General features: G+C 73.5%; 114 protein-coding genes, 2 pseudogenes and 1 riboswitch (1 of these 117 only partly in view). Of the genes and pseudogenes, 58 read left to right on the plus strand and 58 right to left on the minus strand.

Annotated elements, in window-relative coordinates:
• Window positions 1-91 precede the first annotated feature (91 nt).
• The 4 genes from ACIRPK_RS21035 to metE form a co-directional block, all read right to left on the minus strand.
• Complete coding sequence (locus ACIRPK_RS21035) at window positions 92-838, minus strand: MerR family transcriptional regulator (protein ID WP_403040782.1); 747 nt, start codon at window positions 836-838, stop codon at window positions 92-94.
• Between the two features lie 85 nt (window positions 839-923).
• Window positions 924-1,934 carry an isopenicillin N synthase family dioxygenase gene (locus ACIRPK_RS21040; protein ID WP_403040783.1) on the minus strand — a complete coding sequence of 337 codons (1,011 nt, stop codon included), beginning with the start codon at window positions 1,932-1,934 and terminating at the stop codon, window positions 924-926.
• Between the two features lie 126 nt (window positions 1,935-2,060).
• On the minus strand, window positions 2,061-2,486 hold the full coding sequence (locus ACIRPK_RS21045; RefSeq protein WP_403040784.1) for a VOC family protein: 426 nt from the start codon (window positions 2,484-2,486) through the stop codon (window positions 2,061-2,063).
• A gap of 271 nt (window positions 2,487-2,757) precedes the next feature.
• A complete protein-coding gene (metE, locus tag ACIRPK_RS21050) occupies window positions 2,758-5,067 on the minus strand; it encodes a 5-methyltetrahydropteroyltriglutamate--homocysteine S-methyltransferase (protein WP_403040785.1) in 2,310 nt (769 codons plus the stop codon).
• 158 nt (window positions 5,068-5,225) lie between these two features.
• Window positions 5,226-5,377: riboswitch (cobalamin riboswitch) on the minus strand.
• A gap of 267 nt (window positions 5,378-5,644) precedes the next feature.
• Here metE and ACIRPK_RS21055 point away from each other — a divergent pair.
• Window positions 5,645-6,319 carry a phosphatase PAP2 family protein gene (locus ACIRPK_RS21055; protein WP_403040786.1) on the plus strand — a complete coding sequence of 225 codons (675 nt, stop codon included), beginning with the start codon at window positions 5,645-5,647 and terminating at the stop codon, window positions 6,317-6,319.
• A gap of 32 nt (window positions 6,320-6,351) precedes the next feature.
• Complete coding sequence (locus ACIRPK_RS21060) at window positions 6,352-6,750, plus strand: BlaI/MecI/CopY family transcriptional regulator (protein WP_403040787.1); 399 nt, start codon at window positions 6,352-6,354, stop codon at window positions 6,748-6,750.
• Window positions 6,751-6,759: 9 nt separating this feature from the next.
• On the opposite strand, the gene ACIRPK_RS21065 is transcribed toward ACIRPK_RS21060, so the two are convergent.
• Window positions 6,760-7,233: a MarR family winged helix-turn-helix transcriptional regulator gene (locus tag ACIRPK_RS21065; RefSeq protein WP_403040788.1), complete on the minus strand. Its 474-nt coding sequence runs from the start codon at window positions 7,231-7,233 to the stop codon at window positions 6,760-6,762.
• 351 nt (window positions 7,234-7,584) lie between these two features.
• Between ACIRPK_RS21065 and aspT the strand changes: the two genes are divergently transcribed.
• Both aspT and ACIRPK_RS21075 read left to right on the plus strand, forming a co-directional pair.
• A complete protein-coding gene (aspT, locus tag ACIRPK_RS21070; protein ID WP_403040789.1) occupies window positions 7,585-9,264 on the plus strand; it encodes an aspartate-alanine antiporter in 1,680 nt (559 codons plus the stop codon).
• 136 nt (window positions 9,265-9,400) lie between these two features.
• Window positions 9,401-10,738, plus strand: a complete 1,338-nt coding sequence (locus tag ACIRPK_RS21075) for an NAD(P)/FAD-dependent oxidoreductase (protein WP_403040790.1) — start codon at window positions 9,401-9,403, stop codon at window positions 10,736-10,738.
• 22 nt (window positions 10,739-10,760) lie between these two features.
• Here ACIRPK_RS21075 and ACIRPK_RS21080 read toward each other — a convergent pair whose 3' ends face one another.
• The 3 genes from ACIRPK_RS21080 to ACIRPK_RS21090 form a co-directional block, all read right to left on the minus strand.
• Complete coding sequence (locus ACIRPK_RS21080; RefSeq protein WP_403040903.1) at window positions 10,761-12,020, minus strand: MFS transporter; 1,260 nt, start codon at window positions 12,018-12,020, stop codon at window positions 10,761-10,763.
• 125 nt (window positions 12,021-12,145) lie between these two features.
• A complete protein-coding gene (locus ACIRPK_RS21085; protein ID WP_403040791.1) occupies window positions 12,146-12,682 on the minus strand; it encodes a hypothetical protein in 537 nt (178 codons plus the stop codon).
• A gap of 31 nt (window positions 12,683-12,713) precedes the next feature.
• The gene (locus tag ACIRPK_RS21090) at window positions 12,714-13,637 is read right to left on the minus strand and encodes an AraC family transcriptional regulator (protein ID WP_403040792.1); all 924 of its coding nucleotides are present in this window, start codon (window positions 13,635-13,637) and stop codon (window positions 12,714-12,716) included.
• A gap of 129 nt (window positions 13,638-13,766) precedes the next feature.
• Here ACIRPK_RS21090 and ACIRPK_RS21095 point away from each other — a divergent pair, with 129 nt between their 5' ends.
• Complete coding sequence (locus tag ACIRPK_RS21095) at window positions 13,767-14,267, plus strand: DUF1772 domain-containing protein (protein WP_403040793.1); 501 nt, start codon at window positions 13,767-13,769, stop codon at window positions 14,265-14,267.
• A 26-nt stretch (window positions 14,268-14,293) separates the two neighbouring features.
• Here ACIRPK_RS21095 and ACIRPK_RS21100 read toward each other — a convergent pair whose 3' ends face one another.
• The 4 genes from ACIRPK_RS21100 to ACIRPK_RS21115 all read right to left on the minus strand — a co-directional run bounded on the left by ACIRPK_RS21100 (window position 14,294) and on the right by ACIRPK_RS21115 (window position 17,664).
• The gene (locus ACIRPK_RS21100) at window positions 14,294-14,719 is read right to left on the minus strand and encodes an SSI family serine proteinase inhibitor (RefSeq protein WP_403040794.1); all 426 of its coding nucleotides are present in this window, start codon (window positions 14,717-14,719) and stop codon (window positions 14,294-14,296) included.
• 87 nt (window positions 14,720-14,806) lie between these two features.
• A complete protein-coding gene (locus ACIRPK_RS21105) occupies window positions 14,807-15,223 on the minus strand; it encodes a hypothetical protein (protein ID WP_403040795.1) in 417 nt (138 codons plus the stop codon).
• An 87-nt stretch (window positions 15,224-15,310) separates the two neighbouring features.
• Window positions 15,311-16,087 (minus strand): TIGR03084 family metal-binding protein, encoded by a 777-nt coding sequence (locus ACIRPK_RS21110; protein WP_403040796.1) that lies wholly within the window; start codon window positions 16,085-16,087, stop codon window positions 15,311-15,313.
• A gap of 32 nt (window positions 16,088-16,119) precedes the next feature.
• Window positions 16,120-17,664 carry an AMP-binding protein gene (locus ACIRPK_RS21115; RefSeq protein WP_403040797.1) on the minus strand — a complete coding sequence of 515 codons (1,545 nt, stop codon included), beginning with the start codon at window positions 17,662-17,664 and terminating at the stop codon, window positions 16,120-16,122.
• A gap of 174 nt (window positions 17,665-17,838) precedes the next feature.
• Here ACIRPK_RS21115 and ACIRPK_RS21120 point away from each other — a divergent pair, with 174 nt between their 5' ends.
• Window positions 17,839-18,189 carry a hypothetical protein gene (locus tag ACIRPK_RS21120; protein ID WP_403040798.1) on the plus strand — a complete coding sequence of 117 codons (351 nt, stop codon included), beginning with the start codon at window positions 17,839-17,841 and terminating at the stop codon, window positions 18,187-18,189.
• An 87-nt stretch (window positions 18,190-18,276) separates the two neighbouring features.
• Here the strand turns inward: ACIRPK_RS21120 and ACIRPK_RS21125 are convergent, their stop codons facing one another.
• Window positions 18,277-18,774: a VOC family protein gene (locus tag ACIRPK_RS21125; protein ID WP_403040799.1), complete on the minus strand. Its 498-nt coding sequence runs from the start codon at window positions 18,772-18,774 to the stop codon at window positions 18,277-18,279.
• Between the two features lie 95 nt (window positions 18,775-18,869).
• Here ACIRPK_RS21125 and ACIRPK_RS21130 point away from each other — a divergent pair, with 95 nt between their 5' ends.
• Entirely contained in the window at window positions 18,870-19,334 is a 465-nt protein-coding gene (locus ACIRPK_RS21130) for a MarR family winged helix-turn-helix transcriptional regulator (protein ID WP_403040800.1), read from the plus strand.
• 6 nt (window positions 19,335-19,340) lie between these two features.
• Here the strand turns inward: ACIRPK_RS21130 and ACIRPK_RS21135 are convergent, their stop codons facing one another.
• On the minus strand, window positions 19,341-19,595 hold the full coding sequence (locus ACIRPK_RS21135; protein WP_403040904.1) for a helix-turn-helix domain-containing protein: 255 nt from the start codon (window positions 19,593-19,595) through the stop codon (window positions 19,341-19,343).
• 2 nt (window positions 19,596-19,597) lie between these two features.
• On the opposite strand from ACIRPK_RS21135, the gene ACIRPK_RS21140 reads away from it, so the two are divergent.
• Window positions 19,598-20,311, plus strand: coding sequence for a hypothetical protein (locus ACIRPK_RS21140; protein WP_403040908.1), 714 nt, complete (start codon window positions 19,598-19,600; stop codon window positions 20,309-20,311).
• Between the two features lie 17 nt (window positions 20,312-20,328).
• Here ACIRPK_RS21140 and ACIRPK_RS21145 read toward each other — a convergent pair whose 3' ends face one another.
• Complete coding sequence (locus ACIRPK_RS21145) at window positions 20,329-21,417, minus strand: WD40/YVTN/BNR-like repeat-containing protein (RefSeq protein WP_403040801.1); 1,089 nt, start codon at window positions 21,415-21,417, stop codon at window positions 20,329-20,331.
• Window positions 21,418-21,559: 142 nt separating this feature from the next.
• On the opposite strand from ACIRPK_RS21145, the gene ACIRPK_RS21150 reads away from it, so the two are divergent.
• On the plus strand, window positions 21,560-22,321 hold the full coding sequence (locus ACIRPK_RS21150) for a pirin family protein (protein ID WP_403040802.1): 762 nt from the start codon (window positions 21,560-21,562) through the stop codon (window positions 22,319-22,321).
• A 52-nt stretch (window positions 22,322-22,373) separates the two neighbouring features.
• On the opposite strand, the gene ACIRPK_RS21155 is transcribed toward ACIRPK_RS21150, so the two are convergent.
• Together ACIRPK_RS21155 and ACIRPK_RS21160 are read right to left on the minus strand one after the other, a co-directional pair.
• The gene (locus ACIRPK_RS21155; RefSeq protein WP_403040803.1) at window positions 22,374-22,640 is read right to left on the minus strand and encodes a twin-arginine translocation signal domain-containing protein; all 267 of its coding nucleotides are present in this window, start codon (window positions 22,638-22,640) and stop codon (window positions 22,374-22,376) included.
• A 117-nt stretch (window positions 22,641-22,757) separates the two neighbouring features.
• Window positions 22,758-24,176, minus strand: coding sequence for a dihydrolipoyl dehydrogenase family protein (locus ACIRPK_RS21160; protein ID WP_403040804.1), 1,419 nt, complete (start codon window positions 24,174-24,176; stop codon window positions 22,758-22,760).
• 205 nt (window positions 24,177-24,381) lie between these two features.
• Between ACIRPK_RS21160 and ACIRPK_RS21165 the strand changes: the two genes are divergently transcribed.
• Both ACIRPK_RS21165 and ACIRPK_RS21170 read left to right on the plus strand, forming a co-directional pair.
• Window positions 24,382-26,166: an ABC transporter transmembrane domain-containing protein gene (locus ACIRPK_RS21165; RefSeq protein WP_403040805.1), complete on the plus strand. Its 1,785-nt coding sequence runs from the start codon at window positions 24,382-24,384 to the stop codon at window positions 26,164-26,166.
• Window positions 26,163-27,911 carry an ABC transporter ATP-binding protein gene (locus ACIRPK_RS21170; RefSeq protein WP_403040806.1) on the plus strand — a complete coding sequence of 583 codons (1,749 nt, stop codon included), beginning with the start codon at window positions 26,163-26,165 and terminating at the stop codon, window positions 27,909-27,911. The genes ACIRPK_RS21165 and ACIRPK_RS21170 overlap by 4 nt, the downstream gene beginning before the upstream one ends.
• Before the next feature lie 3 nt (window positions 27,912-27,914).
• On the opposite strand, the gene ACIRPK_RS21175 is transcribed toward ACIRPK_RS21170, so the two are convergent.
• From ACIRPK_RS21175 to ACIRPK_RS21195, 5 genes are all read right to left on the minus strand, one after another.
• Window positions 27,915-29,390: an APC family permease gene (locus ACIRPK_RS21175; RefSeq protein ID WP_403040807.1), complete on the minus strand. Its 1,476-nt coding sequence runs from the start codon at window positions 29,388-29,390 to the stop codon at window positions 27,915-27,917.
• Window positions 29,391-29,697: 307 nt separating this feature from the next.
• The gene (locus ACIRPK_RS21180) at window positions 29,698-30,639 is read right to left on the minus strand and encodes a M56 family metallopeptidase (RefSeq protein WP_403040808.1); all 942 of its coding nucleotides are present in this window, start codon (window positions 30,637-30,639) and stop codon (window positions 29,698-29,700) included.
• Window positions 30,636-31,025, minus strand: coding sequence for a BlaI/MecI/CopY family transcriptional regulator (locus ACIRPK_RS21185; protein WP_403040809.1), 390 nt, complete (start codon window positions 31,023-31,025; stop codon window positions 30,636-30,638). Before ACIRPK_RS21185 ends, ACIRPK_RS21180 begins: the two co-directional genes overlap by 4 nt.
• Before the next feature lie 72 nt (window positions 31,026-31,097).
• Window positions 31,098-32,588, minus strand: coding sequence for a sensor histidine kinase (locus ACIRPK_RS21190; RefSeq protein WP_403040810.1), 1,491 nt, complete (start codon window positions 32,586-32,588; stop codon window positions 31,098-31,100).
• Window positions 32,581-33,255, minus strand: coding sequence for a response regulator transcription factor (locus tag ACIRPK_RS21195; protein WP_403040811.1), 675 nt, complete (start codon window positions 33,253-33,255; stop codon window positions 32,581-32,583). The genes ACIRPK_RS21190 and ACIRPK_RS21195 overlap by 8 nt, the downstream gene beginning before the upstream one ends.
• A 170-nt stretch (window positions 33,256-33,425) precedes the next feature.
• Here ACIRPK_RS21195 and ACIRPK_RS21200 point away from each other — a divergent pair, with 170 nt between their 5' ends.
• Both ACIRPK_RS21200 and ACIRPK_RS21205 read left to right on the plus strand, forming a co-directional pair.
• Window positions 33,426-34,073 (plus strand): DedA family protein, encoded by a 648-nt coding sequence (locus tag ACIRPK_RS21200; RefSeq protein WP_403040812.1) that lies wholly within the window; start codon window positions 33,426-33,428, stop codon window positions 34,071-34,073.
• Window positions 34,070-34,687 (plus strand): phosphatase PAP2 family protein, encoded by a 618-nt coding sequence (locus tag ACIRPK_RS21205; RefSeq protein ID WP_403040813.1) that lies wholly within the window; start codon window positions 34,070-34,072, stop codon window positions 34,685-34,687. The genes ACIRPK_RS21200 and ACIRPK_RS21205 overlap by 4 nt, the downstream gene beginning before the upstream one ends.
• Before the next feature lie 236 nt (window positions 34,688-34,923).
• On the opposite strand, the gene ACIRPK_RS21210 is transcribed toward ACIRPK_RS21205, so the two are convergent.
• The 3 genes from ACIRPK_RS21210 to ACIRPK_RS21220 form a co-directional block, all read right to left on the minus strand.
• Window positions 34,924-35,352, minus strand: coding sequence for a hypothetical protein (locus tag ACIRPK_RS21210; RefSeq protein ID WP_403040814.1), 429 nt, complete (start codon window positions 35,350-35,352; stop codon window positions 34,924-34,926).
• A 98-nt stretch (window positions 35,353-35,450) separates the two neighbouring features.
• Window positions 35,451-35,816, minus strand: coding sequence for a PRC-barrel domain containing protein (locus ACIRPK_RS21215; RefSeq protein WP_403040815.1), 366 nt, complete (start codon window positions 35,814-35,816; stop codon window positions 35,451-35,453).
• 117 nt (window positions 35,817-35,933) lie between these two features.
• On the minus strand, window positions 35,934-37,157 hold the full coding sequence (locus ACIRPK_RS21220) for a GNAT family N-acetyltransferase (protein ID WP_403040816.1): 1,224 nt from the start codon (window positions 37,155-37,157) through the stop codon (window positions 35,934-35,936).
• Between the two features lie 234 nt (window positions 37,158-37,391).
• Between ACIRPK_RS21220 and ACIRPK_RS21225 the strand changes: the two genes are divergently transcribed.
• Window positions 37,392-38,009 carry a TetR/AcrR family transcriptional regulator C-terminal domain-containing protein gene (locus tag ACIRPK_RS21225; protein WP_403040817.1) on the plus strand — a complete coding sequence of 206 codons (618 nt, stop codon included), beginning with the start codon at window positions 37,392-37,394 and terminating at the stop codon, window positions 38,007-38,009.
• 67 nt (window positions 38,010-38,076) lie between these two features.
• Here ACIRPK_RS21225 and ACIRPK_RS21230 read toward each other — a convergent pair whose 3' ends face one another.
• The 3 genes from ACIRPK_RS21230 to ACIRPK_RS21240 form a co-directional block, all read right to left on the minus strand.
• Window positions 38,077-38,475: a thioredoxin family protein gene (locus tag ACIRPK_RS21230; RefSeq protein ID WP_403040818.1), complete on the minus strand. Its 399-nt coding sequence runs from the start codon at window positions 38,473-38,475 to the stop codon at window positions 38,077-38,079.
• Between the two features lie 76 nt (window positions 38,476-38,551).
• Window positions 38,552-39,199, minus strand: coding sequence for a hypothetical protein (locus tag ACIRPK_RS21235; RefSeq protein ID WP_403040819.1), 648 nt, complete (start codon window positions 39,197-39,199; stop codon window positions 38,552-38,554).
• A gap of 27 nt (window positions 39,200-39,226) precedes the next feature.
• Window positions 39,227-39,676 (minus strand): hypothetical protein, encoded by a 450-nt coding sequence (locus ACIRPK_RS21240; protein WP_403040820.1) that lies wholly within the window; start codon window positions 39,674-39,676, stop codon window positions 39,227-39,229.
• Window positions 39,677-40,199: 523 nt separating this feature from the next.
• On the opposite strand from ACIRPK_RS21240, the gene ACIRPK_RS21245 reads away from it, so the two are divergent.
• Together ACIRPK_RS21245 and ACIRPK_RS21250 are read left to right on the plus strand one after the other, a co-directional pair.
• Window positions 40,200-41,651 (plus strand): DUF4331 domain-containing protein, encoded by a 1,452-nt coding sequence (locus tag ACIRPK_RS21245; protein ID WP_403040821.1) that lies wholly within the window; start codon window positions 40,200-40,202, stop codon window positions 41,649-41,651.
• Complete coding sequence (locus ACIRPK_RS21250) at window positions 41,648-42,919, plus strand: tetratricopeptide repeat protein (RefSeq protein ID WP_403040822.1); 1,272 nt, start codon at window positions 41,648-41,650, stop codon at window positions 42,917-42,919. The genes ACIRPK_RS21245 and ACIRPK_RS21250 overlap by 4 nt, the downstream gene beginning before the upstream one ends.
• A gap of 7 nt (window positions 42,920-42,926) precedes the next feature.
• On the opposite strand, the gene ACIRPK_RS21255 is transcribed toward ACIRPK_RS21250, so the two are convergent.
• A complete protein-coding gene (locus tag ACIRPK_RS21255; protein ID WP_403040823.1) occupies window positions 42,927-43,457 on the minus strand; it encodes a DUF1990 family protein in 531 nt (176 codons plus the stop codon).
• Window positions 43,454-44,278: a YndJ family protein gene (locus ACIRPK_RS21260; protein ID WP_403040824.1), complete on the minus strand. Its 825-nt coding sequence runs from the start codon at window positions 44,276-44,278 to the stop codon at window positions 43,454-43,456. Before ACIRPK_RS21260 ends, ACIRPK_RS21255 begins: the two co-directional genes overlap by 4 nt.
• Before the next feature lie 123 nt (window positions 44,279-44,401).
• Between ACIRPK_RS21260 and ACIRPK_RS21265 the strand changes: the two genes are divergently transcribed.
• Window positions 44,402-44,533, plus strand: a complete 132-nt coding sequence (locus ACIRPK_RS21265) for a hypothetical protein (protein WP_403040825.1) — start codon at window positions 44,402-44,404, stop codon at window positions 44,531-44,533.
• 70 nt (window positions 44,534-44,603) lie between these two features.
• Window positions 44,604-44,852: pseudogene (locus tag ACIRPK_RS21270) on the plus strand (dsRBD fold-containing protein); the annotation flags it as partial.
• Between the two features lie 33 nt (window positions 44,853-44,885).
• Here the strand turns inward: ACIRPK_RS21270 and ACIRPK_RS21275 are convergent.
• The gene (locus ACIRPK_RS21275; protein ID WP_403040826.1) at window positions 44,886-46,100 is read right to left on the minus strand and encodes an NAD(P)/FAD-dependent oxidoreductase; all 1,215 of its coding nucleotides are present in this window, start codon (window positions 46,098-46,100) and stop codon (window positions 44,886-44,888) included.
• Window positions 46,101-46,220: 120 nt separating this feature from the next.
• On the opposite strand from ACIRPK_RS21275, the gene ACIRPK_RS21280 reads away from it, so the two are divergent.
• Window positions 46,221-46,988, plus strand: a complete 768-nt coding sequence (locus ACIRPK_RS21280) for a VOC family protein (protein WP_403040827.1) — start codon at window positions 46,221-46,223, stop codon at window positions 46,986-46,988.
• A 7-nt stretch (window positions 46,989-46,995) separates the two neighbouring features.
• Here the strand turns inward: ACIRPK_RS21280 and ACIRPK_RS21285 are convergent, their stop codons facing one another.
• Window positions 46,996-47,787: a DUF2470 domain-containing protein gene (locus ACIRPK_RS21285; RefSeq protein ID WP_403040828.1), complete on the minus strand. Its 792-nt coding sequence runs from the start codon at window positions 47,785-47,787 to the stop codon at window positions 46,996-46,998.
• A 68-nt stretch (window positions 47,788-47,855) separates the two neighbouring features.
• The gene (locus ACIRPK_RS21290) at window positions 47,856-48,479 is read right to left on the minus strand and encodes a TetR/AcrR family transcriptional regulator (RefSeq protein ID WP_403040829.1); all 624 of its coding nucleotides are present in this window, start codon (window positions 48,477-48,479) and stop codon (window positions 47,856-47,858) included.
• A 127-nt stretch (window positions 48,480-48,606) separates the two neighbouring features.
• On the opposite strand from ACIRPK_RS21290, the gene ACIRPK_RS21295 reads away from it, so the two are divergent.
• The 4 genes from ACIRPK_RS21295 (at window position 48,607) to ACIRPK_RS21310 (ending at window position 52,459) form a co-directional block, all read left to right on the plus strand.
• Window positions 48,607-49,362, plus strand: coding sequence for an SDR family oxidoreductase (locus ACIRPK_RS21295; RefSeq protein WP_403040830.1), 756 nt, complete (start codon window positions 48,607-48,609; stop codon window positions 49,360-49,362).
• Entirely contained in the window at window positions 49,359-50,120 is a 762-nt protein-coding gene (locus ACIRPK_RS21300) for an SDR family oxidoreductase (RefSeq protein ID WP_403040831.1), read from the plus strand. Before ACIRPK_RS21295 ends, ACIRPK_RS21300 begins: the two co-directional genes overlap by 4 nt.
• A 5-nt stretch (window positions 50,121-50,125) precedes the next feature.
• The gene (locus ACIRPK_RS21305; RefSeq protein ID WP_403040832.1) at window positions 50,126-51,091 is read left to right on the plus strand and encodes an NADPH:quinone oxidoreductase family protein; all 966 of its coding nucleotides are present in this window, start codon (window positions 50,126-50,128) and stop codon (window positions 51,089-51,091) included.
• Between the two features lie 243 nt (window positions 51,092-51,334).
• Complete coding sequence (locus ACIRPK_RS21310) at window positions 51,335-52,459, plus strand: LLM class flavin-dependent oxidoreductase (RefSeq protein ID WP_403040833.1); 1,125 nt, start codon at window positions 51,335-51,337, stop codon at window positions 52,457-52,459.
• Window positions 52,460-52,601: 142 nt separating this feature from the next.
• Here ACIRPK_RS21310 and ACIRPK_RS21315 read toward each other — a convergent pair whose 3' ends face one another.
• Entirely contained in the window at window positions 52,602-52,907 is a 306-nt protein-coding gene (locus tag ACIRPK_RS21315; RefSeq protein WP_403040834.1) for a helix-turn-helix domain-containing protein, read from the minus strand.
• A 64-nt stretch (window positions 52,908-52,971) separates the two neighbouring features.
• Here ACIRPK_RS21315 and map point away from each other — a divergent pair, with 64 nt between their 5' ends.
• Together map and ACIRPK_RS21325 are read left to right on the plus strand one after the other, a co-directional pair.
• The gene (gene map, locus ACIRPK_RS21320; RefSeq protein WP_403040835.1) at window positions 52,972-53,739 is read left to right on the plus strand and encodes a type I methionyl aminopeptidase; all 768 of its coding nucleotides are present in this window, start codon (window positions 52,972-52,974) and stop codon (window positions 53,737-53,739) included.
• A 609-nt stretch (window positions 53,740-54,348) separates the two neighbouring features.
• Window positions 54,349-54,561 (plus strand): AraC family transcriptional regulator, encoded by a 213-nt coding sequence (locus tag ACIRPK_RS21325; protein WP_403040905.1) that lies wholly within the window; start codon window positions 54,349-54,351, stop codon window positions 54,559-54,561.
• Here the strand turns inward: ACIRPK_RS21325 and ACIRPK_RS21330 are convergent.
• From ACIRPK_RS21330 to ACIRPK_RS21365, 8 genes are all read right to left on the minus strand, one after another.
• Window positions 54,507-55,583 carry an acyl-CoA dehydrogenase family protein gene (locus tag ACIRPK_RS21330; RefSeq protein ID WP_403040836.1) on the minus strand — a complete coding sequence of 359 codons (1,077 nt, stop codon included), beginning with the start codon at window positions 55,581-55,583 and terminating at the stop codon, window positions 54,507-54,509. The genes ACIRPK_RS21325 and ACIRPK_RS21330 overlap by 55 nt on opposite strands.
• The gene (locus tag ACIRPK_RS21335) at window positions 55,580-56,749 is read right to left on the minus strand and encodes an acyl-CoA dehydrogenase family protein (protein ID WP_403040837.1); all 1,170 of its coding nucleotides are present in this window, start codon (window positions 56,747-56,749) and stop codon (window positions 55,580-55,582) included. The genes ACIRPK_RS21330 and ACIRPK_RS21335 overlap by 4 nt, the downstream gene beginning before the upstream one ends.
• A 1-nt stretch (window position 56,750) precedes the next feature.
• Window positions 56,751-57,968 (minus strand): acyl-CoA dehydrogenase family protein, encoded by a 1,218-nt coding sequence (locus ACIRPK_RS21340; protein ID WP_403040838.1) that lies wholly within the window; start codon window positions 57,966-57,968, stop codon window positions 56,751-56,753.
• 2 nt (window positions 57,969-57,970) lie between these two features.
• Window positions 57,971-58,999, minus strand: a complete 1,029-nt coding sequence (locus ACIRPK_RS21345) for a phosphotransferase family protein (protein ID WP_403040839.1) — start codon at window positions 58,997-58,999, stop codon at window positions 57,971-57,973.
• Window positions 59,000-59,135: 136 nt separating this feature from the next.
• The gene (locus ACIRPK_RS21350; protein ID WP_403040840.1) at window positions 59,136-60,593 is read right to left on the minus strand and encodes a catalase; all 1,458 of its coding nucleotides are present in this window, start codon (window positions 60,591-60,593) and stop codon (window positions 59,136-59,138) included.
• Window positions 60,594-60,688: 95 nt separating this feature from the next.
• Window positions 60,689-60,910 (minus strand): hypothetical protein, encoded by a 222-nt coding sequence (locus ACIRPK_RS21355; protein ID WP_403040841.1) that lies wholly within the window; start codon window positions 60,908-60,910, stop codon window positions 60,689-60,691.
• A 46-nt stretch (window positions 60,911-60,956) separates the two neighbouring features.
• Complete coding sequence (ligD, locus tag ACIRPK_RS21360; RefSeq protein ID WP_403040842.1) at window positions 60,957-61,880, minus strand: non-homologous end-joining DNA ligase; 924 nt, start codon at window positions 61,878-61,880, stop codon at window positions 60,957-60,959.
• Between the two features lie 61 nt (window positions 61,881-61,941).
• Complete coding sequence (locus tag ACIRPK_RS21365) at window positions 61,942-62,664, minus strand: SDR family oxidoreductase (RefSeq protein WP_403040843.1); 723 nt, start codon at window positions 62,662-62,664, stop codon at window positions 61,942-61,944.
• Window positions 62,665-62,766: 102 nt separating this feature from the next.
• Between ACIRPK_RS21365 and ACIRPK_RS21370 the strand changes: the two genes are divergently transcribed.
• The gene (locus ACIRPK_RS21370) at window positions 62,767-63,696 is read left to right on the plus strand and encodes a LysR substrate-binding domain-containing protein (protein WP_403040844.1); all 930 of its coding nucleotides are present in this window, start codon (window positions 62,767-62,769) and stop codon (window positions 63,694-63,696) included.
• A 9-nt stretch (window positions 63,697-63,705) separates the two neighbouring features.
• On the plus strand, window positions 63,706-64,680 hold the full coding sequence (locus ACIRPK_RS21375; RefSeq protein ID WP_403040845.1) for a Ku protein: 975 nt from the start codon (window positions 63,706-63,708) through the stop codon (window positions 64,678-64,680).
• A gap of 15 nt (window positions 64,681-64,695) precedes the next feature.
• On the opposite strand, the gene ACIRPK_RS21380 is transcribed toward ACIRPK_RS21375, so the two are convergent.
• Both ACIRPK_RS21380 and ACIRPK_RS21385 read right to left on the minus strand, forming a co-directional pair.
• Window positions 64,696-66,081: an NADP-dependent succinic semialdehyde dehydrogenase gene (locus ACIRPK_RS21380; RefSeq protein ID WP_403040846.1), complete on the minus strand. Its 1,386-nt coding sequence runs from the start codon at window positions 66,079-66,081 to the stop codon at window positions 64,696-64,698.
• A 22-nt stretch (window positions 66,082-66,103) separates the two neighbouring features.
• Complete coding sequence (locus ACIRPK_RS21385; RefSeq protein ID WP_403040847.1) at window positions 66,104-66,376, minus strand: DUF6158 family protein; 273 nt, start codon at window positions 66,374-66,376, stop codon at window positions 66,104-66,106.
• A 129-nt stretch (window positions 66,377-66,505) separates the two neighbouring features.
• On the opposite strand from ACIRPK_RS21385, the gene ACIRPK_RS21390 reads away from it, so the two are divergent.
• The 9 genes from ACIRPK_RS21390 (at window position 66,506) to ACIRPK_RS21430 (ending at window position 72,242) form a co-directional block, all read left to right on the plus strand.
• Window positions 66,506-67,534 carry a PHP domain-containing protein gene (locus ACIRPK_RS21390; RefSeq protein ID WP_403040848.1) on the plus strand — a complete coding sequence of 343 codons (1,029 nt, stop codon included), beginning with the start codon at window positions 66,506-66,508 and terminating at the stop codon, window positions 67,532-67,534.
• Window positions 67,535-68,416: a non-homologous end-joining DNA ligase gene (gene ligD / locus ACIRPK_RS21395; RefSeq protein ID WP_403040849.1), complete on the plus strand. Its 882-nt coding sequence runs from the start codon at window positions 67,535-67,537 to the stop codon at window positions 68,414-68,416.
• Window positions 68,417-68,485: 69 nt separating this feature from the next.
• Complete coding sequence (sigK, locus tag ACIRPK_RS21400) at window positions 68,486-69,148, plus strand: ECF RNA polymerase sigma factor SigK (RefSeq protein ID WP_403040850.1); 663 nt, start codon at window positions 68,486-68,488, stop codon at window positions 69,146-69,148.
• Window positions 69,149-69,263: 115 nt separating this feature from the next.
• The gene (locus ACIRPK_RS21405) at window positions 69,264-69,773 is read left to right on the plus strand and encodes a DUF4383 domain-containing protein (protein ID WP_403040851.1); all 510 of its coding nucleotides are present in this window, start codon (window positions 69,264-69,266) and stop codon (window positions 69,771-69,773) included.
• A gap of 30 nt (window positions 69,774-69,803) precedes the next feature.
• Window positions 69,804-70,247 (plus strand): hypothetical protein, encoded by a 444-nt coding sequence (locus ACIRPK_RS21410; protein ID WP_403040852.1) that lies wholly within the window; start codon window positions 69,804-69,806, stop codon window positions 70,245-70,247.
• Between the two features lie 5 nt (window positions 70,248-70,252).
• Entirely contained in the window at window positions 70,253-70,546 is a 294-nt protein-coding gene (locus tag ACIRPK_RS21415; protein WP_403040853.1) for a DUF3040 domain-containing protein, read from the plus strand.
• Between the two features lie 24 nt (window positions 70,547-70,570).
• Window positions 70,571-70,699, plus strand: coding sequence for a hypothetical protein (locus ACIRPK_RS21420; RefSeq protein WP_403040854.1), 129 nt, complete (start codon window positions 70,571-70,573; stop codon window positions 70,697-70,699).
• 65 nt (window positions 70,700-70,764) lie between these two features.
• Entirely contained in the window at window positions 70,765-71,730 is a 966-nt protein-coding gene (locus ACIRPK_RS21425) for a MerR family transcriptional regulator (protein WP_403040855.1), read from the plus strand.
• Window positions 71,731-71,810: 80 nt separating this feature from the next.
• The gene (locus ACIRPK_RS21430; RefSeq protein ID WP_403040856.1) at window positions 71,811-72,242 is read left to right on the plus strand and encodes an SRPBCC family protein; all 432 of its coding nucleotides are present in this window, start codon (window positions 71,811-71,813) and stop codon (window positions 72,240-72,242) included.
• A 38-nt stretch (window positions 72,243-72,280) separates the two neighbouring features.
• Here the strand turns inward: ACIRPK_RS21430 and ACIRPK_RS21435 are convergent, their stop codons facing one another.
• The 3 genes from ACIRPK_RS21435 to ACIRPK_RS21445 form a co-directional block, all read right to left on the minus strand.
• A complete protein-coding gene (locus tag ACIRPK_RS21435; protein ID WP_403040857.1) occupies window positions 72,281-72,880 on the minus strand; it encodes a vitamin K epoxide reductase family protein in 600 nt (199 codons plus the stop codon).
• Window positions 72,877-73,680: a thioredoxin domain-containing protein gene (locus tag ACIRPK_RS21440; protein WP_403040858.1), complete on the minus strand. Its 804-nt coding sequence runs from the start codon at window positions 73,678-73,680 to the stop codon at window positions 72,877-72,879. Before ACIRPK_RS21440 ends, ACIRPK_RS21435 begins: the two co-directional genes overlap by 4 nt.
• A 98-nt stretch (window positions 73,681-73,778) precedes the next feature.
• Entirely contained in the window at window positions 73,779-74,429 is a 651-nt protein-coding gene (locus tag ACIRPK_RS21445; protein ID WP_403040859.1) for a hypothetical protein, read from the minus strand.
• A gap of 103 nt (window positions 74,430-74,532) precedes the next feature.
• Between ACIRPK_RS21445 and ACIRPK_RS21450 the strand changes: the two genes are divergently transcribed.
• Window positions 74,533-75,528, plus strand: a complete 996-nt coding sequence (locus ACIRPK_RS21450) for an adenosine deaminase (protein WP_403040860.1) — start codon at window positions 74,533-74,535, stop codon at window positions 75,526-75,528.
• Window positions 75,529-75,596: 68 nt separating this feature from the next.
• A complete protein-coding gene (locus tag ACIRPK_RS21455) occupies window positions 75,597-76,226 on the plus strand; it encodes an MBL fold metallo-hydrolase (protein WP_403040861.1) in 630 nt (209 codons plus the stop codon).
• A gap of 7 nt (window positions 76,227-76,233) precedes the next feature.
• Here ACIRPK_RS21455 and ACIRPK_RS21460 read toward each other — a convergent pair whose 3' ends face one another.
• Window positions 76,234-77,220: an aldo/keto reductase gene (locus tag ACIRPK_RS21460; protein ID WP_403040862.1), complete on the minus strand. Its 987-nt coding sequence runs from the start codon at window positions 77,218-77,220 to the stop codon at window positions 76,234-76,236.
• Here ACIRPK_RS21460 and ACIRPK_RS21465 point away from each other — a divergent pair.
• Window positions 77,219-77,866: a hypothetical protein gene (locus tag ACIRPK_RS21465; protein ID WP_403040863.1), complete on the plus strand. Its 648-nt coding sequence runs from the start codon at window positions 77,219-77,221 to the stop codon at window positions 77,864-77,866. The two genes, ACIRPK_RS21460 and ACIRPK_RS21465, sit on opposite strands and share 2 nt — an antisense overlap.
• Here the strand turns inward: ACIRPK_RS21465 and ACIRPK_RS21470 are convergent.
• The 3 genes from ACIRPK_RS21470 to ACIRPK_RS21480 form a co-directional block, all read right to left on the minus strand.
• Complete coding sequence (locus ACIRPK_RS21470) at window positions 77,860-78,657, minus strand: DUF4389 domain-containing protein (RefSeq protein WP_403040864.1); 798 nt, start codon at window positions 78,655-78,657, stop codon at window positions 77,860-77,862. The two genes, ACIRPK_RS21465 and ACIRPK_RS21470, sit on opposite strands and share 7 nt — an antisense overlap.
• Before the next feature lie 93 nt (window positions 78,658-78,750).
• Window positions 78,751-79,251, minus strand: a complete 501-nt coding sequence (locus tag ACIRPK_RS21475; protein ID WP_403040906.1) for a methylated-DNA--[protein]-cysteine S-methyltransferase — start codon at window positions 79,249-79,251, stop codon at window positions 78,751-78,753.
• 98 nt (window positions 79,252-79,349) lie between these two features.
• Window positions 79,350-79,679: a hypothetical protein gene (locus ACIRPK_RS21480; protein ID WP_403040865.1), complete on the minus strand. Its 330-nt coding sequence runs from the start codon at window positions 79,677-79,679 to the stop codon at window positions 79,350-79,352.
• A 168-nt stretch (window positions 79,680-79,847) separates the two neighbouring features.
• On the opposite strand from ACIRPK_RS21480, the gene ACIRPK_RS21485 reads away from it, so the two are divergent.
• Together ACIRPK_RS21485 and ACIRPK_RS21490 are read left to right on the plus strand one after the other, a co-directional pair.
• Entirely contained in the window at window positions 79,848-82,190 is a 2,343-nt protein-coding gene (locus tag ACIRPK_RS21485; RefSeq protein ID WP_403040866.1) for a cellulose binding domain-containing protein, read from the plus strand.
• A 14-nt stretch (window positions 82,191-82,204) separates the two neighbouring features.
• Window positions 82,205-83,668, plus strand: coding sequence for a cellulose binding domain-containing protein (locus ACIRPK_RS21490; protein WP_403040867.1), 1,464 nt, complete (start codon window positions 82,205-82,207; stop codon window positions 83,666-83,668).
• 28 nt (window positions 83,669-83,696) lie between these two features.
• On the opposite strand, the gene ACIRPK_RS21495 is transcribed toward ACIRPK_RS21490, so the two are convergent.
• On the minus strand, window positions 83,697-84,476 hold the full coding sequence (locus ACIRPK_RS21495; RefSeq protein ID WP_403040868.1) for an IclR family transcriptional regulator: 780 nt from the start codon (window positions 84,474-84,476) through the stop codon (window positions 83,697-83,699).
• Between the two features lie 117 nt (window positions 84,477-84,593).
• Here ACIRPK_RS21495 and ACIRPK_RS21500 point away from each other — a divergent pair, with 117 nt between their 5' ends.
• The 11 genes from ACIRPK_RS21500 (at window position 84,594) to ACIRPK_RS21550 (ending at window position 96,140) form a co-directional block, all read left to right on the plus strand.
• Window positions 84,594-85,928 carry an extracellular solute-binding protein gene (locus tag ACIRPK_RS21500; RefSeq protein WP_403040869.1) on the plus strand — a complete coding sequence of 445 codons (1,335 nt, stop codon included), beginning with the start codon at window positions 84,594-84,596 and terminating at the stop codon, window positions 85,926-85,928.
• A complete protein-coding gene (locus ACIRPK_RS21505; RefSeq protein WP_403040870.1) occupies window positions 85,928-86,848 on the plus strand; it encodes a carbohydrate ABC transporter permease in 921 nt (306 codons plus the stop codon). The genes ACIRPK_RS21500 and ACIRPK_RS21505 overlap by 1 nt, the downstream gene beginning before the upstream one ends.
• Window positions 86,845-87,699 (plus strand): carbohydrate ABC transporter permease, encoded by an 855-nt coding sequence (locus tag ACIRPK_RS21510; RefSeq protein WP_403040871.1) that lies wholly within the window; start codon window positions 86,845-86,847, stop codon window positions 87,697-87,699. The genes ACIRPK_RS21505 and ACIRPK_RS21510 overlap by 4 nt, the downstream gene beginning before the upstream one ends.
• A gap of 60 nt (window positions 87,700-87,759) precedes the next feature.
• Window positions 87,760-88,683, plus strand: coding sequence for a 5-dehydro-4-deoxyglucarate dehydratase (locus ACIRPK_RS21515; protein WP_403040872.1), 924 nt, complete (start codon window positions 87,760-87,762; stop codon window positions 88,681-88,683).
• A 2-nt stretch (window positions 88,684-88,685) separates the two neighbouring features.
• Window positions 88,686-89,942 carry a glucarate dehydratase family protein gene (locus ACIRPK_RS21520; RefSeq protein WP_403040873.1) on the plus strand — a complete coding sequence of 419 codons (1,257 nt, stop codon included), beginning with the start codon at window positions 88,686-88,688 and terminating at the stop codon, window positions 89,940-89,942.
• Window positions 89,936-91,081, plus strand: a complete 1,146-nt coding sequence (locus tag ACIRPK_RS21525) for a hypothetical protein (protein ID WP_403040874.1) — start codon at window positions 89,936-89,938, stop codon at window positions 91,079-91,081. Before ACIRPK_RS21520 ends, ACIRPK_RS21525 begins: the two co-directional genes overlap by 7 nt.
• 5 nt (window positions 91,082-91,086) lie before the next feature.
• On the plus strand, window positions 91,087-91,845 hold the full coding sequence (locus ACIRPK_RS21530; RefSeq protein ID WP_403040875.1) for an NAD-dependent epimerase/dehydratase family protein: 759 nt from the start codon (window positions 91,087-91,089) through the stop codon (window positions 91,843-91,845).
• A gap of 83 nt (window positions 91,846-91,928) precedes the next feature.
• Window positions 91,929-93,116, plus strand: a complete 1,188-nt coding sequence (locus ACIRPK_RS21535) for an ROK family protein (protein ID WP_403040876.1) — start codon at window positions 91,929-91,931, stop codon at window positions 93,114-93,116.
• 225 nt (window positions 93,117-93,341) lie between these two features.
• Complete coding sequence (locus ACIRPK_RS21540) at window positions 93,342-94,610, plus strand: glycosyltransferase family 39 protein (RefSeq protein ID WP_403040877.1); 1,269 nt, start codon at window positions 93,342-93,344, stop codon at window positions 94,608-94,610.
• 696 nt (window positions 94,611-95,306) lie between these two features.
• Complete coding sequence (locus ACIRPK_RS21545) at window positions 95,307-95,471, plus strand: hypothetical protein (RefSeq protein WP_403040878.1); 165 nt, start codon at window positions 95,307-95,309, stop codon at window positions 95,469-95,471.
• A 285-nt stretch (window positions 95,472-95,756) separates the two neighbouring features.
• A complete protein-coding gene (locus ACIRPK_RS21550; protein ID WP_403040879.1) occupies window positions 95,757-96,140 on the plus strand; it encodes a hypothetical protein in 384 nt (127 codons plus the stop codon).
• A gap of 238 nt (window positions 96,141-96,378) precedes the next feature.
• On the opposite strand, the gene ACIRPK_RS21555 is transcribed toward ACIRPK_RS21550, so the two are convergent.
• Window positions 96,379-96,612: a hypothetical protein gene (locus ACIRPK_RS21555; RefSeq protein WP_403040880.1), complete on the minus strand. Its 234-nt coding sequence runs from the start codon at window positions 96,610-96,612 to the stop codon at window positions 96,379-96,381.
• A gap of 345 nt (window positions 96,613-96,957) precedes the next feature.
• Window positions 96,958-97,128 carry a hypothetical protein gene (locus tag ACIRPK_RS21560; protein ID WP_403040881.1) on the minus strand — a complete coding sequence of 57 codons (171 nt, stop codon included), beginning with the start codon at window positions 97,126-97,128 and terminating at the stop codon, window positions 96,958-96,960.
• 904 nt (window positions 97,129-98,032) lie between these two features.
• Here ACIRPK_RS21560 and ACIRPK_RS21565 point away from each other — a divergent pair.
• Both ACIRPK_RS21565 and ACIRPK_RS21570 read left to right on the plus strand, forming a co-directional pair.
• Complete coding sequence (locus ACIRPK_RS21565) at window positions 98,033-100,606, plus strand: toxin glutamine deamidase domain-containing protein (RefSeq protein ID WP_403040882.1); 2,574 nt, start codon at window positions 98,033-98,035, stop codon at window positions 100,604-100,606.
• A gap of 13 nt (window positions 100,607-100,619) precedes the next feature.
• Window positions 100,620-101,477 carry an immunity 49 family protein gene (locus tag ACIRPK_RS21570; protein WP_403040883.1) on the plus strand — a complete coding sequence of 286 codons (858 nt, stop codon included), beginning with the start codon at window positions 100,620-100,622 and terminating at the stop codon, window positions 101,475-101,477.
• 13 nt (window positions 101,478-101,490) lie between these two features.
• Here the strand turns inward: ACIRPK_RS21570 and ACIRPK_RS21575 are convergent, their stop codons facing one another.
• The 3 genes from ACIRPK_RS21575 to ACIRPK_RS21585 all read right to left on the minus strand — a co-directional run bounded on the left by ACIRPK_RS21575 (window position 101,491) and on the right by ACIRPK_RS21585 (window position 105,726).
• A complete protein-coding gene (locus ACIRPK_RS21575) occupies window positions 101,491-102,333 on the minus strand; it encodes a hypothetical protein (protein WP_403040884.1) in 843 nt (280 codons plus the stop codon).
• Between the two features lie 67 nt (window positions 102,334-102,400).
• Window positions 102,401-103,933 (minus strand): CehA/McbA family metallohydrolase, encoded by a 1,533-nt coding sequence (locus ACIRPK_RS21580; RefSeq protein ID WP_403040885.1) that lies wholly within the window; start codon window positions 103,931-103,933, stop codon window positions 102,401-102,403.
• Between the two features lie 191 nt (window positions 103,934-104,124).
• Window positions 104,125-105,726: an alpha/beta fold hydrolase gene (locus ACIRPK_RS21585; protein ID WP_403040886.1), complete on the minus strand. Its 1,602-nt coding sequence runs from the start codon at window positions 105,724-105,726 to the stop codon at window positions 104,125-104,127.
• Window positions 105,727-105,907: 181 nt separating this feature from the next.
• On the opposite strand from ACIRPK_RS21585, the gene ACIRPK_RS21590 reads away from it, so the two are divergent.
• The 4 genes from ACIRPK_RS21590 (at window position 105,908) to ACIRPK_RS21605 (ending at window position 107,717) form a co-directional block, all read left to right on the plus strand.
• A complete protein-coding gene (locus ACIRPK_RS21590; protein ID WP_403040887.1) occupies window positions 105,908-106,222 on the plus strand; it encodes a hypothetical protein in 315 nt (104 codons plus the stop codon).
• 112 nt (window positions 106,223-106,334) lie between these two features.
• Window positions 106,335-107,204, plus strand: coding sequence for an SDR family NAD(P)-dependent oxidoreductase (locus ACIRPK_RS21595; RefSeq protein WP_403040888.1), 870 nt, complete (start codon window positions 106,335-106,337; stop codon window positions 107,202-107,204).
• Window positions 107,204-107,506, plus strand: a complete 303-nt coding sequence (locus ACIRPK_RS21600) for a hypothetical protein (RefSeq protein WP_403040889.1) — start codon at window positions 107,204-107,206, stop codon at window positions 107,504-107,506. The genes ACIRPK_RS21595 and ACIRPK_RS21600 overlap by 1 nt, the downstream gene beginning before the upstream one ends.
• Before the next feature lie 49 nt (window positions 107,507-107,555).
• Entirely contained in the window at window positions 107,556-107,717 is a 162-nt protein-coding gene (locus tag ACIRPK_RS21605; protein ID WP_403040890.1) for a DUF6479 family protein, read from the plus strand.
• 93 nt (window positions 107,718-107,810) lie between these two features.
• On the opposite strand, the pseudogene ACIRPK_RS21610 reads toward ACIRPK_RS21605, so the two are convergent.
• A pseudogene (locus tag ACIRPK_RS21610) lies at window positions 107,811-107,877 on the minus strand (DUF6328 family protein); its annotated part runs 257 nt beyond the window's last position; the annotation flags it as partial.

The following is a 107,877-nucleotide window of genomic DNA, read 5'->3' on the forward strand; positions in this document are numbered from 1 at the left end:
AGCTACCTCGCCGGCCTCCAGCTTCGCGGCGCGATGATCTGGATCAAGGACCTCGCCAGAACCACCGCTTGATCACGACCAAATACGCGCCCTAGTCGGGCCGCACCGGCCGCGCGTCCTCCTCCGGGCGCGCGGCCAGCTCCTCGGCCAGCGAGCGCTGAAAGGCCGTCACCAGGGCCTGCACCACCATGGGCTGGATCCGTTCGGTCAGTGCCTTCATCCGCTCCAGCTCCCGGTCGTCCGGCTCGCTCTCCCGGTACGGGCGCCAGACCGTGTCGCGGAACAGCCGGTGCAGGTCGTGCGCGGTGGCCCGGCTGTGCAGCCGGACCACCGCGCGGGCCGCCACCAGCGTCTCCAGCGGGATCGGCACGTCCAGCACCCGGACCCCGAGCGGCAGCAGGCCCGGGTCGATCTTGAACAGCTCGGGGTCGTCGGTGCGGTGCACCGCGCCCATCGCGGCCAGCCGGTCCACGTCCGCCTCCGACAGCGGCCGCCCGGCCCGGCGGCCGAGCTGCTCCCGGGTGGCCTCCTCGGCCACCTCGGGCGTCCAGGAGGCGACCAGCGCACGGTGGATCGCCAGGTCCAACGCGCCGACATCGTCCGGGAGTTGGGACAGGTATCGCTCGATCGCGGCCAGCGTCAGCCCCTGCCGCTGCAGCTCCTCGATCAACTCCAGCCGCCCCAGGTGCTCGGCCCCGTACCACCCCACCCGGCGCGGCCCCAGCTCCGGCGGCGGCAGCAGCCCCTTCGCGCTGTAGAACCGCAGCGTCCGGACCGTCACCCCGGCCCTGGCCGCCAGCTCGTCGACGGTCATCTGCGACGGCGCAGCCGCTGTCATGGTGAAGCCTCCCACTCGGGATCGGACGCGGCAGTACCGCTGTGACACCAAGAGTGTGACAGCAGTACGCGTCCGGGGCGGGCCGTCAGACCGCGAGCAGTTCGGGGTGGTGGCGCCGGGTGACCTCGGGGTGGGCGCGGGCGTAGCCCTTGAGTTCGTTGCGGCCGAACTCCGCGAAGAGGGGGTTCTCCGGGTCCTGGGTGGCGCCGGGGGCGTGGTGGGCGTGCGGGAAGTCGAGCGGGGTGATGTGGGCGTCCAGGCGGGGGTTGTAGAAGAACGGGACGGAGAACCGCTCGCGGGCGCCGGGCGGGCTGACCACGCGGTGCCGGGTGGCCTTGAGGTAGCCGTCGGTGGCCACCTCCAGCAGCTCGCCGAGGTTCACCACGAAGGCGCCGGGCATCGGCGGGACGGCGAGGTAGCCGCCGTCGGAACGCAGCACCTCGAGGCCGCCGACGTCGTCCTGCAGCAGCAGGGTGATGAAGCCGTAGTCCTTGTGCGCGCCGACACCCTGCGGGGTGCCCTCCGGCGGGGTGCCCGGGTAGCGCACCAGCTTGAGCCGCAGGTGCGGGTGCCCGGCGAAGGCGTAGTCGTAGAAGTCGGGGCGGGCGCCGATGGCGGCGAGCAGCTCGTGCAGCAGCCGGGCGGCCACCGCACCCAGGCGGTCGATCCAGTGCAGGGTGGCGGCGCGCAGCCCCGGGACGGCGGCGGGCCACTGGTTCGGGCCCTCCAGCCACCAGTACGGCTGCTCGCCCGGGCCGGGCACGTGGGCCGGCAGCTCGGCGCCGACGTCGAGCTGGTCGCGCCAGTCCCGGTCGCCGGCGGTGCGTTCGGTGCCGGTGCGGGTGTAGCCCCGGTAGTGCGGGGAGTTGAGGTTGCTGACGGCCAGCCGGTCGGCCTCCGGGAGGGCGAAGAAGGCGTGCATGGCGTCGGTCAGCGCAGTGGTCTCCCCGGTGGTCACGCCGTGGCCGGTGAGCTGGAAGAACCCCACCTCGGTGGCGGCGGCGCGGAGCGCGTCGTGCAGCCGGGCCCGGTCGTCGGCGGTGCCGTCGGCGAGCGAGAGGTCGATGACGGGGAGGCCGGTGGGTTGCGCTGTCATGGCTGCCTTCCGAGGTGGTGATTCCCCCACGGATCGTACACAGAACCAGATTATGGCCCGGAGGGGGCCTTGACCCGGTGGGGAGCCGACGGCGACCGGCCTCGGAGCGTCGGGCGGGGCGGTGTCTCAGCCTTTCCGGGGCTCGCCCCGGTAGGTGCCGAAGGCCCACAGGTTGCCCTCGGGGTCGCGCACGGTGAAGTCCCGTGAGCCGTCCGTGCCGTAGTCGGTGTCGTGCGGTTCCGCGACCACGGTGGCACCGGCGGCGACGGCCCGGGCGAACAGCGCGTCCGGGTCCTCGGTGACCACGACGTACGCACCGAAGTGGCCCGGCCGCAGCGGCCACGGGTCCTCGTCGCTGTCCTCCTCGCGGGCCGAGCCGAGCATGATCCCGCCACCGGCAGGCCAGCTGAGCTGGGCGTGGTGCACGTGCGTCCCGTCCGCGTAGACGGCGGTGGCCTCGAAGCCGAACGCCTCGGTCAGGAACCCGATCAACGCGTGGGCGTCGTGCGCCCGCAGGCTGGGCCAGACCTGGGGCGGGGGCGGCTGGGTCATCGGGTGCTCCTCGGTCGGGGCCTGCGGTCGGCGGTCCGGGCTCGGGTCTTCCCGGCCCAGGGTAGGCCGGGGCCGGGCGGGCCCGGCGGATCCCGCGCCGGAGGAGTTCGGCGGCACCGCCCGCCCGGACGTCAGTCGCCGGGCGCCGGGGGTGGGCCGGGGCGCCGAGCGCCTGGGTACGGTGCGCTCCGACGCTCCGGGCCCGACGCCGACCGGTCGCGCACCGGGGCGGGGGTGCCGTGGCAGGCACCTCCGCCCCGGGCGGCCCGGCTCAGCCGGTGAGTTCGGTGCGGACCAGCCGGGCGGCCGCGACCAGACTGTCCAGTGAGGCCCGGGTCTCCGGCCAGCCCCGGGTCTTCAGACCGCAGTCGGGGTTGACCCAGAGCCGTTCGGCGGGGATCGCCGCCAGGCCCGCGCGGAGCAGTGCGGCCGCCTCGGCGGTGCTGGGCACCCGGGGCGAGTGGATGTCGTAGACACCCGGGCCGACCTCGCGCGGGTAGCCCGCCTCGGCCAGCTCGTGGGCGACCTCCATGTGCGAGCGGGCCGCCTCCAACGAGATGACGTCGGCGTCGAGTTCGTCGATCGCGGTCATGATCGCGCCGAACTCCGCGTAGCACATGTGGGTGTGGATCTGGGTGTCCGCCCGGACTCCGGAGGTGGAGAGCCGGAACGCCTCGGTGGCCCAGTCCAGGTACGCCGGGCGGTCGGCCGTGCGCAGCGGCAGGGTCTCCCGCAGGGCGGGCTCGTCCACCTGGATCACGGCCGCGCCGGCCGCCTCCAGGTCGGTGACCTCGTCGCGCAGGGCGAGCGCCACCTGGCGGGCGGTGTCGCCGAGCGGCTGGTCGTCGCGGACGAATGACCAGGCCAGCATGGTGACGGGCCCGGTGAGCATGCCCTTCACCGGACGGTCGGTCAGCTCCTGGGCGTACCGGAACCAGTCGACGGTCATCGGGGCGGGCCGGGAGATGTCGCCCGCCAGCACCGGCGGCCGGACGTACCGGGTGCCGTAGGACTGCACCCAGCCGTGCCGGGTGGCCAGGTAGCCGGTCAGCTGCTCGGCGAAGTACTGCACCATGTCGTTGCGTTCGGGCTCGCCGTGCACCAGGACGTCCAGGCCCGCCTTCTCCTGGTAGGCGATCACCTCCCGGACCTCGGACTCCATCCGCTCCCGGTAGCCCGCCTGGTCGAGCCGCCCGGCCCGCAGGTCGGCCCGGGCCGTGCGCAGCTCGGTGGTCTGCGGGAACGAGCCGATCGTGGTGGTCGGCAGCAACGGCAGGCGGAGCCGGGCCCGTTGGGCGACGCTCCGCTCGGCGTACGGCTGCGGGCGGCGGCCGTCCCCGGTGGTGGTCGCCGCGACCCGGGCCCGGACCTCGGGGTCGCGGGTGACCGCGGAACCGGCCCGGGAGGCCAGGTCGGCGCGGTTGGCGGCCAGGTCGGCCGCGATGGTGCCGGTGCCCTCGCGCAGGCCCCGGGCGAGCAGGGTGATCTCGGCGGTCTTCTGCTCGGCGAAGGCCAGCCAGCGGGAGATCTGCGGGTCCAGGTCGCGTTCCCGGTCGGCGTCCAGCGGGACGTGCAGCAGCGAGCAGGACGGGGCGACGTCGACCCGGTCGGCCAGCCCGAGCAGGGTGGCCAGGGTGGAGAGGGACTGCTCCAGGTCGTTGATCCAGACGTTGCGGCCGTCCACCACGCCGGCGATCAGTCGCTTGCCGGGCAGGCCGCCGACGGCGGCGAGTTCGGCCAGGTTGGCGGCGGCCGGGCCGGTGAAGTCCAGCCCGACGCCCTCGACCGGGGACCTGGCCAGCACCTTGAGCGCCTCACCGGCCCGGTCGAAGTAGCTGGCCACCAGCAGCTTCGGACGCTCCGTCAGGGCGCCCAGCTCGCGGTAGACCCGGGCGGCGGCGCCCAGTTCGGCGGGGGTGCGGTCCTGCACCAGCGCGGGTTCGTCCAGCTGGACCCAGTCGGCCCCGGCGGTCCACAGCTCGGCGAGCAGTTCGGCGTAGACCGGCAGCAGCCGGTCGAGCAGGGTGATCGGCCGGAAGTCCGCGGCCACGCCCGGGGCGGGCTTGGCGAGCAGCAGGTAGGTGAACGGCCCGACCAGGACCGGTCGCGCGCGGTGCCCGAGCACGACGGCCTCGCGCAGCTCGGTGACCGCCTTGGCGGGGTTCGCCACGAAGACCGTTTCCGGGCCCAACTCGGGCACCAGGTAGTGGTAGTTGGTGTCGAACCACTTGGTCATCTCCAGCGGCGCGACGTCCTGGGTGCCACGGGCCATGGCGAAGTAGCCGGCCAGCGGGTCGGCGTCCACGGCGGCCCGGTGGCGGGGCGGGACCGCGCCGACCGCGACGGTCGCGTCGAGCATGTGGTCGTACAACGAGAAGTCCCCGGTGGGCACTTCGGTGACACCGGCCTCGGTGAGCCGCCGCCAGGTGTCGCGGCGCAGGCCGGCGGTGGTGGCGTGCAGGGCGTCGGCGTCGACGCGGCCGGCCCAGTAGCTCTCGACCGCCTTCTTCAGTTCCCGGTTCGGGCCCTGCCTCGGGTAGCCGTACACGGTGGCCTGCGGAGCGGTGGAACGCGTGGTCACGGAACTCTCCTTCGCGAGTCGCGCTGCGATCCCGGGAGAGCACGAGGACGTGCAGGTACGGCCGCGCGGACGCGGCACCATGATGTGCCCGCCCGCTCCGCCGACCCGCCCACGAGGTCACCGAGATCACCGCGTGCGGGGTGCACGCGGGCAGTGGCAGGTCTTCGGACTCGCGGGCACACCGACCTCGGAAGGCCGACACCTACTGGCCGTCGCTTCCCGGACCCCGGCGGGGCCCAGTGCATGTGACGGCGGTCGTTCCCACTCACCGCTGCGGGGCAGTCCCGGATTCCCACCGGGTTCCCTCTTACGACGCGCCTGCCTGGCTGGCAGGGCGAACCGACTGCAAGCCCCAGCCTAGGCCCACCGGAGCGGCTCCGGACGCCGTTGTCCGAATGATCGACGGCATACCGTTGCGGGTCGGCTCCGGATCCGGTCCTGATCGCCACCGGGTGCCCGGCTGACGGGTGGTCAGCCAGGTTGGGGTCTACAGTGATGTAGACGGACGCGGAGCCGTCCCCGACGAGAGGCGCCGACCCATGCCCGATCCAGCCGGACCGTCGCCCGTGCGTGCCGGATGACGCGGCGAGCTGTGCTGATCGGGGTGCCGCTGCTGCTGTTCGCCCTGCTCAGTACGGTGTTGGTGCTGCACGGCCGGGGTCCGTACCCGGTGGAATCGGAGCTGCACTCCTGGCTGCTGACGCACCGTCCGGCCTGGGCGGTGCGGACGGTCGGCCTCGTGACGGACCTGGGGACCGGGGCCCCGCCCTACCTGGCGGCCGTCGCGGCGGGTCTCCGCTGGGCCCACTGCGCCGGGCGCAGCGTCGTACGGGTCTGTGCGCCGGTGCTGGCGCTGGCGGTCGGGCAGGTGATCCGCACCGGGCTGATGCTGGCGGTCGGGCGGAGCCGGCCGCCGGTGGCGGACTGGGCCACCTCGGCGAGCGGCTACTCCTACCCCTCCGGGCACACCTTCACCGCCGCCGTCGCCGCCGGGCTGCTCGCCTGGGCCCTGCTGCGCGTGGCCCGGCGGCCGTGGGTCACCCCCGCCGTGGTCGCGCTGGGCGCGGCGGGGGTGGCGGTCGGCCTGAGCCGGGTCTACCTCGGCGTGCACTGGGCCTTCGACGTGCTCGGCGGCTGGCTGCTCGCGGCGCTCTGGCTGGCGCTGGTGCTGCCCCTGCTCGCCCGGCTCGACCTGGCGGCGGGAGCGCCGGGGGTGACCGAACTACAATCCCGGAGCAGTGGTCTACGGTGATGTAGACGAACCGGGTGGAAGGCGAGGTCCCCGTGGCAGAGGCGATACGCCGCCAGGCCGGCGAGCTGGAGGACGCGGTGCTCGGCGCACTGTGGGCCGCCGGTCGCCCGCTCACCGAGCCCGAGGTCCGCGGCGCCCTGCCGGGTGACCCGGCCCGCACCACCGTCGCCACCATCCTGGCCCGGCTGCACGACAAGGGCACGGTCCGGCGTAACCGCCAGGGCCGGGCCTTCGCCTACAGCCCGGCGGTGGAGGACCGCGCCGCGCTGTCCGCGCGGCGGATGCACAGCGAACTGGACCGGGGTGACGACCGCTCAGGCACGCTCGCCCGGTTCGTCTCCCGGCTCAGCCCCGACGACGAGCGACTGGTGCGCGCACTGCTGGAGTCGTCGCGGGAGGAGCGGGACCGGGAGGAGCGGGACCGGCCCTGACCCGGGCGGCTACCGGGCGGCCGGCCGGGCCCGGCCGCGCGCCGCGGCGCCGGCGCAGACCCGCCGCAGCAGGTAGTTGAGCTCGGTGCGCTCCCCGCGGGTCAGCGGCGCGAGCAGGTCGTCCTGGGCCGCCGTGGCGTCTCCCCGCAGGGTGGTCAGCATCGTCTGCCCGGCCGGGGCCAGGGAGACCAGCTGCCGCCGGCCGCCGGCGTGCACCACCATCGAGTCCAGCAGGCCCGCCGCCAGGAGCTCGTCGATGATCCGGGAGGCGTCCGCCTCCGACGCCTCGACCTGCACGGCGAGGTCGAACCGGGCGTGCGGGCCGTGCTCCGCCAGGGTGGACAGGACCAGCTGGTGGACGGGGCCGAGCCCGCGCCGGCCGAGCCGCTCCGCCAGCAGCGCGTCCGCCGCCCGGCCCGCCTCGGACAGCAGGTGCACGGTCTGCTCCGAGGACTTCGACGAGCTCTGTCTCCGGTCGTACACGCCGCGTCCAATCACTGGGGAGGGCCGTCCCACCTCCGGCCGAGGGCCCGCGACCGCCGACACCCACGGCGCACAGCTGCCGTGCGCCGGGTACGGGACGTCTGGGCCCCGTACGCACGTGGCGCTCCGCGCCGGCAGATACGCGAAGTAAATCGAGGTCACCATAACCGGTGCCCGGCTGATCGGTCTACATCGATGTCGTCACCAGGGCTGGTCAGCGGCCCGCGCGGGCCCGGGGCCGCCCGGCTGACCCGCCGTCACTCGTTCGGCAGCACGGGCGGGCCCCGGGCGCCGGAGTGGGTTCTGATGCAGTAGACGATCATCAGTGCCCGGCGTACGGAGGTCCATGGAATGAGTCTGCTGCGCGAGAACGCGGTGCTGGCCCTGTTCGCCTGTCTGGCACTCGGCTACCTGGTGGGAAAGCTCAAGGTCGGCCCGATCCAACTCGGTGGCATCTGCGGGACGCTGATCGTCTCGATGCTGATCGGAGCGCAGCACGTCGGGGTGAACGCGGACGTCAAGAACGTGGCGTTCGCGCTGTTCATCTTCTCGCTCGGCTACCTGGCCGGGCCGCAGTTCTTCGCGAACCTGAATGCCAAGGGCCTGCGCTTCGGCGTGCTCTCGGTGATGGAGGCCGTGATCGTCATCGCGATGGCGTACGGCATCGCCAAGGCGGGCGGGCTCGACGTCGGTACGGCGGCCGGCATCCTGGCCGGTTCGGCCACCGAGTCGGCGGTGGTCGGTACCGCGCAGGAGGCGATCACCAAGCTGCCGGGGATCACCGCGGACCAGTCCAGCGAGCTGCAGGCGCACGTGGCCACCGCGTACTCGGTCTGCTACCTGTTCGGCCTGATCAGCATCGTCCTGCTGACCAGTCAGTTCTTCCCGATGCTGATGCGGATCAACCTGGCCGACGCCTCCCGCGAGCTGTGGGACAAGATGCGCGGCAGCGGCGGTGGGCTGGAGGCCGGCGAGACCGCCTCGCTGCCCGGTCTGGTGGGCCGGACCTACCTGGTGTCGCAGGGCGAGGGGTCCAGCCTGCAGCAGCTGGAGGACGCGGTCCGGCAGGACGCCTCGATCGAGGGCGTCAAGCGGGGGAACGAGGTGCTCAAGGTCGCACCGGGGCTGAAGCTCCGGCGCGGTGACCGGGTGCTGGTGGTCGGCATGCGGGACGCGGTCCGGGAGACCGGGCACGAGCTCGGGCCGGAGACCTCCGGGGTGCCCGGGCTGGACAGCCCGCTGACGGTGCGCCAGGTGGTGATCACCGACAAGCGGGTGGCCGGACAGACCGTCACCCAGCTGCGCGAGCGGGAGGCCGCCGCCACCGAGGGCATCTACCTGACCGGCGTCCAGCGGGTCGACCAGGACATCCCGGCGGTCGGTGAGACCGAGCTGCATCAGGGCGACACGCTGACCGTGGTCGGCACCGGGTCCAAGGTCGAGCGGTTCACCAAGGCGGTCGGCGCCAAGGTGCGCACCGACAGCGCGGACTGGATCTACATCGGTCTCGGCATCTGCCTGGGCGTGCTGCTCGGCATGGTCACCATCCACGCCGGGTCCGCCAACCTGTCGCTCGGCACCGGCGGCGGCTGCCTGATCTCCGGCCTGGTGTTCGGCTGGCTGCGGGCCCAGCGCCCGACCTTCGGCGCGTACCCGCCGGTGGCCGCGCAGACCATGAAGGACCTCGGCCTGTCCATCTTCATCGCCGTCACCGGCATGGCGGCCGGACCGGACGCCGGGCCGCTGCTCAAGCAGTACCCGCTGCTGCTGCCGCTGTCCGGGATCGCGATGGTGGTGGTGCCGGCCTTCCTGGGGCTGTTCATCGGCCGCAAGCTGCTGAAGATCGAGAAGCCGATCCTGATCGGCGCGATCGCGGGCCAGCAGTGTTCGACCCCCGCCATCACGGCCGTCAGCAACGTGGCGCAGAGCAGCGTGCCGATGCTCGGTTACACGATCACGTACACCATCTCCAACTTCCTGCTCCCGCTGACCGGGCCGATCTTCGTGGGCCTGATCGGGCTGCAGACCTGACCTGGGGTCGGGACCTGACCGGATTCGGGACCTGAGTCACCGTCAAGGGTCGTGAACCGACGGCCGCCCCGCTACCGGGGAGTGCGCCGTCGGTGCCCCCTGGCGGCGGGGCGGCCGGCTGCGGTTGGATGGCCGGATGGGTGGCGAAGCGGTCTCCGGGCGGGGCACGGCAGTGGTGATCGGGGGCGGGCTGGCCGGGACACTGGCGGCCTGGGCCCTGCGGGACGCGGCGGAGCGGGTGGTGGTGGTCGAGCGCGACCGCTACCCCGAGCAGCCGGCCTTCCGGGCCGGGCTGCCGCAGGGGCGGCACGCCCACCTGCTGCTGGCGGCCGGGCACCAGGTGCTGGAGGAGCTGATGCCCGGCTCCCGGGCCGAGCTGCTGGCGGCCGGGGCGGTCGGCGTCCCGCTGGCCAGCGAGCTGCGCTGGCTCAGCTCGGCGGGCTGGATGGCCGAGCACCGCAGCGAGCTGGTCTTCCTCTCCTGCACCCGGCCGGTGCTGGACCACGTGGTGCTCGACCGGGTCCGCCGGGATTCCCCGGTGGAGTTCCTGGAGGGGACGGAGGTGGTCGGGCTGCTCGGCACCGCCGGGCGGGTGACCGGCGTCCGGCTCCGCGAGCGCGGCACCGGGGGCGAGACCCGGGAGCTGGCCGCCGAGCTGGTGGTGGACGCCTCCGGGCGGTCCACCACGGTCGCGGGCTGGCTGGCCGCGCTGGGCGTCCCGGCCGTGCCGGAGGAGCGGGTGGACGCCGGGGTGGCGTACGCCAGCCGGATCTTCAAGCGGCCGGCCGGGGTGGAGTTCCGGCACCAGGCGCTCTACATCCAGACCAAGGCGCCCGACGACCCGTACCTCGCGGTGCTGCTCCCGGTCGAGGGCGACCGATGGATCGTCAGTCTCGGCGGCATGCGCGGGGCCGAGCCCGAGCCGGGCGAGGAGGGCTTCCGCAAGCATCTCGGCCTGCTGCGCGACCCGACCCTGCGCGAGCTGCTCGCCGAGGCCGAACCGGAGGGCGAGGTCCGGGGGTTCCGCCCCGGGCCGGGGGTCCGCCGCCGGTACGAGCGCCGCTCCCCGGAGGGGCTGGTCGCGCTCGGCGACGCCGCCTGCACCTTCAACCCGGTGTACGGCCAGGGCATCACGGTCGCCGCGATGAGCGCCCGCGCGCTGGGCGTCGCGGTGGCGCGGCACGGGGGCATCGGTCCGGCCGCGGCGGCCGCGGCCCGGCGGGCGATCGCCCGGGTCGGCAAGGACCCGTGGGTGATGTCCTCCACCGAGGACGTGCGGTTCGCCGCCACGGCGGGCGGCCCGTCCGGTGCCCTGATCCGGTTCCAGCACCGCTATCTGGACCGGGTGCTGGCCCGGGCCACCACGGACGCGCACGTCTGTGACCGGTTCCAGCACGTGATGTCGCTGGTGGCACCGCCGACCACGCTGTTCCACCCCTCGGTGCTCGGCCCGGTGCTGCGCGGGCCGCGCTGACGGGGGCTCAGGCCGACCGGCCTCAGGGCGCGGCGGCCGCCACCGGCACCTGTTCGGCGGGTTCGGCCCGGCCGGGCAGCCGGCGGACGGCCGGGACGCAGAGCAGCAGGAGCGCGGCCGGGGCTCCGATCGCGGTCATCGCGTAGAGGGTCGGGCGCAGTCCGAACGCGCTCGCTACCGGGCCGGCCACCAGCAGTCCGAGCGGCATCAGGCCGGAGGAGAGCAGGTGGTCGTAGGAGCTGACCCGGGACAGCGCCCGCTCGGGGATGTGGGTCTGCAGGCTGGTCTCCCACAGGACGAAGAACAACGAGACCGCCACCCCGGTGACCGCCTCCAGGGCGGCCACCACGGCGAGCGTGGGGGCGGCCCCGATGATCAGCGCCTGGCAGGAGGCCACCGCGAGCGCGGCGGCGGCGAGCGCCAGCGGGCGGGCCGGGCGGAGCCGGTAGGCCCAGAGGTCACCGAGCACCGAGCCGATCCCGAACGCGGCGGTCACCGCCGACCAGCCCGCCGCGCCGCCCCACTCCCGCTCGGCGAGCACCGGCCCGAGCACGAAGATCGACGGCAGCACCACCACGTGGTAGACGCTCATCGCCGCCATGCCGGACCAGACCCAGCTGCGGGAGCTGACGTGCCGCCAGCCGTCCCGCAGCTCCCCGAGGAATCCGCTGCCGCCGGACGCGCCGTCGCTCTGCTGCGCTGGGCGGGGCCGCAGCCGGACCAGGAACGCGGCGCTCACCGCGAAGCTGACGGCGTCCAGCGCCAGGGCACCGCCGGGGCCGGCCAGCCAGACCAGCAGGCCGGCAACCGCAGGACCGACCACCAGTGCCGAGGACATCACCAGACCGCGCAGGGCGTTCGCCTCGCGCAGCCGGTCGGCCGGGACGACGAGGGGGAGCAGGCCGGTGGCGGCCGGCATGAAGAAGGCGCTCGCCGAGCCGAACACCGCCATCAGCACCACCAGGTGCGGCACCTCGGCCACCCCGGCGATCAGCAGGACGGCCACCGTGCCCTGGGCGGCGAACCGCACCAGGTCGGAGACCAGCATGATCCGGTGCCGGGCGAAGCGGTCCGCCCAGACGCCGCCGACCAGGGTGAACAGCAGCATCGGCAGCAGCGCGGCCGCGCCCACCAGCCCGACGTCGGCGGGCGAACCGCTCACCGACAGCACGGCGAAGGGCAGGGCGACCATCGAGACCCGGTCGCCCAGCATCGAGAGCGACTGCCCGGCGAACAGCCGGGCGAACTGCGGCTCCTCCCGGAGCACGGCGGGGACCAGCATCTTCACGGGAGGACCAATCGGCAGACCGGGCACGGCGGGGCAGCCCGATGCTAGGGAGCGCGGGGCGCGCTGTCGCCCGAGTTTCCGGGGCGGGGCGCTGGGTGGGGCCCGTTCGGCCGGGCCGGTCAGCAGTAGTGCATCGGGCAGCCCTCGCGGAGGGCGTGCTCGGCGGCGCGCAGGTAGAGCGCGGCGTAGAAGGCGGTGTCCAGGTCGTCCTGCCAGGGGCCGGGGTGCGCGGAGACGGCGGGGCTGTCGAACCAGGCGCAGAGGTCGAGGTTGCCGCAGTCGGCCGGGATGTGCGCGAGGGGGAGGGCGAGGGCCTCGGCCAGCGTCCGCGCCGTGGCCAGGACCTGCCCGGCGCCGCGCACGGTGGTGGTGTCGGAGTAGGAGGACGACACCGGCAGCACGAAGGGCTCGGGCAGGTCTACCGGCAGCAGCAGGTCCCACTCCAACGGGGACTGACCGGGGGTCAGCGCGTCGGCCAGCCGGTCGTAGCCCGCCAGCGGGCGGTAGAGCTTCTCCTCGAAGCCGCGGCCGGAGGAGAAGGCGAACGGTGCCAGCCCGCGCCGGGCCAACTCGGCGTCGAGTGCGAGCGCGGTCGGCCGGAGCACCTCGTCGTCGGCCCAGTCGCCCGGGTCGGTGCTCACCAGATAGATACCCATGGGCCCGAAGGTAGGGGCGGGCACCGACAGGTCAGGCCGAGCGGTGCTGCTGCGGGCTGACCCCGTGCACCCGCTTGAAGGCGGTGGAGAGGGCGAACGGGCTGCTGTAGCCGACCTGGTGGGCGACGCTGCCCAGGGTGGCGGCGGGGTCGTGCAGCAGGTCGGCGGCCAGCGCGAGCCGACGGCCGGTCAGGTAGGACATCGGCGGTTCGCCGACCAGCTCGGCGAACCGGCGGGCCAGCGCGGCCCGGGAGACCCCGACCTCGGCGGCCAGCCCGGCCACCGTCCAGGGGTGGGCCAGGTCGCCGTGCAGCAGGCGGAGCGCGTGGCCGACCAGCGGGTCCTCGTGGGCCCGGTACCACCCGGGGGCGTCGGGCCGGGCCAGCCAACTGCGCAGGGTGGCGATCAGCAGCAGGTCCAACAGCCGGTCGAGTACGGCGTCCTGGCCCGGCAGGTCGCGGCCGATCTCCGCGCCGAGCAGGTCGGTCAGCGGCGCGATCCCGCTGTCGGCGGCCACCACCAGCAGCGGGGGCAGCGCCTCCAGCAGGCCCCGGCTGACCTCGCCGCGCAGCAGGTACGTCCCGCTGAGCAGCACGTCCGGGCCGTCCGGCGCGTCGCCCCAGGTGCGGGTGCCCAGGGTCATCGGCTCACAGAGCGGTTCGCCGTCCGGGGTGGTGGAGCTCTGGTCGGGGTGGATCACCACCCGGGGCGGGGTGCCGGGGGAGTCGGCGAGCACGTACGCCTCCGGGCCCCTGGCGATCGCCACGTCCCCGGTGCCGAGCCGGACCGGGTCGCCGTGGTCCGGCAGGATCCAGGCGGAGCCACGGACCGGGGTGACCAGGGTGAGGGGTGCCCGGTCCTCGACCCGGATCGCCCACGGCGGGGCCAGCACCGAGCGGAGCAGGAAGGCTCCCCGGGCTCTCGGTCCGGCGAGCAGTCCGGCGAGTGCGTCCATGGCGCCCGAGTCTAGACGGCCGGTCTGGACGCTCGCGCATGCGATCGAGCGGACCGACGATGGCCCGGTGGTGGGTGTCGGCGGTTGACTGGGCGGCAGACGGCGAGAGTTGACGACGGGGAGTGTGTGATGACCGGGTTCAGAGGTGCGGTACTGCTGGCGGCGACGCTGACCATGGGGCTCAGTGCGGGCCTGTTCTTCGCCTACTCCTGCTCGGTGATGCCGGGACTGGCCAAGGCCGACGACCGGACCTTCGTGGAGACCATGCAGCGGATCAACGTGGCCATCCTGAACGGGTGGTTCATGGTGGTCTTCCTCGGGGCGATCGTGTTCACCCTGCTGGCGGTGGTGCTCCAGTACCGGGGCGGTGACCGGAGCCTGCTGCCGTGGTTGATCGCGGCGGCGGTGCTGTACGGGGTGGTGCTGGTGGTCACGGGTGCGGTCAACGTCCCGCTGAACGACCAGCTGGCGGCGGCGGGTTCACTGGACCGGATCCCGGACCTGGCGGCCGTCCGGGAGACCTTCGAGACCAGCTGGGTGCGCTGGAACACCGTCCGGGCGGTCGCCGGGACGGCGGGGTTCGGCTGCCTGGCGGCGGCGCTGGTGGTGGGTGGGCGGAGCGCGGGCTGACGCTCTGTCGGGCGACCGGCGCGGGCTCAGAACACGGGGGCGGTGGCGGCCCGGAGGGCACAGGCGTTGCCGAACGTCCTGGCCCACTTGACCGGGATCCCGTGCCAGCTGCCCTCGGCGGTGGCGGTGACCGGGGCGTGGACCGCGGCGCAGGCCGAGCCGGGCCGGCCGGTGAGGCGGTCGAGGTCGCCGTCCGCCTCGGTGAGCGCGGCGCAGGCCGGGACGGGGTCGGGGTGCGAGCCGCCGGGCCGGCCGTCGCAGCTCAGGGTGGTCGTGGTCGCGCCGGGGCCGACCAGCTGGCCCGGACCGACCGTCAGCAGCAGCGCGGAGTGGTCGGGTCGGGTCGGGAAGATCCGCGCCTCGGCGGGTGCGGGCAGGGCGAGACCGAGGGCGGCCAGGCCGAGGCCCAGGGTGACGGGCAGGAGGCGGCGGTGCGGTGCGCTGGCGGTCATGGTGCCCAGCCTGACCCGCGCCGGACCGGGCACCAAGCCGCCGCCACCCACGGGGGTGAGGTTCGACCCGATCGGGCGACCCGGGGCTCAGCTCCGCGGGGGCGGCGGGTCGTTGACGGCCGTGATGGTCAGGGTGGACGGTCGGACGGTGAAGCGGACCTCCTGGGTGCCGCCCTCGTACCAGGTCTCGGTCACGGCGACCGTGTCGGTGCTGAGGGAGCGGGTGGACCAGGTGCGCGGGATGTTCTTCGCGCGGAACACCGGATCCGCCCCGTGGTGGGTGGCGGACCAGCGGTCGAGTTCGGCGTTGAGCGGGGGAGGGAGGGTCTTGGCGCGGATCTCCTTCGGGAATTCGTCGATTTCGCCGAGGGCCGCCAGGCGGTATTCCTCGAAGAACGCGTCCACCTCCCCGACGGCCGTGCGGGGCGCGGCCTGGGCGAGGGGCGACGGAGCGGTGAGGCTGAGCAGGACGGTGAGCACGGGAATGCCGAGGTGTCGGTTCATGCCGCAGATTCCATCATTCGTCGACGAATCTGCCTATCGCTCGCACGAGTGAATTGACGGAGCGTCAATTAATCTGGAAGGAAAGGTTTATCTCCCTTTTCCGGGAAATCCCGCGAAGGCCTGGGCGATCGGCAGCCAGGCCGCCACGACGGGCCCGGTGACGGTCAGGTCCAGCTCGTCCGGCCGCCGTCGCTGGGTGACCAGCAGGCAGAAGTCGAGCGCCGGGCCGCGGACCGAGTCCACCGCGTCGGCCGGCCCCCAGGCCCACAACTCGCCTGAGGGCGACGTCAGTTCCACCCGGATCGGGGCCTCGGGCACGGGTGCCCCGTGCAGCGCGAACGCGAACCCGACGGTCCGGATCCCGAGGTGGGCCACGTGCCGGAGCCGGTCGGTCGGCGGCCGGGTCACCCCGAGCGCGTCGGCGACGTCCTGGCCGTGTGCCCAGGTCTCCATCAGGCGGGCGGTGGCCATCGAGGCGGCCTTCATCGGCGGCCCGAACCACGGCAGCCGTCGGCCGGAGCCGGCCACTGAGGCCAGTTCGACGGCCAGTTCCTCCCGGCTGGCCCGCCAGCGTTCCAGCAGGGCGGCCGGATCCTCGCCCACGCCCGCGGCGGCCCCGGCGTCCACCGGGTCGACGCCGCTCGCGTAGATCGCCGTCGCCTCGGCGGTGAACCGGTCCCCGTCCCGGCAGGCGAGCAGGGACCACTGGTCCGTCCAGGCCAGGTGGGCGATCTGGTGGGCGATGGTCCAGCCCTCGGCCGGGGTCGGGGTGGCGAACCCGGCCGGGTCCAGTCCGGCGACCAGGGCGTCGAGTTCGGCGCTCTCGGCCCGGAGGTCGGTCAGTACGGCGGTGGCGTCGACCACGGTGCGGTGCTCCTTCGGAGAGGGTGGGGAGATCAGTTGACGGACTTGGCCCGGCCGGCCCAGTACGGCTCGCGCAGCCGGAACTTCTGCAGCTTCCCGGTGGTGGTCCGGGGCAGCTCGGTGCGGAACTCGACCGAGGTCGGCGCCTTGTAGCCGGCCAGCCGTTCCTTGCAGTGCGCGATCAGCCGGGCGGCCAACTCGGGCTGCTCGCCCGCCGATCCGTCCCGGAGTACCACCAGGGCCTTGACCGTCTCGCCCCACTTGGTGTCCGGCACCCCGATCACCGCGACCTCGGCCACCGCCGGGTGGGCGTACAGGCAGTCCTCCACCTCGATCGAGGAGACGTTCTCGCCACCGCTGATGATGACGTCCTTCTTCCGGTCCGAGATGCTCAGGTAGCCGTCCGTCAGCACCCCGCCGTCGCCGGTGTGGAACCAGCCGTCGCGCAGCGCCGTCGCGGTCTCCTCGGGCTGCTCCCAGTAGCCGGCCAGCACGGTGTTGGAGCGGACCAGTACCTCGCCCTCCTCGTCCACCCGCAGCTCGGTGCCGAGCGCGGGGGCACCCTGGCGCACCAGCAGCTCGGCCCGCTCGGCGGGCGGCAGGTCGTCCCACTCGGCCCGGCCCCGGTTCACCGTGACGATCGGGGCGGTCTCGGTCAGTCCGTACAACTGCATGAACTCCCAGCCGAGTTCGGCCTCGACCCGCTGCACCACCGAGGTCGGCGGCGGTGCCCCGGCGACGATCATCCGGACCCGGTCGCGGCCCGGCACCGGGCCGTCCCAGTCGGCGGCGGCGTCGAGTACGGCGGTCACCACGGCCGGGGCGCCGGACAGGAAGGTGACGCCGTGGCGGTCGATCCGGCGCAGGATCTCGGCACCGTCCACCTTGCGCAGCACGACGTGCCTGGCGCCCAGGCCGGTGAGCGCGAACGGCAGGCCCCAGCCGTTCGCGTGGAACATCGGCAGGGTGTGCAGGTAGACGTCCCGGTCGCTCGCCCCGAAGTGCAGGCCCATCAGCACCGCGTTCAGCCAGAGGTTGCGGTGGGTGAGCCGGACGCCCTTGGGGCGGGCGGTGGTGCCGCTGGTGTAGTTGATCGTGGCGGTGTCCGACTCGGCCACCGGGTGCTCGACCGGGGCGTTGCCGAAGTCGTACAGCAGGGCGTCGCTCTCCGCGCCGAGCACGAAGCGGTGCCGCACCGGCACCCCGGCCAGCGCCCGGTCCAGCTCGGGGTCGACCAACAGGGCGGTGGCGCCGCTCTGTTCGACGATGTACGCCACTTCTTCGGCCTTCAGCCGGAAGTTGACCGGCACCAGCACCCGGCCGTAGCCGCTCACCCCGTACAGCGCGGTCATCAGCCGGGCCGAGTTGTGCGAGACGATCGCTACCCGCTCACCGGGGCCGATGCCGAGCCGGTCCAGCCCGGCCGCCTGGGCCCGGGCCAGCTCGGCCATCCGCCGGTAGGTCAGATCACCCCAGGAGGGGGCGGGTTGGTCGGGTTCGTCGACCAGGCCGATCCGGTCGCCGTAGACCGTCTCGGCCCGGCGAAGGAAGTCCAGCACGGTGAGTGGAGTCTGCATGCGATCACTCTGCCCGCCCGGCCCGGCCCCGCGACAGAGGGCGTCACCGGGTGGTTCGTGGTGCTCCGGTCGGGGGGAAGTTCTGGGCCGGACGGGTGATGGGGCGGAACCCGCCTCATGGTCGGGTCGTGGACTGCCGATCCTTCAGGCGTCTCGTACCAACTTGGAGGATTCATGCGTACGACCCTTGCCAGGATCACCGCTGCCGCCGCCCTCTGTGGCTGCGCGCTGCTCGGCGGCGCCGGCGTGGCCGCGGCCCACGGTCACCACCACCACCCGCACGGTTCGCTGGCGGTCGGCGGCAACGCCGTGACGCACGGCGGCGGCGACGCCCTGGCGGTCGGCGGTGACGTGGACGCCACGGGTGCGGCCGCTGCGGTCGGCGGCGACGCGAAGGGTGTCGACTTCGCGGGCGCGGTCGGCGGCGACGCGTGGGCGGAGGGCCCGGCGGCGGCCGTCGGCGGCGACGCCGAGTCGCTCTGCGACGACGCCTTCGCGGTGGGCGGCGACGCGGCCGGCTTCTGACCGGACCGCTGCCGAACGATCGTCAGCGGGGCCGGCCGTTCCGACGGCCGGCCCCGCTGTGCGTGTTGCTCCGGTGCCTCGGGCGCCTCAGGTGGCCGAACCGGCCGCCGCGCCGGTCTTCAGCTCGGTGCCCCAGCGGTCGATCTCGGCCTGCAGGTCGAGGCCCTGGAGCTTGGCCTTCTGCACCGAGGCCCACTCCTCGCGGGGCACCCGCCACATCACCTCGAACTCGATGCCGTCCGGGTCGTGGGCGTACAGCGACTTCGAGACGCCGTGGTCGGTGGCGCCGACCAGCGAGCCGGAGCGGGTGAGCTTCTCGGCGATCGCCGCCAGCTCGCCGAGCGTGCCGACCTCCCAGGCCAGGTGGTAGAGCCCGACGCTGCCGCGCGGCGGCGCCGGGGCGTCCGCGCCGACCGCGAACAGGCCGAGGTCGTGGTCGTTCAGCGTCTCGGCGGCGCTCAGGAAGGCCGCGCGGCCGGGGATCTCGACGTCGACCTTGAAGTCGAAGGTGTCGGTGTAGAAGGCCACGGAACGGGCCACGTCACGGACGTACAGCACGGCGTGGTTCAGGCGGCGGACGGACATGGCTACTCCTGTGGTCCCTGTTAGTTCAAATTCGAACCGTCTGTCGCCCAAGGTACACCTTGGTTCGAATTTGAACAACTGGGTACGATAGGGACATGGACGAGCCCCGGTGGTTGGACGAGCGCGAGATGGCAGCCTGGCGGGGCTTCGTGGCCGCGAGCAATCTGATCGAGCGCCGCCTCGAACAGCAGCTGAAGGAGAGCGCCGGGCTCTCCCACACCCAGTACGAGATCCTGGTGCAGCTCTCCGCAGCGCCGGACGGCTCGCTCCGGATGACCGACCTGGCCGATCGGCTGGTCACCTCCAAGAGCGGCCTCACCTATCAGGTGACCCAGTTGGAGAAGTGCGGGCTGGTCGGCCGCCGGTCCTGTCCCAGCGACGTCCGCGGCGTCTTCGCCGAGCTCACTGAAAAGGGCTGGCGGGTGCTCCGGGAGGCCGCCCCGGGGCACGTCGCCACCGTCCGCGAGGTGCTGATCGACGTGCTCACCCCCGAGCAGCTGGTGGTGCTCGCCGAGAGCCTCGGCACGGTCAGCGAACGGCTCCGGGCGGCCGAGCGCTAGCCGGGCTCAGACCGGCAGCGGTCCGCGGAGCAGCGCGGCCCCGAGGGCCGGCCGGTCCTCCGGCCGGGCCAGGCTGCGCCCGGTCGAATCCTCGATCCGGCGCACCCGGTCGTGCACGGTGTGGACGTGCACAATCAGCGCTTCGGCAGTGCGGGCAGCCGCTGCCGGAACGCCGCCGTCGCCCGGTGCGCTCCCTGCTGCCGGACCGGACGGCCGTGCGATACTCCCCGGACTCGCCGGAGTTCGGGGGGACCGTGACAGAGGTGACGTTCGACTGGGTGGCCCGGGGCAGTGCCGCCTTCGCCTATGTGTCGGCGGTGGGGGCGAGCCTCTGGATGTTCGCCACCCCCGGTGGGGCGGACCCGCCGCTGACCGGCGCCCTGGTACTGGGCTGGCTGGCGATCGGGCTGCTCTGGGTGAAGGTCGCCGCGCTCTGGGCCAGGCAGTGGGAGTGGAGCCGGGGAGGTCCCGAGCGGCCGCTGCTGTGGGGGGTGCCCGACGTCCGGCCGGTGCGGCGGCCACCACGGCGGCGGCTCACGGCGACCCGCCGGTTCCGGAGTCCACCGGACGCGTACGGCAGCACCGGGTGGGTGCGGTCGCGGCAGGTGGCGGTCTGGCTGCTCCTTCCCCTGGTGACGATGGCAATGCTGTCGACCGACCGGATGCGGATCCCGTCGAGCCCGTACGCGGGCGCGGTCGACGCGGGCGGGATCCCGTGGGGTGCGATGGGCCTGGTCCTGATCCCGGTGCTGGTGATCCTGGTGCCGATCTCACTGGACCCGGAGGACATGCACGACATCGCCTGGCGTCCGGCCGCCCAGAGTGTGCACGCCCTGATCTGCCTGACGGTCTACCTGTCGGCGCAGCCCCAACTGCTCGGGGCCGACCCGACCTGGTGGTCCAGCCTGTGCTGCCTCTCCAGCGGCTTCCTGCTGCTCTGCACCCAGCTCGGGCTGGCGCTGCGGGCCCGGGACTGACCCGGCCCGGGCAGGGCTCAGGGCAGGGTGACGGCGCGGACGCAGAGCACGTCCGGCAGGTGGGAGCCGATCAGGCGCCAGCTGTCACCCGCGTCGGCGGAGCCGTACACCTCGCCGTTGCGGTTGCCGAAGTAGACCCCGGCCGGTTCGCCGTCGTCGGTGCAGAGGGCGTCGCGGAGCACCACGCCGTAGTGGTCCTCGGTGGGGAGGCCGGCGGCCAGCGGCTGCCAGCTGGCGCCCGCGTCGGTGGTGCGGAAGATCCGGCAGCGGCGGTCGACCGGGAGTCGGGCGTAGTCGGCGTCGAGCGGGAAGAGGTAGGCGGTGCCGGACTGCCGGGGGTGGGTGGCCAGGCCGAAGCCGAAGGTGGCGGGGAGGTCGGCGCCGATGTCGGTCCAGTGCTTGCCGGCGTCGTCGGTGCGGTAGACCCCGCCGTGGTTCTGCAGGTAGAGCCGGTCGGGGTCGGCCGGGTCGGCGGCGACCTTGTGCACGCACTGGCCGAACTCCGGGTGCTCGTCCGGCAGGAAGGAGACCCGGATGCCGGTGTTGGCCGGGTGCCAGCTGTCGCCGCCGTCCTCGGTGCGGTAGACGCCGCCGGTGGAGACCGCGACGGTGAGCACGGCCGGGTCGCGCGGGTCGGGCAGGATGGTGTGCAGGCCCTGGCCGCCGAACCCGGCGTCCCACTCGGCCCGTTGCGGGTGCGACCAGAGCGCCTCGTCCAGGGCGAAGCTCTCGCCGCCGTCGGTGGAGCGGAACAGCGCGGCGGGCTGGGTGCCCGCGTACACCACGCCGGGAGCCTCGGGCCCGGCGGGCTGGAGCTGCCAGACCCGTTCCAGCGAGGTGCCGGTGTGTTCGGGGAAGCGGACCGCCGGGCGGGTGGGCTCCTGCCAGCTCGCGCCGAGGTCGTCGGACCACCAGACGGACGGGCCCCAGTGGCTGCTGTCGGCGCCGACCAGGATGCGCGGGCGATCGCCGCGACGGTCGACGGCGACCGAGTAGATCGCGTTCATCGCGAAGTGCGGCCCGGTGAAGTCCCACTCCCCGCGGTCCCGGCTGCGGCAGAGGAACAGCCCCTTCTGGGTACCGACGGCCAACAGCGTCTCGGTCATGGCGCACCACCTGTGAGTGTCGGGCAGATCCCGCTCGCCAGTCTGCTCCGGGTGGCCCGGCCGTGCACGGGAGCGCGCCGGGAATGCGGACGGGGACCGTTGTGGTTTAGGATTCAACAACAGCGAGAGAAGGGTTGGTCCGATGGCCTCCACGATCGACATCCGCCGGGCGGGCGAGCGGTTCCACACCAGGGCCGGGTGGCTGGAGTCGCACCACTCGTTCTCCTTCTCCCGGCACTGGGATCCGGCCAACACGCACTTCGGGCTGCTGCTGGTCTCCAACGACGACGTGATCGCCCCCGGCACCGGCTTCGACACCCACCCGCACCGGGACATGGAGATCATCACCTGGGTGCTCGACGGCGGCCTGGTCCACCAGGACTCCGAGGGCAACAACGGCGTCATCTACCCGGGCCTGGCCCAGCGGATGAGCGCGGGCGCGGGCATCCTGCACAGCGAGAAGAACGACTCCTGGACGCTCACCGGCGAGCCCGAGCACCGTGACCCGGTCCGGCTGATCCAGATGTGGGTGATCCCGGACGCGGCCGGCATCGCCCCCGGCTACGAGCAACTCGACATCAACGACCAGCTGGGCCAGGGTGGTTGGACTACACTGGCGTCCGGGATGCCCAAGCACGCCAACCAGCGCGCGATCGGCATCCGGCAGCAGCACGCCGCCCTGCACGTGGCCCGGCTCCGGCCGTCCGAGACGCTCGACACCGTCACCGCCCCGTTCGCCCACCTGTACGTGGCGCGCGGTGAACTCGCCCTGGAGGGCAGCGGCCTGCTCCACGAGGGCGACGCCGCGCGGATCGGCGGCGCCGAGGGGCAGCGGATCACGGCGGGGCCGGCGGGTGCCGAGGTGCTGCTCTGGGAGATGGACGCCGCCGTCGACCTCGCCTGACCGGTGCGGCCGGGGCCGGCCGAAGGCGCCGGTCGGGCCGAGGCGGGTGTGGTCAGCGCTCCCCGGTGTCGGGCACCTGGTACCCGGCCTCGGTGAACCGGAGCGCCGCCGCCAGGCTGGCCGGACCGGCCCCGAGGACCGCCACCGTCCGGCCGGCGCCGACCTGGGAGGCCGGTGCGGTCAGCCCGTCGGTGGCGGTGGCCGCCGTGGCCGGGACGGCTCCCGTCATGACCTGCAGCAGGGTGGCCGAGCCCGCGGCGGCCGCGCCGGCCAGGCCCAGAAAGGAACGACGGGACGTGGCCTCGTCCGGCTGGTGCATCGTGTGCTCCTCCAGGAGTGTCAACTCGGCGTCGAGTTCCGACAGTTCCCTTGAGTAGCACACGAACCACCGTCAAGTCCTGCGTGTACGTGCTTTTTCCCGCCTGCGAGCGAACGGTCAGCCCCGCAGGCTCTCCAGCAGCCGCAGCCAGACCTCGCTGATGGTCGGATAAGCGGGAACCGCGTGCCAGAGCCGGGCGATCGGCACCTCGCCCACCACGGCGACGGTGGCGGAGTGCAGCAGCTCGGCGACGGCGGGGCCGACGAAGGTGGCGCCGACGATCACGTCCCGGTCCAGGTCGACCACCAGCCGGGCGGTGCCCCGGTAGTCGTCGCCGTACAGCGAGGCGCCCGCCACGTTGCCGATCTCCTGGTCCACCGCGCGGACCCGCAGCCCGGCCCGCTCCGCCTCGGCCAGGCTCAGGCCGACCGCGGCCGCCTCCGGTTCGGTGAACACCACCTGGGGCGCCCCGGCGGTGTCGGCGGTGGCGGCGTGCGGGCCCCAGCGCGAGGTGTCGACGGCCGAGCCGGCCGCCCGGGCGCCGATCGCGGCCCCGGCGATCCGGGCCTGGTACTTGCCCTGGTGGGTCAGCAGCGCCCGGTGGTTGACGTCCCCGGCGGCGTACAGCCAGTCGCCCTCGACCGCCCGCACCAGGCAGGAGTCGTCCACGTCCAGCCAGGACCCGGGTGTCAGCCCGACGGTCTCCAGACCGATGTCGTCGGTGCGCGGCACCCGCCCGGTCGCGTACAGCACCTCGTCGGCGACCACCGTGCCGCCGTCCCCGAGGGTGAGCGTCACCTCGCCGCCGGTCCGGGCCAGCCGGGTGACGTCGGCGCCGAAGCGGACGTCCACCCCGGCAGCGGTCAGCCCTGCCGCGACCAGCTCGCCGGCGAACGGCTCCATCCGGTCCAGCAGACCGCCGCCGCGCACCAGCAGGGTCACCCGGGAGCCCAATCCCTGCCAGGCGGTGGCCATCTCGACCGCCACCACGCCGCCGCCGACCACCGCGAGCCGTCCCGGCACCTTGGCCGCGCTGGTGGCGTCCCGGCTGGTCCACGGGCGGGCCTCGGCGAGCCCCGGCACCTCGGGCAGGCCGGCCCGGGTGCCGGTGCAGACCGCCACCGCGTGCCGGGCCGTCAGCAGCCGTTCGCCGTCCACCAGGACGGACCGCTCACCGGCCAGCCGGCCGTGGCCCCGGACCAGGTCGATCCCGGTGGAGCGGAGCCACTCGACCTGGCTGTCGTCGTGCCAGTGCCAGGTGAACTCGTCCCGGCGGGCCAGCACGGCGGCCGCGTCCAGCTCCCCGGTGACGGCCTGCCGGGTGCCCGGCAGGGCCCGGGCGTGCGCCAGCGCCAGCCAGGGGCGGAGCAGCGCCTTGCTCGGCATGCAGGCCCAGTACGAGCACTCGCCGCCGATCAGCTGACTCTCCACCAGAACGGTGCTCAACCCGGCGGCCTTGGCCCGGTCGGCCAGGTTCTCGCCGGTCGGACCTCCGCCGAGGACCACCACGTCGTACTGCTCGGGCTTGGGGCTCATCGCTTCACGCTCTCGCTCGACCGGCCGGTACCGGGCCCATCCTGCGCCCGGTGCGGCACGGGCCGCCAGTGCCTGACCCGGCGTGTCGCGGACGGTGCCCGCCCGCACCGGGGGTGACCCGGGCGCCTCCCACCAGGGCGGCGGGCCACCTCGGCGGCCGAGAATTCGGCGGCCCGGCGGCGGGCCCGGCGGTTAGGGTACGGCGGTGACCCAGCTGAATCAGGATCCGGGCGAGCCGGACGTGCGCAGTGCCGGACGGTACCTCTGGTGGCTGGCTGCCAGTCAGCGCGGCCGGGTGGCGGCCGGTGCGGTGTTCGGCACGCTCTGGATGCTGGGGTTGATCCTCCCGTCCTACCTGCTGTCCAGGGCGGTCGACGATGGGCTGAAGGCCGGGCGGCCGGGCGCGCTGGTCGGCTGGTCGCTGGCGTTGGTGGCGGTCGGCACGACCACCGCGCTGATCGGCGTGGCCAGGCACCGCACGATGACCAAGGTCCGGATGGACGCCACCTTCCGCACCGTCAGGGTGGTGATCAGGCAAGCCGTCCGGCTCGGCTCGGTGCTGTCCGGGAAGACCGCCGCCGGTGAGGTGGTCACCATCGGCGTGGCGGACGTGCAGCGGATGAGCGCGACCCTGACCATGACCGGCCCGGGCGTCGGCGCGGTGCTCGCGTACCTGGTGGTCGCGGCGCTGCTGCTGGCCATCTCCCCGCTGCTGGCGGTGCTGGTGCTGCTCGGTGTGCCGCTGCTCGCGCTGCTGATCGGGCCGTTGCTCGGCCGGCTCCAGGGCGCCGAGTCCCGGTACCGGGAACGGCAGGGCCGGCTGGCCGGCCGGTTCGAGGACCTGGTCGGCGGCCTGCGGGTGCTGCACGGGCTGGGCGGCAAGGACGTGTACGCGGCCAGGTACCGGCAGGACTCGCAGCAGCTGCTGGCGGACGGCTACCGGGTCGGCGCGGTGACCAGCTGGATCCAGTCGCTCGGGGCCGGGCTGCCGATCCTGTTCCTGGCCGTGGTGACCTGGGCGGCCGCCCGGCTGGCGGCGCAGGGGAGCATCACGGTCGGGCAGTTGGTCGCGGTGTACGGGTACACGGCGGCGCTGAACATACCGGTCTGGTTCATGATCGAGGGCGGCCAGGACCTCAGCCGGGCCCTGGTGGCGGCCCGCCGTACGGTGCGTTTCCTCGCTCTGACGCCCCGTCCGGCCGGCTCGGGCGTCCCGGCGCCGGACGGGGCCGAGCCGCTGGTCGACCCCGGCTCCGGGGTCGAGGTGATCCCCGGCCGGTTCACCGTGCTGGCCTGTGCCCGTCCCGGCGACGCCGCCGCGGTGATCGACCGGCTGGCCCGGTTCGCCGACACCGCCGAGGACGGGCCCACCTGGGGCGCCGCCCGGCTGGACCGGATCGAGCTGGCGACCGTGCGCGAGCGGATCGTGCTCGCCGACAACGAGGCGGCCCTGTTCGCCGGGTCGCTCCGGGAGCTGCTCGGCGGCCGGCAGGAGCCGGCCGACCAGGCGCTGCTGGAGGCGCTCGAGGCGGCGGCCGCGCTGGACGTGCTGCGCGGGCTGCCCGCCGGGCTCGAATCGCCGGTGGACGCCGAGGGCCGCAACCTGTCGGGTGGTCAGCGGCAGCGGCTGCGGCTGGCCCGGGCGCTGCTGGCCGACCCGGAGATCCTGCTCGCGGTCGAGCCGACCTCGGCCGTCGACTCGCACACCGAGGCGGCGATGGCCGCCGGGCTGCGGGCCTTCCGGGCTGGCCGGACCACCCTGGTCAGCAGCACCTCACCGCTGCTGCTGGACCGGGCCGACACCGTCGTGCACCTGGTGGACGGCCGGGTGGCGGCGACCGGGCCGCACCGCGAGCTGCTCCGCGACCACCCGGGCTACCGGGCCCTGGTCACCCGGGAGGAGACCTCCGCCGAGCCCGTCACCGAGCCTGTCACCGAGGCCGCCGCCGAGCTGCCCGATCCGCGTACCGCCGAGGAGGCCGTCCGATGACCACCGCAGCCACCGGCACCGCGCACCAACTCCCGGTCGCGGGCGTGCCCGAGGTGCGCCGCGCCGCCCGGGGTCTGATCCGGCAGGACCGCCGGGCGCTGGCCTGGGTGCTGGCGCTGAACGTGCTGGCCGCCGCCGCCGGGCTGGCCGGCCCCGCGCTGCTCGGCCGGATCATCGACGGCGTCGGCTCCGGTGCGACCGTCGCCACCGTGGACCGGCTGGCCGGGGCGGTGGTGGTCTGCGCCGTGCTGCAACTGCTGCTTACCCGGCAGGCCCGCTACCTCGGCCACCGGATCGGCGAGCGGACCTCCGCCCGGGTCCGGGAGCAGTTCGTCGAGCGGGCCCTCGACCTGCCGCCGACCGTGGTGGAGCGGGCGGGCACCGGCGATCTGACGGCCCGTGGCACCACCGACGTGGCGGAGGTCGGCACCACCCTGCGGGACTCCGCGCCCCGGGTCTTCATCGCCGCACTGGAGGTGCTGTTCATCCTCGGCGCGGTCTTCGTGATCAACCCGCTGCTCGGCGCCTGCGGCACCCTCGGGCTGGCCGGCCTCTGGTTCGGCACCCGCTGGTACCTGCGCCGGGCCCGCACCGCCTACCTGGCCGAGGGCGCGGCCAACTCCGTGGTCGCCGAGGTGCTGGCCGCCACCGCCGCCGGGGCCAGGACGGTGGACGCGCTCGGCCTCCAGCAGCGCCGGACCGAGGCGACCGAGCGGGCGATCGCCACCGCCCGGCGGGCCCGGCTGCGGACACTCTTCCTGCGCAGCGTGTTCTTTCCGGTGATCGACGCCTCCTACCTGGTCCCGGTGGCCATCGTGCTGCTGATCGGCGGCCCGCTGCACGCGCACGGCGTGCTCAGCCTGGGCTCGGTGGTGGCCACCGCGATGTACCTGCGCCGGCTGGCCGACCCGCTGGACGTGGTGCTGCTCCAGGTCGAGCAACTCCAGAGCAGCGGCGCCTCGTTCGCCCGGGTGGAGGGGATCGCCGGTGCGCCCCGGGCCGGGGCCGGCGGCGCCGGGACGCCGGTGGACGACCGGATCGAGGTCAGCGACGTCCGCTACGGCTACGACGGCGGCCCGGACGTGCTGCACGGGGTGGAGCTGACGGTCCGTCCGGGCGAACGGCTGGCCGTGGTGGGCCCGTCCGGTTCCGGCAAGAGCACGCTGAGCCGGCTGCTGGCCGGGATGGACCGGCCGCGCACCGGCCGGGTGACGGTCGGCGGGGTGCCGATCGCCGACCTCGACCCGGAGGCGCTGCGCCGCCAGGTGGTGCTGGTCACCCAGGAGCACCACGTCTTCCTCGGTACCGTCCGGGACAACCTGCGGATCGCCGCCCCCGAGGCCGGGGACGGCGACCTGCTGGCCGCGCTGGACGCGGTGGGCTGGACGCACCCGCTGCCGGACGGTCTGGACACCGACCTCGGCTCGGCCGGCCACCGGCTCGGCGGTGCCGAGGCGCAGCAACTCGCGCTGGCCCGGGTGGTGTTGGCCGATCCGCACACGCTGATCCTGGACGAGGCGACCGCGCTGCTGGACCCGACCGCCGCCCGGGCCACCGAGCGGGCGCTGGCCGCCGTACTGGCGGGCCGGACGGTGATCGCGGTGGCCCACCGGCTGCACACCGCGCACGACGCCGACCGGGTCGCGGTGATGGAGGGCGGCCGGCTCACCGAGCTCGGCAGCCACCACGAACTGGTCGCCGCCGACGGTCCGTACGCGGCGCTCTGGCGGTCCTGGCAGCAGTGACCGTCAGGCCGTCACGGGGTCGGGCTGACCGGTCATCAGGCGCTGGGGCCGGCGCACCAGCAGGTAGCCGAAGCCGGCCAGGGTGACCAGCCCGACCCCGAGCAGGGCGGCCCAGACCTGGTACCAGGGGGCGCCCGGCGGCACCAGGACGGCGCGCGGCCAGCAGATGTTGACCACCTCGAAGCCGGTCCAGAGCACGGCGAGCAGGTTCACCGGGGTGCCCCAGCGGCCGAGCGAGAGCGCGCCGGCCGGGCGCCAGCTGCCGCGCAGCCTGGCGGTCAGGGCGGCCACGCTGAGCAGGAAGAACGGCAGGAAGGTGGCCGCGCTGCCGAAGGTGATCAGGCTGCCGATCGCGGTGGACTCCAGGCCGAGCGGCAGCGCGGCGGCGCTGACCAGGGTGGCGGCGACCAGCCCGCCGATCGGGGCCTGCCGCCGGTTCACCCTGCGGACCTGGCGGGAGAACGGGAAGACGCCGTCCCGGGCGAGCGAGTAGAGGCCACGGGCGGCCCCGCCCTGGGAGGCCATCAGACAGGCGGTGAAGCTGACCACGACCACCAGGACGAACGGCTTGGCCGCCCAGTCGCCGAAGCCGGTCACCACGGCGGTGGTGACCGGGTCGAGGTCCGCACCGGAGACCACGGCGGCCGGGTCGGGGTGGGCGAGCACCACCGAGACGGCGTTCAGGATCACCACCACGCCGACGCTGAGCAGCGCCCAGCGCATCGCGCGCGGCACCTGGCGGGCGGCGTCCTTGGTCTCCTCCGCGGTGGAGACGCAGGCGTCGAAGCCGATGAAGGCCCAGCCGCCGACCGCGATCACGGCCAGCAGCGAGCCGAGCCCGCCAGTCCCGGTGACGGCGGAGGCGTCCAGGCTGTCGGTGAGCAGGGCGAAGCCGTGCTGCCGGAAGAACAGCAGCAGGGCCAGGCCGACCAGCACCGAGGCGATCAGTTCGGCCGCGATCCCGGCCGAGACGAACCAGCGCAGCAGGTTGATCCCGTACGCGTTGACCAGCGTGCAGCAGAGCATGAACCCGGCGGCCACCAGCACCAGTCCGGCCGGCGTGGGGGTGGCCCCGACCAGCGCGAACAGCCAGGGGGCGGCCAGGTAGGCGACCGTGGTGTTGGCGAACATCACCGCGAACTGCCAGAGCCAGCCGCTCATCCAGGCGAAGCCGGGTCCGACCAGCCGCCGGGCCCACTGGTACGCACCGCCGGCCAGCGGCCACTGCGAGGCGAGCTCGGAGTACACCGCGACCACCAGCAGCTGGCCGAGCAGGCAGACCGGCAGGGCCCAGACCCAGGCACCGCCCCGGATGCTCATGCCGACCTGGGCCACCGCGTAGAGGCCCACCACCGGGGAGACCACGGCGAAGCCCATCGAGATGTTGCCGAGCACGCCGAGGCTGCGGCGCAGCTCCTGGCGGTAGCCGAGGGCGGCCAGCCGCTCGGCGTCGGAGGAGGGGACGGTTCTCTCGGTCATCGGGGGGCCACCTTGCCGTCATAAAACTAACTTTGTTAGTCGGGGACGGTAGCCGCTGACCGGGGAGTACGGAAGGGGTCGACACTCGACTGATACTTTTCGTCGCCCGCCGACCACCGGTGTCACCGGGACCACCGGCAGCCGGTCCTGCGGCCGACCGGTCCGGTGCCGAGAGGCGCTCCGGTCGAAAGCCCCGAGCTCGGGCGGGCCCGGTGGGCAGGGTGGTGCCACCCGGGCGTCGAGGTACCTGCAACGGTGTGATCGGCGGCTGCGGCCCCGGCCCGGTCAGCCGTCGCGTGCGGCTCGGTCAGCGCCCGCGGATCGCCTCGGCGGCCAGTTCCACGTACTCGTGCAACCCGTACGCCAGCCCCGATGCCACCAGGGCGGAGGCGACCACCGCCAGGGTCAGCCCCAGGGCCGCGGCCCGGGCGCCGCGCGCAGTGGGACGGGTGGGCGCCGGCCCGAGCAGGGCCGCGACGCGTTCCGGCACCGGTCCGGTGGCCATCGCCAGCAGCGGATCTCGGCGCTGCCGGGCGGCCGAGGCCCCGGCAAGGGCCGCCCGGGCGATGGCGGTCGCGGCCAGGCGGCGGTCGCCCACCGATGCGGCGGCCGCCTCGTCCGCCCAGCGCTCCAGGTGGAAGTCCAGCGCCGGGCGCAGGGAGCGCAGGGCCGGGTGGACGGCGGTGGCCAGGTACACGGTGACGGACAGCAGGTGGTGACGGCCCGTCAGGTGGGCGCGCTCGTGGGCCAGCAGGACCTCGCGCTCCTCCGCGCTGAGCGCTTGGAGCATGCCCCTGGTCACCACCACGCGTCCGGTGTTGCGCCGCCGGCCGGGCAGGGCGAAGGCGTCGGGGCTCTCGCCCGGGAGCACCAGCAGGTCGTCGGCGGCCTCGGCTTCGGCGGTGGCTGCCCAGGCGCGGGCGAGCAGCGCGCGGTGCTCGATCCAGCGGCGTGCCACCAGGAGCAGCTGGGTCGCCAGCACCGCCGCGGCGAGGCAGGCGACGGGGACGGCGGCCGGCCACTCGGTCGCCACCTGGGTCAGCGAGAGCTGTTCGAGGCCGGCCAGGAACGGGACCTGGGCGAGCCCGAACAGCGCCGCCCCGGTGCCACCGGCGGCGAGCACCCCGGTCCCGGTGAGCGCGGCGCACGCCTCGCGCGGAGGGAGGACGGCGGCGAGCCGACGGGCTGCCGCCGCCGCGCCCCAGGGAAACACCAGGGCCGGCAGGACGAGCAGCAGGGCGAGGGTCATCCGCCGTCCTCGGGCGTCCCGGACTGCTGGAGGAGGAGGCGCAGGACGTCCTCGTCCCCCTCGGAGAGGGCAGAGACGAACCGCTTGAGCACCAGGTCCCGGTCGGCCTCGCCGTCGAGCTCGCGGCGCATCCGGCCGGCGGCGAGCCCGGCGGCGTCGTCGGCCGCCGAGTAGGCGAAGCCGCGCCCCGAGCGCACCCGGACCAGGGTGCCCTTCTCGTGCAGGCGGATCAGGATGGTGGTGACCGTGGTCCTGGCCAGGTTCCGGTCGAGCGCCGCGTTGACCTGCTGGGGCGTCATCGGGCCGTCGGCCGCCCAGAGCAGCGCCAGCACGTCCGCGACCAGTTCGCCGTGCGGGCGCCTGGCCCCCTGGCTGCCGTGCTCCATTGCGCTCCCCGCCCTGCCGATGTCCCCGCCCGGGTGCCCTCGGGCTGTTGATTAGGTATGCCTAAGCAAACCTTACGGGTCTCCGGGCGGAGCACCGAGCGGGGTCGCCCGGAACGGCTCCGGCTGGAGGTGGGCGGGCAGGCGGGTGCGGAACGTACAGCCGTCCGGGGTGCCGAGGACGGTCAGGGTGCCGCCGTGGAGGGCGGCGATGTCGCGGGCGATGGGGAGACCGAGGCCGGTGCCGCCGTCGTCGCGGCTGCGGGCGTGGTCGAGACGGGTGAACCGCTCGAAGACCTTCTCGCGGTCGGCGGGATCGATGGCGGGGCCGTCGTTGCCGACGTCCAGGACGGCCTGCGCGGTCTGCGGGTCGAACGAGAGGTGCACGGTGACGCGGCTGCGGGCGTGGCGCCCGGCGTTGTCGAGGAGGTTGGTGAGCAGCCGGCCGAGCCACAGCGGGTTGCCGGTGACGATCGGCCGGTCTGCCAGGTCGAGCGTGATCCCGGGGCGCTGCCCGGCCCGGGTGGCGGCGGTGCCGACCAGGTCGGCGAGGTCGACCGGCTCCGAGCGGCCGTCGTGGCCGGCGGCGTCCAGGCGGGCGAGGAGCAGCAGATCGGCCGCGAGGGACTGGAGGCGGTCGGTGTCCTGGAGGGCTCCGGCGACCATGTCCGCGCGCACCGCCGGGTCGGGATGGGTGTGGGCGACCTCGAGCTGGGTGCGCAGGACGGCCAGCGGGCTGCGCAGTTCGTGGGAGGCGTCCGCGATGAAGCGGCGCTGGCGGATGCCGGCGCCTTCGAGGCGGTCGAGCATGCCGTTCATGGTGTGGGCGAGCCGGGCGATCTCGTCGTCGCTGCCCGGATCGGGGACGCGACGGTCGAGGTCGCGGTCGCCGATGGCTGCCACCTCGGCACGGATCGACTCGACGGGGCGCAGGGCACGGCCGGTCGCCCGCCAGGTGACCGCGCCGACCGTGGCGATCAGCAGGGCGCTGAGTGCGGCGAGGGCGGCGGTGGTGAGGTCCTCGGCGGTGTCGGCGGTGTGCAGGGACGCGCCGACCCGGATGGTGACGGGGCCGGTCGGGGTGCCGGTGGTCAGGGTGGCGACGCGTTGGTGGTGCTCGTCGCCGAGCCCGGCGAGGTCGAAGACGTCATGGCCGTCCGCGCCGTCGGCCGGGGTGAGGGCGGGGCGGCCCGCCAGGTTCTGGCTGGCGGCGATGACGGTGCCGGCGGCGTCGGTGACCTGGATGAAGTCGGTGCCGTGGCCGAGCGGGAGCTGGTCGGGAAGATGTCCGTCGGCGGCGATCCCGGCCACCACCTGCGCCTGCTCCCTGGCCCCCGCCTCGACGGTGCGCTCCAGGTTGACGCGGAGCAGGACCAGCACGGCCGCGGAGGCGACCAGCAGGACCACGGCGACGCCCAGGCAGGCCGCGATCGTGGTGCGGGTCCGGACCGACCGCGGGGCGAGCCGGCGCAGGGCTGCGGCGGCGCGCGGACTGCGCCGGGCCCGCTCCGAGATCCGGTGCACGATGCGCCGGACGGCGCGGAGCCCCGCCGGGTCGTCAGCCACCGTCGGCCGCCAGCCGGTAGCCGGCCCCGCGCGCGGTCTGGACGGCGGAGCGTCCGAACGGAGCGTCGATCTTCCGGCGCAGGGCACTGATGTGCACCTCGACGGTGTTCGGGTCGCCGTCGGGGTCGCTGTCCCAGAATTCGAGGATGTCCCGCTTGGAGACCACCTCACCGGCCTGGCGGGCGAGCTGGTCGAGCAGCGCGAACTCACGGGGCGTCAGGGCGATCGGCGTACCGGCACGGGTGCAGGTCCGCGCGGCGGAGTCCACCACCAGGTCGCCGAGGACGGTGCGGCGCGGTGCGCGGGAGCCGATGCGGCGGGCGAGTGCCTTGAGGCGGGCGACCAGGACGACGAAGGAGAACGGCTTCGAGAGGTAGTCGTCCGCGCCGGTGTCCAGCGCCTCGGCCTCGTCCCACTCGCCGTCCTTGGCGGTGAGCATCAGGATGCCCGCGTCGCTCCCGGCGGCCCGTAGGCGGGAGCAGACCCGGTAGCCGTTGAGGCCGGGGAGCATGATGTCGAGGATGATCACGTCGTAGGCGTGGTCGGTGGCGCGGGCCAGCCCGGAGAGGCCGTCGTGCACGATGTCGACGCTGAAGCCCTCGACCTCCAGCCCGTGTTTGATCGCCAGGGCCAGCCGCCGTTCGTCCTCCACCACCAGTACGCGCATACCCCCAGGGTGTCAGGTGGCCGACGGCGGGAGCTGAAGACGCCTTCAGGTCTTCAGGAACCCTTCAGCCCGACCCGGTCATGCTGGACACGACGGCCCCGGCACGATGCCGCGCACCACCGCAGGACGTGTCACCGGCCGCACCGTCCCATCCGGAAAGGCGCCTCACGATGCTCTCCTCCTCCACCCTGCTGGCCCTGAACCCGCTGGACGCGGGTTCGCTGCTGGCCGCGTTCGGCGCACTGGGCATCGCCGTGGTCATGTTCGCCGAGACCGGGCTGCTCGTCGGGTTCTTCCTGCCCGGCGACTCGCTGCTGTTCACCGCCGGTCTGCTCTGCACCACCGGCGCGCACAGCGGCCCCCACCTCCACCTCGGCCAGGTCCTCGCCGCCGCCGTGGTCGGCGCCCTCACCGGCGCCCAGGTCGGCTACCTGATCGGACGCCGCGGCGGGCGCGCCCTGCTCGCCCGCTCCCGCAGCAAGCACCTGCACGAAGGCACCCGGCGCGCCGAGGAGATTCTCGACCGGTACGGCCACGGCAAGGCCGTGGTGCTCGCCCGCTTCGTCCCGGTCGTGCGCACCGTGCTCAACCCGCTGGCCGGCGCGCTCGGCGTCAGCGCCCGGACCTTCACCCTCTGGCAGGTCGTCGGCGGCCTGGTGTGGACGGTCGGTCTGGTGCTGAGCGGCTACGCACTCGGGTCCTCGGTCCCGAACGTCGACCGCTACCTGCTGCCGATCATCGCGGTGGTCGTCGCCGTCTCCCTGCTGCCCCTCCTGCTGGAGGTGCTGCGCTCCCGCCGCCAGGTCAGGGCGCGGTGACCGGCCCCGTGCGCGCGCTCGCCCTGGACGGCCGTCCGCTCGGCGGCGGCCTGTACCTGCGGATCGACCACTGGGCCCAGCACCTGCCCGTACCGGTACAGCACGCCGTCGCGGCGTTCTCCGCCTACGGCGTGGTCCTGCTGGCGGTGCTGATGACCGCCGCCTGGTGGCGCGCCCGCCGGGCCGACAGCGCGGTGTTGGCGCGGGCCCTGGCCGCCCCGCCGGCGGTCGCGCTGGCGTTCGCCGCCGACACGCTCCTCAAGTCGGTGCTGCGTGAGCCACGGCCGTGCCAGGTGCTGGACGCGGGGCGGACCCTCGAAGCCTGCCCCGGCGCCGGTGACTGGTCGCTGCCCAGCAACCACACCGTCATCGTCTTCGCGGGCGCGGCCGTCCTGTGGCAGGTCGACCGCCGCCTGGGCGGGCTCGCGCTGCTGCTGGCCGTCGCGATGGGTGCCTCCCGGGTGCTGGTCGGCGTGCACTACCCGCAGGACGTCGTGCTCGGGGCCGTCCTCGGCACCGCCGCCGGCTACGGTCTCGGCCGGCTCGCCGGTCGCGCCGCGCCCGTGGTCGACCGCGTCCGGCAGGGAAGGCTGCGCCGACGGCCGGTCGGGTGAGCAGGCCGGTCGGCCGGCCCTCGCCCCCGGGGGTGCACCCGCCCTGACCGCTGCGCATGTGACGTTCCGTCAGATTTCCTCCGCCCGAACCGACATGATGCACCGCAGAGGGTGTCAGTACGTCACGGGGAGGACCACGGCGGATGCGCTTCCGCAGCGGTCGGCCGAACGCGGGGCCGTCGCCCGCGAACGGGTCGGGCGCCTGGGCGAGCGGATCGCCCCGACGCCTCAGGAAGTCAGACGTGCGGGGTGGTCGGACCGCCCGCCGTGCGGGTGGCTCCCATGGGGGAGAGGGCGGTGCTGGCTGCCGCGACCGACTCGGCGAGGAGGGCGGCGGTGCGGCCCGCCTCGTAGAGGTGCTCGCGGGCGTCGCGGGCCAGCCGGATGGCGTCGAACTCCGCACCGGCGTGGTCGTTCCGGGTGGGCTGCGGGCCGATCCGGCCGGTCGCCTGTTCGCTGCTCAGGAAGGCGGCGACCTGGTCGAGCAGTTCGGGGAGCCGGGCGGTCAGGCCGGCCAGCGCGCCGACCACGTGCGCCGCGTCGGCGAGGTGGAGCAGGCCGGGTGGGCCGCCGGGCTGGGCGGCCAGCCCGGCGGCGCGGATCAACTCCGCGGCTTCGGAGGCCAGTTCGGCGGTGGAGAGCTGGGGCGGGACGGAACGGTTCATCGGGGTGCTCCCTGGTGGGGTCGATGCGGCCGGCTGCGCAGGTGTCGTCGGGCTGCCGGACGGTGGCGGCCCGACGCGGGCGATGGCATGACGGCGGGTCAGGGCATCGGCTCGCCGTGGAACGGGCCGTAGTAGGTGGCGAACCGCTCCCGGTAGTGGGGGTCGACCTCGTGGTGCTGCCCGTCGAACTCGGGGCCACCCTTGATCTCGTCCCTGGTGCGGTCGACGTGGACCTTCCGGGCCGCCTCGTCGACCCGGACCACGGTCCCGGCCGGCAGCAGAACGTACTTGCCGAAGATCCACGGGCCGGTGTCGACCACCAGGTAGGAGTGTTCGGCCTGCTCGGAGAGCTTGTCGATCTTGCCGATGTGGCCGTCCGTCGCCTCCACGTGGAAGCCGATCAGATCACCCCCGGCGATGTGGCCGGAGGTGGAACGGAACTGCCAGATCTCCATGCCGCTCATACGGATCCCATTCCACTCGCGCGCCGCCCCGGGCCGCTCCCGGGCCGACGTGTCCTCACCGGTTCGGCTGCCCCGGTTCGGCCGCTTCATGTCGGCGCGGGTGCGGTCGGAACGGGGTCAGAACCAGTGCAGGCAGTGCGGCGTGCGCTCGGCGCGGAACAGGGCGTCGGCGAGGGCGGCCGAGCCCGGGTGGTGGGCCCGGACGTGTCCGGCCCGGACGAGCGTGCTCGGGGCGGTGCCGCCGAGGTAGACCGAGCCGAGGTCGCTCACGTCCAGGGTCAGGTCGGGCTCCCGGTCGGTCGGGACGCAGTCGGCCTTGCCGTCCCGGACGGTCAGCAGGTAGCGGCCGTGCTCGCCGAGGAACGGGTCGTCGACGTCGAGGACGAGCTCGCCGTCCGTGGCCCAGTCGCGGGCGGTGAGCGCGCGCGGCACGTCCAGCAGGCGCACCCAGAGCCAGTCGGTGTCGTTGCCGACCTCGGCGGCCCGGAAGTCGGTGAGCTGCCAGCGCAGCGGGTGCCCGGGCGGGAGGTGCTTGAACACCACCCGGGTGACCAGGTCGTGGTCGAGCGCGAACCGGGTCAGGGCGGTGCCGGCCGCGTCATCGGTGGCGATGGTCTCGTCGACCGTCAAGGTGCCGCCGTCGCCGAGCGAGTAGCTGGCGTACCCGTCCGGGACGCCGTCGGCGTCGCGGTGGACGGCGACGTGGCGCGGCGCCGAGGAGACCGGGGGCTGTCCCGCGCCCAGGCGCCACCAGCGGTGCGGCCGGGACAGCGCGCCGGGCTGCGCGCGGCGGTACCGGTCGTAGATCGCCTCGAGGAGCTCGCCGCACTCGCTGCGGCGGAGCACCTCCACCGAGCCGGCCGCCGGTGCGTCGCCCGCTCCGCGCGCCCGGGGCGCGGCGAACGCGCCGTCCAGGCGCGGCACCGTGATCCGTGCCGTGTAGGTGGCCGGGCCGTAGCCGAACCGACGGTAGATCAGCGCCTCGGAGGCCAGCAGGACGGAGAGGAACTCCCCGCGGGCCCGCAGCTCGCCGAGCTGATGCCGCATCATCGCGCTGAGCACGCCCCGGCGTCGGTGCGACGGGAGCACGCCGACCGCGGTCACCCCGGAGACCGGGGCCAAGGCCCCACCGGGCAGGGTGAGTTCGAACGGGTACGCCCCGGCGGTGCCGACGGGCCGGCCGTCCGCCGTCACGGCGAGCAGGCAGCGGTCCGCTTCGAGCGCCGACCACCAGAGCCCGCCACCGCCCTCGGCCGGGGTCTCCGGGAAGCGCCCGAACGCGGTGTGGAGCGTGTCGACGAAGACGTCGAGGTCCTGGTCGGTGATGGGACGGATTTCCATCGCTGCTGCTGCCTCCCCGGGAACACCGGCACCACGACGCGTGCTGCCTGGCACAGTGCAGCGCCGCCGGTTGGCCGGGTCAACCGAATTTCCGCCACGACCCCCGTCACGACCCCCGCCGCGCTCCGGGCGGGCGCCGCCTGCGCCCCGAAGCCGCCCGGCGGCAGGCTGTAACGTGGCCGGACCGGCGGACGGACGCCGGTGCGGGCGACGGCACGGGCGGAGGGCGGGGACGTGGGGAGACCCAGCAGGGCACTGCTGAGCAGGGAGATCATCGCCAGGGCGGCGCTCGCCGTGGTGGACGAGACCGGTCCGGACGGCCTCACCATGCGGGCGCTGGCCGAGCGGCTCGGGGTCAAGGCCGCCTCGCTCTACAACCACGTGGCCGGGAAGGACGAGCTGCTCGACTCGCTCGCCGAGCTGGTCAACGCCGAGATCGACCTCGCCCCGCTGGCCGACCCGCAGTGGCGGGACGGCATCGCCGGGTACGCCCGGGGCTACCGTGCGGTCTTCCGCCGGCACCCCAACACGATCGCCCTGCTGGCCCGCCGCCGGGTCGAGGCCGACCGCCAACTGCTGGGCTACGAAGCACTGTTGGCCGCGCTAGGTCGGGCCGGCCTGGGGCCGGCCGACGCGGCGGAGGCGGCGGCCGCGCTGGACTACCTGGTGCTCGGCTCCGCGCTGGAGACCTTCACCGCCGGGTTCGCCCGCCCCGCCGAGGAGTACCGTCCGGAGTACCCGGCCCTGGCCGAGGCGCTCACGGAGTCGGCCGCCCGGGGCGGCGGACTGGACGAGCGCGGCTTCGAGCTGGCGCTCGGGCTGCTGCTGGACGGGCTGGCCGCCCGGGTCTGAATGCTCCGGGCAGGCGGAGGGCGGGCCCGGTCTCGTCCCCGGGCCCGCCCACGTTCCTCGCGGTGGCCTAGTGCTGCTCGGCCTTCTCGGCCGTCTCCGCCTTCTCCGCCGCGACCTTGGCCCGGACCTCGTCCATGTCCAGCTCGCGGGCCTTGCCGATCAGGTCCTCCAGCACCGGTGCGGGCAGCGCACCCGCCTGGGAGAAGACCAGCGTGCCGTCCCGGATGATCGCCAGGGTCGGGATCGACTGGATGTCGAAGGCCGCCGCCAGCTCCCGCTGCGCCTCGGTGTCGACCTTGGCGAAGACGATGTCGGAGTGGCGCTCGGCGGCCTTCTCGTAGACCGGCGCGAACCGTACGCAGGGGCCGCACCAGCCGGCCCAGAAGTCGATGAAGACGAAGTTCTTGTCGTCAGCGCCTCCGATCACCTCGTCGAAGTTCTCGGTGGTCAGTTCGACGGTGCTCATATCGGCCTTCCTGCCCTTCTCGTCCCGGTGCGGTCTGCGTCGACGTCAACGGTCCGGTCCGCCGTGCTATTCCGGCCTAGTTGGTGGGCACGTAGTCGAAGTTCGGGGTCAGGGTGCCGAACATCGAGTCCTCCGCGAGGGCGTCGCCGAAGTACGCCTCGGTCAGCTTGGCGGCGTCGCCGGTGACGTGGAACGGCACCCGGTCGAGCTTGAAGCCGGTCAGGGTGGGCCGGCCGTTGGCGATCACCTCGGCCGGGGTGGTGTAGGCGATCAGCGTCTCGTCGCTGAGCTTCTCCCCGTTCACCTTGACGCCGGCCGCGTAGCCGGGCTGGGGCATGATCCGGATCCAGGTCGGCACCAGCTCGACGAAGGTCTGGCTGCTCTCCTGCTTCAGGGTGATCCCGCCGGGGTAGAAGATCCGGCCCTTCTCGTCCAGGTGGTCCCCGGCGGTGGAGCCGATCGGCATGTTGAAGCCGAACCCGTCCGCGTCCAGGGTGAACGGCTCGATCGCGCCGAGCTTGATGTCGTTGGCGATCAGCCACGCCTTGGTGGTGTCACTGACCCGGACCTGGGCGCTGCCCCAGGGGGAGATGTAGATCCGGTTGGCGCGCTGCTCGGCGCCTCGGGTGGCCGGTGCGGACGCCTGCGCGGTCGGGGCCAGGACGACCGGGGCGGCCAGGGCGAGGGCGGTGGCGGCGATGGCGAGCTTGCGGAAGACGCGCATGTGCGGGCTCCTGAAGAGGGGGTCGGGTCAGGGGAGGTAGCGGAAGGTGCCGGAGAGGACGCCGAACGGCTCCCCGGCCGAGAACGAGGTGCCGAGCGCCTCGTTGAGGGTGGCGGCGCCGACCTCGGTCAGGGTCAGCGGGACCTTCGCGGTCCGGACGCCGCCGAAGGTGAGGCCCCAGCCGGAGCCGAAGGCGTCCCGCAGGGTGTACGAGCAGAACAGCTGCTCGGTCGGCGACTTGACGCCGTTGACCACCAGTTGGGAGGAGAGGCCGCGCTCCGGCCAGAACCGCAGCCAGAACTCGTCCATGGTCCAACTGCCGTTGGTCTGCGGGTTGCCGAGGGTCACCCCGCCCGGGTAGTACACCCGGCCGAAGTTCTCCAGGTCGATGTAGTCGCCCGAGGTCCAGCCGATGTCGCTGATGATGCCCCGGTCGTCCGGCAGCGCGGTGACGGGGGCGATCGGGGTGATCTCCACCGCCTGTTCGGCCAGCCGGGCCCGGAAGCTCGGTGCCCACTCGACCTGCGCGGTGCCCCAGGGGGAGACGTACGGGCCGGGCGGGGGGGCCGGCCGCCTGCGCCGGGCCGGGGGCGGCCACGGTCATCAGCAGCGCCGCGAAGAGCACCGAGAAGAGTTGACGTAGTTTCATATGATTCCTTGACTGGACGGGCAACTCGCCGACCGCAGCGGGGTGATGGGCATGCGGGCGCGCCGAGTCAGGGCCGACGGGCGCTGGTCGGGGGATGCGCTCGAAGGCTAGCGGTGATGCCGGTCGATCCGTGTACGCATGACGCTGGAGAGGTACGGTCTGCGGCTGAAGTTGGGCCGGACGGAGGAATTGCGTGACCCGTCCGTGGGAGTTGGCGGGTGTGGAGTGCGTGAAGATCCACTCGGGCCTAGGTTTGCCCTGGCCGTCCGGGCAACGGGCCGGCCCCTTGCTGCCCAAAGCCGCTGCCACGAAGGGCATTTGGGCAGGTCCACCGCACTCCCTGGAGCCGCCATGTCCGCCGGTGCCCACCGTCCGAGCCGCCGAATGTTCCTCGGCGGTGCCGTCGCCACCCTGGCCGCCGCCTCGCTGGGCGGCCCGTTGCTCGGCCGCAGCCGGGCCGGCGGACACTTCGACTCGCCCGCCGTGCTGGCCGACGGGCAGGCGAACATCACCGACGTGTTCGCCTTCACCAGTCCGGACGATCCCGACCAGGTGACCATCGTGGTCGACGTCCAGCCCGGCCAGCTCCCGGGCGCCGGGCCGCTGAACTACCCCTTCGCCACCCGGGCCAGGTACGAGCTGCACCTGGACGGCCGGGGCACCGGGCAGCCGGACACCACCTACCGGTGGACCTTCCGGAACGAGGACCGGCGGCTGTTCGGGGCCGGTCCGATCGCGGTCGGCCCGGTGCGCTCACTCCGCGACAACTCGCTGCTGTTCAAGCAGCGTTACACCCTGGAGCGGATCCGCGGCGGCCGGACCGAGACGCTGATCCCGGACGGCACCGCCGCACCCACCCACACCGGTCTGGCGCTGATGCCCGACTACGCCGCGCTGCGCAGCGAGGCCACCCGCAGCCTGCCCGGCGGCGGCCGGACGCTGGCGGGCCAGATCGCCGAGCCGTTCGTCGCCGACAGCCGGGTGTTCGGCCTCTTCACCGTCGGCACCATCGGCCCGGTGCCGGGTGCGCTCCCCGCCGCCGGGCCGCTCTCCGCGCTGAACGTCGGCGCACTGGTGCTCCAGCTCCCCAAGCGCGAACTCGCCCTGAACGGCGACCCGGAGCGCAACCCGGTGGTCGGCGTCTGGGCCACCGTCTCCCGCGAGGGCGCGGACCTGGCCAGGGACCTGCGGACCCAGGCCGCGAGCTACCGGCAGATCGGCCGGCTGGGCAACCCGCACATCGTGTTCGCGCTCTGGGGCACCTTCGCCGGGCTCTCCCAGCCGGGCGGCCCGGAGGACCGGTTCAACGCCCGCCCGGCCGAACTCGACTCGCAGGAACAGGAGTTCCTGGCCGCCGCGCTCGACCCCGCGCCGCCCCGGCGGATCGAGGCGGCCCAGGGCTTCCCCGCCCCGGCCGGCCCGCGCACCGACATCCGGGCGCTCTTCCTCAGCGGCTTCGGCCGGGACAACGGCTCCCGGTTCGGCCTCGACCTGAACACCCAGGCGATGAACGCCGACGCCGACCCGGCGGCCCTGCGCTGGGCCGACCAGCTGCGGCTCAACCTCACCACCCCGGTCAGCGCCGACCCGCACCCGTACGGCGTGCTGGCAGGCGACCTCCAGGGCTACCCCAACGGCCGCCGCCTGAACGACGAGATCGACGTGCCGCTGCTGCGGATGCTGGAGGGCGAACCCTCCGACCGCTCCGCCGCGCACCTGCTGCCGCCCCCCTCCTTCAACTGGCAGCCGAAGCCCGCCTCGACGGTCTTCCCCTACGTCAACCTGCCGCACGCGGGCCCGTGATCCGCCGGTACGGCCTGGCGGGCGCGGTCGGCCGGGGCGCGCTGGTGCTGGCCGGTGCGGCCGGACTGCTGACGCTCGGTCCGAGCGGCTCGGCCCCGGGCCCGGCGACGGTGGTGGCCCCGCCGCCGCCCGCCGACCGGCTGGCCGCTGCCCGGCTGGCCGCCGGGCAGCGGCCCCAGGACGCCACCGCCTGGGCCGAGTTGGCGCTGGCGGCGGTGGACCGGGCCAGGACCACGCTGGACAGCGGGCAGCTGGCGGAGGCCGACCGGGCACTGGCCCGCTCGCTCGACCTGGGTCCGGAGCGGAACTACCTGGCCCAGGTCGGCTCCGGCCAGCTCGCCAACGCCCGCCACGAGTTCGCGGCAGCCCGGGAGTTCGGCCTGCGGGCCACCGGCATGGCCCCCGACCGGCCGGCCGGGTACGCGGTGCTGGCGGACGCCGAGCTCCAGCTCGGCCACCTCCCGGCCGCCACCGCCGCCACCCAGCGCCTGCTGGACCTGGCCCCCACCACGGCCGCGTACACCCGCGCCTCGTACGACCTGGAGACGCACGGGCGGACCGAGGAGGCGGTGCTCGCGCTGGAACGGGCCCTGGAGCTGGCGGTCACGCCGGGCGAACGGGGGTTCAGCGCCCACCGGCTGGGGGACCTGGCCTGGGAGCAGGGCCGGCCGGAACAGGCCGAGCAGCACTACCGGCACGCGCTCGCGGTGCAGCCGGACGACCACTTCGCCGCCTTCGGACTGGCCAGGACGGCGGCCGCGTCGGGCCGGACCGAGGAGGCGCTGGGCCGGTACGCCGAGCTGGTGACCCGGGTGCCGCAGCCGCAGTTCCTGCTGGAGTACGCCGAGCTGCTGCTGAGCGACGGACACCGGGCGGAGGCGGAGCAGCAGTTGGCCACCCTGGCGGCCGAGGCCCGGCTGGCCACCGGCCCGGTCGACCTTCAGCTGGCCCGCTACCTGGCCGATCACGGCGACCCGGCGGAGGCCGTCCGGCTGCTGACCGAGGAGTGGCAGCGCCGCCAGAGCCCGCTGGTGGCCGAGGAGTTGGCCTGGGCGCTGCACCGGGCCGGGCGGGACGGGGAGGCGCTGCCGCAGATCCGGTTCGCCGCCGAGGCGGGCGGCGCCGGGGCGCTCGGCGCGTACCGCGGCGGGGTGATCGAGCACGCGCTCGGTCTGCCCGGGGCCGCCGAGCTGCTCCGGACGGCGCTGCGCCGCAACCCGTACTTCTCGGTCCGGTACGCCGCCCACGCCCGGGAGTTGCTCGGCTGAGGGGTGCTCAGCCGGTCCGGGTGACCGCCCGGCGGAGCACCAGGCCGAGCCGCCGGGCGTACAGCCGTTGCAGCAGCGGGACCACCGGACCGGCCAGCCGGGTGTACCAGCAGGCGGGGCGGCTGAACGCGGTGACGGTGAACCAGACCGACCGGTCGGGGCCCATCGACACGATGAACGACTCCTCGCCGCGCTCCGGGTGGCTCGCCACGGTGCCGTAGGCGAAGCCGATCCGGTCCGGCTCGGCGACCGTCCAGACCACCTCGGCGGGTGCCCGGAACGGCAGCCGCCCGATCCCGAGGCCGACCGTCAGCCGGACTCCGGGCGCCGCCGCCCGGGCGTCGGTCCGGACGGTGGCGCCGGTGCCCCGGTGCATCCGCCAGTCGGTCACCATCGCCCCGGCGGCCTCCAGCGCCGCGCGGCCGTGGCCGATCAGCTCGTGGTGGCGGAGGAGGTGGTAGCCCTCGGGCAGCCGGTCGGGGGTGCGGGTGGCGCCGACCTCGGGGTAGTTGAAGGTGGTGGTGCGAGTTCCGGTCATCGGTCCAGTTCCTTGAGTCGGCGCCAGGCGAGCAGCGCGCAGAGCGCGAAGCCGAGCGCGTTGCCGAGGCCGTGGGTGGCGGCCATCCAGGTCAGGGTGGGGTGGGTCAGGCCGGTCGCCTCGCCGAGCGCCCACCAGAGCGCGAGCAGCATGGTGACCACCAGGACGGCCGCCGAGCAGCGCAGCAGCAGCCCGGTCAGCCGGTCGGGTGCCCGGCGGGCGAGCTCCTGCCAGCTGAGCAGGCCGACCAGCCACATCCCGGCGGTCAGTACGACGGCGCCGACCAGCTCGGCCCAGTCGTCGACGAAGTACCCGGCCAGCACCAGCAGGGTGCCGACCGGCACGCTGAGCGCCGCCGCCCGGCCCAGGCCGGGGCGGCTCCGGGTGCTGCGGCAGACCAGCCCGGCCACCAGCGCGGCGGTGAAACCGGCGAAGTGGAAGTGCGGCACGGTGAGCGCCAGGATGTCGAGGTCGAAGCCGAGCAGCCGGGTGCCGGAGCGTTCGGCGACCAGGGCGAGCCCGGCCACCGAGGGGGCGAGCAGCGCGGTGAGCGCCGCCAGTTCGGCGGGGGCGAGCGAGCGGCGCCGGGCCAGCCGGGCCGGGGCGAGGGCGGCCAGCGCGACGGTGGCGGCCGCGTAGACCGAGGCCAGCGCGGTGGCGGTGGCCCCGCGCGGCAGCCAGAGCGCGACGGCGCCGGGCAGCGCGGCGAGCGGCCAGAGCCTGGCCAGCGCGGCGCTGCCCGGCCCGCCGAGCAGTCCGAGCCCGAGCGGCACCACGACCAGCATGCCGAGCATCACGATCAGGTCGACCAGCGCGGTCACGACGGCCACCCCCTCTGTTGAACGCGTTCAAAGCTCTTCTGCCGCTGACTCTACGGCATCCCTGAACGCGTTCAATACCGGCGGGGAGTGGTCCGGAGCACACTGAAGAGCAAGGAGGACGCCATGCCCAAGATTCCGCTCATCTGCCCCCGCTGCGGACGTCCTCAGCAGGTCGTCCCCGGGGGCCCCGACCGCCCGGCCAGGGTGGTGCACCGCGAGACCGGCCGGGAGGAGTGCACGCCCCGGCCGGACTGACCCTGGCCGCCACCCCGGCTCCGGGAGCACGCTGGAGGGACAGGACCTCCCGGCGGCGGTGGTGGTGACCATGACCAGGGCACGCGTCGGCCGGCACGTCGAGCTGGAGTTCGCCGAAGAGGGTGACCGGACCAAGGCGGCTTTGCTGCTCCGGCTCGCCGACGGCACCGAACTGCGGGCGCACGGCTACGGCACCCAGCACCACGCCGACCGCCCACAGCTGCGGGTCTGCGAGAAGGTGGCGGCAGCCCGCGCGCTGAACGAGCCGGCGATGCGACTGCTCACCAAGGCGCACGGCGAGCTGCGCGAGGGCTCGGGGCCGACCGAGCTGACGGACCGCAGGAGCGGCCGGTCAGCCCAGGACGGCCCGGTCCAGCGGCACGGCCGGGTCGGCCAGCGCGTCCGGGTCCACCCGGCGGCCGGAGCGGACCAGCTCGCGGATCGGGTCGGTGACGTCCCAGACGTTGACGTTCATCCCGGCCAGCACCCGCCCCTCGGAGAGCCAGAACGCGATGAACTCGCGACCCGCCCGGTCGCCCCGGAACACCACCCGGTCGAAGCCGTCCGGCCGCACGTAGCCGGTGTACTCCATGCCGAGGTCGTACTGGTCGGAGAAGAAGTACGGCACCCGGTCGTGCACCGCGTCCTGGCCGAGCATCGACCGCGCGGCCGTCCTCGGCTGGTGCAGCGCGTTGGCCCAGTGCTCGACCCGGATCGGGTGGCCGTACAGCGGGTGCATGGCGTTGGCCACGTCCCCCGCCGCGTAGACGTCCGGCGCCGAGGTGGCCAGGTACCGGTCGGTGCGGATGCCGTTGTCGACGGTCAGCCCGGCCGCCTCGGCCAGCTCGGTGTTCGGGGTGATGCCGATGCCCACCACCACCGCGTCGGCCGGTACCGGCGGGCCGTCCGCCAGCCGGACGCCTTCGTCGGCCAGCCCGGTCACCTGGACGCCGAACCGCAGGTCGACGCCGTGTGCCCGGTGCAGGTCGGCGAACACCTCGGCCGCCTCCCGGCCGAGCACCCGCAGCAGCGGCAGCTCGGCCGACTCCAGCACGGTCACCTCCGCGCCCGCCTCGCGGGCGGCGGCCGCCGTCTCCAGGCCGATCCAGCCCGCGCCGATCACCACGATCCGGGCCCCCGGGCGGATCACCGCCTTGATCCGCTCGCTGTCCTGGACGGTCCGCAGGTACAGCACCTGATCGCCGTCCGCGCCGGGGACGGTCAGCCGGCGCGGCGAGGAGCCGGTGGTGAGCAGCAGCTTGGCGTACCCGAGCCGGCTCCCGTCGGCCAGGTCGACGGTGTGACCGGCCGGGTCGATCGCGCCGACCCGGGTGCCGAGCCGCAGGTCGATCCGCTGCTCGGCGTACCACTCGGCCGGATGGACGTAGATCTTCTCCCGCGCGGTCTTCCCCATCAGGTAGCCCTTGGACAGCGGCGGCCGCTCGTACGGCCGCTCGGGCTCGGCCCCGATCAGCGTGATCGGCCCGTCGAACCCCTCCGCCCGCAGCGTTTCGACGGCCTTCGCCCCCGCCAGGCCCGCTCCCACGACGACGTACCCGTTCCGCATCGCGGCTCCTCTCGTCGGCCCCATCACACCCGAAGGATCTGCCCGCCGCGAGCCGAACCACCCCTCCTCGGGCGGCTCGGCCTAGGGTGAGAACGCCACGACCGGAAGGAAGGGCTCCGAATGAGCGAGCAGACCGTGACCGTCCGATGCGTGCCGGCCACGCCGTGCTGGGTCAGTCTGATGGCGCGTGACCTGACGGTGGCCCAGGAGTTCTACGGCCCGTTGCTGGGGTGGTCCTTCCAGGACGGCCGGCACGGGTTCGGGCCGTACGTCCGGGTGGTGCTGGACGGGGTGGAGGTGGCCGGGATCGGGGCCACCGAGGGGGAGTGGCAGCCGCCGGTGGCCTGGACCAGCTACTTCGGCACCGAGAGCGCTGACGACACGGCCGCCCGGATCAGGGAGCGCGGCGGCACCGTGGCGATCGGCCCGCTGGCCTTCGACGCGGGGCGGATGGCGCTGGCCTCGGACCTGACCGGGGCGGCGTTCGGGATCTGGGAGGGCGCCCTCGGCAGCAACACCCGGGTCCGCTCGACCGGCGCGCCGGTCTGGATCGAGCTGCGCACCGGCGACCCGTTCCAGGCGGCGCTGTTCTACGGCGAGGTGTTCCGCTGGGACGAGCGCGACCCGGAGCGGTTCGAGGTGCGGTACGAGAACGAGCGGGTGGTGCTGCGGGCGGAGCACCGCAGCGTGGCGGCCCTGCGGCGGGCCGAGGACGTCGGCTCGCACTGGGAGGTGTTCTTCTCGGTGGCCGACACCGACCTGGCCGTCCGCCGCGCGCTGGAGCTCGGCGGCGCGGCGGAGGGCCCCGCCACCGACACCCCGTACGGACGGGTGGCCCGGCTGCGGGACCGCGAGGGCGGGCTGTTCTCGGTGATCACCCCGGCCTGACGGGCCCTCAGTGCGTGCGGACCTGGGAGAACAGCCGGTGCATCGCCTCGGCCAGCTCCTCCGGTCCGGCCACCGGCCGGTGGAACTCGAACCGGGCGTCCAGCACCCGGTCCCCGGCCAGCAGCCGGACGCGCAGCCCGAACCGGTCCAGCGCCACCGGCCGGACCTCGTACCGGCCGTGCTCCGGCCAGTCCGCCGGGCCCGCCGGGTGGTCGACGGCCTGGGCGCCGAGCTGCGCGAGCCGGTCGGCGTGCGCCGAGGCGAGGTGCTGGAGCACGGTGGCCTCCTCGGCCGCCAGCGGGTCGGTCGCGGTGCGGCCGAAGCCGGTCAGGTCGACGCAGCAGTCGGCGCCCCAGAGGTCCTCGACCGAGAGGTGGTCCGGGTCGAAGCGGAGCAGCGCGTACTGCCCGGCGGGCCGGTCCGGGAAGAGCCCGTCCAGCACCTCCGGCGCGGCCGGCCGGAGCGCGGTGAGCCGGCCGTGCACGGTGGCCCGGCCGCGGATCCGGTGCGGCATCGCGACCGGGGCGACGTCCACCGCTTCCAGCAGCGCGGCCACCTCCTCCGCGCGGGAGACCGAGGCGATCCGGCAGAGCGGCGAGTCGTGCGCGGCCAGCACCGCCAGGGCGCCGTCGGGGAGGACGGCGCAGCGCACCAGCGGCGGGACGCCCGGCCGGTTGGCCAGGTCGATGCCCGGGACGTCGAGGATCACCGAGGAGCCGAACTCCAGCAGGGTGCGGGCGCGTTCGGCGGCGGTGGGCGCCGGTCCGGCCGGGCGGGGCAGGGCAGGGCTGTCGGACATCCGTCCTCCTCGGTAGGTAAGGGGAGCCTAACCTAAGTGAGGGGAGGGCGGAAGCCTCTGTCGGAGGGTCAGGCGGCGGCACCCAGCATCCGCAGCACCAGCACGCCGTAGCGCCGGCCGAGCTCCTCGGGCGTCTCGCTGCTGCGCTCGGTGTACCAGCGCGAGACGTCGATGCCGAGCGAGGTGACCGCGCGGGCGGCGGTACGGACGTCCTGCACCTCGAACGCGCCGGCCGCCACCCCGTCCTCGATGATCCGGCGGACGGTCTCCTCGATCCGCCGCCGCAGCTCGGCGACCACCGCGAAGTCCTGCTCCGGCAGCGCGTGCAGTTCGTGGTTGACGATCCGTCCGACCGTGTGGCCCCGGGCGTGCCAGCAGGTGAAGTCCTCGACCAGTCGGCGCATCTGCTCCGCCGGTGGCCCGTCGGCGGCCGCGGCCCGCTCCACCAGGTCCAGGGTGGCCTGGTGGCCGGTGCGGCTGATCTCGGAGAGCAGCGCCGACTTCGAGGAGTAGTGGATGTAGAGCGCGGCCGGGCTCATCCCGGCGGCGGTGGCGATGTCCCGGGTGGTGGTCGCGTGGTAGCCGCGCCGGGCGAAGGACTCGACCGCCGCGAGCAGCAGTCGTCGGGCCGCCTCGGTGCGCTCGCCCAGGCCGTCGGCGGGCCAGAGGTCGGCGGAGGTTCGGTCGGTCATGCGGGCAATCCTCCCAGACGGTGCCGCAGGTCCCGGCGGGTGGTTGACAGTGTGCGCGGCCGCTTGGATGCTAAGCAAGCGCTTAGTCAGCCCGTACTCCTGGGAACTCCGTCGAGAGGGACTCGTGATGGCACCGTCGTTGAAGGGCCGGGTGGCCGTGGTCACCGGAGCCAGCCGGGGCATCGGCCTCGGTATCGCCCGGGAGCTGGTGGAGCGGGGTGCCAAGGTCTGCGTCACGGCCCGCAACGCCGAGCCGCTGGCCGAGGCGGTCCGCGAACTCGGCGGCCCCGACCACGCGATCGCCGTGGCGGGCAAGGCCGACGACCCCGCGCACCAGGCCGAGACGGTGGCCCGGACGATCGAGACCTTCGGGCGGCTCGACCACCTGGTCAACAACACCGGCATCAACCCGGTGTACGGCCCGGTCCTGGACGTCAGTACCGAGCAGGCCGCGAAGATCCTGGGCGTCAACCTCCTGGCCCCGATCGCCTGGACGAAGCTGGCGTACGACGCCTGGATGCGCGAGCACGGCGGTGCGGTGGTCAACGTCGCCTCGCTGGCGGGCCTGCGGGCCGCGCCGGGGCTCGGCATGTACGCCGTCTCCAAGGCCGCGCTGATCCACCTGACGGCGCAGCTCGGGTTCGAACTCGCCCCCGGCATCCGGGTCAACGCGGTCGCGCCCGCCATCGTCAAGACCAGGTTCGCCGAGGCGCTGTACGACGGCCGGGAGGAGCGGGTCGCCGCCGCCTACCCGCTCGGCCGGCTCGGCGTCCCGCAGGACGTGGCCGGCGCGGTCGCCTTCCTGCTCTCCGAGGAGTCGGCCTGGATCACCGGCCAGACCCTGACCCTGGACGGCGGCGTCTCGCTGGTCGGCGGGCTGTGAGCCTCGCCGGGCGTGGCGTGGTGGTGACCGGCGCCGGGCACGGCATCGGCGCCGCCCTGGCCACCGCCTTCGCCGCCGCCGGTGCCCGGGTGGTGGTCAACGACCTCGACGCCGGGGCCGCCCGGGCCGTCGCCGGCCCGATCGGGGCGTACGCAGTGCCGGGTGACGCCGCCGACCCGACCGGGCTGATCGCCGCCGCCCGCGCGGAGCTCGGCGCGATCGACGTCTACTGTGCCAACGCGGGCGTCGGCACGGCCGGCGGCGCGGATGCCGGCCCGGCGGCCTGGGCCACGGCCTGGGACGTCAACGTGATGGCCCATGTCCGGGCGGCCGAACTGCTGCTCCCGGACTGGCTGGAGCGCGGCGAGGGCCGGTTCGTGGCGACCGTGTCGGCCGCCGGGCTGCTCACCATGCTCGGCTCGGCGCCGTACGCCGTGAGCAAGCACGGCGCCCTGGCCTTCGCCGAGTGGCTGGCCGCCAGCTACCGGCACCGGGGCGTCCGGGTGCACGCGGTCTGCCCGCAGGGCGTCCGGACCAGGATGCTGGACGAGTCCGGCCACGCCGGGCAACTGCTGCTGGCCGACGGGGCGTTGGCACCGTCGGCGGTGGCGGAGGCGGTGCTCCGGGGGATCGCCGAGGAGCGGTTCCTGATCCTGCCGCACCCCGAGGTGGCCGACTACTACGCGACCCGGGCGACCGATCCGGACCGCTGGCTGGACGGGATGAACCGACTCCAGCGGCAACTCGAGAAGGAGTGAACGCGATGCGGGCATGGCAGGTCGGCGAGCTGGGCGAGCCCGGTGCGGTGATGCGGTTGGCGGAGGTGGACCAACCCTCGGCCGGTGAAGGGCAGTTGCTGGTCCGGGTGCGGGCCGCCGCGGTGAACTTCCCGGACGCGCTGATGTGCCGGGGGCACTACCAGGTGCGGCCGCCACTGCCGTTCACGCCCGGGGTGGAGCTGTGCGGCGAGCTGGTCGGCGGCGCCCGGGCCGGGGAACGGGTGATCGGGACACCGCTGCTGCCGGCCGGGGCGTTCGCCGAGTACGCGCTGATGGACGCCCGGACGGCGTTCGCGGCCCCGGCGGCGCTGGACGACGCGGAGGCGGCGGCGCTGCACATCGCCTACCAGACGGCCTGGTTCGCGCTGCACCGGCGGGCCGCCCTGCGGGCCGGCGAGACACTGCTGGTGCACGCGGCGGCCGGCGGGGTCGGCAGTGCGGCGGTGCAGCTCGGCAAGGCGGCCGGGGCGACCGTGATCGGTGTCGTCGGCGGTCCCGAGAAGGCCGTGGTGGCAAGGGAGTTGGGCGCCGACCTGGTGATCGACCGGCGGTCCGAGGACTTCGTGGCGGTAGTCAAGGAGTTCACCGGCGGACACGGCGCCGACGTGGTCTTCGACCCGGTCGGCGGCGACGCGTACACCGGGTCGGCCCGCTGCGTCGCCTTCGAGGGCCGGATCGTGGTGGTCGGCTTCGCCAGCGGCACCATCCCGACCCCCGGGCTGAACCACGCCCTGGTGAAGAACTACTCGGTGCTCGGGCTGCACTGGGGCCTGTACGGCGTGCGCGAGCCGGCCGCAGTCGTGGCCGCCCACGCGGAACTGACCGCGCTGGCCGGGAAGGGCGTGGTCCGGCCGCTGGTGAGCGAGCGGCTGCCGTTCGACGGTGCGGCGGACGGTGTCCAGCGGGTGGCCGACGGCACCACCACGGGGCGGGTGGTCGTCCTCCCGTGAACCCCGCCTGGCGTCGGCACGGGCCGGCCGTGCCGACGCCAGGGTCAACGGCGGTGCAGCGCGAGGCGGGTGGCGAGGCCGCCGACCTGGTCGCCGCGATCGCGGTCGGCCACCGCGAGCGTGAGTGAGCAGGGCGTTCAGGGGCTGGGAAGGATGCGCAGCCGGGCATGACCGCACCCGGGCGGGCCCTAGAGTCGGCAGGGACGGGGCAGGCAGGCACACGGCACAGAGGGCGAGACGACAGTGCAGTTCGGAATTTTCAGCGTCGGGGACGTGACCCCCGACCCCACCACCGGGCGGACGCCGAGCGAGCACGAGCGGATCAAGGCCATGGTCGCCATCGCGCTCAAGGCGGAGGAGGTGGGCCTGGACGTCTTCGCGACGGGTGAGCACCACAACCCGCCGTTCGTGCCGTCCTCGCCGACCACCATGCTCGGCTGGATCGCCGCCCGTACCGAGCGGATCATCCTCTCCACCGCCACCACGCTGATCACCACCAACGACCCGGTCAAGATCGCCGAGGACTACGCGATGCTCCAGCACCTCGCGGACGGCCGGGTGGACCTGATGACGGGCCGCGGCAACACGGGCCCGGTGTACCCCTGGTTCGGCCAGGACATCCGCCAGGGCATCCCGCTCGCGATCGAGAACTACGCGCTGCTGCACAAGCTCTGGCGCGAGGACACGGTGGACTGGCAGGGCCGCTTCCGCACCCCGCTGCAGTCGTTCACCGCCACCCCGCGCCCGCTGGACGGTGTCCCGCCGTTCGTCTGGCACGGCTCGATCCGCTCGCCGGAGATCGCCGAGCAGGCCGCGTACTACGGTGACGGCTTCTTCGCCAACCACATCTTCTGGCCCAAGGAGCACTTCCAGCAGTTGGTCGGCCTCTACCGCGAGCGCTACGCCCACTACGGCCACGGCACGCCCGAGCAGGCCATGGTCGGCCTCGGCGGCCAGGTGTTCCTGCGCCGGAACTCGCAGGACGCCGTACGTGAGTTCAGGCCCTACTTCGACAACGCGCCGGTGTACGGGCACGGGCCGTCGCTGGAGGAGTTCACCGAGCAGACGCCGCTGACCGTGGGCAGCCCGCAGGAGGTCATCGAGAAGACCCTGACCTTCCGGGAGACGTTCGGCGACTACCAGCGCCAGCTCTTCCTGATCGACCACGCCGGGCTGCCGCTGAAGAGCGTCCTGGAGCAGCTCGACCTGCTCGGCGAGGAGGTGATCCCGGTGCTGCGCAAGGAATTCACGGCCGGCCGGCCCGCCACCGTGCCGGACGGTCCCACCCACGCCGCCCGAGTCGCCGCGGCCGCCGCGACCGTGGAAGGCCCCGAGAACTCGCGGTTTCGAGATCACGGAGGACGGTGAACTCGCAGGCTTCGCCGGGGCTGGCGACAGACAGAAGTACGGATGCGCCCAGCACCAGGAAATACGTGAATCGTCCACAAGGACGCCGCCGTCCGGGCGGTAATCGACGGAGCCGACAGGCCGTCAGGTCGCGAGTGCGGCGTTACGAAACCAGCAGTGGACGCCGGGTGACAGACAGGGCCGACCGATCCTCGACGGTTCGCTCCGGCTGGCTGATCTCGGCCCAGACGGCGTCGAGAGACAGGCCGAGGGTGTCGGCGATCGCTGCGATGGTCGGGAAGGCGGGGGTGGCCACCCGGCCGGATTCGATCTTCCGCAGGGTCTCCGGCGAGATGTGCGAGGCGAGCGCCACGTCCAGCATCGAGCGGCGGCCCCGGGCTCGGCGGAGCAGGGCGCCGAGGCGCTGTCCGCGTTCTACCTCGGCGGGGGTGAGCGGCAACCTGACCATGACCCCATTCTAATACCGGTACAGTTAGACCGGTATAGTTATTGGACGTCCATGAGAGGCCCCCATGATCCAGATCCTGAACTCCGCGCAGCTCGAGCGGGCGAGGGACACCGGCGCCCTGGTCGGAAACATCCTGCACACGCTCAAGGAGCGCAGCACGGTCGGGACGAACCTGCTGGACATCGACCAGTGGGCCAAGGAGATGATCACCGAGGCAGGAGCACAGTCCTGCTACGTCGATTACGCGCCTTCCTTCGGGCGCGGCCCGTTCGGGCACTACATCTGTACGGCCGTCAACGACGGAGTGCTCCATGGGCGGCCTCACAACTACACGCTGGCAGACGGGGATCTGCTGACTCTCGACCTCGCGGTCGCCAGGGGCGGGGTGGCCGCGGACGCCGCGATCAGCTTTCTGGTGGGCGAGGCCAGGCCGGCGGAGAGCGTCGCGATGATCGAGGCGACCGAGCGTGCACTCGCCGCCGGCATCGCCGCCGCCAAGCCCGGGGCGCGCATCGGCGACCTCTCCCACGCCATCGGCACGGTCCTCAGCGAGGCGGGCTACCTGATCAACACCGAGTTCGGCGGCCACGGCATCGGCTCGACCATGCACCAGGACCCACACGTCGCGAACACCGGACGGCCCGGCCGCGGATACAAGCTGCGCCCCGGACTGCTGCTCGCCCTGGAGCCCTGGGTCATGGCCGACACCGCCACACTCGTCACCGACGCCGACGGATGGACGTTGCGCAGCGCTACGGGCTGCCGCACCGCGCACAGCGAGCACACCATTGCCATCACCGACAAGGGAGCTGAAATTCTCACCCGACCGTAGGGGGGAAGGCGAACTCGTAAGGGTCGTTGATCGAGTGATCGGAGGTCCGCCGAGGAAGCCGTCACTGTAGGTGGCTGCTGCCCTCACCCCTGGAAGCGGATCGACGCTGCCTGGCGCATCCGCACGCGCTGCCGCTCCGTCGTGAAGGCGGCCCCCCTTCCCGAACGGCCCCGGCCTGCCGCGTGGCGCTGCCGGCCTCAGCAGCGAGGCGCCCTGCTCGCCGAGGTGGGTCGGGGCGGAACAGCGGTACTCGGGCAGGTCCGAGCCCGTTCCCAAGCCGCCCACGGCAGTGTCCAGCAGCGTGCGGACCTGCCCGTACGTCCGGCGGGCCGGCAGTGTCGCCGACCTGCTCGTCACGCTGGGAGCCCAGCTCGCCGGACCGACAGCCGCCGACGCCCGCGCCTCGAACGGCCATCTGGTCCGGTGGATCCGCGAGCACGTCGATGGCGGGCTCGGCGATCCTGAGCTGTCACCCGAGACCATCGCCCGCGCGCACCACCGGCTCTTCGAAGGAGAAGGGGTCACGATCAGCCGGCTGTTCCCGCAGCGCCAACTGGAAGACCGCGCCCGGAAGTTCGCCCGGCGAGCCGTGGCGCACCGACGGTGTCCGTGGTCGCCCGGCGCTGGGGGTTCGTCAACCCGGCGCATTTCAGCCGGGTCTTCCGCGCCGCCTACGGGGTGTCGCCGCGGGAGTGGCGCGCGCTGCGGACCGCCGAGGCGGTCGACAGTGCCGGCGTCTTGGGGATCCGTGCCCCGGAGGCTGGTGCTCAGGGCGACGGGGCCGGCAGATCCGCCAGCGCGGCCAGGGAGTTGCGGTGGTGACCCGGGGTGCCTAGGGCGAGCTGGTCGGCCTTGGCACGCTTGAGGTAGAGGTGCGCCGGGTGTTCCCAGGTCATCCCGATACCGCCGTGCAGTTGGACGCACTCCTCGGCGGCCCGGACGGCCAGCGCGCCGCAGTGGGCCTGGGCGACCGCCACCGCGACGGCGGTGTCCGGGCTGTCGGTCGCGAGTGCGTCGGCGGCGTACCGGGCCACCGCTCGTCCGCCGACGGTCTCCAGCCAGAGGTCGGCGAGCCGGTGCTTGAGCGCCTGGAACGACCCGACCTGGCGGCCGAACTGCCGACGCTCCTTCAGATAGGCCACGGTGGTGCTCAGGCACCACTCGGCCAGGCCGAGCTGTTCGGAGGCGAGCAGCCCCGCGCCGGTGAGCAGCGCCTGCCGGACCGGTCCGTCGTCGGAGGTCAACCTGCGGGCCGGGGCGCCGTCCAGAGTCACGTCGGCGAGCTGCCGGGTGAGGTCGAGCGAGGTCCGGCGGGTCACCGTGGCGGTCTCGACCGCGTACAGGCCGCCGTCGGCCGGGACCAGCAGGACGTCGGCCGGGAGGGCGTCCGCCACCGAGGTGATCCGCCCGGTGAGGGTGCCGCCCGGGCCGACCGCGACGGTCGGCAGCGGCCCGCCCGGGGCGGTGGAGAACGGTACCGCCAGCGTGGCGGTCAGGGCCCCGGCGGCGACGGCCGGCAGCAACTCGCCGTCCGCGCAGGCGAGCAGCGCCGTGAGGCCGAGCACCGAGCTGCCGAAGTACGGCACCGGCGCCACCGAGCGCCCCAACTCCTCCAGCACCACCGCCACTTCCCGCACCGAGGCCCCGGCGCCGCCGAGCGACTCCGGCACCTGGAGCCCGGCCACGCCCAGCCCGACCGCCAGGTTGCGCCAGAGCGGCAGGTCGTACGGTTCGGGGCCCTCGCAGCGGGCCAGCACCGCCGGGGGCGGGCAGTGGTCGGTGAGCAGACCCCGGACGCTGGAGCGGAGTTCCTCCTCGATCTCCGAGTAGAGCAGGTCGCTCATCGGGGGAGCTCCTTCCACGGCAGGTCCTTGTCGGTCCGGGGTTCGGCGGGCAGGCCGAGCACGCGTTCGGCGATCACGTTGCGCAGGATCTCCGAGCTGCCGCCCTCGATCGAGTTGCCCTTGGCGCGCAGGTAGCGGTACCCGGCCTCGCGGCCGGTGAAGTCGACCACCTCGGGGCGGGTCATCGTCCAGTCGTCGTAGCCGAGACCCTGCTCGCCGAGCAACTCGACCTCCAGGCCGCTGAGTTCCTGGGCCAGCCGGGCGAAGGCGAGCTTCATCGCGGCGCCTTCGGGCCCGGGCTGACCGGAGGTCAGCTGCTGGCGCAGCCGCTCGCCGGTCTGCCGGATCACCTCGGCGTCCAGCCAGCCCCTGAGCAGCCGTTGGTGCAGCTCGTGGGTGCGGAGTTCGGGCCGGGCCCGCCAGGTGTCGGCGACCACGCCGATCAGGCCGCCCTCGCGCGGGGTCGCCTGGCCGCCGATCGCCACCCGCTCGTTGTTCAGGGTGGTCTGGGCGACCTGCCAGCCCTCGCCGACCGCGCCGATCCGGTGCGCGTCGGGGATCCGCACGCCGGTCAGGAACACCTCGTTGAACTCGGCCTCGCCGGTGAGTTGGCGCAGCGGCCGGACCTCCACCCCCGGGTCGGTCATGTCACAGACGAAGTAGCTGATGCCCCGGTGCTTCGGCACGTCCGGGTCGGTACGGGCGAGCAGGATCGCCCAGCGGGCGGCGTGCGCGATCGAGGTCCACACCTTCTGGCCGTCCACCACCCAGCTGTCGCCGTCCCGGACCGCCCGGGTGCCGAGCGCGGCCAGGTCGGAGCCCGCGCCCGGCTCGCTGAACAGTTGGCACCAGACCTCCTCACCGGTCCACAGCGGGCGGAGGAAGCGCCGCTGCTGCTCTTCGGAGCCGTAGCGCAGGATGGTCGGCGCGGCCATCCCGAGCCCGATGCCGATCCGGCGCGGGTCGTTGTCGGGCGCCCCGGCGGCTGCCAACTCGGCGTCCACCACGGCCTGTTCGGCGCGCGGAGCACCGAGGCCGCCGAGGCCGGGCGGGAAGTGCACCCAGGCCAGCCCGGTGTCGAACCGGGCCCGCAGGAAGTCCAGCCGGTCGGTGCGGGCGGGGTCGTGCTCGGCGAGCAGGGTGCGGGTCAGCTCCCGGACGTTCATCTCAGACCTCCCGGTAGCGCTTGAGCTCGCGGCGGGCCAGCGAGCGGCGGTGCACCTCGTCCGGGCCGTCGGCCAGCCGCAAGGTGCGGTTGCCCGCCCAGAGCTGGGCCAGCGGGGTGTCCTGGCTGACCCCGGCCGCGCCGTGCGCCTGGACGGCCTTGTCGAGCACCCACTCGGTCATCGCCGGCACCGCGATCTTGATCGCCTGGATCTCGGTGTGCGCGCCCCGGTTGCCGACGGTGTCCATCAGCCAGGCGGTCTTGAGTACCAGCAACCGGGCCTGCTCGATCCGTACCCGGGACTCGGCGATCCACTCCTGGACCACCCCCTGGTCGGCCAACGGCCGCCCGAACGCGACCCGTTCGGTGACCCGACGGCACATCAGCTCCAGGGCCCGTTCGGCGATGCCGATCGCCCGCATGCAGTGGTGGATCCGCCCCGGGCCGAGCCGGGCCTGGGCGATCGCGAAGCCGGCGCCCTCCGGGCCGATCAGGTTGGCGGCCGGCACCCGGACGTTCTCGAACAGGATCTCGGCGTGCCCGCCGTGGTCCGCGTCGCCGTACCCGAACACGGTCATCCCGCGCCGGACCGTCACCCCTGGGGTGTCGCGCGGCACCAGGATCATGCTCTGCTGGCGGCGCGGGTCGGCGGTCGGGTCGGTCTTGCCCATCACGATGAAGATCTTGCAGTCCGGGTTCATCGCCCCGGTGATGTACCACTTCCGGCCGGTGACCAGGTAGTCGTCGCCGTCCCGCTCGATCCGGGTGGTGATGTTGGTGGCGTCCGAGGAGGCCACCTCGGGCTCGGTCATCGCGAAGGCCGAGCGGATCTCGGCGTTCAGCAGCGGCTCCAGCCACTGCTTGCGCTGGGCCTCGTCGCCGAACTGGGCGAGCAGCTCCATGTTCCCGGTGTCCGGCGCGGCGCAGTTGAGCGCGGCGGGGGCCAGCAGCACCGAGCGGCCGGTGAGTTCGGCCAGCGGCGCGTACTGCAGGTTGGTCAGGCCCGCACCCAGCTCACCGGGCAGGAAGAGGTTCCACAGCCCGCGCGAACGCGCCTGGGCCTGGAGCTCGCGCACCACCGGCGGAATCGACCACTGCAGCCGGGCCGGGTCGGCGAGTTGGGCCGCCAGTACCGGCTCGGCCGGGTACACCGCCTCGTCCAGGAAGGCCAGCAGCTGCCCGCGCAGCTCCTCGGTCCGGGCGTCGTAGGAGAAGTCCACGGTCAGTGCTCCTTCAGCGAGGTGAGGCCGAACTGCACGAAGAGCGGTACGAGTTCACCCACCCGGTCGAAGCCCCGGCCGACCGTGCGGCCCTGGCTGTACCGGTAGTGGATGCCCTCCAGCACCACGGTGAGCTTGAACGAGGCGAAGCCGACGTACCAGCCGAGCTTTGAGACGTCCCGCCCCGAGGCCGTGGCGTACCTGCCGACCAGTTCGGCGGTGCCGGGGAAGCCCGGGGCGAGCGCGGCGCCGGGCAGTATCCCGTCGTACTGCCGGGCCAGTTCGGTGTACATCACCAACAGCCCGAGGTCGGTGAGCGGGTCGCCGAGGGTGGACATCTCCCAGTCCAGCACGGCGGTGATCTCGTCGTCGGGGCCGACCAGCACGTTGTCCAGCCGGTAGTCGCCGTGCACCAGGGCCGGGGCGGGGGAGGCCGGCCGGGTCTCGGTGAGGGCCTGCCGCAGCTCGGCGACGCCCGGTACCTCCCGGCTCCTGGACGCCTCCAACTGCCGCTCCCAGCGCCGGAGCTGACGCTCCAGGAAGCCCTCGGGCCGGCCGAAGCCGGCCAGGCCGACCGCCGCCGGGTCGACGGCGTGCAGCGCCACCAGGGTGTCCACCAGGCGCAGCCCCAGCCCGTGCACCCGCTGCTCGCCGAGCGCGGCCAGCACCGCCGGGTCCCGGTGCGGGGTGCCCGCGACGTACTCCATCAGGTACCAGGGCGCGCCGAGCACCGCCGGGTCCTCGACCAGCAGCAGCACCTCGGGCACCGGTACGGCGGTCGGGCCGAGCGCGGCCAGCACCCGGTACTCGCGGGTCATGTCGTGCGCGGTGGCCAGCACGTGCCCGAGCGGCGGCCGTCGGAGCACCCAGCTGCCGGTGCCGTCGGTCACCCGGTAGGTGAGGTTGGACCGTCCGCCCTCGATCAGCTCGGCGTGCAGCGGTCCGCGCACCAGGCCGGGCAGGGCGGCGTCCAGATGGGCCCGCAGGCGGTCCGGGTCGAGGCCGGGCGGGCCGGCGTGGTCATCGCTCAAGGGAGCTCCTCACGGGTGGGCCGGGCGACTGACTAAGCGCTTGCTTAGCATTGCCCGCCGCACCGCCGGTGTCAACGCTCCCCGTGCAGCACGACGGCCGCCCCGGGAGGTCCCGGGGCGGCCGTCGGTCCCGCCGCTACCGCCCGCCGACCTTCGCGGCCACCCGGTCGCCGAGGTCCTTGTCGACGTTGCGCCAGTACTCCAGCGCCCGGGCCAGCACCGGCGCCGAGACGCCGTTCCTCAGGTGCCCGCTGATGTTGCCGACCAGCCGCTCGCGCGCCGCGTCGTCCAGCACCTGGCGCACCATCGTCCCGGCCTGCCCCCAGTCGTCGTCCTCCGCGTGCAGCGGGTACGCCTCGCGCACCATCCGCCCCGCCACGTCCCAGCCCAGCGGCGAGCCCCACAGTTCCGGCTGCGCGGCCGGGCCGCCGTAGGAGTTCGGCGCGTAGGGCGTCTCGGCCCGCGAGGCGTCGAACCGCATCGGGCCGTCCTTGGCGTACGAGTGCACCGGCACGTGCGCCCGGTTCGGCGGCAGCTGGGCGTAGTTGGGGCCGATCCGGTACCGGTGGGTGTCCGGGTAGGAGAAGATCCGGCCGAGCAGCATCTTGTCCGGCGAGACCCCGATGCCGGGGACCAGGTTGGACGGCTCGAAGGCGGCCTGCTCGATGTGCACGTGGTAGTTGTCGGGGTTCCGGTTGAGCGTCATCCGGCCGACCTCGTGCAGCGGGTAGTCGCCGTGCGGCCAGACCTTGGTGAGGTCGAAGGGGTTGAAGCGGTAGTTCCACGCCTCGTCGAACGGCATCACCTGCACGTACAGCGTCCAGGACGGGTGCTGCCCGTTCTTGACCGTGTCGTAGAGGTCGCGCAGGTGGGCGTCCGGGTCCTCGCCGGCCAGCTGGTCCGCGTCCGCCTGGGTGAGGAAGTCGATGCCCTGGTCGGTCTTGAAGTGGTACTTCACCCAGAACCGCTCGCCGCCCGCGTTCACCCACTGGTAGGTGTGCGAGCCGTAGCCGTTCATGTGCCGCCAGGTCTTCGGGATGCCCCGGTCGCCCATCAGCCAGGTGACCTGGTGGGCGGACTCCGGCGAGAGGGTCCAGAAGTCCCACTGCATGTCGTTGTCGCGCAGGTGGTTGTCCGGGCGGCGCTTCTGCGAGCGGATGAAGTCCTGGAACTTGATCGGGTCCCGGACGAAGAAGACCGGGGTGTTGTTGCCGACCAGGTCGTAGTTGCCCTGTTCGGTGTAGAACTTCAGCGCGAAGCCGCGCGGGTCGCGCCAGCTGTCGGGGGTGCCGAGGTCGCCCGCCACGGTGGAGAACCGGGCCAGCATCTCGGTCCGCTTGCCGGGCTGGAACAGGTCCGCCTTGGTGAACTGGCTGACGTCCTGGGTGACCTGGAAGAACCCGTAGGCACCGCCGCCCTTGGCGTGCACCACCCGCTCGGGCACCCGTTCGCGGTTGAACTGGGCCATCTTCTCGATCAGGTAGTGGTCGTGCAGCAGGATCGGGCCGACCGGTCCTGCGGTCAGCGAATCCGAGTCGCTCTCGACCGGGACGCCGGCGTTGTTGGTGGTGTACGGGACGCTTGCTTCGGACATGGGGAAGGGCCTCCTTGAGGTACTCGCGTACCGGCCGGCCGGCGGTCGGCCCCGCTGCGGCCGGTTCCTACTCGAACACCGACCGCGCCGGCCCGCTACTCGGCGGCCCAGACCGTCCGGTCGCCACCGACCCAGGCCACCAGGTCGGGGTCGTCCAGGTCGGGGTCGGCCACGCCCGCACGGCGGACGAACTCCGCCACGTCCCGCTCGTCGGTGGCCTTGCCGACCAGGCGCCCGTAGATCTCCACCCGCCGGTACGGCCGGGCGCCCCTGGTCGGGGCCCGGACCACCACCGGCGGACGGAAGATGTCGTTCATGCCTCAAGTGTCGCGCGATCGGCACCGGAGCAGCAGCCGGTGGCGGTCAGCCCGCGCTGTGCTCGCGGACCACCTCGCGGGCGGGCTTGTCCTCGCGCAGGCCGAGGAACCGCGGGTGGCGCAGCCGGCCGTCCCTGGTCCAGCCGGTGAAGGCGAGCTGCGCGACCAGCTCCGGGGCGACCCAGTGCGGGTGCCGTTCGGGGACGGGGTCGGCGAACGGGGAGTCCGGGCGGGCCAGCTCGTCCAGCCGGGCCCGCAGGCGCACCAGGGTGGCGGTGTCGAAGCCGGTGCCGACCTTGCCCGCGTACCGCAGCCGCGGGCCCTCGTAGTGGCCGAGCAGCAGGGCGCCGAAGCCGGTCCTGGCGCCCGCCGGGTCGGTGAAACCGCCGACCACCAGCTCCTGGGCGGCCGAGCACTTGAGCTTGAGCCAGTCGGGGGAGCGGCGCTGCAGGTAGGGCCCGTCCGCGCGCTTGGCGATCAGTCCCTCCCAGCCCCGGGCGCAGGCGTCGGCGAGCGGCACCGGGCCGGTCACCTCCCGGTGCAGGGTGTACCGCAGCGGACCGCCGTAGTGCACCGCCCGGCGGAGCACCTCCTTGCGCTCGCGCAGCGGCAGCCCGGTGGTGTCGTAGTGCTCCAGCTGGAGCAGGTCGAACAGGTAGTACGTGACGGTCACCCCGCTGGCCCTGGCCCGGGCCGGGTCGTGCAGCTGCATCCGGCGCTGGAGCAGCTCGAAGCTGGTCCGTCCGTGGTCGAGGGCGACGATCTCGCCGTCCAGCACGAACCGGCGGACCGGCTGGGCGGCGAGCGCCTCGACCAGCTCCGGGTAGCCCGCCTCCAGCGACTTGCCGGTGCGGGAGAACAGCCGGACCTCGTCGCCGTCGCGGTAGGCGAGCGCCCGGATGCCGTCGAGCTTGCGCTCCAGCAGCCAGCCGGGACCGAAGGTCCGGCGCTCGCTGGGGGTGGCCAGCATGGGACTGAACTGTTGCAGAGTCACCCCTCCAGAGTGCGCCGGGAGCGCGGCGGACGGGAGGTCAGACGAGCCGGTGGCCGCCGTCCACGTGCAGCACGGTGCCGGTGACGAAGGGGTTGCCCAGCGCGTACAGCACGGCCTGGACCAGGTCGTCCGGGCCGCCCACCCGGCGGGCGGGGTTGCGTTCGGCGACGCCGCGCAGGAAGGCGTCCTTGCGCTCGGCCAGGCCGTCCCAGGCGCCCGAGTCGACGATGCCGGGGGAGACCGCGTGCACCCGTACGGGTGCCAGCTCGACCGCCAGCGCCTCGACCAGGAAGGCCAGCGCGCCGTTGGTGGTGGCCATCACGACCCGCTCGGGGGCGGGGCGCCAGGCGGCCACCCCGGAGAAGAAGGTGAACGAGCCGCCCTCGTTCACCTGCCCTGCCAGGTGCTTGGCGAGCAGCAGCGGGCCGATCACCTTGGCCGCGAACGCCCGCTGCACGGCGGCGAGTTCGAGGGTGGCGACCGGGCCGTTGGCCGGCATCGCGGCGGTGGACACCAGGTGGTCGAACGGGCCGACCCGCTCCGCCAGCGCGGCGATCGAGGCCTCGTCGGCCAGGTCCAGCGGCTGGACCAGGGCGGGCCCGGCCAGCCCGGCGGCGGTGTCCGCCAGCTTGGCGGGATCGGGCCCGGCCAGCACCAGGTCGGCGCCGGCGGCCGAGGCGGTGCGGGCGATCGCGCGCCCGATGTTGGAGCCTGCGCCGACCACGACCAGGCGGCGTCCGTCGAGGTTTTCCTTGCTCATGGGGTGTCTGTCCTTGTCCGTTCCGGGTGATGCCACGATCCTGCGCCCACCTGCGGTGATACGTCCAAGACATGATTTCTGGGGCAGCCATAAACTGTCTGCATGGCAACCCTGCGGCAGCTCGAGTACCTGGTCACCGTCGTGGACACCGGATCGTTCACCCGCGCCGCCGAGCTGCTGCACGTCTCGCAGCCCGCGCTCTCGCACCAGGTGCGGGCGCTGGAGCGGGACGCCGGCGGGCGGCTGCTGGAGCGGCTGCCCCGGGCCGTCCGGCTCACCCCGATGGGGCGGGCGATGCTGCCGCACGCCCGGGCCGCGCTGGCCGAGGCCGACCGGGCCCGGGCTGCCGCCCGCCGGGCCGCCGGGCTGGACGGCGGCGAGCTCCAGCTCGCGGTGGTCTACTCGGTCACCCTCGGGGTGCTGCCCCCGGTGCTGCGGGCCTGGCGCGAGCGGCACCCCGAGGTCCGGGTCCGGCTGCTGGAGTTCCCGCACACCGAGGCGCTGACGGCGGCCATGGCGGCGGGCCGAGCCGACCTGGCGATCGGGCCGGTGCCGGGCGCCTGGGACGGCCCCGTCCAGGAGTTGGGTACCGAGGAGTTCCTGCTGGTGCTGGCCGCAGACGACCCGGCGGTGGCCCCGGGGGCGGACCGGGCGGCGCTCGCCGACTTCGCCGACCGGGACTGGGTGCACTACGCCCCCGGCAACGGCCTGGCCGAGCTGCTCGACCGGGTCTGCGCGGCGGCCGGCTTCCGCCCCCGGGCGGCGGTACGGACCGAGCAGACCGCCGCCGCCCCGCTGCTGGCCGCCGCCGGGCTCGGCCCCGCGCTGGTCCCGGCCGACCTGCTGCCGCCGGGCTTCGACGGCCGGGTGCTGCGCCCGGAGCCCCCGGTACGCCGGGCGCTGGCCGCGTACTGCCGTCCCGACCCCGATCCGCTCACCTCGGCCTTCCTCGCGGTACTCGGTCGCCACGTCCGGGTGGGAATCCCGGCCCCGGGCGACGAAGCTGGAGGTGCGGGGGTCGGTACGCGCTGAGGAGGCCCGATGGCCAGGGCGATGTGGTCGGGGACGTTGAGCTTCGGGCTGGTCACGGTGCCGGTGGCGCTGTACTCGGCGACCGAGGACCACTCGGTGCGGTTCCGCCAGCTCCAGCGCGGCACCTCCGACCGGGTGCGCAACCAGCGGGTGAACGAGCGGACCGGCGAGGAGGTCGAGTACTCCGACGTGGTCAAGGGCTACGAGCTCACCGAGGGCGAGTACGTGGTGATCGAGCCGCACGAACTGGACGAGCTGGCGCCCGGGCGCTCCCGGACGATCGAGATCATCGGCTTCGTCGAGCTCGGCGAGGTGGAGCCGATCCTGTTCGACAAGACCTACTACCTGGGCCCGAAGGGTAAGGAGTACACCAAGGTCTACGCCCTGCTGCGGGAGGCGCTGGGCCGCACCGGCAAGGCCGGCATCGCCAAGTTCTCGATGCGTGGCCGGGAGTACCTGACCGCCGTGCACGCCGAGGGCGACACGCTGACCCTGCACACCATGCACTTCGCCGACGAGATCCGGGATCCGCGCCAGGAGGTGGACAACCTGCCGGAGACCGATGTCACCGTCCAGGAGCGGGAGTTGAAGGCGGCCGAGCAGCTGGTCGAGATGCTCGCGATGGACTGGGACCCGAAGGCGTACCGGGACGAGTACGAGGACCGGGTGCGCGAGCTGGTCGAGGCCAAGGTGGAGGGCAAGGAGATCGTCCGCCCGGAGAGCACGGTGGCCGCCACCAACGTGGTCGACCTGATGGACGCGCTGAACCGGAGCATGGCGGCGGCGGGCGGCACGCCGAAGCCGGCCGAGGCCGAGACCGGGGAGGACGGGCTCGACGGGCTCACCAAGGCACAACTCTACGAGAAGGCCAGCGAGTTGAAGATCCCGCACCGCTCCACCATGACCCGGGACGAGCTGCGGCAGGCGGTGCGGCAGGCGACCGCCCCCGCCGGCGGCAAGCGCCGGCTGAAGGCGGTCTCCTGACCGGCTCCGGTGGGGTCAGGGGTGTCCCAGCCAGACCGTGGTGACGTTGCAGAACTCGCGGATGCCGTGCCCGGCCAGCTCGCGGCCGTACCCCGAGTGCTTGACGCCGCCGAACGGCAGCGCCGGGTGCGAGGCGGTCATCCCGTTGAAGAAGATCCCGCCCGCCTCCAACTCCCGCAGGCACTGGTCGCGTTCGCCCGGATCGGTCGTCCAGACGTTCGAACTCAGGCCGTACGGTGTGGCGTTGGCCAGCGCGATCGCCTCGTCCAGGTCGCGCACCCGGTAGAGCGCCGCGACCGGCCCGAAGGTCTCCTCCCGGTGCACCCGCATCGCCGGCGTCACGTCGGTGAGCACGGTCGGCGGGTGGTACCAGCCGCGGGCCGGCAGGGTGCCACCGGTCTCGGCGGTCGCCCCGTGCGCCAGCGCGTCGGCGACCAGCGCGGCCAGGTCGTCCCGGCCCTGCCGGGTGGCCAGCGGGCCGAGGTCGGTGTCCGGGTCCATCGGGTCGCCGACCCGTAGCGTCCGCATCGCCTCGCCGAAGGCGGCCGCGAACTGCGGGTACACCTGCTCGTGCACGATGAAGCGCTTGGCGGCGATGCAGGACTGGCCGTTGTTCTGGATCCTGGCCCGGACGGCGGTGCTCACCGCGGCCGACAGGTCGGCGCTCGGCAGCACCAGGAACGGGTCGCTGCCGCCGAGTTCCAGCACGCTCTTCTTGAGCGCCTCCCCGGCCGCCGCGCCGACGGCCCGGCCCGCACCCTCGCTGCCGGTCAGTGTCACGGCCGCCACCCGGGGGTCGCGGACCAGCTGCGGCACGGTGTCCGAGCCGACCAGCAGCGCCTGGAAGCAGCCCTCGGCCGCACCGGCACGGCGGAACAGGTCGGCCAGCGCGAGCGCGGTGCGCGGCACGTTGGAGGCGTGCTTGAGCAGTGCCACGTTCCCCGCCATCAGGGCGGGCGCCAGGAACCGGACCACCTGCCAGAGCGGGAAGTTCCACGGCATCACCGCCAGCACGGCCCCCAGCGGGCGGTACCTGACGTAGGCCAGCGCGGCCCCGGAGTCGGCCACGTCCGTCGCGTCGGGGTGCTCGTCGGCGATCAGCGCGGCGCCGTGGTCGGCGTACCAGCGCAGCGCCTTGGCGCACTTGGCCGCCTCCGCCCTGGCCTGGGCCAGTGGCTTGCCCATCTCGGTGGTCACCGTCCGGGCGATCCGCTCCTGCTCGGCGTCCAGCAGCGCCGCCGCCCGGCGGAGCAGTTCGGCGCGCTCCTCGAAGCCGGTGGTGCGGTACGTCCGGAAGGCGTCCGCCGCCTTGGCCAGCGCCAGTTCGACGGCGTCCTGGCCGAGCTGGTCGAAGGTCTCCAGGGTCTCCTCGGTGGCCGGGTTCACGGTCGCGATCGGCATGGCCTGCCTCCTGGGGTCGGGGTCACGCCGGGTGCTCGGCGATCCGGGTGGCGGCCTCCCGGGCCCGGGCGCCGGTCCTGGTCCGGCCGGGGGCGACGTGGCGGTAGGGGAAGCGGCGCAGGTACTCCGCCTCCAGCTGACCGGAGCGCAGGGTGTGCCGGTGGAGGGCCTCCTCGGAGCCGTACAGGAAGGTCTCGTGCCGGGTGCGGTGCAGCTGCTCCAGCTCGTGGAGCAGCACGTCCGTCTCCAGGTCGGTGGCCGGGATGCCGCCGGTGCGGGTGTCGGAGTGCAGCATGGTCCCTCCTCCTCGGTTGTCGCCCCCGTTCTACCGAGTGCCCCCGTGCGGGCGGCGGAAACCGGGCAAACCGGTCGAGGAGCTGCCAAACCGGTTTCCGGGCGGGCCGGACGGGGGACCAGCAGCCGTATGGACCCCGTCCGTGCACTGGAGCGGATCGCGTACCTGCTGGAGCGCGAGCACGCGACCGAGTACCGGGTGCGCGCCTTCCGGCAGGCCGCAGCCTCGGCCCGGGCGCACCTGGCCGAGCAGCCGGACCCGGCCGCGCTGGCCGCCGGGGCGAGCCGGCTGCCCGGGATCGGCCCGACCACCGCCAAGGTGATCGCCGAGGCGGTGGCCGGCCGGACCCCGGCCTACCTGGCCGAGCTGGAGACCAGGGCCGACGTGCCGCTGGCCACCGGCGGCGAGGAGCTGCTCGCCGCGCTGCGCGGGGACTGCCACCTGCACTCCGACTGGTCCGACGGCCAGGTCCCGATCGAGACCATGGCCAGGACCGCGATCGAGCTCGGCCATCGGTGGGCGGTGCTCACCGACCACTCGCCCCGGCTCACCGTCGCGCACGGCCTGAGCCCCGAACGGCTGCGCCGCCAGCTCGACGTGGTGGCCGAGCTGAACACCCGGCTGGCCCCGTTCGAACTGCTCACCGGGATCGAGTGCGACATCCTCGACGACGGCTCGCTCGACCAGGAGGACGACCTGCTCGACCGGGTGGACGTGGTGGTCGGCTCGGTGCACTCCAAGCTGCGGATGGACCCGCTGCTGATGACCCGTCGGCTGCTGAACGCGGTGCGCAACCCCCGGCTCGACATCCTCGGCCACTGCACCGGGCGGCTGCTCGGCGACAAGCCCCGGCCGGAGTCCCGGTTCGACGCCGAGCGGGTCTTCGCCGCCTGCGCCGAGGCGGGCGCCGCGGTCGAGATCAACTGCCGCCCCGAGCGCCGCGACCCGCCGTCCCGGCTGATCGCCCTCGCGGCCGGGGCGGGCTGCCTGTTCTCGATCGACACCGACGCGCACGCCCCCGGGCAGCTGGCCTGGCAGCCGTACGGCTGCGCCCGGGCCGCCGCCGCGGGCATCGGCGCCGAACGGATCGTCACCACCTGGACCGCGAAGCGACTGCGCACCTGGGCGGACACCCGGCGCACCCCGGGGAAGCGCTAGATGCCCGAGGTGACGCTCACCGAGGTGGAGGGCCGGCGGCTGCGGCTCACCCACCTGGAGAAGGTGCTGTACCCCGAGACCGGCTGGACCAAGGCCGCCGCCCTGCACTACTACGCGAACATCGCGCCCCGGCTGCTGCCGCACCTGGCCGGGCGGCCCGCGTCCTTCCTGCGCTTCCCCGAGGGCGTCCAGGGCCAGCGGTTCTGGGCCAAGCGGGTGCCCGCCGGGGCGCCGGACTGGATCGGCACGCTGGATGTCGAGCACCGCGAGGAGACGCTCCGGCACGTGGTGGTCGCCGATCTGCCCACCCTGGTCTGGGCGGCCAACCTCGGCGCGCTCGAACTGCACGTCCCGCAGTGGCAGCGGGAGCCCGCCGAGCACGACCGCCTGATCATCGACCTGGACCCGGGCCCGGGCACCTCGATCGTCGAGTGCTGCACCGTCGCGCTGGCCGCCCGCCGGCTGCTGGCGGCGGACGGGCTGACCGCCTGGGCCAAGACCTCGGGCTCCAAGGGCCTGCACCTGCTGGTCCCGCTGCAGCCCACCCCCGAACGGGTCGCCACCGGCTACGCCCGACACCTGGCGGTGCGGCTGCGGAAGACCGACCCGGCGCTGGTGGTGGACCGGATGGACAAGTCGCTGCGCCGCGGCAAGGTCTTCGTCGACTGGTCGCAGAACACCAGCGCCAAGACCACCGTCGCCCCGTACTCGATCCGGGCCGGCGACCGCCCGCTGGTCTCCACCCCGGTGAGCTGGACGGCCGTCCGGGACTGCCGCCGTCCCGAGGAGCTGGAGTTCACCCCGGAGCAGGTGCTGGCCCGCCGCCGCGACCCGATGGCCGAGCTGGCCCACCCCCGCCACCGGGGGCGGCTGCCGGAATGACGGGCGGCCACAACGATGCAGCAACGCTGCGAGTTTCCCTCGGTCTGCCCCGGCGCGCACGGTGGATGGGTGACTTCACCATGGCACCGGCGCTGCTCCGAAGACCAGACCGGCGAGGGCCGACCGGAGGCCGGAGCGCCGGGTCAGGGCCTGCGTGCACTGCTGCACCGGGTCGCCCTCGGCGACGAAGCGGCGTTCGGGAAGCTCTACGACGTGATCGCCGGGCCGGTCTTCGGTGTGGTGCGGCGGGTGGTGCTGGACCGCGCCCAGGCCGAGGAGGTCACCCAGGAGGTGCTGCTGGAGATCTGGCGCGGCGCCGCCCGCTACCGGCCCGAGCGCGGCCAGGTCCTGCCGTGGGTGCTGACCATCGCGCACCGACGCGCCGTCGACCGGGTCCGCGCCGCGCAGGCCGCCGCCGACCGGGACCGGCGGGAGGCCGCCGCCGCGTACACCTGCCCGTACGACGAGGTGGCCGAGCGGGTGGAGGTCCGGGCGGACCAGGAGCTGGTCAGGCGCTGCCTGCGGGAGCTCACGGAGGTGCAGCGCCAGTCGATCGCGCTGGCCTACTACGGCGGCTACTCGCAGGCGCAGGTCGCCGAGCTGCTCGGCACCCCGCTCGGCACGGTCAAGACCCGGACCAGGGACGGGCTGATCCGGATGCGGGACGCCCTGACCGCCGAGGCGCGGCGGGCACCGGGCCGTCCGGCCGCGCTCCGGCGCCGAACGGTCTGAGCAGGTGCCACACCCGGGCCAAGCGACGCGGGAACGCTGCGAGTCGCCCGACCCACCGCGGGGACCGACGGTGGGGACGGGGGCATCGGCCTCCCGCACCGAACGGAGCGAGCTCATGGACCTTCGCGACGAACTTCCCCTCGACCACCGGCTGGCCCGGGTCTACCGGTACGGCGCCGGGCTCTGCGGTGCCGCGCTGCTGGTCTTCGGCTGCCTCGGTCTGGCGGACGGGCTGGCCTTCTTCAGCACCGACGGCCAGCGCGTCGCCGGGCTCTCCAGCAACGGCCTGCTGAGCCTGGTCTCGATCGTCACCGCGGCGGTGCTGATCACCGGCGCGGTGATCGGCGGCAACACGGCGTCGACGATCAACATCGTGGTCGGCACCCTCTTCGTGCTCAGCGGTTTCGTCAACCTCACGCTGCTGGACTCCGGCGCCAACTTCCTCGCCTTCGGGATCTCCAACGTGATCTTCAGCTTCGTGATGGGCTTCGTCATCGCCACCTTCGGGATGTACGGCCGGGTCAGCTCGAGGCTGCCGCGCGACAACCCGTACTGGCAGGCCCGGCACCCGCACGCGGCCGCCCCGGCTCCCCTCACGACCACCACCAGGCGCAGCCTCGGCTGACCGTCCACCGTCCACACCAGGAGTTCCCTCGTGCACCGACCTCTGCTCCGGGCGATCGGCGCCGCGACCGCGCTGTACGGCCTGGCGGTCACGGCCCGGCCCGCCCTGCTGGCCGGGCCGTCCGGACTGGCCGGCCCGGACGGCTCGGTGCCCCCGGCCACCGCCACCTGCCTCCGGCCGCTGGCCCTGCGGGACGCGGCCTGCGGCCTGGCCATGCTGCTGGCACCGGACGACCGCAGCCTGCGCACCGCCACCTTGCTCCGGATCGCCTCGGACTTCGGTGACGCGGCGCTGCTCTCCGGCACCCTGCCCGGCCGTCGGCACCGCCTGATGGCGCTCGGCGTCTCGGTCGGCTGGGGCGCGCTGTCGGTGGCGGGCCTGCTCGACTCCCGGCCACCGGCGCCCGGACCGGGCCCGGTCCCCGCCCACCACTTCGTCACGGCGCCGCCCGAGTGCGGTCGCCCCAGGAGGTGAACGTCGTGACCGCTCCGCTGACGGCGCACGAGCAGCTGCTCCTCGCCAGGATCGAGGAGACCCTGCGCCGGACCGACCCGGTGCTCGACCGGCGGCTGAGCCGTCGCCCCGGGCGCCTGCGACGGCTCGCCTGGCGGCCGCGGATGCTCGTGCTGGCCGTCGCCGTCCTCGCCACCCTCGCCGTGGCCTCGGCCCTGTGCGCTGCCGCCGGCGCCCTGTTCGCCGCCGCGCCGGCCGTGCTGGCCGCAGGGGCGACGGCCCTGACCTTCCGTCAGCTCGCGCGCCTCCAGTGCCGCTGAGCGGACCTTCCCCCGGAGGAACCCATGACCGTCACCCCCCTCCCGGCGCGCCCGCCCGCCGGTGAGACCCCCGAGTGCGAGGCGTCCAGCCGCCACCCGCTGCCGGTGCTCGGCTGCGCGGGGTTCGCGGCCGGCCGGCCGGCCGGACGGTGACCGTGACCGGTGCGCCGGGCGAGCCGGTGGGTGCCCCCGCCGCAGGCGGCCTTACGCTCCCAAGCGTGCCCGAACCCACCGGAGTCCCGCCGCTTGCCGAAGCCAGCCTGACCACCGGCGGGGTGGCCCGGCGCCTCGGTGTCTCGCCGACCACCGTGCGCTCCTGGGAACGCCGTTACGGCATCGGCCCGGCCGAGCGGGAGTCCGGACACCACCGGCGCTGGAGCCCGGCGGACGTCGCGGTGCTGGAGGCGATGTGCCGGCTGACGGCCCGTGGGGTGCCGCCCGGCGAGGCGGCCAGGCTCGCGCGCGGCGCGGCACCCCAGGGGCCGGAGCCCGAGGACCCCGGCGGCCGGTCGGCGCCCGGAGGCAGCAACGCACTGCCGGTCGGTCAGGTCCGGCCCGAGTGCCGGGGCCTGGCCCGGGCGGCCGTCCGGCTGGACACCGCCGAGGTCTCGCTGATCCTGCGTCAGGTGACCGACGGGCTCGGCGCGGTGACCGCCTGGACCGAGGTGATGATGCCCGCCCTGCGCGCCGCCGGCCGGAAGTGGGCCGCCGAGGGCGAGCGGTACGTCGAGGTGGAGCACCTGCTCTCCTGGCACGTCTCCACCGCGCTGCGCCGGGTCGCCGACCGGCCCGGGCAGGCACCGCAGGGGCCGCCCGTGCTGCTCGCCGGGATGCCCGGCGAGCAGCACACCCTCCCGCTGGAGGCGGTCGCCGCCGGACTGGCCGAACGGGGCCTGCCGTACCGGATGTTCGGCCCTGCCGTACCGGCCGAGGCGCTGCTGGAGGCGGTCCGCCGGACCGGTCCGGCCGCCGTGATGATCTGGTCGCAGAGTAGGCCCACCGCCGACCGGGGGCTGGCCCGCCGGACCGCCGAGACCGCCTGGGGCGGGCGCGGCGCCCGGAGCCGGCCGGTGGTCCTGACGGCCGGCCCGGGCTGGACCGGCACCCCGACGGGGCCGGGACTGCTACGCCCGCGCGACCTGGCGGGGGCCCTGGACCGGATCGGACGGCTGCTGACCGACTGATCCGTCCCATCCGATCGCCGGTCCGCCCCGAATACCGGTCGGCGGTCGGCAGCGCGCCGCAACGCCGGAAGGAGCACCCGATGGTCAGCGTGGAGCGCAGCATCACCGTGGATCGGCCCGCCGAGGAGGTCCTGCGGTACCTGGCGGACTTCGGCCACACCCCGGAGTGGGACCCGGGCACCGAGAGCTGCGTCCGGGTGGACGACGGCCCGGTGGTCCGGGGCAGCCGGTGGATCAACGTCTCCCGCTTCCGGGGCCGCCGCACCCGGTTGACCTACCGGCTCGAACGGTACGAGGACGACCGGCTGGTGTTCGTCGGGGAGAACCGCACGGTGACCGCCACCGACGACATCACCGTCCGCGCCTGGGACGGTCGCACCGTGGTGGTCTACCAGGCCCACCTGCGGTTCAAGGGCCTGGCCCGGCTGGCGGCACCCTTCCTGCGCCCCGCGTTCGAGGGGCTCGCCGACGGCGTCGCCGAGCAGCTGCCGCGCGTGCTCCGGACGCGCTGACGGCCGTTCAGGGGCCCGGCCGGGCCCCTGAACGCAGGTCAGACCAGGGTCTGCCAGTAGTACCAGAACCGCTGCAGGATCATGATCGCGATCACCGCGTACCAGAGCACCGGCACCGCCCAGTGGTAGCGGGCGGCCTCCCGGACCACCGGGCGCAACGCGCCCGGGACCCGGATCACCCCGGCCGTCAGGTTGTGCAGGGTGGTGTACCAGAACAGCGGGATCATCGCGGCCCAGACCACCATGCAGTACGGGCAGAGCGCGCCGATCGAGTACAGGGTCTGCGTCATCAGCCAGGTGACGAAGCCGATCCCGAACAGCGTGCCGAGCTGGAGCCCGAGCCAGAACCAGCGGGCGTACACCGCGCCGGCCAGGATGCCCGCGCCGACCGCGACCACCACGGCGAAGGCGGCCAGGCCGATCAGCGAGTTGGGGAAGCCGAACACCGACGCCTGGTCGCTGAGCATCACCGAGCCGCAGCTGATGATCGGGTTGATGCTGCAGCTGGGGACGTAGGACGGGTCCTCCAGCAGCTTGATCTTGTCCAGGGTCAGCACGGCCGAGGCGAACAGCCCGAGCAGGCCGGTGACGACGAACAGCCGGCCGAGCCGTCTGCCGGCCGGGACCGGCGTGGTCACTTGGCCCCCGTGGTCTGCTGCACCAGGGCCTTGAAGGCGTCACCGGTGATCGGCTGGTTGCCGGGGAAGACGTTCAGCTGCTTGCCGTCCAGCTGGACGGTCGGGGTGCCGCTGACACCGCTGTTGTCGAAGGCGGTGGAGACCTTGGCGGCCCAGGGCAGGTAGGTGCCCTCGTTGACCGCCTTGACGAAGGCGTCGGTCTTCAGCCCGGGCACCTGGCCGGCCAGGTCGAGGATGGTGTTGACGTCGCCGAAGCCGTCCTTGCGCTCGTCGGGCTGGTTGGCGTAGAGCACGTCGTGGAACGCCTTGAACTTGTCCACACCCTCGTTCAGCGCCGCACCGGCCGCGTTCAGCGCGGTCTTGGAACCCTTGCCGCCGAGGTTCTTGTCCAGGAAGGTGGCGAGCTGGTACTCGATCTTGTAGGTGCCGTCGTCGGCGAGCTGCTGCATGGTCTTGCCCGCGCTGCTCTCCAGCTTCTCGCAGATCGGGCAGCGGAAGTCCTCGTAGACCTTGAGGGTGTGCGGGGCGTCGGCCTTGCCGTAGGTGACCAGGGTGCCGTCGGGGCCGGACGCGTTGGCCGGGACCACCAGCGGGCCGCTCGCCGCGCTGTCGGTGGCGGTGGACCCGCCGCTGTCGCTGCCGCTCACGGCGAACGCCACGCCGCCGATCAGGGCGAGCACGGCGACGGAGGAGACGCCGATCACGATCCGGCGGCGGCGCTTCTCGGCCTGCACCTCGCGGGCGCGCTGCTCGTGGAGGCGGGAGGTGGCGGACTGCTTCTTCTGCTGGTTGCTGCTCATGACGGTGGGTCGAATCCTGTCGCTGCGCGCGCGGAAGCCGCGCGGGTACCCGGTGGGAGGCCCTGGGGGCGGTCGGACGGCCTGCGCGCAGGGGTGCGTCAGCAGGCCGGTGCGAGTACCGGGGGGCCACGCCGCAGAGCGGGGCGGAGCAGGATGTCGTCGGCCGGCACCAGGGCCCGGCTCGACTCGGGGATGGGCAGCCGCAACACCGGGCGGGCCGGGCGCGGGGCCGGCAGGCGGAGGAACCGCCAGACGCCGGCGAGCAGTTCGCCGAGCAGCCGGGTGGAGGTGGCCTGGCCGGTCAGCGCGGCCTCGCCGTGCCGCAGGGCCCAGGAGGCCAGCAGGGCGACCAGCAGGTGGCCGAGCAGCACGGGCAGCCCCGCCAGCGGCGCGGGCGTGGAGCCCGGGCTGAGCAGGAACTCGCCGATGGACCCGCCGGAGCAGACCAGCGGCTCGAAGCCGGCCAGCGGCCGCGGCCCGGTCGGCCCGGTACAGGTGAGCTGACCGAGGTCGAACAGCACCCCGACGGCGAGCTGGGTCGGCAGCAGGACCGCGAGGATCCGGCCGAAGCCCCACCCCGCGCGGAGCACCGCGAACGCCAGCAGGAAGGCGGCCAGACCGGCGAACGCCACCACCGAGACCGGCAGCGGCCGGCCGGTCAGGACGACCTGGCCTAGGGCGGCGAGCGGCACGACGAGCGCGGCGAACACCGCCGCGCGCACCGTCCTGGTCTCCTGACTGCCCTTCATGACGACCGAGTCTGCCACAGCCGACATATGGCCGAGGTGAGCCTGTGAGCGGCCTCACCCGGCGGGCGGCGGGGGTGGTGCTCCGTCCACGTAGGATGGTCCGATGCCCATACCCAAGGCCGAACTCCACCTGCACGTCGAGGGCACCCTCGAACCCGAACTGGCCTTCCGGCTGGCGGAGCGCAACGGGGTCGCGCTGCCGTTCGGGAGCGTGGCGGAGCTGCGGGCGGCGTACCGGTTCGACGACCTGCAGTCCTTCCTCGACCTCTACTACCGGCTGATGGACGTGCTCCGCACCGAGCAGGACTTCACCGACCTGGCCGAGGAGTACCTGACCCGGGCCGCCGCGCAGGGCGTCCGGCACGCGGAGATCTTCTTCGACCCGCAGGCGCACACCGCGCGGGGCGTGCCGATCGAGACCGTGATCAACGGCCTGGGTGCCGCGCTGGACCGGAGCGAGGCCGTGCACGGCGTCAGCACCGGGCTGATCCTGTGCTTCCTGCGCGACCTGAGCGCCGAGTCGGCGCTCGCCACCCTGGAGTCGGCGAAGCCGTACCTGGACCGGATCACCGCCGTCGGCCTGGACTCGGCCGAGGTCGGCAACCCGCCGTCCAAGTTCACCGCCGTCTACGAGCGGGCCCGCGAGCTGGGCCTGCGGGCGGTCGCGCACGCGGGGGAGGAGGGCCCGCCCGGGTACGTGTGGGAGGCGCTCGACCTGCTGGGGGTGGAGCGGATCGACCACGGGCTGCGCTGCCTGGAGGACGAGGAGCTGGTGGCCCGGCTGGTCCGGGACCGGATCCCGCTGACGGTCTGTCCGTTCTCCAACGTCCGGCTGCGCTGCGTCGACACCCTGGCCGACCACCCGCTGCGGCGGATGCTGGACGCCGGGCTGGTCGCCACGGTGAACTCCGACGACCCGGCCTACTTCGGCGGCTACGTCGGCCAGAACCTCACCGAGACCGCCGCCGCCCTCGGGCTGACCGAGCGGGAGCAGTACACCCTGGCCCGGAACTCCTTCGAGGCGAGCTTCCTGGACGAGCCGACCCGGGCCCGCTACCTGGCCGAACTGGACGCCTGGGCGGCGACGGTCCCGGTCTGACCCGGCGTCGGCCGCCGGGTGGTGAAAACTCCCGGCGGCCCCGCCGGCCCGGCTGCCATAGTGGCCGGATGCGCCTGATCAAGTACGGCCACGCCTGCGTGCGCCTGGAGACCGACGGACGAGTACTGGTGATCGACCCGGGGACGTTCTCCGAGGCCGAAGCCCTGGACTCGGTCTCGGACGTGCTGCTGACCCACGAGCACGCCGACCACGTGGACCTCGCCGAGCTGCTGGCGGCCCGGAAGCGGAACCCCGGGCTGCGGGTGTACCTGTCGCCGCAGGCCGCCGAGCAGCTGCCCGAACTGGGCGACGCGGCGGTGCTGGTCGAGTCCGGGCAGCGGTTCACCGCGGCCGGCTTCACCGTGGACGTGGTGGGCGGCGCCCACGCCGAGGTCTACGACGGCCTGCCCGGCTGCGCGAACGTCGGCTTCGTGGTGGACGGCGACCTCTACCACCCGGGCGACTCGCTGTTCGTCCCCGAGCAGCCGGTCACCACGCTGCTGGTGCCCGCCGCCGCGCCCTGGCTCAAGCTGGGCGAGGCGCTGGACTTCGTCCGGGCGGTCCGGCCGGTGCGGGCGTTCCCGATCCACGACGCGTTCCTGAACGAGCTCGGCCGGGACAACTTCGACGGCTGGATGGACTTCAAGGGCGGCACCGAGTACGTCCGGGTCCCGCTCGGGGAGTCCGTGACGTTCTGACGCCCGGTCAGCCGGCCGCGTCCAGCCGGGCCCGCTGATCGGCCGTCAGGTCGAGGTCGACCGCTGCCAGGCTCTCCTCCAACTGGGCCACCGAACTCGCGCCGACCAGCGGGATCACCGGGATCTCGGCGCCGATCAGCCAGGACAGCACCACCTGGTTCGGGGTCGCGCCGGTCTCCGCCGCGACCTCGCGCAGCGCGGCCAGCCGGGTCGGGGTTCCCGCGTGGTCGAAGCCGGGGGTGAGCGGCCGGTCGGTCCTGGCGTACCCGCCGCCGAGCAGCGGCGAGTACGCGACCAGCGTCAGCTGCGGCTCGGCGCGCAGGTAGCTGAGCAGCTCGCCGGTCACCACGCCCTGGGTGCCGTCGGCCGAGCGCAGGCTCGGCCGGTCGGTGCGCTGCCGCAGGTAGCTGTGGTGGGCCTGGACCACCTCGTACCCGGGCAGGCCGGCCCGGGCCGCCAGGCCACGGGCCCGCTCGATCCGCCAGGTCCAGTGGTTGCTGACCCCGAGCAGGCTCACGGTGCCCTCGCCGACCAGGGCGGCGAAGCCCTCGACGGTCTCCTCCAGCGGCACGGCGGTGTCCTCGATGTGCGCGTAGAGCAGGTCGAGCTTCTCCACGCCCAGGCGCTCCCGGCTGCGCTCGGCCTGCTCGCGGATCACCGCGGCGGACAGGCCCTCCACGTTCCGGGAGAAGGTGGTGGCGGGCTCCAGCGGCCGGGCGCCGAGCTTGGTGGCGATGGTGACCTCCGCGCCGATGCCCCGGCTGCGCCGCCAGCGGCCGAGCAGCGCCTCGCTCTCGCCGCCCTGCGAGCCGTGCACCCAGAACGCGTAGTTGTTGGAGGTGTCGACGAAGGTGCCGCCCGCCTCGACGTACCGGTCCAGGACGGCGAACGAGGTGGCCTCGTCGGTGTCGGTGCCGAACCGCATCGCGCCCAGGCTCAGCACGCTGACGGTACGGCGGTGCTGCGGGTCGGTGCCGATCGTGCGGTACTTCATGGCGGCGCTCCTCCGGACGGCCCGGGGGTTCCGGGCTGGTGACGGGGAGTCTGCTCGTTGGAGCGCACTCCAGGTCAAGCAGGGCCGGGCGAGGGTCCGGGAGCTCCGGCCGGTTACGGGTGGGGCGGGGAGTGGAAGGAGTGCAGCGGCGGATCCGGCCGAGGCCGAGCTGACGGTCAACGTCCGCAGCTACACCCCGGCGGTCCGGGCGGCCGCCCTGGCCGGGATCGAACGGATCGTCCGGGCCGATGCGGCCGCCTCCGGGGCGACCCGGGAGCCGGAGTTCGCGCCGCTGGACAGCTTCCCGGTGCTGGTCAACGACCGGGCGGCGGTGGACCGGGCCAGGGCGGCGCTGGTGGCGCGGTTGGGGGAGCGGTCCGTGGTGGACCCCGGCCCGGTGACCGGCAGCGAGGACGTCGGCGCCTTCGGCGCGGCGGCCGGGGTGCCCACCTGCTACTGGCTGCTCGGTGGCACCGATCCGGCCGAGTACGCCCGCGCCGAGGCGGCCGGCCGGGTGGCCCGGGACATCCCGTCCAACCACTCGCCGCACTACGCGCCGGTGATCGAACCGACCCTGGACACGGGCGTCACCGCCTTGGTGACGGTCGCCGCTGGCCTGGCTAAGCACCTGACGGCGGCTCAGTAGGTCGAGGTGACCTGGCGGGAGACCCGGGCGGTGTCGTCGTCGTCCGAGGTGACCGACGTGGTGATCGAGCTGGCCAGGTAGGCCAGCGCGCCGATCACGATGAACACCACGAGCAGCCCGCGCCCCGCACTGCTGAGCACCAGCGGCCGGGTGGCCGAGACGGGGCCGCCACCGACCGGGGAGTCGACGGCGGTCTCGCCGAACAGGCCCTTCGGGTAGGCCGAGCTGAGCATCAGGTAGTACGCCTGGTAGCGGTACCGGTACCGGACGATGGCCGCGGTCGCCTCGAACAGCGGGCGCGGCATCCGGCCGAGGAACAGCACCACCAGCCAGCTGATGAACGAGACCGCCCACCAGCCGAGCCCCAGCACACCCTGGATGATCGCGGCCGGGATGACCAGGATGATGCGGAAGAACACCGCCAGGCGGTTCAGCTCACCGGGCCGGACCTCGATCCGGACGGGGTACTCGGGGGCGTCGAACCGGAACGGCGGGTATGCGTCCACCAGCAGCATCAGGTACGCCTCCACCCGGGTGGAGTACCCGACGTACCCGGTCAGGTAGCGGGCCGCGAACTCCGGCAGGCGCCCGGTGAACAGCGCCCCGAACCAGCCGATCACCACCACGAAGAAGGCCGCGATCGAGAGCAGCCAGACCACGATGAACTGCGGGATCAGCAGCAGCATCCGGAAGAACACGGTGAGCCGGCTCTGCTGTTTCGGCTCCGGCACGTCCAGCGCCGGAAGCCACTCACGGCCGGGCGCCGGCAGCGTGGCGGATGCGTCCCACATGGTGTCTCCCTGAGGCTTCGTCAGCAGTCCCTGCTCCGAAGATCCCAGGCGCACCCGCCGCCCGCCCGCCGGGCTGGACCGAACGGGAGCCGGTCAGGCCCGGCCCTCCAGCTCCAGCAGCTGCTGCTTGCGCTCCAGCCCGCCCGCGTAGCCGGTCAGCGAGCCGTTCGCCCCGATCACCCGGTGGCAGGGCCGGATCACCAGCAGCGGGTTCGAGCCGTTGGCCGTCCCGACGGCGCGGGCCGACCTGCGGGGGAGCCCGGCCTGCTCGGCCAGCTCGCCGTAGGTGACCGTCCGGCCGTGCGGGACCTGCTCCAGGGCGGCCCACACCCGGCGCTGGAAGTCGGTGCCGTGCGCGGTGAACTCCAGGTCGAAGATGGTCGACTCGCCCGCGAAGTACGCCCGCAGCTGCTCGGCCACCTCCTCGAACGCCTGGGCCTTCTCGATCCAGCCGGGCTGCACCACGGCCGCGTTCCGCTGCCCCGTGGTCATCGACACCGAGGCGAGCGCGGTGCCGCCCCTGGCGGTGGCGGACTCCTCGCCGACCAGCAGCAGCTCGCCGAGCGGACTGTCGAGGGTGGTCCAGACGGTGATCACGGTCTCTCCCAGGGATCGGGGTGTTCGTACCTGCCCCAGTCTGCCGGGTGGCCGAGCGGTCGACCGGCGGAAATCGGACGCCACGTTGGCAGGGGTCACCGGGCGGGCCGGCGGGCCCCGGCCACCAGAACGGCCCCGGCGGCCGCCGCCACCACCCCGGCGGCGAGGAAGCCGCCGTTGGAGCGCCAGGAGAGCACCGACCAGCGCGACTGCGCGGACAGCAGCGAGCCGGTGCTCAGCCAGGACGCGGTCGAGAGCACCGAGAGCGCGGAGCCGATCGAGCCGAGCGACAGCACGCTGCCGACCGACCCGACCGACAGCACGGAGCCGACCGATCCGACGGAGAGCACCGAGCCCACCGAGCCGATCGACAGCACGGAGTCCTTGGACCAGAGCGAGAGCGGCGAGTCAGCGAGTATCGACATACTCCGATCGTAGTGCTGGGACGAGGGTCTGACGGTGCGTCAGTGACGTGGGGTCATCACGTCCACATATGTGGAAGGCATACGTAATTTAGGATAACTATTGACCTGCTGGACCGCTGTCAGCACCATGATGGGCGGCTGCCTCTCCCCCACTGCTCTGGAGGTACGTTGTCCACAAGAAATCTCGTCGCGCTCGCCTGCGCGACGACGGTGCTGCTGGCGGCCGGCGGGTTCGCGGTCGAGGCAAACGGCCTGGCACCCAACGGAGTTCAGCAACAGGCCGGCGGTTCGCCGGACCTCTCGAAGGCCAACCGCCGGGCACCCGTGGCCGGCCTCTACGACTGGTCCAAGGCAGGCTACCGAGGCGGCGCGGACCTGCCCGGCGCCGCCGACACCAATCCGGACGGCGCCTGTCAGATCACCCCGGCCGAGCTGGCCGCCCAGTTCGGGGTGCGCCCCGACGACGGGGCGGACGACTCGGCCGGGCTGCAGGCCGCGATCGACCAGATCCGGACCGCCTGCTCACCGGGTGCGAGCTACACCAAGCTGTCGCTGATCACCCTGCCGGCCGGGGTGCTCCAGGTGTCGAGGCAACTCGGCGTCGACGCCGACTACCTGACCATCCGTGGCGCGGGCAGCGGGGCCGGCGGCAGCCGGATCGTGTTCCGGCCGGACGCCGACACCCGGTACGACGCGCTGACCCCGGACGGGTCGGACTGGGACGAGGACGGCATGACCTCGGGTTCGGCCAAGGGCGGTTGGATCTGGCCCGGGCGCGGGCTGTTCCGGGTGCAGTCGCGCGGGGTGAACAGCGCCTACGCCAGTGAGTACGCGGCGGCGCCGGCCAACCGGAAGGACCTGTTCGAGGGCACGGTCAACGTGCACTGGAAGGCGGGCCTGAAGCTCCGGGAGAAGACCGGTGACGCCGGGTTCGCGGCCCGGACCGGCGACACCGTGGTGCCGCTGGCGAGCAGCGGTGCGCTGACCAACTTCCAGGTCGGCGGCCTGGTCAACATCCGGGCCGCCAACTCGCTGAAGTTCTACGCCCAGCAGGACATCCAGCCCACCGACGGCACGCTGCAGAACATCCACATGCGGCAGCAGATCTTCACCGTCACCGCCGTCGACACCGTCAACCGCACCATCACGCTGGACAAGCCGCTGGAGTACGACGTCCCGGTCACCTCGACCTCGGACGGCTCGGCCCCGATCGAGGGCGTGGTCTACGACTCCAAGGCCGCGCCGATAGTGGACCCGGTGCTCGGGGTCGGCTTCGAGAACTTCGCGCTCACCCAGGACATGCCCGGCCTGAACCAGGCGGACGCCGTGCACAACTACGGCAACATGTCGCCCGCCGACGAGATGCACGGCATCGTCTTCAAGTGGGCCGCCAACTCCTGGGTCCGGGGCATCCGGACCGAGATGACCGGGTCGCACCCGATCGTCACCGAGGAGGCGTACCACCTCCAGATCGTGGACAACCAGCTGGACGGCTCCTGGAACAAGGGCAAGGGCGGCAACGGGTACTTCCGGGGCTCCCGGGTCTGGGACTCGCTGTACGCGGGCAACACCTCGCGCAACCTGCGGCACTTCACCTTCCAGTGGTCCGCCTCCGGCAACGTGGTGATCGGCAACGACTTCGACTCCGACGTCAACCTGCACGGCGGGTGGGAGCGGAACAACCTGATCGAGCTCAACACGGTGACCGTGCCGTACGAGCACCGCTCCGCCAACTGCCGTTCCAACTGCGGGGAGGAGGGCGGCGGGGCGCCGGACGCCTCCAGCTGGTTCCCGATCTGGTGGGGTGCGGGTAAGAAGGCGGTGAAGTGGTCCGGCTCCAGCGGGCCGCGCAACGTCTTCTTCAACAACACCATGACCAAGCAGGTCACCGCCGGTGGCGCGTACACCCCGTACTACGCCGACCACCAGCGGATCTACCAGTTCGGCTGGAGCGGTACGGCCTGGCAGCACCTGGACACCGGGGGCACGCCGATCCCGGACTGGGCGAGCCGGGAGCAGCTGGACTTCACCGGCGGGCACGGGGTGGACGCGAGCCGGACCGACCCGGGGGCCTCGCTCTTCCTCAAGTCGGTGAACGGGAGCACTCCTTCGCCCTCGCCGTCCTCGTCACCCTCGCCGTCCTCCAGCCCCAGCCCGACCGTGAGTCCGTCGCCGAGCCCGAGTCCGAGCCCGACGGTCAGCCCGTCGCCGACCGGCACCGGTTGCCTGAGCGCACGGACCGTCAAGGGGTCGAGCTGGAGCAGCGGCTACGGCATGGACGTCTTCGTCAAGAACAACTGCGCGGTGAAGAGCACGAGTTGGACGGTGGAGTTCGACCTGCCCACCGGGACCACGGTCGCCAGCAGCTGGTCGTCCACCCGGACCCAGAGCGGCCGGCACTACACCTTCGTCAACGTCGGCTACAACGGCGCGATCGCCCCCGGTCAGGAGCAGAGCTTCGGCTTCAACGCCGCGGGTCTCGGCCTGCCGTCCAACCTCACCGCCCGCTGATGGGAGCCGCAGGGATGCGCATAACAGTACTGGGCGGCTTCACCGCCGCCGCGTTGGCCGCCGCGAGCCTGCTGGCGCTGCCCGCGCACGCGGCGGCGCCGAAGCTGACCGCGAAGGTGGTGCAGGGGTCGGTGTGGAGCACCGGCTACGGGGCCGACGTGGTGGTGACCAACAACGGCGATGCCGCTTCGGCGAGTTGGACGGTGGAGTTCGACCTGCCGGCCGGGACCACGGTCGCCAGCAGCTGGTCGTCCACCCGGACCCAGAATGGTCAGCACTACAAGTTCGTGAACGTCGGCTACAACGGCACGGTGGTGCCCGGGGGCACCCAGAGCTTCGGGTTCAACGCCGCCGGTCTCGGCCTGCCGCTGAACTGCACCCTCAACGGGGCGCCGTGCAGCGGTGGTTCGCCCACCCCGAGCCCGACGCCTACGCCCACGCCTACGCCCACGCCCACGGTTTCACCCACACCCACACCCACCCCGACGCCCACGGGCCCGGCCGGTTCGGTGGTGGACGTCTCGACCGCCGCGCAGCTGAGCGCCGCGCTGGCGGCGGCCACGCCCGGCCAGACCATCCGGCTCGCGCCGGGCGAGTACCACGGCGCGTTCGCCACCACCCGGCCCGGCACTGCCGCCCAGCGGATCACGCTGACCGGCCCGCGCACCGCCGTGCTGGTCAACGACGGCCCCTCGGGCGACCCGCCCGCCTGCCCGGAGCCCACGCCCGGCTGGGACTCCGGCTACGGCCTCTGGCTGGCCGGGGCGCCGTACTGGAACCTGACCGGCTTCACCGTGAAGGACTCCAAGAAGGGTGTGGTGCTGGACAGTTCGCACCACGTGACGGTGGACGGGCTGTACGTCCACCACGTCGAGGAGGAGGGCGTGCACTTCCGCCGGTCCTCGGCCGACGGGGTGATCCGGAACTCGGTGATCGAGTACACCGGACTGGTCCAGCCCGGGTACGGCGAGGGGGTCTACCTCGGCTCGGCGGGCTCGAACTGGGGCTGCCACGGCAACTCCGGCGGGGCGGACCGGTCCGACCGGGTGCTGGTGGAGAACAACCGGATCGGCCCGTACATCGCGGCCGAGCCGATCGACGTCAAGGAGGGCACGTTCGCCGGGGTCATCCGGGGCAACACCTTCGACGGTCGCGGGATCAGCGGTGAGAACTCGGCCGACTCCTGGATCGACGTCAAGGGCATCGACTACCTGATCGAGGGCAACACCGGCAGCTTCGCGGCCCCGGGGACCTTCGCCAACGGGTACGAGACGCACAACCCGAGCAGCACGCCGTCGTTCCCGAACGGCTGCGGCAACGTCTGGCGGGGCAACACCTCGGACCTGGACGGGGTCGGTGCCTACGCCATCAGGATCACCTCGCCGTCGAGCTGCTCGGCCCGGCCCAACGTGGTGTACGCCTCCAACACCGTCACCAGGGCGGTGAGCGGCCTGACCAACGTCCCCGTCACGCCGTAGCGGGACGGGGACGCCGGCCGGGTGGTCGCTACCTGATGCCGTGCCGGCGGAGCGTACCGGCGAGGGCGGTGGTGTGGGACACCACCGCCCTCGCGACGCGTGCCACCTCCTGCTCGGTGGCGGCGCCGACCGGCATCGAGCAGCTGATCGCGTCGGTGGCCGGGATCCGGTAGTGCACGGGGGCGGAGACGCAGCTGACGCCGGGCGTGCCCTGCTCCCGTTCCAGTGCCCAGCCACGGTCCCGGGAGCGGGCCAGTTCGGCGTGCAGTTCGGCGCGGTCGGTGACGGTGTGCGGGGTGAGCGCGGGGAGCTCGTCCGGCAGTATCGCGTCCACCTCGGCGGTGGTGAGCTCGGCGAGCAACGCCTGCCCCAGCGCGGTGAGGTGGGCCGGCAGCCGGCGGCCCACCCGGGAGACCACCCGGACGGTGTCGCGGGCCTCCCGGCTGGCCAGGTAGAGCACGTAGGCGTCGTCCCGGCGGGCGAAGTGCACGGTGTAGCCGGTCTCGGCCCGGAGGTCCTCCAGGGTCTCGTTGGCATACGGCAGGGCCGGGTCGCGGTCCAGGTACGCGGTGCCGGACAGCAGCGCGTGCGGCCCCACGCCGAAGGAGGAGCCGCTGTCGTCGGCCTCCACCCACTTGAGCTCGCGCAGGGTCCGGATCAGGGCGTGCAGGCTGCTGCGGGGGTAACCGAGCCGTTCCTGCAGCTCGCTGACGGTCAGTCGGCCGGGGGAGGCGGCCAGTGCCTCCAGGATGCGCACGGTGCGCTCGGCCGACTTGACCGTCGAAGCGTCCGGTTGGGCAGAGGGCATGTCCACCATCCAGATAAGTGCCGCAGGAGTGTTGACCGTCATAGTAACGGACGCTAACTTTCCCTTGCAGTGCTGCCACATTCTCAGATTCTGTCCATATACGTAGACGGGACGTCGATGCTCCGCAGATCCGCAACCACCCTTGCGGCCGTTCTGGCCGCCGCCGTGGCCCTGACCTCCCTGACCGCGTGCGGCTCCGGCTCCGGTGACGGCCAGGGCGCCACCGACCACAAGGCGCCGCTGGAGATCTGGGTGCGCAAGCCCCCGGGCTCCAACACGGAGAAGACCCACCAGCAACTGGCCGCGAGGTTCACTGAGTTGACCGGTGTCCCGGCCCATGTCACCGCCCTGTTCGACGACTTCGAGACCAAGCTGCAGCAGGCCGCGGCGCAGAAGAAGCTGCCGGACCTGATCGTCAACGACACCGCGCAGCTCGGCACCCTGGTCAAGCAGGGCCTGGTCCGCGAGGTCGACCGCCCCGCCACCAAGGGCGGCGACCAGCTGATACCCGCGTCCTGGGACGCGGCCAAGGGCGCCGACGGCAAGTACTACGGCGTCCCGTTCTCGGCCCAGACCTTCGGGCTGTTCATCCGCAAGGACTGGCGGGAGAAGCTCGGGCTGGCCCAGCCCACCAGCTGGGACGAACTCGACGCGCTGGCAACGGCGTTCACCACGCAGGACCCGGACGGCAACGGCAAGGCCGACAGCTACGGCTACGTGGTCCCCGGCTCCACCAAGCGCGGCTACCTGGACTGGTACTTCTCCAGCTTCCTGTGGTCGGCGGGCGGCGACTACTTCAGCAAGGACGGGAAGACGCCCGCGATCGCCGACCCGGCCTCGGTGCTGGCGGCCCAGCGGCTCAAGGACCAGTTCTGCACCGCGAAGACCGTGGTGCCGGGCGCGGCGACCGCCGAGACCACCCAGGCCCACCCGCTGTTCGAGACCGGCAAGGGCGGCATCTACTTCACCGGCCCGTACAACATGGCGCGGTTCGACAAGAGCCTGGGCAAGGACAAGTACGAGGTGATCGCGCTGCCCGCCGGTCCGGGCGGGCGGAGCGTCTCGCTGGCCGAGGGCGAGAACGCGTACCTGATGGCCGGGTCGAAGAACCGCACCGGGCAGCAGAAGTACGCCGAGTTCCTGGTCTCGGTCGAGGGGCAGACGATCGGGATGGCCGGTGACACCGACGGCAACGTGGTCCGGCTGCCGGTCAACAAGGGCGTGGACCTGGCGGCCGTCCGCAAGGACCAGCGCTGGCTGGTCTTCGACCAGGTCTTCCGGGAGGCCGGCCGGTACGCGCCGGTGGTGAAGGAGTGGACCCCGTTCCGGCAGGCCTCGGCCGAAGCGCTGAACGGCCTGGTCGCCGACTGCGGCTCCGACCCCAAGGCGGTGCTCAGCAAGCTGGCGGGCGCCTTCGCGGCCGAGCTGACCAAGCAGGGAGCCGGCTCCTGATGAACCTCGGACCGACCGTCGGGTGGCCGAACCGTCGGGGCCGGCTGACCCCCTGGCTGTTCCTGGCCCCGGCGCTGGTGCTGTTCGGGCTCTTCAAGTTCCTGCCGATGTGGCGGGCGGTCGGGATGAGCTTCCACGAGGTCCGGCCCTACCTCGGCGACCGCTGGGTCGGCGGGGCGAACTACCGGCAGGTGGTCACCGACGAGGCGTTCCTCGACGCGATCGGGCACACCCTGCTGCTGGCGGTCGGTCAGACCGGCGGCTCGGTGCTGCTCGGACTGGCGCTCGCCCTGGTGCTGGAGGGCACCTCGCGGCGGCTGTGGCTCGTCCGGACGGCGGTGTTCCTGCCGACCGTCACCGCGATGGCGGTGGTCGCCGAGGTCTGGCGGATCCTCTACTACCCCGCCCCCGACGGCGTGGTGAACGGCCTGCTGAGCTGGGTCGGGGTGGGGCCCTCGCAGTTCCTGAACAGCCCGGACAGCGCGCTCTGGTCGGTCATGACGGTCGGGGTCTGGCGCGGTGCGCCCTACGACATGATGATCTTCCTGGCCGCGCTGGCCGGAGTGGACCGGACGCTCTACGAGGCCGCCGCCGCCGACGGTGCGGGGGCGTGGCGGCGGGTCTGGCACGTCACGCTGCCCGCGCTGCGGCCCGCCTTCGTCATCCTGCTCACGCTGGCCGCGATCCGCAGCCTGCGGGTCTTCACCGAGATCTACCTGCTCACCAACGGCGGGCCGAACGGCTCGACCGAGGTGCTGATGACCCTGATCTACCGACTCGGCCTGGAGCGCGGCGAGTTGGGCGTGGCGGCGGCCGGCTCGATGGTGCTGCTGGTGGTCTCGGTACTGCTCACCCTGCTGGTCAGGCTCGGCGGTCGCCGAACCGGGAAGGCCGCGACATCCGGAAGGGCCGCGCCATGAAGCACCGTCAACTCGACACCGCCCTCGGCCTGGACGCCCGGAACGGCCCGCTCGCCCTGATCGGCAAGCTGGTCCTCTACGGGCTGCTGGTCCTGGTCTTCGCCGGGCCGCTGCTCGCCCTGCTGGTCAGCGCGTTCAGCCCGGTCAGCGACCCGACCAGGCTCACCCTGCTGCCGACCGACCTCACGCTGGCCAACTTCCGGGCCGCCTTCGACCGGGACGTGCTGCGCTACCTGCTCAACTCCTTCCTGGTGGTGGGCGGCGGCCTGCTGCTCCAGGTCGGGGTGAGCATCTCGGCCGGCTACGCCCTGGCCCGCAAGCGCTTCCCCGGGATGCGGCTGGTGCTGCTGCTGATCCTGTCCACCATGATGCTGCCGGAGGAGGTGCTGGCCATCCCGCTCTCGCTGGTGCTGTCCGACCTCTCGCTCACCGGCAGCCTCTTGGGCATGATCGTCCCGGTCGGGGCCTGGGCCTTCTCGATCCTGGTGACCGCCGAGTTCATGAAGGAGATCCCGCTCGAACTGGAGGAGGCCGCCCGCCTGGACGGCGCCGGTGACCTGCGGATCTTCTGGTCGGTGGTGCTGCCGCTGTGCAAGCCGGCCCTCGGCGTGATCGGCATCTTCGGCTTCACCATGATCTGGGACCAGTACCTGCTCCCGCTGCTGGTCGCCACCGACGCCAGGCAGTTCACCCTGCCGCTCGCGCTGCGCACCCTGCGCGCCGACGAACAGGTCGGCGTCGGGGTGCTGCTGGCCTCCGCGCTGCTCGCCCTGCTGCCCAGCGTGCTGGCCTTCCTGGCCATGCAGCGGCAGTTCATGCGCGGGCTCACCTCCGGCGCGGTCAAGGGCTAGGACCGACCGGCACCCGGGGGCCGGTCCCACCCTCAACCAACGTTCTGATCAGGAGATTTCATGCGCCTGCACGGGCTTCTGTCGTTCCCCCTGACCCCGTTCACCGACGACGACAAGGTGGACCTGGCCGTCTTCGCCGAGCACCTGGAACAGCAGGTGGCCGCCGGGCCCGCCGCGCTCTTCGTGGCCTGCGGCACCGGTGAGTTCACCGCACTGGCCCTGGACGAGTACCGCGACCTGGTGGTCACCGCCGTCCGGGTCGCGGACGGCCGGCTGCCGGTGGTGGCCGGCTGCGGCGGTGGCCCCCGGATGGCCCGGGAGTTCGCGGTGGTGGCCGCCGAGTGCGGCGCGGACGGACTGCTGCTGCTGCCGCCCTACCTGGTCACGTCCACCCCGGGCGGGCTGGTCGAGCACGTCCGCTACGTCGCCTCGGCGACCGCGCTTCCGGTGGTGGTCTACCAGCGCGCCAACGCCGTCCTGGACGAGGCCGCCGCGCTGGCGCTGCTCGACCTGCCGACCGTGACCGGGATCAAGGACGGCCGGGGCGACGTGGACGCGATGCTCCGGCTGGTCACCGCCGTCCGGACCAGTGGCCACCCGCGGGCCGCCGAGTTCGGCTTCCTGAACGGTCTGCCGACCGCCGAGCTCTCGGTCCAGGCGTACCGGGCGATCGGCGTGGAGTGCTACTCCTCGGCCGTGCTCTGCTTCGCCCCCGACCTGGCCACCGCCTTCCACCGGGCGGTCGAGCGGGGCGACCAGGACACCGTCCGGCTGCTGCTGGCCGAGTTCTACCTGCCACTGGTCGCACTGCGCGACCGGGTGCCCGGGTACGCCGTCGCGCTGGTCAAGGCCGGGGCCCGGCTGGCCGGCCTCGCGGTGGGCCGGGTCCGGCCACCGCTGGTGGACGCCTCGCCGGAGCACGTCGACGAGTTGGGCCGGATCCTGGCGCGCGGCCGGGCCGCCCTGGCCACGGTGGTGGAGTGACCGTGCGGATCAGGGACGTGGTGGTCACGCCGATCGCCTTCGCCGACCCCCCGCTGCTCAACTCGGCCGGGGTGCACCAGCCCTGGGCGCTCCGGGCGGTGGTCGAACTGCGCTGCGGCGACGGCCTGGTGGGCCTGGGGGAGACCTACGGGGACGCCCCGCACCTGGCGCTGCTGCGCGCGGTCGCCCCGGCGCTGACCGGGCTCGACCCGTTCGACACCAACGGGCTGCTGCGCCGGATCCGGGCGGTGCTCGGCGACGCGGACGCCCCCGACAAGCACGGTCTGACCGGCGGTTCCACTCCGCAGAAGACCGCGCTGCGGGTGCTGAGCCCGTTCGAGGTGGCCTGCCTGGACCTCCAGGGGCAGCTGGTCGGCCGCCCGGTGGTGGATCTGCTCGGCGGCCGGGTGCGGGACGCAGTCCCCTACTCCGCCTACCTGTTCTACAAGTGGGCGGGTCACCCCGGCGCGGCCGGCGACGAGTACGGCGCGGCGCTGGACCCGGACGGGATCGTCGCCCAGGCCAGGCGGATGGTCGGGCAGTACGGCTTCGGCTCGATCAAGCTCAAGGGCGGGGTGCTGCCGCCGGAGCAGGAGGTCGAGGCGGTGCACGCGCTGCGCGCGGCCTTCCCGACCCACCCGCTCCGGATCGACCCCAACGCCGCCTGGACGGTGCAGACCTCGCTCCGGGTCGCGGCCGAGACCGAAGGGCTGCTGGAGTACCTGGAGGACCCCACCCCCGGCATCCCCGGAATGGCCGAGGTGGCGCGCGGCGCGGCCATGCCGTTGGCCACCAACATGTGCGTGGTCAGTCCCGCCGACCTGCCCGAGGGCTTCGGACAGCGGGCGGTGGGCGTGGTGCTCGCCGACCACCACTACTGGGGCGGCCTGCGCCGCTCGGCCGAACTCGCGGCCACCTGCCGGACCTGGGGCGTCGGGGTCTCGATGCACTCCAACAGCCATCTGGGGATCAGCCTGGCCGCGATGACCCACCTGGGTGCCGCGCTGCCCGAACTCACCTACGCCGCCGACACCCACACCCCCTGGCAGTACGGCGAGGACGTGCTGGCCGAACCGCTGCGGATCGTCGACGGCGCCGTCCGGGTACCGGACACCCCTGGCCTGGGCGTCCGGCTGGACCCGGACGCGCTGGCCCGGCTGCACGAGAACTACCTGCGCTGCGGCATCCGGGAGCGCGACGACACCGCGTACCTGCGCAGCATCGACCCGGGCTTCGAGAAGCGGCGGCCGCGATGGTGACCGTCTCGGCGCACGCCTACCCCTGGGACGTGCTCGGCGACCCGGCCTTCGCCGACCGGGTGAAGGCCGCCGGGCTGGACGCGGTGACGCTCGCCGTCAGCTACCACTCCACCCGGGCCGCCACCCCGCAGCACCCGCACCGACGGCTGGTGGACGCCCGGTACGCCGCGCTCTACCGGCCGGTCCGACCGCAGGCGTGGGCCGGGCGGCGGCTCGCCCCGCTCGGCCCGGACTGGCTGGCCGAGGCCGACCCGGCGGGCGAGGCGATCGCGGTCCTGGCGGCGGCCGGCATCCCGGTGAACGCCTGGGTGGTGCTCGCCCACAACACCCGACTCGGCCTGCTGGCACCGGAGTCGACGGTGCTCAACTGCTACGGCGAGCGCTACCCGTACGCGCTCTGCCCGAGCCACCCCGAGGTGCGCGAGCACTGCGTCACGCTCGCCGTCGAGGCCCTGCGCGGACTGCCCGCCGGGGCGCTGGGCGGGGTCTCGCTGGAGTCGGCGGGGCAGTTGGGCGCGAGCCACCTCGGCTGCCACGAGAAGACCGACGGCGCCTACCCGCCGACCGCGCTGCGGGCGCTCTCGGTGTGCTGCTGCCCCGGCTGCCGGGCCGGCTGGGGCGGGCTCGACCCGGTCGAGGTGACCCGGTTGCTGCGGGTGGCGGTGGAGCGCGAGGAGTGGCTGCCGGCGCCGGTCGCCACCGCCCTGCTGGCCGCCCGGCAGACCTCCGCCAACCGCCTGCGCCGCGAAGTGGTGGCGGCTGTAAGGGAGTTGCTGCCCGGTGTGCCCGTCACCCTGCACGCCCACCCCGACCCGTGGGCCACCGGCCCGTCGCCCGGCCTGACCCCCGCCGCGCCCGCCGAGGTGGACGCGCTGCTGGTGCCGTGCTGGCCGACCGCTCCGGCCAGTGCCGAACTGGTCAAGCGCGCGGCCGAGTTCGGCCGTCCGGTGGACGCGTACGTGACCCTGCTGCCACCCGCCGACCCGGCCGGACTGCCGGCGCACGTCCGGCGCCTGCGGGCGGCGGGCGCCGAGCGGCTCAGCCTGTACCACCTCGGGCTGCTCCCCACCCGGCAGCAGCCGCTGCTGGCGGAGCTGGCCGGGGAGTTCCGCAACCATCGTTTCAGTCAAGGGAGTTGACGTTCATGCAGGTCCTGCTGACCGGAGCCGCCGGGGGTGTCGGCACCATGCTGCGTGAGCTGCTGCCCGGCCACGGGCACACCCTGCGGCTCGCCGACCTGCGGCCGATCCCGGGCACCGACTCCCTGGTGTTCGACCTCCGCGACGGTGCGGCGGTACGGGAGGCCGTGCGCGGGGTGGACGCGGTCGTCCACCTGGGCGGGATCTCGGTGGAGGACAGCTTCGCCAACATCCTGGGCGCCAACATCCAGGGCAGCTACGAGCTGTACGAGGCGGTTCGGGCCGAGGGCGTCCGGCGGGTGGTCTACGCGAGCAGCAACCACGCGGTGGGTTACACCCCGCTCGACTCGTCCGGACCGATCGGCACCGACATCCCCAGCCGGCCGGACACCTACTACGGCCTGTCCAAGGTCTTCGGTGAGGGCCTGGCCTCGTTGTACGCCGACAAGTACGGCGTGCAGACGGTGTCGATCCGGATCGGCTCCTGCTTCCCCGAACCGCGCGGCCCGCGGATGCTCGCCACCTGGCTCAGCCCCGCCGACTGCGCCCGACTGGTGCACGCCGCCCTCACCGCCCCCGACGTCGGCCACACCGTCGTCAACGGGATCAGCGCGAACACCCGCGCGTGGTGGGACCTCTCCGGCGCCCGGAAGCTCGGCTACCGGCCGCAGGACGACGCCGAGGCGTTCGCGGACCGCCTGCCACCGCTGGACCCCGACAGCGCGGACGCCAGGCTGCTGGGAGGCTGGTTCACCACGCTCTGATCCGGACTCCGAAGCGGCGGTGCCCCCCCGGGCGTGCGGTAACTTCCTACTCCTGCATCGGATGATCAGGACCGGAGGAAGCCATGAGCCGCCAGTTGCCCGTCGGACCGGGTGGGCAGACCGCCGCCCAGCCGTGGAACCGGCAACGGCTGCGCAGCAACAACGAGTGGCTGCTGCTTGAGCGGCTGCGCACCGACGGCCCGTCCTCCCGGGCCCAACTGGCCCGGGACACCGGGCTGTCCAAGCCCACCGTGTCGGCGGCGCTGGCCACCCTGGAGCAGGGCGGCCTGGTCCGGGAGGCGGGCGTGTTCGCCCCCGAACGCGGCCGGACCGCGCTGCTGTACGAGCCGGACCCGGCGGCCGGCCACGTGCTCGGCGTGGACATCGGCCGGGGCCGCCTGCGGGTCGCGGTGGCCGACCTGACCGGGGAGCTGATCGCCCGTCGGGACGTCCCCAACCACGGCAGCTCGGCGGACGAGGTGGCCGACGCGGTGGTGGCGGCCGCCCGGGAGGCCACCGCGGAGGCCGGGCTGACGGCGGACCGGATCGTGCACGCCGTGGTCGGCACCCCGGGCGTCTGGGACGAGCAGCGGCGCAGCGTCCGCTACGCCGGGAACCTGCCGGGCTGGGGCCGGCCCGGGCTGTTCGACCGGATCGCCGAGGGCCTGGCCACCACCGTCACGGTCGGCAACGACGCCAACCTGGCCGCCCTCGGCGAGTACGCCTTCGGCGCGGGCGCGGGCGGCCGGGTCTTCGTCTACCTGCTGGTCGGCACCGGCCTCGGGGTCGGCGTGGTGAAGGACGGCGAGCTGGTGGCCGGGGCCCACGGCGCGGCCGGCGAGATCGGCTCGCTCCCGGTCCCGGGGCAGCGGGCCACCCTGGAGGACACGGTCAGCGCGGCGGCGGTGGTGCGGTCAGCCCGGGAGCTCGGCCTGACCGGACCGCTGACGGCGGAACAGGTCTTCCAGGCCGCCAGGGACGGGGTGCCCGCCGCCGTCGAGGCGGTGCAGGGCGAGGCCGAACGGCTCGCGTACGCCGTCGCGCTGGTCTCGGCCGTGCTCGACCCGGACCTGGTGGTGCTCGGCGGCGGCATCGGCTGCAGCGCGGACCTGCTGCTGGAACCGGTGGAGCGGGCGCTGCACGACCTCACCCCGCTGCGGCCGAAGCTGGTCCCGAGCCGGCTCGGGCACGAGGCGGTGCTGCTCGGCGCCGTCGCGACGGCGCTGGACACCGCCAGACCCGAGGTGTTCGAGCGCCGCACGGGCTCCTGACCGGCCCGGCCCGACCCGTTCGGGTTCTGCCGAGGACTGGTCTGGACCTCCGGCCGATGGCGTACGCTTCCGAAAATATCGGTGCGTCCGACCCGTCCGATCCGCCTGTTACGACGCCACACCCGCCCGGCCGCACAGCCAGTCAGGAGACCAGGACCCTTGACCGCGATCCCCGGTACCGAGTCGGCCGAGCCGACCGAATCGGCTGAGCCGAACGTGTCGTCCGTGTCGTCCGACTCGGAGCAGCGGGACGGGGAGCGGGAGTCGGCCGAAGGTGACGCCGGTTCGGCGGAGCGCCCCCGCGAGTCGCTCCGCGACTGGTTCCGTCGGGTCTCCGAGGAGTACGGCCCCGCGCTGGCGGTGTTCGGCCTGCTGAAGCTGACCGGGTTCACCGTCTTCATGTGGCTGCTCACCTGGTCCGGTGAGTACCTGACCAAGACCCCCCGGTTCGGCGGCGGCGCCCGGCCCTGGGACGTGGTGGCCGGCTGGGACGGCTGGTGGTACCGGCAGGTGGCCGAGAACGGGTACGACCCACGGCTGGTGAAGATCGGGCCGCCCCCCTTCGAGTACGACCAGAACTCGGTCGCCTTCTTCCCGCTCTACCCCGGCATGATGAAGCTGGTCTCCGCCGTCACCGGCCTCGGTTCCTACGGGGCGGGCATGGTGGTGTCGGTGGTCGCCTCGTTCGTGGCCGCGGCCGGGATCTACGCCGTGGCCGCCAGGCTGTTCGACCGTCGGGCGGGTCTGATCGCGGCCGCCGTCTGGGCGGTCTTCCCCGGCTCCGGCGTCGAGTGGGCGGTCTACTCCGACTCGCTGTTCGTCGCGCTGGCCGCCTGGTCCTGCTGGTTCGTGCTGGAACGCCGCTGGCTGGCGGCCGGCGTCACCGTCTTCATGGCCGGCCTCAACCGCCCCACCGCCGCCGCCCTGGTGATGGCCCTCGGGGTGGCCGCCGTGATCGCCCTGGTCCGCCGCCGGGACGGCTGGATCGGCCCGGTCTCCGCCGTCCTGATCGCCCCGCTGGGCATCTTCGGCTACCTGGCCTGGGCGAACTGGCGACTGGGTGACTGGAGCGGCTACTTCAAGCTCCAGAAGGGCGGCTGGCTGCACTTCTTCGACTACGGCGAGCACACCTTCAACGTGGTGCGCACCATCCTGCTCGGTCGCGGCGGGTACGCCTTCACGTACCCGACCGAGGACATGATCGGGCTGGTGCTGGTGGTGCTGCTGCCGATCCTGATCTTCCTGCTGATCCGCCTGCGGGTGCCGGTCTTCCTGCTGGTCTTCACGCTGGTCACGATCGTGCTGGTGCTCGGCAGCGCCCAGATCTTCGGCAACACCTCCCGCTACCTGTTGCCCTGCTTCCCGCTCTTCCTGCCGATCGCGGTCGCGCTCCGGCGGGTGTCGCTGCCCTCGCTGATCGCGGTCTTCGGCGTCACGGCGGTGGCCAGCGGGTGGTACGCGGGCTACGTGCTGTTCGAGCTGGGCATTCCGTAGGCCGGCCCGTGGCCCTGCCGCGCGTCCGGGTCGCCGTGTGAACGGAGGCGGGTGGGGTAGGCGCGGGGGAGACGACGAACGGAGGGTCCGTCATGACGATCCCGCCGAACGACCCCGTGCCACCGATCCCCACCCCACCGCCGGGCCCGGGACCCGGCCCGGAGCCCGGGCCACTCCCCGGCCCCCTACCCGCGCCGGAGCCCGACCCGGTGCCCCCGGTACCGCCCGGGCCGGAACCCCGCCCGCCGTGGCCCACGCCGGAGCCCGGCCCGCGACCGGGACCGCTACCGGGGCCGGGGCCCGCCCCCGAGCCGGTGACCTGAGCGGGGTCTGAGCCGGGTCTGAGCCGGGTTGGGTCGGTGGAGGCTGCCGTGCAGGTGCAGCGGGTGCACGTCCCCGTGGGCCGGTGACCTGATGGTGCCCGTCGCGGCCCGGGGGGTGCTGTTCGCGCACGGGAGCGGGAGCTCGCGGCACAGCCTGCGCAACCGGGCGGTCGCGGCGACCCTCCAGGAGGCGGGCCGGGCACCCTCCTGCGGGATCTGCTCACCGCGCCGGAAGAGGCGGTGGACGCCCACACTCGCGAACACCGCTTCGACATCGACCTGCTGACCGCCCGTCTGGTCGCAGCCGTCGACTGGCTCGCAGCCCGCCCCGGCACCACCGGTCTGCCCCTCGGACTCTTCGGCGTCGGCACAGGTGCCGCAGCGGCCCCGCCAGGCCCGGACGGTGGCCGCGCGCGGCGGACGCCCGGACCGAGCCCGCGACGCACTCAGGCTGGTCCGGGCGCCGGTGCTGCTGCTGGTCGGTGGCCACGACCGGGACGTGCTGCGGTTGAACCGGGCCGCCGCAGTGCGCAGTTGACGGTTCCTCACCGGTTCAGGTGATCCCCGGTGCCACCCACCTGTTCGAGGAGCCGGGCACCTGGAGGCGGCGGCGGGCGCCGCGCGGGCCTGGTTCCGCGAACAGGTGGGTGGAGAGGGTGGGCGGTGAACGGGCCCTGCCCCCGCACCTGTTGCAAGGTCGATACGCTCCAGGGGCTGCCGACCCGCAAACTCCTATGATCTGATGGGCAATGCTGTTGCTGCTCATTCAGTTGGCGCCGGGGATGCCGAGCGGAGACAGTCCGGTTCGCAGCAGGGGGCGTTGATGTCGCAGCAGATTGTGGTGGATCCGGTCGGTCTTCGGGCTGAGGGGTTGGGTTTGGTGGCGGTCGGTGAGGATTTCTCGGCTGCGGTGAAGGATTTGTCGGCGAAGTTGGAGGCCCTGGAGAAGGGTGATACTCCGCCGTGGGGTGATGATGATCTGGGTGAGAAGTTCGGTGTGGTGTATGAGGGTCTGCGGGATGGGATGAAGGAGTCGATGGCTTCTTTGGGGACGCGGATTGGGGAGATCGGGCAGAAGTTGCAGGGGATGGCGGCGGGGCACGAGGCGAACGAGTCGGCGACGGATGGGTCGTTCCGGGCGTTGGAGGGTTCGCAGGGGATGGTCGGGGGTCGGGTGGACGCGTTGTACCGGCCGCAGGTGGTCTGAGGTTCGGCCTGTCGGTCTGTGTGTTGGTTTCTTTTGTTTTTGGGTTTGTTGTGGGTTTCGTGTTGTCGTGATGTGGTTTTTGTTACGGGGGGTTTGGCGAAGTGTCGCTGATGTTGCCGGACAGTGTTGAGTGGGTTCTGGAGATGCTCGGCTTTGATTGGCCGAAGGCGGACGAGGACAAGCTCATGGAGTCCGCGCAGGTGTGGCGGGATTTCGCGGACACGGTCGATGAGTTGCATTATCGGGCGGCGGGTGCGGCGAACAATGTGCGTTCGGCGAATTCGGGTGATTCGATCGAGGCGTTCGGTAAGGCGTGGGAGAAGTTTTCGGCGGGTGGTAGTGGCGGGTATTTGGCGGATGCGGCGGCGGCGTCGCGGTTGATCGCTGCGGCGTTCGATGCGGCGGCGATGATCGTGATTGCGTGCAAGATCGCGGTGATCGCGCAGTTGGTGGTGTTGGCGGTGGAGATCATCGCTGCTCAGGCGGCTGCGCCGTTCACGTTGGGGTTGTCGGAGTTGGGTGCCGCGGGGGCGGTGCAGGCGACGAAGATGATTGTTCGTCGGTTGTTGAAGGAGCTTCGGGACGCGTTGGTGGAGGCGATCCTGGAGACGTTGAAGGAGCCGGTGGTTTCGGCTGTGCAGGCGATGATCAGTGATCTGATCGCGCAGACGGTGAACCAGGGTTTCGGTGCGCAGGACGGTTTTGATCTGGGGCGGACCGGTAAGGCGGGGGCGGAGGAGTTCAAGACGGCGGTCGCGAACTCGGGTCAGACGTTCACGGAGGCGTTGCGGGACGGGGTGGGTTCGCGCGCTGGTGGTCATGCGCGTGGTGGGTTGGACAGTGCGGCGGGGCACGGCGGTGGCGACGCGGACTCCTCCGGCAACAGCGACAGCAGCGGCAGTAGTGGTGGTGATGCGTCGAACAGCGGCGACAGGTCACCGTCGGGCAGCACGCCCTCCCCGGGCAGCAGCCCGTCGTCGGGCAGCACACCCTCCAGCAACGGCAGCAGCCCGTCCGGCAGCAGTCCTTCGTCGGGTGACAGTCCTTCCTCTCACGGTCCTTCGGGTAGCAGTCCGTCCTCGCACACGCCCAGCTCGTCGCCGGACGGTTCGGCGGGCCGGGCGCCCGGTACGTCGCCGGAGGGTTCGTCGGGCCGGGATGGGTCCGGTTCGAGTGAGGTGCCGCGTTCGGCGCAGCAGGGTCCGTCGCCGGTGTCCGGCGAGCGGGGTTCGGCGCCGTTGGACCCGTTCGGGACGCGGGTGGGTGGTGAGGCGAACACGCCGTCGGGGGATGCGGGTTCGGGCCGGCATCCCGCAGGCGACGGTGCGACGCCGGGCCGTTCCGACGACGGCGGCGGCCGCACCAGCACCCCGTCCCCGGAGGGCCGTTCGGGGCCGGACTCGCAGCAGTCCTCCCGCACCCCCGACCACGACACCAGCACCCGCCCCGACAGCACCCCCTCCCGCACTCCGGACCACGACCCTCGTCCGGACAGCGCGCCTTCGCGTACGCCTGACGGCGACGGCGGTACTCGGCCGGACAGCACTCCGTCGCGTACGCCTGATGGCGACAGCGGTACCCGGCCGGACAGCACCCCCTCCCGCACTCCGGACCACGACCCTCGTCCGGACAGCGCGCCTTCGCGTACGCCTGACGGTGACGGCGGTACCCGCCCCGACAGCACGCCGTCCCGCACGCCTGACCACGACACCAGTGCTCGTCCGGACAGTGCGCCTTCGCGTACGCCTGATGCTGATACGGGTACTCGTCCCCACTCGTCGTCCCCGGAGGGTCCGTCGCGGACCCCGGATCATGATCCCGGCACTCGTCCGGTTGCGGCCGAGCACACGCCGTCCCCGCGTGGTGACGACAGCCGTCCCAGCTACGGCCCGGTGCGTCCCAGTGAGCCGACGCCCAGTCACACCCCCGCGCAGGCGGACATTCCCGCGCCCCGGCACGAGAACACCCCGACCCCGGCCCGTCCGGACGCCGCACCCCAGCCCACCACCACTGCGACGCCGGAGGTGCGGACTCCCGCCCACACCCCGACCTCTGACCACGGGTCACCGGAACCGGCCCCCACCCGGGTCGACCCGCGTACCGCCTACGCCGACCCCACCGGCACCGGCACGGACGGCACCCCGGCCACGGCTCCGCGTCTGAACACCGCCGGTGGGGCCACCGCCACCGCCACACCGCCCCAGGCCGGCCCCGACCACCGCCCCACCCCGCAACCCACCCCCGACACCACCCCCACCACCCCGGGCGCGGCGCCCGGTGGCGTGCCCGGCGGAGTCCCGCACACGGGAACCCCCACCACCTCCAACCCGGCCACCCCCACCACCAGCCGGCCCACCGCACCACCTACCACCACCACCGGACCGGTCCAGCCACAACGCCGCCCCGACCACGACAGGCCCACCCTGGGCCCGCGCCCCGCCGCCGACCGCAACCCCACCAACCGACCCGACCCCCGCACCGCCTACGCCAACACCCCCACAACCCGCCCAGACATCGGCTCACGCCTGGACCCCACCGGAGCGAACCCCACCCGCCCCAACACCACCCGACCCGACACCACCCGACCTGACATTCCGTCACGCCTGGATCCCACCGGGTCGAACGCGACCCGCCCCGACACGGCCCGCCCGGACGGCACCCGTCCGGACATCGGCTCCCGCCTGGACCCGAACCGCCCCGAGGGCACCCGCCCGGACACGGCCCGGCCCGACGCGACACGTCCTGACATCGGTACGCGCCTGGATCCCAGCGACGCGAACCCCACCCGCCCGGACACCACCCGCCCCGACGACACGCGCCCCGACATCGGGTCCCGCCTGGACCCCGACGGCCCCGACCACACCCGCCCCGACGACACCCCGGGCAACACACCGCACCGCCCCGCCACCGCCGACCGCCCCACCGGCACCCCCGGCGGCATCCTCGACCCCACCGAACGCGACCACCAGCGGGTCAACGACGCCACCCCGCACAACCCGGACGGCACCCCCGTCCGCCACCCCGACCCCAACGACGGCAACTGGCCCGCCGCCATCAACGGCGACGACCCCCACGCCCCCGGCCGCAACAACAACTGCGTCGACACCGCCCTGGCCACCGTCGACACCTTCGACGGCAACCCCACCCCCGCCGGCGCCCGCACCCCCGACCACGACACCCACGGCAACCCCACCGACCGCGGCGAACGCAACGGCCGCGACCGCATCGAGAACGCCCTCGGCACCAAATTCAACGACATGGGCGACGGCCCCCAAGCCTTCCACCGCATCGAGGACACCCTCCGAAACAGCGGCCACGGCTCCCAAGCCGTCATCATCACCACCGACAACGACGGCCGCTCCCACGCCTGGAACGCCGTCAACCACAACGGCACCATCACCTACATCGACGCCCAGACCGGCCAACACAGCGACAAGCCCCTCCACAACGGCGACAACGGCGTCTTCGCCATCCCCCTCGACCCCGACCGCAACCCCACCACCCCCACCCACCACACCGACCCCGACCACAACCCCGAACACGACCGCCACGCCCCCGAAGAACCCGCCGGAGCAGACGACCCGAGTGCCGCCGACGCGGATCGGGAGCGGGTCCGGAAGCAGGTCGAGCGGGCCAACGAGGCGGACGGGGAGTGGCTGAAGAAGCACTACAACGTCGACGGCCACCGCATCCGGATCGGGATGAAGGACGAGAACGGGCACGAGATCCCGCAACTCCGGTGGGTCGACGGTGATGCGGACAATCCCGGGAAGTGGATCGCGGCCCAGGACGCGCCGCCGCCGCTCGCCGAGGACTACAAGGGCGACGCCGTCGACCTCTCGGCCTCGCCGGCCGATCGCGAGCGGATGCGCAGCATCGAGGGGTCGATCGAGCGTCGTGAACAGGCGCTGGCGGCGGACCGGGCGGCCGAGGACGCGCTGAAGGAGGCGAAGGAGAGGCACGAGCAGAACCCCGGCGATCCGGATGCGAAGGCCGAGTACGACAGGCTGCACCAGGAGCACAAGGCCCCGCACCACGAGATGGGCAAGGCGGGTGAGGAACTGGGCGACCGCGCGGCCGAGTTCCACGCCATTCCGGCGACCTACCCCGATGCCGAACGGATCGACGACCGGAAGGACGGCAACAACCGGTTCGACCAGATCTGGCGTCGGGAGGACGGGGGCTTCGTCGTGGTCGAGGCGAAGGCGCCGACTGCCGGACTGGGCGACCGGAAGGCCCTGGACGGGCGTCAGGTGATGCAGGGACACCCGGAGTACTTCAAGGCGATCATCAACCAGATGAAGAAGCGCAAGGACGACGACGGGACCGAGCTGCGCCTCGCCAAGGAGCTCGAAGCGGCCTGGGCGAGCGGAAAGCTCGACTATGTCCTGGTTCAGGCCAAGGTCAAGGACGGCCAGTACGATGGCTACAAGATGAAGCAGTTCGACATCGACATCGAGCCCTAGGGGGGTAGTGCGAATGACGACGACTGTGGCTCGCCATGTGGTGGAGAGCGGCAACCTCGCGAAGGCGGTCGGGGTGCTCGCCGAGGTCCTCGACGAGGAGCTCGCGGTGGAACCGCTGACGGCGTGGCACCTCAGCAGCGCGGTGGACACCGCGCTGATCCTGGCCCGGAAGCTCGGTGTGCTGGACCCGGAGGCCGAGGAGCTCGGCACCTGGAACGCCTACGTGCGGGCGATGCAGGCGAGTTCGGGCATCTTCGCGGCCGCGACCGCCGACGGGTCGGTCGAGTGCCGGATCGGGCGCGAGGTGCGGCAGATCCCGGCGACCGGGCCGAAGTTCTACACGGACGCAGGTGCGTGGCTCGACGCGTTCTGGCTGGCCGTCATCTGCCGGGAGCGCACGCGGCTGGACATGCTGAGCGCGGTGCCGGTGGACGTGCTGCGCGGGTCGGGCGCGGTGTTCGACGAGTACGTCTACGCGTGGGTCGAGGCGTTGCAGGCTTACTGGCGCCGCACGCCGGACCTGACGGAGAAGCTGCTCGCGGCGATCGACGGTACGGACCCGGACGTCGCCCGGGTCGCGGACCGTGAGGTGCTGCTCAAGCTGCTGTACCCGCCGCTGGCCGCCTTCTATCAGTTCCTGCGGCGGGACCAGGAGAAGTTCGACGCGGCGCTGCTGCAAGGGCTCGAACTGCACCGGGAGTTCTGGTCGGCCGACGAGGAGCGCGCGGGGGACCCGGACGGCTTCGTCTCCCTGCCCCTGCTCGGCATCGCCTGCCTGGCGTACGACAACGACGTCCCGGTGGCGGTCGAGTCCGGGTACCTGCCCAAGCACCTGCTGCGCCGCAGCTGGTTCGGCGAGTACCAGACCTGAGCCGTCCGATCGGTCAGCGGGCCTGCCGGTGGCGGGCCCGCCGGCTCCGGCGATCCCCGGCCTCGGCGAGCACGGCGGCCCTGGCGTCCGCCCCGGGGTCGAAGGGCGTGGGGGAGAAGCGGCCGCCGGCGGCCCGGACGTGTCGCTCCCAGTCGTCCTGCCAGAACTGCACCGTCCACCCCGGCCACAGCTCCGGTGTCTCGTACGCCTGCGGTGAGTTGGGCAGGGACCACCAGCCCAGGCGGCGGTGTTCGGGGTCCAGGTGGAGGCCGGCGTTCACGTGCAGCCGGCACACCTGGTGCTCGGGTGCGTCCGCCAGTCGGTCGAGCAGGGGAGTGCCCTCGCGGACCGGGTGGTCGAAGGCGTCGGAGGCGACGTGGCAGTGCCGGTCGCCGACCGTGACCAGCACGCCGCCCGGGTCCGGGCCGGCCAGGTCCTCGTCCCCGGGGGCCAGGAACGGGGCCACCGCGAGCGCGGAGTCGCGGCAGCGGACGTACTCCGGCTCCAGCCCGACGTACCCGCGCAGTTCGGCCGCGCCGTCGTACAGCCAGCGGACCTCCCAGCCCGGCCAGGCGGCCCGGATCAGCTCGAAGGTGGCCGTGCGGTGCCGGAGTTGCGTGCTCGGGCCCTCCCAGCCGAAGAACAGCAGCGCCTGTCGGCCGAGGTCGAGCAGGATCCCGCCCTGGGCCGTGTCGTCGTCCAACCACCAGCCGTCCCGGCGGAGTTCGGGGAGCATCGCGAGCACGGCAGCCGGCCCGTCCAGCAGGTCGAGGTCGAGTCCGACCGCCCAGCCGGTCCGGTACAGCTCGTGCGGGCCGTGGTCGCGGACCACGATGACGTTGGCTCGGTCTCCCATGAGGACAGGATGACCAGTGCCGGGGGCGGCCGGCCACCTCATTTCGGCGGGCCGGGCCGGAGGGGTGTCAACTCCGTTCCAGGAAGACCGGGTTGGTGAGTGCGGCCATCGGGCCCCAGGGCAGGTCGGGCCCCATGCTGTTGCCCCTGCCCGGGGTGCCGTCCGGCTTCGGGAGGCGGACCTCGGCGCGGACGTAGGCGGCCAGCGAGGCGGTGGTGCGCCAGGTGAGGGTGGTCTCGCCGGAGGCGGGCAGGGTCTGCTGGCGGAGCTGGCCCTCGTCGGTGAGCAGGCGGGCGGTCCCGTTCGGCACGCCGGCCACGGTCAGCCGGACGTCCACGGGGGCGTCGGCGGGGAGGGTGAGGCGCTCGCCGATCCCGGCCTGCCGCCCGTGGCCGGTGGCGGTGAGCTCCAGCCGGACGGCGGTCGAACCGGCGATCCAGCTGCGGCCGGCCCGCAGCCCGGCCAGGATGTGATCCCGGGTCAGGTCCTCGGCCAGCACCACGGTGTGCGGGGCACCGATCGGTTGCGGGCTGCTGTGCGCGTCGCTGCTGCCGATCGCGGGCAGCCGGCGCCGCCCGTGCCGGACCGCCTTGGCCAGCCGGGCGTCCCAGCTGTCGAGGGCGGACTCGTCGTCGTACGTCCAGGGGCCGTTCCACACCTCCACGGCGTCGGCGTCCTCGTAGCCGAACTTCCACTGGCAGGCGACGTACGGGCAGTACGGGTGCGCGGGCACCACCAGCCCGCCGTGGGCGCGGACCTGGCGGGTGAACCGCTGGTGCGCCTCGTCCCTGGCCCGGTACCGCCAGTCCACCCACTGGCCGGGCTCGACGCCGAGCGCCAGCCAGTGGCCGTTGCGGGTGGTCACCTCCTCGCCGGGGATCACCAGCAGGTCGGGGCCGGCCAGCGGGCCCCAGACGCCGTGCGCGGAGGAGGTGTTGTGCTCGGTGGAGACGATGAAGTCCAGGCCCGCCGCCCGGGCACCCGCCGCGACCTCCTCGGGCAGCCGGCGGCCGTCCGAGTGCACGGTGTGCAGGTGGCAGTCGCCCCGGTACCAGGCCCGGCCGCGCCCACGGGCCCGCTCCGCCGGGTAGGCCGGAACGAAGGCCGGCCCCGGCGCGCCGAACCGGAACGTCACCTCGACCCGGTACGCCAGCCCCTGCGGCGCCACCTGGTACGGACCCAGCACCACGTGCCAGCGCCCGGGCCGGACGGCCCCGGGCAGGTAGCCGGGGGTGGCCTGCTCCCGGCTGATCGCGAACTCGGTCCGGAAGCCGCCCGACCAGCCCCGGAAGCCGGGGCCGCCGAGCTCGGTGCCGCGCTCGTCGAAGATGCCGATGTCACAGGAGTTCCCCGGCGTCCCGGCCGGCACCGGCGGCCGGTCGTACTCGTACCTGACCGCCAACTCCCGTACGCCGGAGGGAACGTCGACCGGAAGGTGGACGAAGTCCGCTGCCCCGGTCGCCAGCCTGCCGGTCAGCACCACCGTCCGCTCGGACTCCGCCGCCTGCCCGACCCCCGCCGTCCCGGCACCGAGCGCCACGCCGGTCACCCCCGCCACCGCGCCCGCCCGCAGCACATCCCGTTGCCCGATGCCGTCCATCAGCCACTCCTCCGTAGACCCGAGACCCGCCGCAGGCATCCCTACCCGGGCGGGTGAACCCCCGGTGAGCCGGGGACCACCAGCGGAAGACGATCCGAGGTGCGGCAACGGCAGAGCGGGCGCGCGGTCGGTGAACTGCCGACCGCACGCCAGCCGTTGGTGTCGCCACCGGTCCGGGACCGGATGGATCGTCAGGCCACGACCGGGAAAGCGTCGACGTCCGGCTTGAGGAGCTGGCCGGGCTTGGGGGCGACCAGGTCGACCAGGTACGAGGTGACCTGGGCGTTGAGCGCCTTGCTCTTGCCGATCGCGCAGTGCTCCACCAGGTCGACGCTGACCAGCACGGCGTTGCCGAGCTCGCGCTGCATGCTCTGGGCGAACTTGTACTGGGTGGCCGGGTCGTAGAGGTTGCCGATCACCATCACCGGGTTCGCGGTCCGCTTGTTCCACGGGCCGGTGTACCGCTCCACCTGACGGGCCGGGGCGGGCCAGGTCGAGCAGGCGGGGCCGTCGAAGGCCTGGTAGCGGCCGAAGGTCGGCGCGCCGAGCTCCCAGGCCCGCGCGATCAGCGGGAACAGCTTCGGGTTCGACGGGTACGGCTTGTCCTGGCAGTTCACGCCGTAGTACGAGTCGTCGCTGCTGTACGGGGTCTCGGGCAGGGCCTCCCGGAGCGCGGTCGGCACCAGCACGGCCAGCGCGCTCGCCTCGTTCGGGGCGGCGGACCGGGCGGCGACCGACGGCTGGGCGTTGATCGCCTGGTCGAGGGCCTGCAGGGACCTCGCCAGCGGAGCCTGCCGGCTCTGCGAGTACAGGGCGTTGGCGACCTGGCTGGTGAAGGTGCTCAGGGTGACCGTGGAGCCGTCCGGCAGGGTGACCGGGTCGGTGCGCAGGTGGTCGCGGATCGCGTCGAACCTGGCCCGGGGGTCACCGTCGGCAAAGGCGCACCGGGGCGTGCCGGCCGCCTTGCAGTGCGACAGGAAGGCGTCCAGCGAGATCTCGAACCCGTTGGCGCGGCGGCGGTCGTACTCCAGGCCGTCGGCCAGCCGGAGCTGGGGGTCGACGTTGCCGTCGACGATCAGCGCGCGGGTCTTGGTCGGGTACATGTTGGCGTAGGTGGCGCCGATCAGGGTGCCGTAGGAGAACCCGACGAAGTTGAGCTTGGCGTCACCGACGGCCTGGCGCATCCGGTCCAGGTCGCGCACCACGTTCTGGGTGGACATGTGCTTGAGCAGCGCGCCCGCGTTGCGTCCGCAGGCGTCGGTGTAGTCCTTGGTGGCGGCCAGCGTGCCGGTGATCTCCGCCTGGGTGACCGGCACCCCGGTCATCCGGTCGAAGACCCCGTTCGCCTCCTCGTCGGTGCCGAAGCACCGGAGCGGGTTGCTGCGGGCGACACCGCGGGGGTCGAAGCCGACCAGGTCGAAGCTGTCCATCACCCGGGGCTCGAACCGGGTGGTGGTGGCCCACAGGTAGCCACTGCCGCCGGGGCCGCCGGGGTTGATGAAGAGCGAGCCGATCCGCTTGGCCGGGTCACCGGCCCGGCGCCGCATCATCGCGATGCCGACCGTCTCGCCGTTCGGCTTCGCGTAGTCCAGCGGAACGGGGTAGACGGCACAGTCGTAGATCAGCGGATCGGGTTTGGACGGGTCCGGGTTGCACGGGGTCCAGGTGACCGGCGCGACCTTCGCGGCGGAACTCTCCGCCGGGGCCGCGGTCGCCGTGGCGGCGGTGCCGGCGAGCAGGACGAACGCGCTGGTGAGTGCCACCGCGAGGGTCGATATGCGTACGCGTTGCAAGGGGCCTCCTCTGTCGCTGCAAAACCCGCCCAGACTGACAGGTCACGATCAACAGGGGAAGACCCCGGATGAGCTATGGATTTCGGGCAACAGGTGCGCCCGACCCGGTGGTTGACGGTCCGTCGGCGGGTCGGCCCGTGCCCGGCGGCCCGGCGGCGGCAAGTTCTCCTACCCTCGCTGCATGACCGAGAACGAGATCAAGCTCAAGGCCATCGCCGCGCTCACCGCCCTGCGTGGCGGAGTCGGCACGGACTACGCCTCGGAACTGCTCGGTGAGGTGGTCCCGGACTACTTCGTGGTGCCCGCCGAGGCGGACGCCAACGAGATCGGCCGGGCCGTCCTGGGACAGCTGTCGAAGCCGCTGAGCGCCCTGATCACCGGGTTCGTGCTGGCCTTCGAGGCGGTCGCGGACGGCTACGAGGAGACCGATCCCGAGGTGACGACCGAGCAGATCCTCCAGGTGCTCGCGCTGGAGATCGCCGCCGAGACGGACTGACCGGCCGGGGTGCACCCGGGAGGAACGTGACGGCTGGTCAGGGCAGCGGTGGCGGGCTGTGCGCCTATGATCATTCCATCCGCGCAGCCCCGGCACCGGAGAGGGAACACCCATGGCCGACCAGCGAGTTGTCATAGTCACCGGCGGCGGCAGCGGGATCGGTGCGGCCACCGCCCGCCTGCTGCGCGCCTCCGGACACCAGGTGGTCGTCTCCGGGCGGCGGCCCGAGCCGCTGCACCTGCTCGCCGAGCGGACCGGCGCCGTGGCGCACCCCTCGGACACCACCGACCCCGACCAGGTGGCGGCGCTGGTGGAGACGGCGGTGTCCCGGTTCGGGCGGCTCGACGGCCTGGTGGTCAACGCCGGGATCGGGCGGCCCGGCGCCGTCGGCGACCTCTCCCCGGCGGACTGGGACGAGGTGATGCGGACCAACGTCACCGGCCCGTTCCTGCTGCTCCGGGCCGCCCTGCCGCACCTGCTGGCGTCCGGCGCGGGCGCGGTGGTGGGCGTCGCCTCGGTCTCCGCGCTGCGGAACGGGTCCGGCAACGCCGCGTACGCGACCTCGAAGGCCGCGCTGCTCCAGCTCTGCCGCTCGCTCGCCGTCGACTACGGCCACCGGGGGCTGCGGGCCAACGTGGTCTGCCCGAGCTGGGTCAGGACCGAGATGGCCGACCGGCCGATGACCCGGCTGGCCGAGCGGGCCGGGCTCGGCGGCCCGGACGGTCCCGGCGGCCCGGACGGTCTCGACGCGGCGTACCAGGAGGCCACCCGGCTCAGCCCGGTCCGGCGGGCCGGGGAGCCGACGGAGGTCGCCGAGGCGATCGGCTGGCTGCTCTCACCGGCCGCCAGTCTGGTCAACGGTGCCGTGCTGGCGGTCGACGGCGGGGTGTCCGCGCTCGACCCGGGAACCTTCGCCTTCGACTTCCGGATCGAACCCCGCGACGGTGGCGGTGCGGCCACGCCCGGCGCCGCCCGCCCCTGATGCACAGATACCAGGGCCCCGCGACGCTCGAGTGGTGGTCCAACCCCCTGACCTGCCTGGGCAGTTTCCGGGTGAGCCTGACCGTCTCGGCGGCCGGCGACGGCTGGCGGGGCGTCGCGGTGCCGGACCCGGACCGGTCGGACCGGGCCCGGGAGGGCTTCGACTTCCTGCTGCTGGTCGACCCGGTCTTCACCCTGCGCTTCCCGGACGACCGCACCGTCCCGGTCGCGGTCACCGCCGAGGACGGCCACCTGGTGCTCGGCCCCGTCGAGGACGGTGGACGCGGCGGGCACCGGGTTTGAAACGGCGCGGCGCGGACAGGCGCGAGGCATGATGCCAATGGATCTCGCAGTGCAGACGCAACTGGCCGAAGCGGGCCTCGGCGCGATCTGGCTGGTGGTGGCCGGGGCGGTGCTGGTGGTGGTCATCATCCTGGCCTTCGTGCTCGGCCAGCGCCGTAAGGACCGGGAGCCGCCGCCGACCGGCATGCACCGCCGACGTGACCGGCGCTGACGCCCCCCGACAGCCCGACGACGCGCCCGGCCCGGCTCGGCGAGCGGGGCGTCCGTCCCGCCCACGGCGCAGCACGGTGGCGGGGAACAGCCCCCAGCAGAGCCCGCACCGGAGCAGGACACCCCCGGCGACGGCCCAGGCGCCCCAGTCCAGGCCCGCG

The sequence above is a fragment of the Kitasatospora sp. NPDC101801 genome (genome assembly GCF_044766665.1).
In the GTDB taxonomy this organism is placed as follows: Bacteria; Actinomycetota; Actinomycetes; order Streptomycetales; family Streptomycetaceae; genus Kitasatospora.

Excerpts from the sequence above, each read along its gene's own strand:
- ACIRPK_RS21490 (WP_403040867.1), top strand. The coding sequence starts at position 82,205 with ATGCGCATAACAGTACTGGGCGGCTTCACCGCCGCCGCGTTGGCCGCC.
- ACIRPK_RS21290 (WP_403040829.1), bottom strand. The coding sequence starts at position 48,479 with ATGACCGACCGAACCTCCGCCGACCTCTGGCCCGCCGACGGCCTGGGC.
- ACIRPK_RS21235 (WP_403040819.1), bottom strand. The coding sequence starts at position 39,199 with ATGCGCGTCTTCCGCAAGCTCGCCATCGCCGCCACCGCCCTCGCCCTG.
- ACIRPK_RS21450 (WP_403040860.1), top strand. The coding sequence starts at position 74,533 with ATGCCCATACCCAAGGCCGAACTCCACCTGCACGTCGAGGGCACCCTC.
- ACIRPK_RS21285 (WP_403040828.1), bottom strand. The coding sequence starts at position 47,787 with ATGTCCGACAGCCCTGCCCTGCCCCGCCCGGCCGGACCGGCGCCCACC.
- ACIRPK_RS21090 (WP_403040792.1), bottom strand. The coding sequence starts at position 13,637 with ATGGACGCACTCGCCGGACTGCTCGCCGGACCGAGAGCCCGGGGAGCC.
- ACIRPK_RS21525 (WP_403040874.1), top strand. The coding sequence starts at position 89,936 with ATGGTGACCGTCTCGGCGCACGCCTACCCCTGGGACGTGCTCGGCGAC.
- ACIRPK_RS21035 (WP_403040782.1), bottom strand. The coding sequence starts at position 838 with ATGACAGCGGCTGCGCCGTCGCAGATGACCGTCGACGAGCTGGCGGCC.
- ACIRPK_RS21515 (WP_403040872.1), top strand. The coding sequence starts at position 87,760 with ATGCGCCTGCACGGGCTTCTGTCGTTCCCCCTGACCCCGTTCACCGAC.
- ACIRPK_RS21480 (WP_403040865.1), bottom strand. The coding sequence starts at position 79,679 with ATGTCGATACTCGCTGACTCGCCGCTCTCGCTCTGGTCCAAGGACTCC.
- ACIRPK_RS21125 (WP_403040799.1), bottom strand. The coding sequence starts at position 18,774 with ATGTCCGTCCGCCGCCTGAACCACGCCGTGCTGTACGTCCGTGACGTG.
- ACIRPK_RS21255 (WP_403040823.1), bottom strand. The coding sequence starts at position 43,457 with ATGACCGGAACTCGCACCACCACCTTCAACTACCCCGAGGTCGGCGCC.
- ACIRPK_RS21530 (WP_403040875.1), top strand. The coding sequence starts at position 91,087 with ATGCAGGTCCTGCTGACCGGAGCCGCCGGGGGTGTCGGCACCATGCTG.
- ACIRPK_RS21580 (WP_403040885.1), bottom strand. The coding sequence starts at position 103,933 with ATGGACGGCATCGGGCAACGGGATGTGCTGCGGGCGGGCGCGGTGGCG.
- ACIRPK_RS21170 (WP_403040806.1), top strand. The coding sequence starts at position 26,163 with ATGACCACCGCAGCCACCGGCACCGCGCACCAACTCCCGGTCGCGGGC.
- ACIRPK_RS21080 (WP_403040903.1), bottom strand. The coding sequence starts at position 12,020 with ATGCTGGTCCCCGCCGTGCTCCGGGAGGAGCCGCAGTTCGCCCGGCTG.
- ACIRPK_RS21180 (WP_403040808.1), bottom strand. The coding sequence starts at position 30,639 with ATGACCCTCGCCCTGCTGCTCGTCCTGCCGGCCCTGGTGTTTCCCTGG.
- ACIRPK_RS21045 (WP_403040784.1), bottom strand. The coding sequence starts at position 2,486 with ATGACCCAGCCGCCCCCGCCCCAGGTCTGGCCCAGCCTGCGGGCGCAC.
- ACIRPK_RS21160 (WP_403040804.1), bottom strand. The coding sequence starts at position 24,176 with ATGAGCCCCAAGCCCGAGCAGTACGACGTGGTGGTCCTCGGCGGAGGT.
- ACIRPK_RS21210 (WP_403040814.1), bottom strand. The coding sequence starts at position 35,352 with ATGAACCGTTCCGTCCCGCCCCAGCTCTCCACCGCCGAACTGGCCTCC.
- ACIRPK_RS21295 (WP_403040830.1), top strand. The coding sequence starts at position 48,607 with ATGGCACCGTCGTTGAAGGGCCGGGTGGCCGTGGTCACCGGAGCCAGC.
- ACIRPK_RS21375 (WP_403040845.1), top strand. The coding sequence starts at position 63,706 with ATGGCCAGGGCGATGTGGTCGGGGACGTTGAGCTTCGGGCTGGTCACG.
- ACIRPK_RS21455 (WP_403040861.1), top strand. The coding sequence starts at position 75,597 with ATGCGCCTGATCAAGTACGGCCACGCCTGCGTGCGCCTGGAGACCGAC.
- ACIRPK_RS21265 (WP_403040825.1), top strand. The coding sequence starts at position 44,402 with ATGCCCAAGATTCCGCTCATCTGCCCCCGCTGCGGACGTCCTCAGCAG.
- ACIRPK_RS21350 (WP_403040840.1), bottom strand. The coding sequence starts at position 60,593 with ATGTCCGAAGCAAGCGTCCCGTACACCACCAACAACGCCGGCGTCCCG.
- ACIRPK_RS21590 (WP_403040887.1), top strand. The coding sequence starts at position 105,908 with ATGACCGAGAACGAGATCAAGCTCAAGGCCATCGCCGCGCTCACCGCC.
- ACIRPK_RS21120 (WP_403040798.1), top strand. The coding sequence starts at position 17,839 with ATGCGTACGACCCTTGCCAGGATCACCGCTGCCGCCGCCCTCTGTGGC.
- ACIRPK_RS21335 (WP_403040837.1), bottom strand. The coding sequence starts at position 56,749 with ATGAACGTCCGGGAGCTGACCCGCACCCTGCTCGCCGAGCACGACCCC.
- ACIRPK_RS21130 (WP_403040800.1), top strand. The coding sequence starts at position 18,870 with ATGGACGAGCCCCGGTGGTTGGACGAGCGCGAGATGGCAGCCTGGCGG.
- ACIRPK_RS21095 (WP_403040793.1), top strand. The coding sequence starts at position 13,767 with ATGACCGGGTTCAGAGGTGCGGTACTGCTGGCGGCGACGCTGACCATG.
- ACIRPK_RS21380 (WP_403040846.1), bottom strand. The coding sequence starts at position 66,081 with ATGCCGATCGCGACCGTGAACCCGGCCACCGAGGAGACCCTGGAGACC.
- ACIRPK_RS21430 (WP_403040856.1), top strand. The coding sequence starts at position 71,811 with ATGGTCAGCGTGGAGCGCAGCATCACCGTGGATCGGCCCGCCGAGGAG.
- ACIRPK_RS21445 (WP_403040859.1), bottom strand. The coding sequence starts at position 74,429 with ATGAAGGGCAGTCAGGAGACCAGGACGGTGCGCGCGGCGGTGTTCGCC.
- ligD (WP_403040849.1), top strand. The coding sequence starts at position 67,535 with ATGCCCGAGGTGACGCTCACCGAGGTGGAGGGCCGGCGGCTGCGGCTC.
- ACIRPK_RS21555 (WP_403040880.1), bottom strand. The coding sequence starts at position 96,612 with ATGATCTCCACCGCCAACACCACCAACTGCGCGATCACCGCGATCTTG.
- ACIRPK_RS21405 (WP_403040851.1), top strand. The coding sequence starts at position 69,264 with ATGGACCTTCGCGACGAACTTCCCCTCGACCACCGGCTGGCCCGGGTC.
- ACIRPK_RS21200 (WP_403040812.1), top strand. The coding sequence starts at position 33,426 with ATGCTCTCCTCCTCCACCCTGCTGGCCCTGAACCCGCTGGACGCGGGT.
- ACIRPK_RS21535 (WP_403040876.1), top strand. The coding sequence starts at position 91,929 with ATGAGCCGCCAGTTGCCCGTCGGACCGGGTGGGCAGACCGCCGCCCAG.
- ACIRPK_RS21055 (WP_403040786.1), top strand. The coding sequence starts at position 5,645 with ATGACGCGGCGAGCTGTGCTGATCGGGGTGCCGCTGCTGCTGTTCGCC.
- ACIRPK_RS21280 (WP_403040827.1), top strand. The coding sequence starts at position 46,221 with ATGAGCGAGCAGACCGTGACCGTCCGATGCGTGCCGGCCACGCCGTGC.
- ACIRPK_RS21330 (WP_403040836.1), bottom strand. The coding sequence starts at position 55,583 with ATGAGCGACCTGCTCTACTCGGAGATCGAGGAGGAACTCCGCTCCAGC.
- ACIRPK_RS21370 (WP_403040844.1), top strand. The coding sequence starts at position 62,767 with ATGGCAACCCTGCGGCAGCTCGAGTACCTGGTCACCGTCGTGGACACC.
- ACIRPK_RS21595 (WP_403040888.1), top strand. The coding sequence starts at position 106,335 with ATGGCCGACCAGCGAGTTGTCATAGTCACCGGCGGCGGCAGCGGGATC.
- ACIRPK_RS21390 (WP_403040848.1), top strand. The coding sequence starts at position 66,506 with ATGGACCCCGTCCGTGCACTGGAGCGGATCGCGTACCTGCTGGAGCGC.
- ACIRPK_RS21175 (WP_403040807.1), bottom strand. The coding sequence starts at position 29,390 with ATGACCGAGAGAACCGTCCCCTCCTCCGACGCCGAGCGGCTGGCCGCC.
- ACIRPK_RS21115 (WP_403040797.1), bottom strand. The coding sequence starts at position 17,664 with ATGCAGACTCCACTCACCGTGCTGGACTTCCTTCGCCGGGCCGAGACG.
- ACIRPK_RS21420 (WP_403040854.1), top strand. The coding sequence starts at position 70,571 with ATGACCGTCACCCCCCTCCCGGCGCGCCCGCCCGCCGGTGAGACCCCC.
- ACIRPK_RS21075 (WP_403040790.1), top strand. The coding sequence starts at position 9,401 with ATGGGTGGCGAAGCGGTCTCCGGGCGGGGCACGGCAGTGGTGATCGGG.
- ACIRPK_RS21100 (WP_403040794.1), bottom strand. The coding sequence starts at position 14,719 with ATGACCGCCAGCGCACCGCACCGCCGCCTCCTGCCCGTCACCCTGGGC.
- ACIRPK_RS21365 (WP_403040843.1), bottom strand. The coding sequence starts at position 62,664 with ATGAGCAAGGAAAACCTCGACGGACGCCGCCTGGTCGTGGTCGGCGCA.
- ACIRPK_RS21215 (WP_403040815.1), bottom strand. The coding sequence starts at position 35,816 with ATGAGCGGCATGGAGATCTGGCAGTTCCGTTCCACCTCCGGCCACATC.
- ACIRPK_RS21155 (WP_403040803.1), bottom strand. The coding sequence starts at position 22,640 with ATGCACCAGCCGGACGAGGCCACGTCCCGTCGTTCCTTTCTGGGCCTG.
- ACIRPK_RS21470 (WP_403040864.1), bottom strand. The coding sequence starts at position 78,657 with ATGTGGGACGCATCCGCCACGCTGCCGGCGCCCGGCCGTGAGTGGCTT.
- ACIRPK_RS21575 (WP_403040884.1), bottom strand. The coding sequence starts at position 102,333 with ATGGGAGACCGAGCCAACGTCATCGTGGTCCGCGACCACGGCCCGCAC.
- ACIRPK_RS21550 (WP_403040879.1), top strand. The coding sequence starts at position 95,757 with ATGTCGCAGCAGATTGTGGTGGATCCGGTCGGTCTTCGGGCTGAGGGG.
- ACIRPK_RS21315 (WP_403040834.1), bottom strand. The coding sequence starts at position 52,907 with ATGGTCAGGTTGCCGCTCACCCCCGCCGAGGTAGAACGCGGACAGCGC.
- map (WP_403040835.1), top strand. The coding sequence starts at position 52,972 with ATGATCCAGATCCTGAACTCCGCGCAGCTCGAGCGGGCGAGGGACACC.
- ACIRPK_RS21465 (WP_403040863.1), top strand. The coding sequence starts at position 77,219 with ATGGCGGCGCTCCTCCGGACGGCCCGGGGGTTCCGGGCTGGTGACGGG.
- ACIRPK_RS21440 (WP_403040858.1), bottom strand. The coding sequence starts at position 73,680 with ATGAGCAGCAACCAGCAGAAGAAGCAGTCCGCCACCTCCCGCCTCCAC.
- ACIRPK_RS21500 (WP_403040869.1), top strand. The coding sequence starts at position 84,594 with ATGCTCCGCAGATCCGCAACCACCCTTGCGGCCGTTCTGGCCGCCGCC.
- ACIRPK_RS21085 (WP_403040791.1), bottom strand. The coding sequence starts at position 12,682 with ATGGGTATCTATCTGGTGAGCACCGACCCGGGCGACTGGGCCGACGAC.
- ACIRPK_RS21460 (WP_403040862.1), bottom strand. The coding sequence starts at position 77,220 with ATGAAGTACCGCACGATCGGCACCGACCCGCAGCACCGCCGTACCGTC.
- ACIRPK_RS21145 (WP_403040801.1), bottom strand. The coding sequence starts at position 21,417 with ATGACCGAGACGCTGTTGGCCGTCGGTACCCAGAAGGGGCTGTTCCTC.
- aspT (WP_403040789.1), top strand. The coding sequence starts at position 7,585 with ATGAGTCTGCTGCGCGAGAACGCGGTGCTGGCCCTGTTCGCCTGTCTG.
- ACIRPK_RS21245 (WP_403040821.1), top strand. The coding sequence starts at position 40,200 with ATGTCCGCCGGTGCCCACCGTCCGAGCCGCCGAATGTTCCTCGGCGGT.
- ACIRPK_RS21040 (WP_403040783.1), bottom strand. The coding sequence starts at position 1,934 with ATGACAGCGCAACCCACCGGCCTCCCCGTCATCGACCTCTCGCTCGCC.
- ACIRPK_RS21195 (WP_403040811.1), bottom strand. The coding sequence starts at position 33,255 with ATGCGCGTACTGGTGGTGGAGGACGAACGGCGGCTGGCCCTGGCGATC.
- ACIRPK_RS21570 (WP_403040883.1), top strand. The coding sequence starts at position 100,620 with ATGACGACGACTGTGGCTCGCCATGTGGTGGAGAGCGGCAACCTCGCG.
- ACIRPK_RS21150 (WP_403040802.1), top strand. The coding sequence starts at position 21,560 with ATGGCCTCCACGATCGACATCCGCCGGGCGGGCGAGCGGTTCCACACC.
- ACIRPK_RS21355 (WP_403040841.1), bottom strand. The coding sequence starts at position 60,910 with ATGAACGACATCTTCCGTCCGCCGGTGGTGGTCCGGGCCCCGACCAGG.
- ACIRPK_RS21220 (WP_403040816.1), bottom strand. The coding sequence starts at position 37,157 with ATGGAAATCCGTCCCATCACCGACCAGGACCTCGACGTCTTCGTCGAC.
- ACIRPK_RS21495 (WP_403040868.1), bottom strand. The coding sequence starts at position 84,476 with ATGCCCTCTGCCCAACCGGACGCTTCGACGGTCAAGTCGGCCGAGCGC.
- ACIRPK_RS21105 (WP_403040795.1), bottom strand. The coding sequence starts at position 15,223 with ATGAACCGACACCTCGGCATTCCCGTGCTCACCGTCCTGCTCAGCCTC.
- ACIRPK_RS21275 (WP_403040826.1), bottom strand. The coding sequence starts at position 46,100 with ATGCGGAACGGGTACGTCGTCGTGGGAGCGGGCCTGGCGGGGGCGAAG.
- ACIRPK_RS21505 (WP_403040870.1), top strand. The coding sequence starts at position 85,928 with ATGAACCTCGGACCGACCGTCGGGTGGCCGAACCGTCGGGGCCGGCTG.
- ACIRPK_RS21230 (WP_403040818.1), bottom strand. The coding sequence starts at position 38,475 with ATGAGCACCGTCGAACTGACCACCGAGAACTTCGACGAGGTGATCGGA.
- ACIRPK_RS21305 (WP_403040832.1), top strand. The coding sequence starts at position 50,126 with ATGCGGGCATGGCAGGTCGGCGAGCTGGGCGAGCCCGGTGCGGTGATG.
- ACIRPK_RS21510 (WP_403040871.1), top strand. The coding sequence starts at position 86,845 with ATGAAGCACCGTCAACTCGACACCGCCCTCGGCCTGGACGCCCGGAAC.
- ligD (WP_403040842.1), bottom strand. The coding sequence starts at position 61,880 with ATGCTGGCCACCCCCAGCGAGCGCCGGACCTTCGGTCCCGGCTGGCTG.
- ACIRPK_RS21385 (WP_403040847.1), bottom strand. The coding sequence starts at position 66,376 with ATGCTGCACTCCGACACCCGCACCGGCGGCATCCCGGCCACCGACCTG.
- ACIRPK_RS21600 (WP_403040889.1), top strand. The coding sequence starts at position 107,204 with ATGCACAGATACCAGGGCCCCGCGACGCTCGAGTGGTGGTCCAACCCC.
- ACIRPK_RS21185 (WP_403040809.1), bottom strand. The coding sequence starts at position 31,025 with ATGGAGCACGGCAGCCAGGGGGCCAGGCGCCCGCACGGCGAACTGGTC.